At 62.8% G+C, this 113,843-nt stretch carries 102 protein-coding genes and 4 tRNA genes (2 of these 106 cut by a window edge); 56 read left to right on the top strand and 50 right to left on the bottom strand.

Features of this window, described 5'->3' with window-relative positions:
- The 3 genes in view from U0S50_RS03840 to U0S50_RS03830 are tightly spaced (at most 3 nt apart) and all read left to right on the top strand, a layout consistent with a single transcriptional unit that may run on beyond the window.
- Window positions 1–663: the 3' portion of a type III pantothenate kinase gene (locus U0S50_RS03840; RefSeq protein WP_322307446.1), read on the top strand. The gene continues 123 nt to the left of window position 1, outside the view; 663 of the gene's 786 nt are visible here — the last part of the coding sequence; its start codon lies off the left edge, out of view; its stop codon occupies window positions 661–663.
- Complete coding sequence (locus tag U0S50_RS03835) at window positions 660–2,294, top strand: ribonuclease J (protein WP_322307445.1); 1,635 nt, start codon at window positions 660–662, stop codon at window positions 2,292–2,294. Before U0S50_RS03840 ends, U0S50_RS03835 begins: the two co-directional genes overlap by 4 nt.
- Before the next feature lie 3 nt (window positions 2,295–2,297).
- Window positions 2,298–2,558: a DUF1467 family protein gene (locus tag U0S50_RS03830; protein WP_322307444.1), complete on the top strand. Its 261-nt coding sequence runs from the start codon at window positions 2,298–2,300 to the stop codon at window positions 2,556–2,558.
- On the opposite strand, the gene U0S50_RS03825 is transcribed toward U0S50_RS03830, so the two are convergent.
- Complete coding sequence (locus tag U0S50_RS03825) at window positions 2,510–2,992, bottom strand: GNAT family N-acetyltransferase (RefSeq protein ID WP_322307443.1); 483 nt, start codon at window positions 2,990–2,992, stop codon at window positions 2,510–2,512. The two genes, U0S50_RS03830 and U0S50_RS03825, sit on opposite strands and share 49 nt — an antisense overlap.
- Window positions 2,993–3,061: 69 nt before the next feature.
- Entirely contained in the window at window positions 3,062–5,428 is a 2,367-nt protein-coding gene (locus U0S50_RS03820) for a hypothetical protein (RefSeq protein ID WP_322307442.1), read from the bottom strand.
- 68 nt (window positions 5,429–5,496) lie between these two features.
- On the opposite strand from U0S50_RS03820, the gene U0S50_RS03815 reads away from it, so the two are divergent.
- Together U0S50_RS03815 and U0S50_RS03810 are read left to right on the top strand one after the other, a co-directional pair.
- The gene (locus tag U0S50_RS03815) at window positions 5,497–5,793 is read left to right on the top strand and encodes an Hpt domain-containing protein (protein WP_322307441.1); all 297 of its coding nucleotides are present in this window, start codon (window positions 5,497–5,499) and stop codon (window positions 5,791–5,793) included.
- A gap of 172 nt (window positions 5,794–5,965) precedes the next feature.
- A complete protein-coding gene (locus U0S50_RS03810) occupies window positions 5,966–7,231 on the top strand; it encodes a tetratricopeptide repeat protein (protein WP_322307440.1) in 1,266 nt (421 codons plus the stop codon).
- Window positions 7,232–7,306: 75 nt separating this feature from the next.
- On the opposite strand, the gene U0S50_RS03805 is transcribed toward U0S50_RS03810, so the two are convergent.
- Window positions 7,307–7,780: an Lrp/AsnC family transcriptional regulator gene (locus tag U0S50_RS03805; protein ID WP_322307439.1), complete on the bottom strand. Its 474-nt coding sequence runs from the start codon at window positions 7,778–7,780 to the stop codon at window positions 7,307–7,309.
- Window positions 7,781–7,947: 167 nt separating this feature from the next.
- On the opposite strand from U0S50_RS03805, the gene U0S50_RS03800 reads away from it, so the two are divergent.
- From U0S50_RS03800 to U0S50_RS03780, 5 genes are all read left to right on the top strand, one after another.
- A complete protein-coding gene (locus tag U0S50_RS03800) occupies window positions 7,948–9,636 on the top strand; it encodes a histidine kinase dimerization/phospho-acceptor domain-containing protein (protein ID WP_322307438.1) in 1,689 nt (562 codons plus the stop codon).
- 34 nt (window positions 9,637–9,670) lie between these two features.
- Window positions 9,671–10,702 carry a polysaccharide deacetylase family protein gene (locus U0S50_RS03795; protein WP_322307437.1) on the top strand — a complete coding sequence of 344 codons (1,032 nt, stop codon included), beginning with the start codon at window positions 9,671–9,673 and terminating at the stop codon, window positions 10,700–10,702.
- A gap of 56 nt (window positions 10,703–10,758) precedes the next feature.
- Window positions 10,759–10,834, top strand: a tRNA-Ile gene (locus tag U0S50_RS03790).
- A gap of 77 nt (window positions 10,835–10,911) precedes the next feature.
- Window positions 10,912–12,387, top strand: a complete 1,476-nt coding sequence (locus U0S50_RS03785; RefSeq protein WP_322307436.1) for a M20 family peptidase — start codon at window positions 10,912–10,914, stop codon at window positions 12,385–12,387.
- Between the two features lie 37 nt (window positions 12,388–12,424).
- A tRNA-Pro gene (locus U0S50_RS03780) sits at window positions 12,425–12,501 on the top strand.
- A gap of 237 nt (window positions 12,502–12,738) precedes the next feature.
- On the opposite strand, the gene U0S50_RS03775 is transcribed toward U0S50_RS03780, so the two are convergent.
- Window positions 12,739–13,023 carry a hypothetical protein gene (locus tag U0S50_RS03775; protein ID WP_322307435.1) on the bottom strand — a complete coding sequence of 95 codons (285 nt, stop codon included), beginning with the start codon at window positions 13,021–13,023 and terminating at the stop codon, window positions 12,739–12,741.
- Between the two features lie 412 nt (window positions 13,024–13,435).
- Here U0S50_RS03775 and ettA point away from each other — a divergent pair, with 412 nt between their 5' ends.
- A complete protein-coding gene (ettA, locus tag U0S50_RS03770; RefSeq protein WP_322307434.1) occupies window positions 13,436–15,115 on the top strand; it encodes an energy-dependent translational throttle protein EttA in 1,680 nt (559 codons plus the stop codon).
- Between the two features lie 5 nt (window positions 15,116–15,120).
- Window positions 15,121–15,567, top strand: coding sequence for a PaaI family thioesterase (locus U0S50_RS03765; RefSeq protein ID WP_322307433.1), 447 nt, complete (start codon window positions 15,121–15,123; stop codon window positions 15,565–15,567).
- Window positions 15,568–15,629: 62 nt separating this feature from the next.
- Here the strand turns inward: U0S50_RS03765 and U0S50_RS03760 are convergent, their stop codons facing one another.
- Window positions 15,630–16,115, bottom strand: a complete 486-nt coding sequence (locus tag U0S50_RS03760; protein WP_416194948.1) for an arsinothricin resistance N-acetyltransferase ArsN1 family B — start codon at window positions 16,113–16,115, stop codon at window positions 15,630–15,632.
- Window positions 16,116–16,402: 287 nt separating this feature from the next.
- Window positions 16,403–17,044, bottom strand: coding sequence for a carbonic anhydrase (locus U0S50_RS03755; RefSeq protein ID WP_322307431.1), 642 nt, complete (start codon window positions 17,042–17,044; stop codon window positions 16,403–16,405).
- A gap of 62 nt (window positions 17,045–17,106) precedes the next feature.
- Between U0S50_RS03755 and lipA the strand changes: the two genes are divergently transcribed.
- Complete coding sequence (lipA, locus tag U0S50_RS03750; RefSeq protein WP_416194947.1) at window positions 17,107–18,036, top strand: lipoyl synthase; 930 nt, start codon at window positions 17,107–17,109, stop codon at window positions 18,034–18,036.
- Window positions 18,037–18,043: 7 nt separating this feature from the next.
- A complete protein-coding gene (locus U0S50_RS03745; protein WP_322307429.1) occupies window positions 18,044–18,514 on the top strand; it encodes a type II toxin-antitoxin system RatA family toxin in 471 nt (156 codons plus the stop codon).
- Here the strand turns inward: U0S50_RS03745 and U0S50_RS03740 are convergent.
- On the bottom strand, window positions 18,498–19,052 hold the full coding sequence (locus U0S50_RS03740) for a CinA family protein (protein WP_322307428.1): 555 nt from the start codon (window positions 19,050–19,052) through the stop codon (window positions 18,498–18,500). The genes U0S50_RS03745 and U0S50_RS03740 overlap by 17 nt on opposite strands.
- Window positions 19,053–19,055: 3 nt before the next feature.
- Entirely contained in the window at window positions 19,056–20,240 is a 1,185-nt protein-coding gene (locus tag U0S50_RS03735) for a bifunctional 2-C-methyl-D-erythritol 4-phosphate cytidylyltransferase/2-C-methyl-D-erythritol 2,4-cyclodiphosphate synthase (protein WP_322307427.1), read from the bottom strand.
- A gap of 95 nt (window positions 20,241–20,335) precedes the next feature.
- On the opposite strand from U0S50_RS03735, the gene dusB reads away from it, so the two are divergent.
- The 7 genes from dusB to hflX all read left to right on the top strand — a co-directional run bounded on the left by dusB (window position 20,336) and on the right by hflX (window position 29,600).
- The gene (dusB, locus tag U0S50_RS03730) at window positions 20,336–21,334 is read left to right on the top strand and encodes a tRNA dihydrouridine synthase DusB (RefSeq protein WP_322307426.1); all 999 of its coding nucleotides are present in this window, start codon (window positions 20,336–20,338) and stop codon (window positions 21,332–21,334) included.
- A complete protein-coding gene (locus U0S50_RS03725; RefSeq protein WP_322307425.1) occupies window positions 21,331–22,428 on the top strand; it encodes a two-component system sensor histidine kinase NtrB in 1,098 nt (365 codons plus the stop codon). Before dusB ends, U0S50_RS03725 begins: the two co-directional genes overlap by 4 nt.
- Window positions 22,425–23,846, top strand: a complete 1,422-nt coding sequence (locus U0S50_RS03720) for a sigma-54 dependent transcriptional regulator (RefSeq protein WP_322307424.1) — start codon at window positions 22,425–22,427, stop codon at window positions 23,844–23,846. The genes U0S50_RS03725 and U0S50_RS03720 overlap by 4 nt, the downstream gene beginning before the upstream one ends.
- Window positions 23,847–23,952: 106 nt before the next feature.
- Window positions 23,953–26,241, top strand: a complete 2,289-nt coding sequence (locus tag U0S50_RS03715) for an ATP-binding protein (protein WP_322307423.1) — start codon at window positions 23,953–23,955, stop codon at window positions 26,239–26,241.
- Entirely contained in the window at window positions 26,231–27,610 is a 1,380-nt protein-coding gene (locus U0S50_RS03710) for a sigma-54 dependent transcriptional regulator (RefSeq protein WP_322307422.1), read from the top strand. The genes U0S50_RS03715 and U0S50_RS03710 overlap by 11 nt, the downstream gene beginning before the upstream one ends.
- Window positions 27,611–27,727: 117 nt before the next feature.
- Complete coding sequence (gene hfq, locus U0S50_RS03705; protein ID WP_322307421.1) at window positions 27,728–28,234, top strand: RNA chaperone Hfq; 507 nt, start codon at window positions 27,728–27,730, stop codon at window positions 28,232–28,234.
- A 19-nt stretch (window positions 28,235–28,253) separates the two neighbouring features.
- The gene (hflX, locus tag U0S50_RS03700) at window positions 28,254–29,600 is read left to right on the top strand and encodes a GTPase HflX (RefSeq protein WP_322307420.1); all 1,347 of its coding nucleotides are present in this window, start codon (window positions 28,254–28,256) and stop codon (window positions 29,598–29,600) included.
- Here the strand turns inward: hflX and mazG are convergent.
- A complete protein-coding gene (mazG, locus tag U0S50_RS03695) occupies window positions 29,578–30,303 on the bottom strand; it encodes a nucleoside triphosphate pyrophosphohydrolase (protein WP_322307419.1) in 726 nt (241 codons plus the stop codon). The genes hflX and mazG overlap by 23 nt on opposite strands.
- A 193-nt stretch (window positions 30,304–30,496) precedes the next feature.
- Between mazG and U0S50_RS03690 the strand changes: the two genes are divergently transcribed.
- The 8 genes from U0S50_RS03690 (at window position 30,497) to U0S50_RS03655 (ending at window position 35,867) form a co-directional block, all read left to right on the top strand.
- Complete coding sequence (locus U0S50_RS03690) at window positions 30,497–30,781, top strand: hypothetical protein (RefSeq protein ID WP_322307418.1); 285 nt, start codon at window positions 30,497–30,499, stop codon at window positions 30,779–30,781.
- Window positions 30,782–30,928: 147 nt separating this feature from the next.
- Window positions 30,929–31,693, top strand: a complete 765-nt coding sequence (locus tag U0S50_RS03685; RefSeq protein ID WP_322307417.1) for an SDR family NAD(P)-dependent oxidoreductase — start codon at window positions 30,929–30,931, stop codon at window positions 31,691–31,693.
- A gap of 11 nt (window positions 31,694–31,704) precedes the next feature.
- Window positions 31,705–32,352 carry a glutathione S-transferase family protein gene (locus U0S50_RS03680; RefSeq protein ID WP_322307416.1) on the top strand — a complete coding sequence of 216 codons (648 nt, stop codon included), beginning with the start codon at window positions 31,705–31,707 and terminating at the stop codon, window positions 32,350–32,352.
- Window positions 32,349–33,329 carry a thiamine pyrophosphate-dependent dehydrogenase E1 component subunit alpha gene (locus U0S50_RS03675; protein WP_322307415.1) on the top strand — a complete coding sequence of 327 codons (981 nt, stop codon included), beginning with the start codon at window positions 32,349–32,351 and terminating at the stop codon, window positions 33,327–33,329. Before U0S50_RS03680 ends, U0S50_RS03675 begins: the two co-directional genes overlap by 4 nt.
- Window positions 33,326–34,315: an alpha-ketoacid dehydrogenase subunit beta gene (locus U0S50_RS03670; RefSeq protein WP_322307414.1), complete on the top strand. Its 990-nt coding sequence runs from the start codon at window positions 33,326–33,328 to the stop codon at window positions 34,313–34,315. The genes U0S50_RS03675 and U0S50_RS03670 overlap by 4 nt, the downstream gene beginning before the upstream one ends.
- 4 nt (window positions 34,316–34,319) lie before the next feature.
- Complete coding sequence (locus tag U0S50_RS03665) at window positions 34,320–34,550, top strand: biotin/lipoyl-containing protein (RefSeq protein WP_322307413.1); 231 nt, start codon at window positions 34,320–34,322, stop codon at window positions 34,548–34,550.
- On the top strand, window positions 34,547–34,939 hold the full coding sequence (locus U0S50_RS03660; RefSeq protein WP_322307412.1) for a nuclear transport factor 2 family protein: 393 nt from the start codon (window positions 34,547–34,549) through the stop codon (window positions 34,937–34,939). The genes U0S50_RS03665 and U0S50_RS03660 overlap by 4 nt, the downstream gene beginning before the upstream one ends.
- Window positions 34,932–35,867 carry an SDR family oxidoreductase gene (locus U0S50_RS03655; RefSeq protein ID WP_322307411.1) on the top strand — a complete coding sequence of 312 codons (936 nt, stop codon included), beginning with the start codon at window positions 34,932–34,934 and terminating at the stop codon, window positions 35,865–35,867. The genes U0S50_RS03660 and U0S50_RS03655 overlap by 8 nt, the downstream gene beginning before the upstream one ends.
- 105 nt (window positions 35,868–35,972) lie before the next feature.
- Here U0S50_RS03655 and U0S50_RS03650 read toward each other — a convergent pair whose 3' ends face one another.
- On the bottom strand, window positions 35,973–37,397 hold the full coding sequence (locus U0S50_RS03650) for an aromatic ring-hydroxylating dioxygenase subunit alpha (protein ID WP_322307410.1): 1,425 nt from the start codon (window positions 37,395–37,397) through the stop codon (window positions 35,973–35,975).
- A 16-nt stretch (window positions 37,398–37,413) separates the two neighbouring features.
- Entirely contained in the window at window positions 37,414–38,643 is a 1,230-nt protein-coding gene (locus U0S50_RS03645; RefSeq protein ID WP_322307409.1) for an aromatic ring-hydroxylating oxygenase subunit alpha, read from the bottom strand.
- Window positions 38,644–38,741: 98 nt separating this feature from the next.
- Here U0S50_RS03645 and U0S50_RS03640 point away from each other — a divergent pair, with 98 nt between their 5' ends.
- Window positions 38,742–39,278 carry a VOC family protein gene (locus U0S50_RS03640; protein ID WP_322307408.1) on the top strand — a complete coding sequence of 179 codons (537 nt, stop codon included), beginning with the start codon at window positions 38,742–38,744 and terminating at the stop codon, window positions 39,276–39,278.
- Between the two features lie 118 nt (window positions 39,279–39,396).
- Here U0S50_RS03640 and U0S50_RS03635 read toward each other — a convergent pair whose 3' ends face one another.
- The 9 genes from U0S50_RS03635 to U0S50_RS03595 all read right to left on the bottom strand — a co-directional run bounded on the left by U0S50_RS03635 (window position 39,397) and on the right by U0S50_RS03595 (window position 49,313).
- Entirely contained in the window at window positions 39,397–40,215 is an 819-nt protein-coding gene (locus U0S50_RS03635; protein ID WP_322307407.1) for a helix-turn-helix transcriptional regulator, read from the bottom strand.
- A gap of 44 nt (window positions 40,216–40,259) precedes the next feature.
- Window positions 40,260–41,468, bottom strand: coding sequence for an acyl-CoA dehydrogenase family protein (locus U0S50_RS03630; protein ID WP_322307406.1), 1,209 nt, complete (start codon window positions 41,466–41,468; stop codon window positions 40,260–40,262).
- Between the two features lie 7 nt (window positions 41,469–41,475).
- Window positions 41,476–42,624: a thiolase family protein gene (locus tag U0S50_RS03625; RefSeq protein WP_322307405.1), complete on the bottom strand. Its 1,149-nt coding sequence runs from the start codon at window positions 42,622–42,624 to the stop codon at window positions 41,476–41,478.
- On the bottom strand, window positions 42,621–43,013 hold the full coding sequence (locus tag U0S50_RS03620; protein WP_322307404.1) for an OB-fold domain-containing protein: 393 nt from the start codon (window positions 43,011–43,013) through the stop codon (window positions 42,621–42,623). The genes U0S50_RS03625 and U0S50_RS03620 overlap by 4 nt, the downstream gene beginning before the upstream one ends.
- Window positions 43,010–44,071, bottom strand: a complete 1,062-nt coding sequence (locus tag U0S50_RS03615) for an acyl-CoA dehydrogenase family protein (protein WP_322307403.1) — start codon at window positions 44,069–44,071, stop codon at window positions 43,010–43,012. The genes U0S50_RS03620 and U0S50_RS03615 overlap by 4 nt, the downstream gene beginning before the upstream one ends.
- A complete protein-coding gene (locus U0S50_RS03610) occupies window positions 44,068–45,315 on the bottom strand; it encodes a cytochrome P450 (RefSeq protein WP_322307402.1) in 1,248 nt (415 codons plus the stop codon). The genes U0S50_RS03615 and U0S50_RS03610 overlap by 4 nt, the downstream gene beginning before the upstream one ends.
- Window positions 45,316–45,390: 75 nt before the next feature.
- The gene (locus U0S50_RS03605) at window positions 45,391–46,167 is read right to left on the bottom strand and encodes a ThuA domain-containing protein (RefSeq protein WP_322307401.1); all 777 of its coding nucleotides are present in this window, start codon (window positions 46,165–46,167) and stop codon (window positions 45,391–45,393) included.
- Window positions 46,164–47,180 carry an NADP-dependent oxidoreductase gene (locus U0S50_RS03600; protein WP_322307400.1) on the bottom strand — a complete coding sequence of 339 codons (1,017 nt, stop codon included), beginning with the start codon at window positions 47,178–47,180 and terminating at the stop codon, window positions 46,164–46,166. Before U0S50_RS03600 ends, U0S50_RS03605 begins: the two co-directional genes overlap by 4 nt.
- A 9-nt stretch (window positions 47,181–47,189) precedes the next feature.
- Complete coding sequence (locus U0S50_RS03595) at window positions 47,190–49,313, bottom strand: molybdopterin-containing oxidoreductase family protein (RefSeq protein ID WP_322307399.1); 2,124 nt, start codon at window positions 49,311–49,313, stop codon at window positions 47,190–47,192.
- Window positions 49,314–49,431: 118 nt separating this feature from the next.
- On the opposite strand from U0S50_RS03595, the gene U0S50_RS03590 reads away from it, so the two are divergent.
- On the top strand, window positions 49,432–50,430 hold the full coding sequence (locus tag U0S50_RS03590) for an NADP-dependent oxidoreductase (RefSeq protein ID WP_322307398.1): 999 nt from the start codon (window positions 49,432–49,434) through the stop codon (window positions 50,428–50,430).
- 14 nt (window positions 50,431–50,444) lie between these two features.
- Here U0S50_RS03590 and U0S50_RS03585 read toward each other — a convergent pair whose 3' ends face one another.
- Complete coding sequence (locus tag U0S50_RS03585) at window positions 50,445–50,783, bottom strand: putative quinol monooxygenase (protein ID WP_322307397.1); 339 nt, start codon at window positions 50,781–50,783, stop codon at window positions 50,445–50,447.
- Between the two features lie 129 nt (window positions 50,784–50,912).
- Between U0S50_RS03585 and U0S50_RS03580 the strand changes: the two genes are divergently transcribed.
- Window positions 50,913–51,725, top strand: a complete 813-nt coding sequence (locus U0S50_RS03580) for an SDR family oxidoreductase (RefSeq protein ID WP_322307396.1) — start codon at window positions 50,913–50,915, stop codon at window positions 51,723–51,725.
- Here the strand turns inward: U0S50_RS03580 and U0S50_RS03575 are convergent.
- The 5 genes from U0S50_RS03575 to U0S50_RS03555 all read right to left on the bottom strand — a co-directional run bounded on the left by U0S50_RS03575 (window position 51,718) and on the right by U0S50_RS03555 (window position 58,720).
- On the bottom strand, window positions 51,718–53,298 hold the full coding sequence (locus U0S50_RS03575; protein WP_322307395.1) for a fatty acid--CoA ligase: 1,581 nt from the start codon (window positions 53,296–53,298) through the stop codon (window positions 51,718–51,720). The two genes, U0S50_RS03580 and U0S50_RS03575, sit on opposite strands and share 8 nt — an antisense overlap.
- Before the next feature lie 18 nt (window positions 53,299–53,316).
- Window positions 53,317–54,774: a carotenoid oxygenase family protein gene (locus U0S50_RS03570; protein WP_322307394.1), complete on the bottom strand. Its 1,458-nt coding sequence runs from the start codon at window positions 54,772–54,774 to the stop codon at window positions 53,317–53,319.
- A 127-nt stretch (window positions 54,775–54,901) separates the two neighbouring features.
- Window positions 54,902–57,295, bottom strand: coding sequence for a TonB-dependent receptor (locus U0S50_RS03565; RefSeq protein ID WP_322307393.1), 2,394 nt, complete (start codon window positions 57,293–57,295; stop codon window positions 54,902–54,904).
- A 251-nt stretch (window positions 57,296–57,546) separates the two neighbouring features.
- Window positions 57,547–57,960 carry a nuclear transport factor 2 family protein gene (locus U0S50_RS03560; RefSeq protein ID WP_322307392.1) on the bottom strand — a complete coding sequence of 138 codons (414 nt, stop codon included), beginning with the start codon at window positions 57,958–57,960 and terminating at the stop codon, window positions 57,547–57,549.
- 10 nt (window positions 57,961–57,970) lie between these two features.
- A complete protein-coding gene (locus U0S50_RS03555; protein WP_322307391.1) occupies window positions 57,971–58,720 on the bottom strand; it encodes a glucose 1-dehydrogenase in 750 nt (249 codons plus the stop codon).
- A gap of 122 nt (window positions 58,721–58,842) precedes the next feature.
- Here U0S50_RS03555 and U0S50_RS03550 point away from each other — a divergent pair, with 122 nt between their 5' ends.
- Window positions 58,843–60,480, top strand: coding sequence for a GMC family oxidoreductase (locus U0S50_RS03550; RefSeq protein ID WP_322307390.1), 1,638 nt, complete (start codon window positions 58,843–58,845; stop codon window positions 60,478–60,480).
- On the opposite strand, the gene U0S50_RS03545 is transcribed toward U0S50_RS03550, so the two are convergent.
- Window positions 60,477–61,238 carry a ThuA domain-containing protein gene (locus U0S50_RS03545; RefSeq protein WP_322307389.1) on the bottom strand — a complete coding sequence of 254 codons (762 nt, stop codon included), beginning with the start codon at window positions 61,236–61,238 and terminating at the stop codon, window positions 60,477–60,479. The genes U0S50_RS03550 and U0S50_RS03545 overlap by 4 nt on opposite strands.
- A gap of 125 nt (window positions 61,239–61,363) precedes the next feature.
- Between U0S50_RS03545 and U0S50_RS03540 the strand changes: the two genes are divergently transcribed.
- Entirely contained in the window at window positions 61,364–62,146 is a 783-nt protein-coding gene (locus U0S50_RS03540) for an SDR family oxidoreductase (protein ID WP_322307388.1), read from the top strand.
- Between the two features lie 613 nt (window positions 62,147–62,759).
- Here the strand turns inward: U0S50_RS03540 and U0S50_RS03535 are convergent.
- The 9 genes from U0S50_RS03535 to U0S50_RS03495 are packed head-to-tail and all read right to left on the bottom strand — an operon-like array spanning window position 62,760 to window position 70,894.
- Complete coding sequence (locus tag U0S50_RS03535) at window positions 62,760–62,936, bottom strand: hypothetical protein (protein WP_322307387.1); 177 nt, start codon at window positions 62,934–62,936, stop codon at window positions 62,760–62,762.
- Window positions 62,933–63,697 carry an MBL fold metallo-hydrolase gene (locus U0S50_RS03530; RefSeq protein ID WP_322307386.1) on the bottom strand — a complete coding sequence of 255 codons (765 nt, stop codon included), beginning with the start codon at window positions 63,695–63,697 and terminating at the stop codon, window positions 62,933–62,935. Before U0S50_RS03530 ends, U0S50_RS03535 begins: the two co-directional genes overlap by 4 nt.
- A 13-nt stretch (window positions 63,698–63,710) precedes the next feature.
- Window positions 63,711–64,487, bottom strand: a complete 777-nt coding sequence (locus U0S50_RS03525; protein ID WP_322307385.1) for a TatD family hydrolase — start codon at window positions 64,485–64,487, stop codon at window positions 63,711–63,713.
- Window positions 64,487–66,070: a methionine--tRNA ligase gene (gene metG / locus U0S50_RS03520; RefSeq protein ID WP_322307384.1), complete on the bottom strand. Its 1,584-nt coding sequence runs from the start codon at window positions 66,068–66,070 to the stop codon at window positions 64,487–64,489. The genes U0S50_RS03525 and metG overlap by 1 nt, the downstream gene beginning before the upstream one ends.
- A gap of 39 nt (window positions 66,071–66,109) precedes the next feature.
- Window positions 66,110–67,099 carry a DNA polymerase III subunit delta' gene (locus U0S50_RS03515; protein ID WP_322307383.1) on the bottom strand — a complete coding sequence of 330 codons (990 nt, stop codon included), beginning with the start codon at window positions 67,097–67,099 and terminating at the stop codon, window positions 66,110–66,112.
- Entirely contained in the window at window positions 67,087–67,758 is a 672-nt protein-coding gene (gene tmk / locus U0S50_RS03510) for a dTMP kinase (RefSeq protein WP_416194946.1), read from the bottom strand. The genes U0S50_RS03515 and tmk overlap by 13 nt, the downstream gene beginning before the upstream one ends.
- Window positions 67,710–69,011 (bottom strand): D-alanyl-D-alanine carboxypeptidase family protein, encoded by a 1,302-nt coding sequence (locus U0S50_RS03505; RefSeq protein WP_322307382.1) that lies wholly within the window; start codon window positions 69,009–69,011, stop codon window positions 67,710–67,712. The genes tmk and U0S50_RS03505 overlap by 49 nt, the downstream gene beginning before the upstream one ends.
- Window positions 68,947–69,912 carry a septal ring lytic transglycosylase RlpA family protein gene (locus tag U0S50_RS03500; protein ID WP_322307381.1) on the bottom strand — a complete coding sequence of 322 codons (966 nt, stop codon included), beginning with the start codon at window positions 69,910–69,912 and terminating at the stop codon, window positions 68,947–68,949. The genes U0S50_RS03505 and U0S50_RS03500 overlap by 65 nt, the downstream gene beginning before the upstream one ends.
- Window positions 69,896–70,894: a lytic murein transglycosylase gene (locus U0S50_RS03495; RefSeq protein WP_322307834.1), complete on the bottom strand. Its 999-nt coding sequence runs from the start codon at window positions 70,892–70,894 to the stop codon at window positions 69,896–69,898. The genes U0S50_RS03500 and U0S50_RS03495 overlap by 17 nt, the downstream gene beginning before the upstream one ends.
- Window positions 70,895–71,106: 212 nt before the next feature.
- Here U0S50_RS03495 and U0S50_RS03490 point away from each other — a divergent pair.
- From U0S50_RS03490 to U0S50_RS03480, 3 genes are all read left to right on the top strand, one after another.
- Window positions 71,107–71,193, top strand: a tRNA-Ser gene (locus tag U0S50_RS03490).
- An 88-nt stretch (window positions 71,194–71,281) separates the two neighbouring features.
- Window positions 71,282–72,853 carry a tyrosine-type recombinase/integrase gene (locus U0S50_RS03485; protein WP_322307380.1) on the top strand — a complete coding sequence of 524 codons (1,572 nt, stop codon included), beginning with the start codon at window positions 71,282–71,284 and terminating at the stop codon, window positions 72,851–72,853.
- A gap of 20 nt (window positions 72,854–72,873) precedes the next feature.
- The gene (locus tag U0S50_RS03480; RefSeq protein ID WP_322307379.1) at window positions 72,874–74,457 is read left to right on the top strand and encodes a hypothetical protein; all 1,584 of its coding nucleotides are present in this window, start codon (window positions 72,874–72,876) and stop codon (window positions 74,455–74,457) included.
- Here U0S50_RS03480 and U0S50_RS03475 read toward each other — a convergent pair.
- The 4 genes from U0S50_RS03475 to U0S50_RS03460 are packed head-to-tail and all read right to left on the bottom strand — an operon-like array spanning window position 74,403 to window position 81,637.
- Window positions 74,403–77,519, bottom strand: a complete 3,117-nt coding sequence (locus U0S50_RS03475) for a type I restriction endonuclease subunit R (RefSeq protein WP_322307378.1) — start codon at window positions 77,517–77,519, stop codon at window positions 74,403–74,405. The genes U0S50_RS03480 and U0S50_RS03475 overlap by 55 nt on opposite strands.
- A gap of 10 nt (window positions 77,520–77,529) precedes the next feature.
- Window positions 77,530–78,459 (bottom strand): GIY-YIG nuclease family protein, encoded by a 930-nt coding sequence (locus U0S50_RS03470; protein ID WP_322307377.1) that lies wholly within the window; start codon window positions 78,457–78,459, stop codon window positions 77,530–77,532.
- Complete coding sequence (locus tag U0S50_RS03465; protein WP_322307376.1) at window positions 78,456–79,805, bottom strand: restriction endonuclease subunit S; 1,350 nt, start codon at window positions 79,803–79,805, stop codon at window positions 78,456–78,458. Before U0S50_RS03465 ends, U0S50_RS03470 begins: the two co-directional genes overlap by 4 nt.
- The gene (locus tag U0S50_RS03460; RefSeq protein WP_322307375.1) at window positions 79,802–81,637 is read right to left on the bottom strand and encodes a class I SAM-dependent DNA methyltransferase; all 1,836 of its coding nucleotides are present in this window, start codon (window positions 81,635–81,637) and stop codon (window positions 79,802–79,804) included. The genes U0S50_RS03465 and U0S50_RS03460 overlap by 4 nt, the downstream gene beginning before the upstream one ends.
- Before the next feature lie 374 nt (window positions 81,638–82,011).
- On the opposite strand from U0S50_RS03460, the gene U0S50_RS03455 reads away from it, so the two are divergent.
- Both U0S50_RS03455 and U0S50_RS03450 read left to right on the top strand, forming a co-directional pair.
- Window positions 82,012–82,188, top strand: coding sequence for a hypothetical protein (locus tag U0S50_RS03455; RefSeq protein WP_322307374.1), 177 nt, complete (start codon window positions 82,012–82,014; stop codon window positions 82,186–82,188).
- Between the two features lie 10 nt (window positions 82,189–82,198).
- Window positions 82,199–82,345: a hypothetical protein gene (locus U0S50_RS03450; protein WP_322307373.1), complete on the top strand. Its 147-nt coding sequence runs from the start codon at window positions 82,199–82,201 to the stop codon at window positions 82,343–82,345.
- 135 nt (window positions 82,346–82,480) lie between these two features.
- Here the strand turns inward: U0S50_RS03450 and U0S50_RS03445 are convergent, their stop codons facing one another.
- Window positions 82,481–82,720, bottom strand: coding sequence for a hypothetical protein (locus tag U0S50_RS03445; protein WP_322307372.1), 240 nt, complete (start codon window positions 82,718–82,720; stop codon window positions 82,481–82,483).
- Window positions 82,721–83,018: 298 nt separating this feature from the next.
- Here U0S50_RS03445 and U0S50_RS03440 point away from each other — a divergent pair, with 298 nt between their 5' ends.
- Both U0S50_RS03440 and U0S50_RS03435 read left to right on the top strand, forming a co-directional pair.
- Complete coding sequence (locus tag U0S50_RS03440; protein WP_322307371.1) at window positions 83,019–83,606, top strand: recombinase family protein; 588 nt, start codon at window positions 83,019–83,021, stop codon at window positions 83,604–83,606.
- A gap of 165 nt (window positions 83,607–83,771) precedes the next feature.
- Window positions 83,772–84,479 carry a hypothetical protein gene (locus U0S50_RS03435; RefSeq protein WP_322307370.1) on the top strand — a complete coding sequence of 236 codons (708 nt, stop codon included), beginning with the start codon at window positions 83,772–83,774 and terminating at the stop codon, window positions 84,477–84,479.
- 18 nt (window positions 84,480–84,497) lie between these two features.
- On the opposite strand, the gene U0S50_RS03430 is transcribed toward U0S50_RS03435, so the two are convergent.
- Entirely contained in the window at window positions 84,498–85,148 is a 651-nt protein-coding gene (locus tag U0S50_RS03430; RefSeq protein ID WP_322307369.1) for a GIY-YIG nuclease family protein, read from the bottom strand.
- Between the two features lie 437 nt (window positions 85,149–85,585).
- A complete protein-coding gene (locus tag U0S50_RS03425) occupies window positions 85,586–86,566 on the bottom strand; it encodes a serine hydrolase domain-containing protein (RefSeq protein ID WP_322307368.1) in 981 nt (326 codons plus the stop codon).
- A 270-nt stretch (window positions 86,567–86,836) separates the two neighbouring features.
- Between U0S50_RS03425 and U0S50_RS03420 the strand changes: the two genes are divergently transcribed.
- The 6 genes from U0S50_RS03420 (at window position 86,837) to U0S50_RS03395 (ending at window position 96,899) form a co-directional block, all read left to right on the top strand.
- Window positions 86,837–87,304: a hypothetical protein gene (locus U0S50_RS03420; RefSeq protein WP_322307367.1), complete on the top strand. Its 468-nt coding sequence runs from the start codon at window positions 86,837–86,839 to the stop codon at window positions 87,302–87,304.
- 28 nt (window positions 87,305–87,332) lie between these two features.
- Window positions 87,333–89,417, top strand: a complete 2,085-nt coding sequence (locus U0S50_RS03415) for a hypothetical protein (RefSeq protein ID WP_322307366.1) — start codon at window positions 87,333–87,335, stop codon at window positions 89,415–89,417.
- 168 nt (window positions 89,418–89,585) lie between these two features.
- Window positions 89,586–92,789: an autotransporter outer membrane beta-barrel domain-containing protein gene (locus U0S50_RS03410; protein WP_322307365.1), complete on the top strand. Its 3,204-nt coding sequence runs from the start codon at window positions 89,586–89,588 to the stop codon at window positions 92,787–92,789.
- Between the two features lie 234 nt (window positions 92,790–93,023).
- Window positions 93,024–93,545 (top strand): sigma-70 family RNA polymerase sigma factor, encoded by a 522-nt coding sequence (locus tag U0S50_RS03405; protein WP_322307364.1) that lies wholly within the window; start codon window positions 93,024–93,026, stop codon window positions 93,543–93,545.
- Window positions 93,535–94,467 carry a FecR family protein gene (locus tag U0S50_RS03400; protein ID WP_322307363.1) on the top strand — a complete coding sequence of 311 codons (933 nt, stop codon included), beginning with the start codon at window positions 93,535–93,537 and terminating at the stop codon, window positions 94,465–94,467. The genes U0S50_RS03405 and U0S50_RS03400 overlap by 11 nt, the downstream gene beginning before the upstream one ends.
- Window positions 94,449–96,899 (top strand): TonB-dependent receptor, encoded by a 2,451-nt coding sequence (locus tag U0S50_RS03395; protein WP_322307362.1) that lies wholly within the window; start codon window positions 94,449–94,451, stop codon window positions 96,897–96,899. Before U0S50_RS03400 ends, U0S50_RS03395 begins: the two co-directional genes overlap by 19 nt.
- 51 nt (window positions 96,900–96,950) lie before the next feature.
- Here U0S50_RS03395 and U0S50_RS03390 read toward each other — a convergent pair whose 3' ends face one another.
- The 4 genes from U0S50_RS03390 to U0S50_RS03375 form a co-directional block, all read right to left on the bottom strand.
- Entirely contained in the window at window positions 96,951–98,090 is a 1,140-nt protein-coding gene (locus U0S50_RS03390; RefSeq protein ID WP_322307361.1) for an acyl-CoA dehydrogenase family protein, read from the bottom strand.
- A gap of 107 nt (window positions 98,091–98,197) precedes the next feature.
- Complete coding sequence (locus tag U0S50_RS03385; protein ID WP_322307360.1) at window positions 98,198–99,403, bottom strand: acyl-CoA dehydrogenase family protein; 1,206 nt, start codon at window positions 99,401–99,403, stop codon at window positions 98,198–98,200.
- 174 nt (window positions 99,404–99,577) lie between these two features.
- Complete coding sequence (gene yghU / locus U0S50_RS03380; RefSeq protein ID WP_322307359.1) at window positions 99,578–100,459, bottom strand: glutathione-dependent disulfide-bond oxidoreductase; 882 nt, start codon at window positions 100,457–100,459, stop codon at window positions 99,578–99,580.
- 78 nt (window positions 100,460–100,537) lie between these two features.
- Entirely contained in the window at window positions 100,538–101,716 is a 1,179-nt protein-coding gene (locus U0S50_RS03375; RefSeq protein WP_322307358.1) for a CoA transferase, read from the bottom strand.
- 142 nt (window positions 101,717–101,858) lie between these two features.
- On the opposite strand from U0S50_RS03375, the gene U0S50_RS03370 reads away from it, so the two are divergent.
- Together U0S50_RS03370 and U0S50_RS03365 are read left to right on the top strand one after the other, a co-directional pair.
- Window positions 101,859–105,104 carry an amidohydrolase family protein gene (locus tag U0S50_RS03370; RefSeq protein WP_322307357.1) on the top strand — a complete coding sequence of 1,082 codons (3,246 nt, stop codon included), beginning with the start codon at window positions 101,859–101,861 and terminating at the stop codon, window positions 105,102–105,104.
- Between the two features lie 93 nt (window positions 105,105–105,197).
- Window positions 105,198–105,287, top strand: a tRNA-Ser gene (locus tag U0S50_RS03365).
- Window positions 105,288–105,334: 47 nt separating this feature from the next.
- Here U0S50_RS03365 and U0S50_RS03360 read toward each other — a convergent pair.
- Window positions 105,335–105,946, bottom strand: coding sequence for a Yip1 family protein (locus U0S50_RS03360; protein WP_322307356.1), 612 nt, complete (start codon window positions 105,944–105,946; stop codon window positions 105,335–105,337).
- Window positions 105,947–106,139: 193 nt separating this feature from the next.
- Here U0S50_RS03360 and hspQ point away from each other — a divergent pair, with 193 nt between their 5' ends.
- Entirely contained in the window at window positions 106,140–106,526 is a 387-nt protein-coding gene (gene hspQ, locus U0S50_RS03355; RefSeq protein ID WP_322307355.1) for a heat shock protein HspQ, read from the top strand.
- Window positions 106,527–106,549: 23 nt separating this feature from the next.
- On the opposite strand, the gene U0S50_RS03350 is transcribed toward hspQ, so the two are convergent.
- The gene (locus tag U0S50_RS03350) at window positions 106,550–107,422 is read right to left on the bottom strand and encodes an ABC transporter permease (protein ID WP_322307354.1); all 873 of its coding nucleotides are present in this window, start codon (window positions 107,420–107,422) and stop codon (window positions 106,550–106,552) included.
- A 114-nt stretch (window positions 107,423–107,536) separates the two neighbouring features.
- On the opposite strand from U0S50_RS03350, the gene U0S50_RS03345 reads away from it, so the two are divergent.
- Together U0S50_RS03345 and U0S50_RS03340 are read left to right on the top strand one after the other, a co-directional pair.
- Window positions 107,537–108,223 (top strand): GcrA family cell cycle regulator, encoded by a 687-nt coding sequence (locus U0S50_RS03345; protein ID WP_322307833.1) that lies wholly within the window; start codon window positions 107,537–107,539, stop codon window positions 108,221–108,223.
- 32 nt (window positions 108,224–108,255) lie between these two features.
- Entirely contained in the window at window positions 108,256–108,618 is a 363-nt protein-coding gene (locus U0S50_RS03340; RefSeq protein ID WP_322307353.1) for a PaaI family thioesterase, read from the top strand.
- Between the two features lie 57 nt (window positions 108,619–108,675).
- Here U0S50_RS03340 and U0S50_RS03335 read toward each other — a convergent pair whose 3' ends face one another.
- Entirely contained in the window at window positions 108,676–109,509 is an 834-nt protein-coding gene (locus U0S50_RS03335; RefSeq protein WP_322307352.1) for an outer membrane protein, read from the bottom strand.
- Window positions 109,510–109,679: 170 nt separating this feature from the next.
- Here U0S50_RS03335 and parE point away from each other — a divergent pair, with 170 nt between their 5' ends.
- The 4 genes in view from parE to U0S50_RS03315 are tightly spaced (at most 56 nt apart) and all read left to right on the top strand, a layout consistent with a single transcriptional unit that may run on beyond the window.
- Entirely contained in the window at window positions 109,680–111,659 is a 1,980-nt protein-coding gene (gene parE, locus U0S50_RS03330) for a DNA topoisomerase IV subunit B (RefSeq protein WP_322307351.1), read from the top strand.
- Window positions 111,660–111,715: 56 nt separating this feature from the next.
- Window positions 111,716–112,267, top strand: coding sequence for a sigma-70 family RNA polymerase sigma factor (locus tag U0S50_RS03325; protein ID WP_322307350.1), 552 nt, complete (start codon window positions 111,716–111,718; stop codon window positions 112,265–112,267).
- The gene (locus U0S50_RS03320) at window positions 112,264–112,839 is read left to right on the top strand and encodes a hypothetical protein (RefSeq protein ID WP_322307349.1); all 576 of its coding nucleotides are present in this window, start codon (window positions 112,264–112,266) and stop codon (window positions 112,837–112,839) included. The genes U0S50_RS03325 and U0S50_RS03320 overlap by 4 nt, the downstream gene beginning before the upstream one ends.
- A 2-nt stretch (window positions 112,840–112,841) precedes the next feature.
- Window positions 112,842–113,843, top strand: the 5' portion of a protein-coding gene (locus tag U0S50_RS03315) for a serine hydrolase (protein WP_322307348.1). It continues 318 nt past the right edge of the window; the window shows 1,002 of its 1,320 coding nt (coding positions 1–1,002); its start codon is at window positions 112,842–112,844; its stop codon lies off the right edge, out of view.

Genomic DNA, 113,843 nt, shown 5'->3' with positions numbered 1-113,843 from the left:
TGGCTGGACCAACTTTTGCGGCTCGACGGCCATGAGCGCGCCGACGTCGATGCCGTCATCATCTCGACCGTGGTGCCGCGCGCCCTGCATAATCTGCGCCTCTTGTCGCAGAAATATTTTGGCGTCGAAGCGTTGATCGCCGGGCGGGATCCCGTGAACTGGAGCTTTGCGCTGAAGGTCCAGGACCCGCAAGCGGTCGGAGCCGACCGCGCGGTCAACGCGATTTCGGCGCAGGCCATCGAACCGGGCAAGGACAAACTGGTGATCAGCTTTGGCACCGCGACGACGCTCGACCATATCGGACCCGATGGCGCCTATCTGGGCGGCATCATCGCGCCGGGGGTCAATTTGTCGCTGGAGGCGCTGGTTGCCGCCGCGGCGAAGCTGCCGCGCATCGCCATAGAGGCGCCCACGATCGACGGCGTGATCGGTCGCACCACCGAAAGCCAGATGCTGATCGGGATTTATTGGGGTTATGTATCGATGATTGAAGGGCTGATCGGCCGCATGAAGGCCGAAATCGGCAAGCCGCTGACCGTGATCGCCACGGGTGGCCTTGCGTCGCTGTTTCAGGAACAGGCGCATCTGTTCGACCGGATCGAGCCCGACCTGACGCTCAACGGCCTGATGCACCTTCATGCGCAGCGGAGCGACACGATATGACGACGCCCGGCAAGGAACTGCTTTTCGTTGCGCTCGGCGGGTCGGGCGAGATCGGCATGAACGCCAATCTATATGGTTGCGACGGAAAATGGATCATGCTCGACCTTGGCGTGACCTTTGGTAGCCATGATTATCCAGGCATCGATATCGTCATGCCCGATCTGGAGTTTATCGAGGACCGCCGCGCCGATCTGCTCGGCATCGTGCTGACGCACGGGCACGAGGATCATATCGGCGCGATCCCCTATCTGGCGGCCGACCTTGGCGTTCCGCTTTATGCCAACCGGTTTACCGCGGGGCTGATCGCGCACAAGCTCGCCGAGGAAGGGCTGGAAAAAGAGGTCGAGATCAAGGTCGTCGATATCGACGAAAGCTTTAAGGTTGGACCTTTCGGTATCCGCCTGATGCCGCTCGCCCATTCGATCCTGGAAATGAGCGCGGCGGTGATCGACACCCCCTATGGCCGCGTTTTTCATACCGGGGACTGGAAGCTTGACGACGATCCGGTGCTGGGTACGCCATCGAGCGCGGCGGCGCTGACCGCAATCGGCGACGAGGGCGTCGATGTGCTCGTCTGCGATTCGACCAATGCCTTCAATCCACAGGCGTCGGGCAGCGAAGGCGGCGTGCGCGACGGGCTGCTCGCTGCGGTCGGCGCGGCGAAGGGGCGGGTGATCGTGACCACCTTTGCCTCCAACGCCGCGCGGTTAAAGACGCTGGGCGATGTCGCGCGCGCGACCGGACGCCAGCTTTGCGTCGCGGGGCGCTCGCTCGACCGCATATTGGGGGTCGCGCGTTCGGTCGGCTATCTCAAGGATTTCCCGCCGACGGTCGATTTCGATGAAGCGATGCGGCTGCCGCGCGACAAGCTGATGGTGATCGCCACGGGCGGGCAGGGCGAACCGCGCGCCGCGCTGGCGCGGATGGCCGCCGACGTCCATCAGATCAAGCTGGAGGCGGGCGACACCGTCGTCTTTTCTTCCAAGCAGATCCCCGGCAACGAGGTGGCGATCGGACGGATCATGAACCAGCTCGCGGCCAAGGACGTGCTGACCGTTACCGAGAAACAGGCGCATATCCACGTCAGCGGGCATCCCGGCCAGCCGGAACTTGCCGCGCTTTACGGCTGGTTGCAGCCGAAGCTGGTCCTTCCGGTGCATGGCGAGATCCGCCATATGCACGAACAGGCGCGTTTCGCGCTGGAAAAGGGCGTTCCCGACACGTTGGTACAGGAAAATGGTGATCTGGTTCGCCTGTCGCCGGGGCCCGCGCGGATATTGGAACGGGTGCGGGCCGGGCGCCTGATCCTCGATGGCGACGTGATCTTGCCCGCCGATGGAGAAACGATCAACGAACGGCGCAAGCTGGCGCTGAATGGCCAGATGTCGGTCGCCGTGGTGCTCGACGGCAACCGTTTCGTCGGCAGCAAGATCCAGTATCGCGGCGTGCCGGTCGAGGATGACCGCGAGGCCTTTCTGGAAGAGATGAACGAGGCCGCCGAACAGGCAGCGTCCAAGCCCGCCCGCGACCGCGAAGCACTGAAAGAGGCGATCCGCCTTGGCGTGCGGCGGATCGCAACCGACTGGACCGGGAAAAAGCCCGTCGTCGATGTGTTGATTGTGGATATTTGACCGATGAAATGGACTTCCGCCCTTGCCATTTTCGGCCTGTTCTGGGTGTTCAGCGCCTTTTTCGTGCTGCCCTTTCACGGCCGCCGCGCCGCCGATGACGCGGTGCCGATGGTCAGGGGGCAGGAACCGGGCGCCCCCGCGCATTTCCGTCCTGGGCGCATCCTGATCCAGATGACGATTGCCGCAGCAGTGGCCTTCGTCATCTATTATATCGCCTATGTGAACGGTTGGGCCGACCCCGATGTACTGAGCGGCAGAGCCTGATCGGCAGGCCCGCCGAGCTGTTTTTTCAGGAACAGGCGCGGATAGAAGGGCGCCGGCCCATCAATCCGTCCGAACAACGCGAAGCCGCGGCGTTCATAGAAGCCGCGCGCCTGAAAGGCGTGGGTATCGAGATATATGTGATGGCAACCGCGGTTCCGCGCTTCGCTCTCGGCAAGGTCCAGTAGCTGCGTACCCAGCCCCTGTCCGCGTAACCCGGCGGGCAGGGCGATCATCTCGATGTGAAAGCCGCCCCAGCGTGACGAACCGATCAGGCCGCCAATCACGGTGCCCGCTTCGTCGACGACCAGCGCGGCAAACTGCTGATTGTCGAGCAGCGCTACGGTTTCGCGCGTGAACTGCCGCAACTGGTCCAGAACGACCTGCCGGTCCGCGGCGTCGGGTGTATTGGTCGTACGGATCGAAACGCGGTTCATACCCCGCGTCCATAGTCAGGCCGGGCCGTCGCGCCGATATTCCGACCGGCGCACCGCCCCCCGCAACCGTCAGCCGCGCAGGCGGTCGATTGCCTGGGCGAGCGCGACATAAAGCTTGCCGATGTCGGACGAGAGCAGGGTGACGCTGATCGCTGACCCGTCGCGTGCGCCCATCAACAGCCGCAGCATCGCCTCGAAATCGTGGATATACTGGTTCACAGCCGCGTGGAACGCATCGTCATTCTGGTAGAGCCGCAGTATTTCGCGTGCTTCGCCATTTTCGACGAGCTTGACCGCGCGCCGGGCAAAGACGCCGCGATCGCCCTTCATATAAGCGTCCCAAGCGGTGTCGCTGACTTCGCTCGACAGGATCTTGGTGACGTCAATCGCGGTCGATTTGAGCGCTTCGGTCAGGATACCGACCTGTTTCGCCAGCGAATCGCGATCGACGGCGGCGATCGCCTGTTCGGCCTCGATCACCCGCGCCTCGACATTGGCGCTGGTGTCCATGATCGTGATGAGCTGGCGCATCAGGCGGTCGGCGGCGCTGTTCGCGGCGGACACCGCGCGCTGCGACGCTTCCTCGATCGCCGTGAGCTGCGCCATCACTTCGGTCTTGAACGCCGCTCCAACCGCGTCGCTCGCGGCGCTTTCCATCGTGTCCCGCGTGCTCGCAACCAGCTTGTCGAGAAGCTGCCGTGCCTCCAGCGCCGCAGAATCAGCGGTCCCGCGCACCTCGTCGAGCGTCGCGATCATCCGTGCGCCGCCTTGTTCCGCAAATTCGTCGGCTCCGTCGCGCAGCTTGGCCAAGGCCGCATCGGCGTTGCCGAGCGCTGCATTCAACCGTTCGGCGAGCGCTTCCTGGCTGTCCGACTGTTCCGCCATGCGGCTTTCATTGGTCTCGAGCGTCGATTTGACCGCATTGACATGCGACAAGGTCGACTGGGCAACGAGTTCGGATGCCTCGAGCATCGGTTTCAGCTGGGCCAGCGCGGTTTGCGTGGTCTTTCCATGCTGGGTCATGCGGTCGAGCGCATGAGGCAGCGTTTCGTCGAGCTCGCGCGTCACCGCGTCGAGCGCCAACAGCAGCGATTCAGCGCGCCCGATCAACTGCTGGGCCGAATTATTGCCGCTGGTCACTTCGGCCATGAAGGCGGCAAGCTGTTCTTTGGTATCGCCGATCGAGCGCCCGATGACGCCGGTGCTGGCCGAAACCGACACATCGAGCACCTCCAGCTGCTGCCCGACCTCTGCGACATGCGCGGCAAAACTTGCCGCCAGTGCCTCGCTGGCCGCCCCATGGGCCGCAAGCTGCACCCCCATGGCATCGCCAGCCTCGCGGGCTCCGGCGAGCTTTTCGTCCATCTGGGCCGCGGCGGCATCGACATTGTTACGAAAGCCACGCCAGCTTTGGTCCATCTGACCCGTGATCGCCGCGATGGTGGCCGCCATATGTTCGCCGATCGCGGCACTTTTTTCGCTGATGTCGGCCAGGGCGACCTTGTGGGTTTCGGCGACCGTGGCTGATGCGGCGACCAGACCAGCCTCGGTCTCCCGCGCCTGTTCGCCGAGCGCGCCCATCGCCTCGTGCAAGCTGGCGGCGGACGCCTCGTTCGCCTGTGCCGCGCGGGTGGCTTCGTCGGCCAGCGCCGCAAGCCTGGCTTCCAGATTGGCGCCCTGTTGGTGCGCGACCAATCCGGCCTCGCGGAAATTCACCGCCAGTCGCTGCGCAACATCGTCGATTCGCGGCAGTCCGGCGAGCAGGCCGTCCATCCGCTGCATCGCCACATCGCCCGAACGTGCGAGCTGGTCATGCGCATTGGCGATCACCGATGCGTTGCTGGCCAGCTTGTCGCTGCTTTCGTTGAGGCGGAGCACCGTGTCGATGCCCAACTGCTGAACGGCACGCGCCTGGTCGGACAATTGCTTCTGCGCTTCGGTCAGCGCCTGGCCGAGCTGAGCCATCGACTGGTTGAGCGCCAGATTTTCGGCTCGCAGCCCTGCCGCGACCCGCGCGAAACGGGCCTGTTCCGAACGCCCCGATCGCAGCAGCGCCATCCACAGCACTGCAAGCAGGGTCAGCGGCATGGCGATGGTGGCAAGCAAAGCGGGCCAGTCGGTAAGCGCCGGCGCGCGCGCAAAGCCCAGCGTTGCAACGTAGAGCGCGAATCCGGTCCAGCCGAGCGCGAGCAGCACGAGCAGAACCGGCGCCCCGCGGTCGCGCCAGACGGACGGCGCGGCAGAGGAGATATCGTCGTCGATAATTTCAGCTTCGGCTAATGCCGACATGTCGAGCCAATCCCGTTCGGTCGCTGCGTCAGCGCGGGAGGCGGGCACGGTTTCAGCCGCCGCGGCGGGCGCGGGCGTCTGGCTGTCACCTTCCTGGTTTGCCGCGGTATCCCGCCACAATCCGACGATTTTCTTTTCCCCCGTCATCGGGGCATCTTAGCACCAAATGCCCGCCATGAAACGGAAACTTAACCATGGGGTGACAAGGCTGTGGAATGTCGTTCGATAGTGGCCCGCTGGATCGGTATCTGAACGCTGCCGTGGGGGACGATCCCGCGGTGGCGATGGACCTGCGTGCGGCCCTTGTCGGCGGCGCCCGCGAACTGTCCGACCTGATGCGCCGGTCGCGGTGCGACGCCAACTGGAATGTCGCGGCACTACGGCTGAAGGGGCTTGCGGGGACGTTCGGGATCGTTCCGCTGATCGAACTGGCCGAAGCCGCGATGGCGGGCGCGCCCGGCGATCCGGCTGTCCTGCGCCAGATAAACGAAGCGATCGACCGCCTCGACTGACGCGCAGCGCGGACGCTTCAGGTTCAATCGCCGTTCAGCGGCGCTCCTCCACAATTAAATCGATACCGGCTGTCTTGCCTTGGCAACGCTACGGGTTTAGCCGCGTTGACGAACTGCGGTCGAACCTGGGTGCACCCCGGGCAGGCGGTCGTTTTCATGAGGAGAGATTTTGATGTTCACCCGTTTTCGCTCGATGTCGGCAACAGCGATGGCCGCTGTGCTCGGTTGCGCGCTGATGGTGACCGCCGCACCGGTTTCGGCGAAGGAAAAGCCCAAGAAGGGCAAGGAAGAAGAAGCGAGCAAGGGCAAACAGTTATCGCCGAGCCGCGAGTTCTCGCCGGCCCTGAAAAAGCTGACCGATGCGGCTGGTAAAAAGGACGCCGCAGCCCTGCAAGCGGCCCTGGCCGAGGCGGAGACCACCGCGACGAAGCCCGACGACCAGTATCTTACGGCCTTCTATCGCCTGCAGCTTGGCATCATGAACAAGGATCAGGCGATTCAGGGGCAGGCGCTCGACGCGCTCCTCGATTCCGGCCTGACACCGGATGAAAGCCTGGCGCCCTATAATTTCTTCTCGGGCAATTTTGCCTATGGCGCCAAGGACTATGCAAAGGCGGTCAAGCGGCTCGAAGCGGCGAAGGCTGCCGGGTCGGCCGAACCTGCGCTGCCCGCGATCCTTATGGACAGCTATCTGAATCTCGGCCAGGTCGATCAGGGCTGGGCGATTGCCAAGGCGGCGATCGAGGCGGCACGCGCCGCCGGCCAGCGTCCGGGCGAGGATCTTTACGTCCGTCCGGCACAGGCTTTTCAGAAAGCGAACCGCGTCAACGACACGCTGGACGTGCTGACGATGCGCGTACAGGATTATGGGATGCCCGCGACCTGGCGCAACACGCTGTACATCATGTTGCAGCAGTCGGGCGGCGACAAGGAGCTGAACCTCGACATCCTGCGCCTGATGCGCGCGACGGGTGCGATGACCGAACGGGCCGAATATTCCGAATATGCGGCGCTGGCGACCGAAGCCGGCTATCCAGGTGAAGTCGTGTCGCTGATCAAGGAAGGTCAGGCGAAGGGCGTGATCAAGGCCGGTGACGCGCATTTCGGCGGCATCCTTGAATCGCAGACGCCGCGTGCCCGCGACGATGCCGCTGCACTGGCGGCCGATTCGGGCAAGCCGGCGACCAAGGCCAATCCGAAGATCGCGCTCGGCACCGCCGATGCGTTGGTCGGCAATGGCGATTATGCCAAGGCGATTCCGTTGTATGAAGCCGCGATTGCCGGCGGCAACCCGATGGCGCAGTACCGCCTGGGCGTGGCACAGGTTCTAGCCGGGCAGGGCGACGCCGCGGCGGCCTCGCTCGCCAAAGTGTCCGGCACGCGCCAGCGGCTGGCCCAATTGTGGACTATCCGCGCAAAGGCGTCCCCCGCCTCCTGATCCGATCGGAATAAAAATGGGCGCCATTCCCTGACGGGAGCGGCGCCCATTTTCATGGATGGCGAAAGATGCGGGTCAGGCGTCGACCGGAATACCCGCCAGTTGCTTGGCTGTGCGAATGGTCAGCGACGTTTTGACGCTGGTTACGTTGGGCGCCGACGTCAAGTGTGCGGTCAGGAAGGACTGAAAGCTCTGCAGATCGCGCGCGACGACTTTCAACAGAAAGTCGATTTCGCCGTTCAGCATATAGCATTCGCGAACTTCGGGCAGTCCGCCGATATAATCCTCGAACGCTTTCAGGTCGGATTCGGCCTGGCTGCGCAAGCTGACCATCGCGAACACGGTAATACCATATCCAAGCTTCGCAGCATCAAGGTCGGCATGATAGGAGCGAATGACCCCGGTTTCCTCGAGCGCCCGCACGCGGCGGAGGCAGGGAGGGGCGGTCAAACCCACCATTTGCGCCAATTCTACGTTGGTTATACGCCCATTTTTCTGCAATTCGCCTAGGATCTGAAGGTCGATCTGATCGAATTTCTGGCTTGCCATCTCTGAAACTTCCATTTGGAATAACTGTGGCAACCATAATAATATTTCAGACGAATGCAATTGTCCCACAATGCGACGGGAATGGTTAAGACCCTTTCATGACCGCATGATTCACGCTAGCCGCTAAACATACGCTAACCAAAGACAAGGGTGTGGGGCCAGCTCGCGTGACTTCTGACTCGATGATCGCGACAATCTTGCGGCAAGCGCCGACCGACCGGCGCGCCGGTATCACTGCGTGGCGACAGTTGACCGATATTCTGGCCCAGCGGGGTAATCAACTGGGCGAATCCGATATTCGACGCAGCCTGCACGCGCTGGCGGTGTTACGGCGGCAGGTTCCCGAAAATATACGCCGTGACTGTGCACTGGCGATCGCCCGGCACGGCCGGTTTGCGCCGCTGGTCGCCTTTTATGCGAATGATGTGCCCGCGGTTTCGGTCGCGATGTTGCGCCACGCCCGTCTGGCCGAGGCCGATTGGCTGGCGCTGCTTCCTGCAACCGGTGCGACGGCGCGTTCGGTGTTGGCCGGGCGCGAGGATCTGCCGCAAGGCGTGCGTCGGGCGCTGGTCAGCCTGGGCGCCGCCTCGGTCGCCTTGCCCCAGCCCGAAGCCAACGAAAGCGCGGTCATCGCCGAGGCTGCCCCGAACGGAGCACCGCAGTCGGCCGTGGGCCGCGAAGAAGCCGCCGAAAGCGGAGCCAGCCAGATCAGCGAACTGGTGCGGCGGATCGACAAATTCCAGTCGGCCCGTGCCCAGCCATCGCCGCGTGGAAGCAAGGGGCCAGCCAGCCCGCGCACCGCCTTTCGGTTCGAAACCGGTCCCGACGGCGTCGTCAACTGGGTCGAGGGCATCGCGCGCGGTGCCGCGATCGGTCTGTCGATCGCCGAGGCGGCATTTGGCGGAGAACCAGGCACCGACAATGCGGCTGCCGGAGCATTTCGCCAGCGTGCGGAGATCGTCAACGCCCGCATGATGTTGGAGGGCGCCGCCACCGAATCCGGGGAATGGCGTTTTTCGGCCTTGCCATGGTTCGATCCGGCGACCGGACAGTTTCGAGGCTATCGCGGCAGCGCACGGCGCCCGCTGCGCAGCGAGACCCCCTATGGCCGCTCACCGATCCAGGAATCGGGCGATTCGATCCGTCAGCTGATTCACGAACTGCGCAGTCCGCTGAATGCCATTTCGGGCTTTGCGCAGATCATCTCGGGCCAGATGTTCGGACCGGTCAGCGGCGCCTATCGCGCCATGGCCGAAACGATCGTCACCGATGCCGCGTCGGTTCAGGCGATCATCGATGACCTCGATACCGCGACGCGCGAACCTCCGGCGACCACACCGCTTTCCGTCGAGGAGACGGTCGACCTGATCGGCGTTTTGTCGCATGTCGAAAGCGACCTTGCGCCCTTGCTGGCCGAACAGCATGTCGACCTCAGCATTTCGCGGGTCGGGGGACCGTTCATCACCCGTTCGGGCGATGCGAATGCGCGCCGCATGATCGGACGGCTGATGACGGCGCTGGTCGATATTTCCGAAGCGGGAACGATGCTCGTCGGCCAGCTTGTGACCGAATCGGCCCATGACGACATGCTGCAACTGCGGATCGTCCGCCCGGCATCGATCCGTTTCGCCTCTGCCGCGGATCTTCTCGATCCGGGTTTCAGCCCGGAGGGCGAGGCGCCGGGCGCCGCGATCCTCAGCCTTGGCTTTTCGCTGCGGCTGGTCGACAGCCTCGCGCGCGGCATCGGCGGGCGCCTCGATATCGGGCATAACGCCTTGACCTTGCATCTTCCTTCGGCCAACCCAAGGGCCGCCGTCGGGGTCGATGCCCCTCAGGATGCCCAACAGAGCGAATGAACCGCGCCAGGGGCCGCCACGGCAAAAGGGGGCAATGGTGCAGCCTGGGGGCGATTTCTTTTCCTATCCCTGCCAACGCGACCTGATCGCGCTGGCGGATGACGAGCGCCCGCGTTTCTGGGTGACGATCGACACAGAAGAGGAATTTGACTGGAGCGCGCCCTTTTCGCGCACCGGGCATCGCCTTGATTCGGTTCCTGCCCTGGCCGATTGCCAGACCTATTTCGAACGCGCCGGTGTCTGTCCCATCTATCTGGTCGACTGGCCGGTCGTCGCCGACGATCGGGCGATAGCGATACTGAAAGCGCCCATGGAAGCCAATCGCTGCGAAATCGGCGCGCAATTGCATCCATGGGTGACACCTCCGTTCGACGAGGAGGTCAACGATCGCAACAGCTATACGGGCAATCTTCCCTTATCCTTGCAACGCGCCAAGATGGCCGCGCTGCGCGACGCGATCCGCGATCGCTTCGGCGTGGCGCCGACCGTCTATCGCGCCGGACGCTATGGCCTGGGCAGCGAAAGCGCCGTCATGCTCGCCGAACTCGGCTTTCGGTGCGACACGTCGGTTCGTTCGGCTTTCGATTATCGCGAGGGTCATGGCCCCGATTACCGCAACGCCCCGCTTCATCCATGGTGGGTCCAGACGGCAACGGGCAGCATCTTGGAAGTGCCGGTTACGACGGTGTTTGGCGGTCTGCTCGGCGGTACCGGCACGCGCCTTTACCACCGCCTGACCGGTGGAAGCGGGTGGGGCGCGGGAGCGGCGCTTGCCCGCACCCGGCTCGTCGAACGGATCGCGCTGACGCCGGAGGGGATTCCGGCGGATCGGGCCTGCGCCGCGATCGATATCGCGGTGGACATGCGTCTGCCGGTTCTCAATTTCTCCTTTCATTCGCCGTCGCTGCTGCCGGGTAACACCCCTTATGTGCGCGATGCAGCCGACCTGGCGCAATTTTACCGCTGGTGGGACATCATACTCGGGCATCTGGCGAAACGCGGGATCGCGCCGACGACAGCGGCAGAGATACTGACGCTGGCCGACAGGAAAAGCGCCGGGCGCTGACCGTATCGCTTGCCAACGCCCCGCACGCTCCGCTATCGCGCGGACATCCCCCAAGGGGGCCTGTAGCTCAATGGTTAGAGCTGGCCGCTCATAACGGCTAGGTTGCGGGTTCGAGTCCTGCCGGGCCCACCATTTCCACTATTCCCTTGCAATTCGAAACGCTTCTCGGTCCACTGCTGTAAAAGCGGCAACAAGGGAGGGCAGGGCAGATGCGCAAACGCCGGGCAATGGTCATGGGCGGATTGGCCCTTGTCGCACTCGTTGCCGGAACGGTTGTGGTCCGCACCGCAACCTTTGCGCCCCAGGGGGTCGCGGATGGAAGCGATATCCGTCTCGCGCCGGTTCCCGCCTATGATCTGGAGGCGGCGGCCGCCCATCTTGGCGCAGCGACACGGTTCCGGACCATCTCGCACCAAAATGCCGCCGACAATCAGGCAGACGAATGGACCCGGCTGCATAGCTGGTTGGCGGAAACCTATGGGGCCGCCCATGGCGTCATGACCCGCACGCTTTTGCCATCGGGCACGTTGATCTATCGCTGGCCGGGCAGCGATCCCGCGCTTCAGCCGATCATCCTGATGGCGCACCAGGATGTCGTTCCGGTCACGCCGGGAACCGAGAAAGACTGGAAGTACCCACCATTCGACGGGGTGATCGCCGAGGGCGCGGTGTGGGGGCGCGGAACCGTCGATGACAAGGGATCGCTCGTGGGCCTGTTCGAAGCGGCCGACGCGCTGGCACGATCGGGCTTTCGCCCCAAGCGGACCATCTATCTGGTATCGGGCCATGATGAAGAAGTCGGGGGCAGCGGCGCAGCTGAGGCGGCGGCGCGGTTGAAGGCCGAAGGTGTCCAGGCGATCTTCACGCTCGACGAGGGCAGCATCGTCCTGACCGACACCCCCGTCATCGGTGGCCCGGCAATTCTGATCGGTGTCGCCGAAAAGGGTTATGCAACGCTGAAGGTGACGGCCCATGCTCCGGGCGGGCACAGTTCGATGCCGCCCCCCGAAACCGGCGTCGGGACGCTGGCCCGCGCGATCGTCGCCATCACCGAAAAGCCCTTTTCGATGGAGTTGCGCGGACCCGCCGCATCGATGCTCGATACCCTCGCCGCGAAAAAGGGCGGAACGACCAAGATGGCAGTGGCGAATCCGTGGCTGTTCGCACCGCTGGTCAAGCGGCAGGTGGCGAATGCCCCGTCGACGGCGGCGGCGTTCCGGACCACCATCGCGCCGACGATGCTGGAGGGAAGCCCCAAGGAAAATGTTCTTCCGCAAAGCGCGAGTGCCCTTATCAACTATCGCATTGCGCCGTGGAACCGCTCGGCGGACGTGATGGCCCGCGCCAAGGCCGCGGTCGGCAACTTGCCGGTCAGCCTGAGTTGGGACCGTCCGCCGCGCGAACCGTCGCGGGTATCATCGACGGCGTCGGCCGGATGGAAATGGGTTGCCGCCGCGGCTCGCGCTGATGCGCCCGACGCAGTCCTGTCACCTTTCCTTGTTCTCGGCGGGACAGACAGCCGCAATATGGAGGCGGTATCGGACGATGTTTACCGCTTTATGCCGATGCATTTCAGCCTGAAGGAATCGGCGATGATCCACGGCACCAACGAACATATGAAGATCGACAGCTTTCGCCGGATGATCGATTTTTATGCACGATTGATTGCGACGTCTGCGGGATAGACTTCGCTGTCTTCGCCGTCTAAGGGCATCTGCCGGTCGGGGAGTAGCGCAGCCCGGTAGCGCGCCTGCTTTGGGAGCAGGATGTCGCAGGTTCGAATCCTGTCTCCCCGACCAAATTCCTTGAAAAGCTGGAAAAATCCTGCTGCGCAGGCAAGGTCCGCGCAGTCGCGGCGGGTGCCTTGTGCCCGGTCGTATCTACGAAACATCGCATGGATGCAGTCGACGCGGCAACGTTCGACCGCGCGATAGGTTTGCAAATGGAGCGGCCCAGAACGCGCCCACGAAAAAAGGCGGCCTTCCCGAAGGAAGACCGCCCTTTTCGTTTCGGTCATTGCCCCGAAGGGCTACGACTTACTTCTTTTCTTCAGCCGGAGCGGCCGGAGCAGCGGCGGCATCAGCGGCCGGAGCAGCAGCGGTCGCAGCAGCGTCGGCCGGAGCAGCAGCTTCGGCACCGGCAGCGGCGGCTTCGGCGCCAGCAGCGGCGGCGTCGGCGCCAGCAGCAGCGGCGTCGGCGCCTTCTTCTGCAACAGCTTCAGCAGCCGGAGCTTCGGTGGTGGCTTCTTCAGCAGCCTTTTCACCGCAAGCGGCGAGGGCGAACATGCTGGCAGCAACGGCGATAGCAGCAAACTTCTTCATGATGTGTGGGCTCCCTAAAATGCCTTTCCGCGATGGGGAATCTTTCCCGTCCCGCGAGCGGCGGGATTTAGCCGTTCCGCATGAATCGTCAACAAAAATAATTGAGATGGTCGAGTATGGCGGGAATCCGTCATTGCACGGAAACAATCATGGTAAGTGCTATCGCCGCACCGGATGAGAATCGCAAGCATTGCGTCCGCGTCACCCATTCTCGGCCTGCGGGGCCGCGCCATCGGCGGTAATGTCGCTCCTGCCTTGATGGCTTCTATATATAGGGGGCTATAGGGCAGGCGCTAGCGCTCCGAAGCGGGCGTGGCGGCGGGCAAGCCCGATTGCCAAGCGCGCGCCCATTCGCTAACCGGCGGCCAACTCTTCCGGCCGCCAACGCGGCCCAGCCTCTACCGGAGCATTTATGGCCGCCCAATATAGTTTCGTGATGAAGGGTCTGACCAAGACCTATCCCGGCGCGCAAAAGCCGACCCTTAACGGCATCCACCTGCAATTCTATCCCGACGCCAAGATTGGTATCGTCGGCCCGAACGGCACCGGCAAGTCGACGCTGATGAAGGTTATGGCCGGCATCGACAAGGATTTTACCGGCGAAGCATGGCCGGGTGAAGGGATCACCGTCGGCTATCTGGCGCAGGAACCGCAGCTCGACCCCAACAAGACGGTCAAGGAAAATGTCATGGACGGGGTCCGCCCGGTCGCCGACATGCTCGACCGTTTCAACGAGATCAGCGCGTTGATGGCCGATCCGCCCGCGGACGCCGATTTCGATGCTCTGATGGAGGAAATGGGCACGCTGCAGGAAAAGATCGACGCAGTCGATGGCTGGACGCTCGACAACCAGCTCGAAATCGCGATGGAAGCGCTACGCTGCCCGCCGGGCGACTGGAGCGTGGAAAATCTGTCGGGCGGCGAAAAACGCCGCATCGCGCTCACCCGTCTGCTGCTCGAAAAGCCGTCGATCCTGCTGCTCGACGAACCGACCAACCACCTCGATGCCGAAAGCGTCGCGTGGCTCGAAAAGCATCTGGTCGATTATCCGGGTAACGTCATCCTCGTCACCCACGATCGCTACTTCCTCGACAATGTCGTCAACTGGATCCTCGAACTCGATCGCGGCCGCTACTTCGTCTATGAAGGTAATTATTCGACCTATCTCGAAAAGAAGGGCAAGCGCCTCGAACAGGAAGCGCGCGAAGATCAGGGGCGCCAGAAGGCGATCAAGGACGAACTCGAATGGATCCGGCAGTCGCCCAAGGCGCGCCAGGCCAAGTCGAAGGCGCGTATCAAAAGCTTTGACCAGCTGGTCGAAGCGCAGGAAAACCGCACCCCCGGAAAGGCTCAGATCGTCATCCAGGTTCCGGAACGCCTGGGCGGCAAGGTCATCGAGGTCAGCAATATTTCTAAGGCCTATGGCGACAAATTGCTGTTCGAAGATCTGTCCTTCACGCTGCCGCCGGGCGGCATCGTTGGCGTCATCGGTCCGAACGGTGCCGGCAAGTCGACCCTGTTCAAGCTGATCACCGGCCAGGAACAGCCCGACAGCGGCAGCGTTGCGATCGGCGACACCGTGCGCCTCGGCTATGTCGACCAGAGCCGCGACGCGCTGGACCCCAACAAGAATGTCTGGGAAGAAATTTCGGGCGGCCACGACATGATGACGATCGGCAAGCACGAGATGCAGACCCGCGCCTATGTCGGCGCCTTCAATTTCAAGGGCACCGACCAGCAGAAAAAGGTTGGCATGCTGTCGGGCGGTGAACGCAACCGCGTCCACATGGCCAAGATGCTGAAGGCCGGCGGCAATGTCCTGCTGCTCGACGAACCGACCAACGATCTCGACACCGAAACGTTGGCGGCACTCGAGGAAGCGCTCGAAAATTTCGCCGGCTGCGCGGTGGTGATCAGCCACGACCGCTTCTTCCTCGACCGCCTCGCGACGCATATTTTGGCGTTCGAAGGCGACAGCCATGTCGAATGGTTCGAAGGCAATTTCGAATCCTATGAAGAGGACAAGATCCGCCGCCTTGGCGAAGGTGCGACGCGCCCGCACGCGACGACCTATAAAAAGCTGTCGCGCTGATCGGCATGGGCGAGGGGGCGGCGCCCATTTCATCGAGCGCGATCCGCCTGGACGCGGACGCGCTCAACGCCTTCATGGCAGAGGCGTTTCCGCAGTCGAAGCCGGGATCGCGCGGCGAAGTGCTGTCGGCGGCGCCCGGCCATATCCGGGCGCGGCTGGTCCCGAATGAACAGGCGCTACGGCCCGGCGGGCTGATTTCAGGGCCGACCCAGATGGGCTTTGCCGACATGGCGGCCTATGCGCTGGTCCTTGCCCATATCGGCCCCGTGGCGATGGCGGTGACGAGCGCGCTCAACTATCAGTTCCTGCGCCCGTGCCGCCCGGGGCCGATTTTTGCCGACGCTCATATGCTGCGCCTCGGCAAGCGGCTTGCCGTCATGGATGTACGGATTTGGGCCGATGATGCCACCAAACCGGTCGGGCAGGCCAATGTGACCTACGCCATTCCCTGACGCCGCCATATGCTCGCGGCGCCGCCGCGATGATGGAGGGACGAAATGGCGGCGACGGTAATTTACAGCCGCCGTTGCCACCATCCGACATCATGCCATGCCCCAAGCTTCCGGCCAACCTCTCGATAAACGCCTATCGCGGTAAAGCCGAACGCTTCGTGCAAGGCCACGCTGGCGTCGTTGGGGAGTGCGATTCCGGCGAAGGCGGCGTGATATCCCCGATCTGCGGCGGCGGGAAGCAGGCATTGGTAAAGCGCACGCCCGACACCGCGTCGCTGGGCGTTGCCGCCGACATAAACCGTGACATCCACTGAGTGGCGATACGCCGCTCTGGATCGATGGGGACCGGCATAGGCATAACCTAATAGCGCGCCGGCCTCCTCGGCCACGAAATAAGGATAGTCTCGTGCCGTCTCGTCGATCCGGCTCGCTATCTCGCCAACGCTCGGCGGGATTTCTTCAAATGAGACGGCGGTATCGCGAACGAACGGGGCGTAGATCGCCTGTATCGCTTCCGCGTCGCTTGCCATGACCTTTCTGATCCGCATCGAACTGGCCGGCCTTTCGCTATGAAGCGGTCATACTGCCGCCAAGAGCCGGGATATCAGGAATCGCCGCCCCGGCCAGCGTTCGCTTTGCGATCACGCCGAACAACGGCTCTCCGAAAGTCACCCGCGGTGTGGGTTCATATTTGGTTCGGAGCCCCGCCGAATGGCGTCGGGCGCGACGACAACCTCGTTCCCATGGTCATTCGAAGCGCTAACGGGAAAGGAAAATCTCTATTTTACAGCTTCTTGCGTGGCGAGGTTGAGGCTTAAAATCCCTTGCCGAGGCGTCAGGCCGGGGCGAAGCCGCCTGTCGACTCGTCCAGTATGTGAAGGATGCCGTCACTGATCGCGAAAAAGGCACCCCGCAGTTTCAGGGTGCCGCGCTTTTCCTTTTCCTGAATGCACGGGAAGCTGCGCAGATTGTCGATGCTGACCTTTACCGCCGCCATTTCCATCGCGCGGCCTGCCTCGCGTGTATCGAGCTGCTCGCCATGGCTTGCGCGCACTTCAGCGCTGGCATCGTCTAGCAACGCGATCCAGTCGGCGATAAAGCCGCCGCGTCCCGGTTCGGCGCCCTCCATCGTGCGATGGAGCGCGGCGTGGCAGCCACCGCAAAGGCCGTGGCCCATCACGACGATTTCCTCGACCTTCAGAAACTGGACCGCGAATTCCAGCGCCGCGGAAACGCCGTGCCGACCCGGGGTCGTTTCAAAGGGCGGAACCAGCGCCGCAACGTTGCGGACGACGAATATCTCGCCCGGGTGGGTGTCGAAAATCTGCGATGGTTCGACCCGGCTGTCTGAACAGGCGATCACCATCACCTTGGGCGATTGCCCCTCTGCCAACTCTTCCCATCGTTCGCGCTGCAACTGCCATCCGGCGTTACGGAAACGGCGATATCCTTCGACGAGGTCGGTGAAGCGAGTCATGGCTGCGCTTTAGCAGAAGAAGCGAGGTTGAGAAGAGCGTCGTGCGCGACTATGTGGGCGCCATGACCGCTCCATTGCAACCGTCGCCCAGCCAACGCGCCCGCAAACCCGACTGGATCCGCGTCAAGGCGCCCACCAGCCCAGGCTATGCCGAGACGCGCAAGCTGATGCGCGATCTCAATCTCAACACGGTGTGCGAAGAGGCGGCGTGCCCGAATATCGGCGAATGCTGGACCAAGAAGCATGCGACGGTGATGATCCTTGGCGACACCTGCACCCGTGCCTGCGCCTTTTGCAACGTCAAGACCGGGATGCCCCGGGCCGTCGACCTGCTCGAACCCGAACATACGGCGATCGCGGCGGCCAAGATGGGGCTGTCGCATATCGTCATCACATCGGTCGATCGCGACGACCTGCCCGACGGCGGCGCCAGCCAGTTCGTCAAGGTGATCGAGGCGCTGCGCCGCGAAACCCCGACGACGACGATCGAAATTCTGACCCCCGATTTCCGGAACAAGCCGGAAAGCGCGGTCGCGGCGATCGTCGATGCGCGTCCCGATGTCTATAATCACAATCTGGAAACCGTACCCCGGCTTTACCCGACGATCCGTCCCGGAGCGCGCTATTATGCTTCGCTGCGGCTGCTTGAGAGCGTGAAGCGCCGTGATCCGTCGATTTTCACCAAGTCTGGCATCATGCTCGGCCTGGGTGAAGAGCGGATGGAGGTTCATCAGGTGATGGACGACATGCGCAGCGCCGACATCGATTTCATGACGATGGGCCAGTATCTGCAACCCACGCCGAAACATGCGAAAGTGATCGATTTCGTCACGCCGCAGGCATTCGACGCCTATGCGCAGATCGCGCGCGCCAAGGGGTTCCTGCAGGTCGCATCGTCGCCGCTGACGCGCTCCAGCTATCACGCCGGCGATGATTTCGAGCGTATGCGCGCCGCGCGCGAAGCCCAGCTTGCGCGCACGGCGGCCGGCTGATCGCGCATTGCCAAGGCATCACGAAAGCCGCGTCCTGCCGTACAGCGACGAACAGATGTTCGCGCTGGTCACCGACATTGCGCGTTATCCGGAGTTTCTGCCCTGGATCATCGCGCTGCGCGTTCGCAGCGATAGCGAGCATGAGGCTGTTGCCGACATGATCGTGGGCTTCAAGGGGCTACGCGAAAGCTTTTCCTGCCGCGTCCACAAGCAACGCCCGTGCGAGGTCGTCGTGAGCTATATCGACGGTCCGATGCGCCATCTCAGCAACGAATGGCGTTTCGAACCGCTCGCCGAGGGCGGTTGCCGGGTCGATTTCATGGTCGATTTCTCGTTCCGCAACCGGATGTTCGAGGTGCTGGCGGGGCAGATGTTCGACAAGGCGCTCAGAAAGATGATCGCCGCATTCGAGGCGCGGGCCGATATACTCTATGGTCCGGCCCTGGGCGGAGAACAGGCTGCTACGCCGGCAGCGTGACATCCTCCGATGGGCGCAGCGCATCCCTTTCGGGCTGCAGCAGGTCGAGGGCGAACATGGTCGCTGCATGGCGAATCGCCGCGCGGTCACCGCCGTCAAATTGCACGCGCTGGGTGAAATAATCGTCGGGATCCTGCCCGCGCAGCGCGCGAGCGAAAGCGACGAGCCCGACCGGCTTCTTTTCGGTGCCACCGCCCGGCCCGGCGATGCCGGTGATGGCGACCGCGACATCGGCATCGCTGTTGGCCAGCACGCCCGCAACCATGGCCCAGGCCGTTGCCAGCGACACCTCGCCAAAGGTTTCCAATATCTCGCCACTGACGTCGAGTTGGCGTTTCTTGGCATCGGCCGAATAGGTGACGAAGCCTGCCGTAAAGACGTCGCTGCTGCCCGCGATATCGGTCAGGGCAGCGGCGACCATGCCGCCGGTGCAACTTTCCGCCACGGCGACCTTGCGCCCTGCGGCGCGATTGCTCGCCAGGGCGGCGTCGGCAGCTTCTTCCCGCGCGGTCTGGCGCGTTTCGACGTCATGCGGCACGGCTCAATTCTCCGGAAGTTTCAGGGTCGCAACGGCCTGAGCGGCGATCCCTTCACGGCGGCCGGTAAAGCCCAGCCGCTCGGTGGTTGTTGCCTTCACACTAACCCGGTCCAGCGGAATGGCAAGAATTTCGGACAGGCGGGCCCGCATGGCGGGGCGATGCGGGCCGATTTTCGGTGCTTCGGCAATGATGGTCAGGTCGACATGTTCGATCCGCCCGCCGCGCGCCGCAACACGGTCGGCGGCAAAAGCAAGGAACCGGTGCGAGGCGGCGCCCCGCCATTGCGGGTCGCTGGGCGGAAAATGGTCGCCAATATCGCCGTCGGCCAAGGCACCCAGAATGGCGTCGGTCAGCGCGTGAAGCGCGACATCGGCATCGCTATGCCCTTCAAGTCCATGACTATGCTGGATTTCCACTCCGCCGATCCACAACGGCTTATCGGGTACAAGGCGATGGACGTCATATCCCATGCCAACAGCGGTTCGCATCATTCGATCTTGCCCCAAAAGTCCGGCGAGGATCGTCATGTCCTCGGCATAGGTCAGTTTGTGAAGCCGGGCGTCGCCCGGCACCGTCTGAACGGGAACGCCCATTTGCCGAACGAGTTGTGCATCGTCGGTCGCGGGCGCGCCAGTCGCCGCCGCCGCGGCATGGGCGCGGCGCAGCGTTCCAAGGCGAAAGCCCTGTGGTGTCTGCACCCGGGCAAGCGCGCCGCGATCGACGGTATCGCCCGCTTCGCCTGCGTCTTGCCGGACGAGTGTGTCGGGGACGGGAAGGGTCGGAATGACCGCCTCTGCGCTACTCAGCGCCGCGAGCAGCCGGTCGATCGTCGCGGCGGTCAGGCCGGGACGTGCGGCGTCGTGGACCAAGACGAGCGTCTCGTCGCTCCAGTCCGAGAGCGACTGGAGGGCGTGATCCACCGATTGTTGGCGCTCGATGCCGGGCTCGGCGGTTTTCCAGCCATTGGGCAAGCCATCGAGGGCCGCCATGACGTCAGCATTCGCAACCAATACGCCGCCGGATATGGCCGGGTGTGCCGCAAAGGCGTCGAGGCTCCATTGCAGCACCGGCTTGTCGCCGAGCAGTTCGAGCTGTTTGGGACGGCCGAAGCCGGCACGGTGTCCAGTGCCGCCGGCGAGCAGCACGGCGATGACCGGTGGGAAGGGGGAGGGGACGGAGTCAGGCATGTCCCGCGCGGGTTAGCGCAGCGCCGCCTTGCGGGAAAGCCGCTTAACGTGTAGGGCGCTGCTCAAAATTTAGGCAGTTTTCGAAAGCAATCGCCATGGCGCCACTGCGGCCCATCCAGATCGGCAACATCAGCATCGCGGATCCCGTGATTCTCGCGCCCATGACGGGCGTGACGGATTTGCCGTTCCGCAAGCTTGTCCGCTATTATGGTTCGGGTCTCAATGTCACCGAAATGATCGCCAGCCAGGCCGCGATCCGCGAGACGCGCCAGTCGATCCAGAAAGCCGCATGGGATCCGGTCGAGGAGCCGGTTTCAATGCAGCTTGTCGGTTGCACCCCCTATGAAATGGGCGAGGCGGCAAAGCTTAACGAGGATCGCGGCGCTGCGATCATCGATATCAACATGGGCTGCCCGGTGCGTAAGGTCACGAACGGTGACGCCGGATCGGCTTTGATGCGCGACCTGAAGCTGGCCGCCGCGCTGATCGACGCCTGCGTCAAGGCGGTGTCGGTTCCGGTGACGGTCAAGATGCGCATGGGGTGGTGCCACGACAGCCTGAACGCCCCCGAACTCGCCCATATCGCGGAGGATTTGGGTGCGAAGCTCGTGACGGTTCACGGCCGCACCCGCAACCAGATGTATCGCGGCACGGCGGATTGGGGTTTCGTGCGGGGCGTCAAGGAGGCCGTGTCGATCCCGGTGATCGTCAACGGCGACATCTGTTCCCCGGACGATGCTCGGACGGCGTTGGCACAAAGCGGTGCCGATGGCGTTATGATCGGCCGCGGGGCTTATGGTCGGCCGTGGCTGCTGGGCCAGGTCATGGCGGCGCTGCGCGGCGAGGCGGAACGACCCGACCCCGGCGTTGATGAACAATATGACGTCATTACATCGCATTATCGCGCGATGGTCGACCATTATGGCGAGATGACCGGCGTCAATATGGCGCGCAAGCACCTGGGCTGGTATGTCAAGGGCCTGCCCGGATCGGCGGAGTTCCGCAATCGCGTGAACCAGATTCCCGACAGCCGCTCCGTATTGGAAGCGCTCGAGCAATTTTACGATCCGTTCCTGAGCAAGGCCGCTGCGTGACCGCGCCGACGTCGAGCATTCCAGCGTTCGACCATGACGAGTTGATCCAGTCCCACCCCGTTGCCACCCTGTTGATCGACAGAAACGGCGTGCTGTTGTTCGTCAACGCCGCGGCGGAGCAGCTTTGCAACACCGGGCGATCGGCCATGATCGGGCGGGTCATCCATGACGTCATCGCCATGGACCGTGGATGCCGAAAACGGATGCAGGACCCCACGACATCAGCGCTTTTTGCCCATCGCGCCGAAATTTCGGTGGGTGGTCGCCGATCGATCTTCGTCGATATGCAGATGGCCCCGTTGGGCGCGAGCGGCCATCGTGTTCTGGCGCTCCAGCCTTCGCAGAGCGAAACCGAGTTGATGGGCGGGGCGATCGGGCGATCGGGGCGCGCGGCCGGAGCCGCGGCATCGATGCTGGCGCACGAGATCAAGAACCCCCTGGCGGGGATAAAGGGCGCAGCACAGCTTTTGGCGCGAAAGGCCGATCCCGACGGCGAGCGCTTCACCAGCCTGATCTGTGCCGAAGTCGATCGCATCACCAACCTGATCGACCAGATGGAACATTTCTCGCGGGGGCAGCCGATCTCCTGTGCCGGGATCAACCTGTACCAGCCCATCCATCAAGCGATGGAAACCGTCCGCGCCCGGCAGTTTCCGGGCGTGCGCTTTGCCGAAGACTATGACCCCTCGCTGCCGCTGGTGCATGGCAATCATGACGCCGTGGTGCAGATATTGATCAATCTTTTGACCAATGCCTGCGAGGTACTGAGCGGATGGAACGATGGTGTCGTGCGCCTGACCACGGCCTATCGCCACGGGTTGTCGATCGATAATGGCGATGGTCGCGGTCGTATCGCCTTGCCGATCGAAGTCAGTGTCAGCGACAATGGCCCCGGCGTTCCCGCAGATATTCGCGGCGACCTATTCGCTCCTTTCGTTACGACAAAACGCGACGGCCGCGGACTGGGGCTGGCGCTGGTCGCCAAGCTTGCGCGCGACATGGGGGGGACGGCCCAGCATGTCCGCGACGGCGACTGGACACGCTTTCGCGTGCACTTGCCCGCAAGCGACGGCGTAACGGGGAGGGGGGGATGAGCCGCGACAAGACGATCCTGCTTGTAGAGGATGACGCAGCGATCGCGATGATCATCCGCGAGAGCCTTTCGGACGAATGCGGACGGTTCGTGTCCGTGACCAGCCTTGCCGAACGCAATGCGTGGCTTGCGGACAATCGGGCCGACCTGATTATCTCAGATGTCGTGCTTCCAGACGGCGACGGTATCGATTCTCTGCCCGGTTCGGGCATGGTTGCCGGAACGCCGGTCATCGTGTTGTCAGCCCAGAACACGCTCGACACGGCCGTTCGGGCGACGGGGATCGGCAGCTATGATTATCTGCCCAAACCCTTTGACCTCGAGGAACTGACCGCCAGCGTCCGGTCGGCACTGCAACGCAGTGGCGCGGAGGCGGCCGCGCGCGTCCCCCCGACCCCGGCGGACAGCCACGGACTTGTGGGACGGGCGCCGGCCATGCAGGCAGTGTACCGCACGATTGCTCGGCTCGCATCGAACGACCTCGCCGTTCTGATCCTTGGCGAATCGGGCACGGGCAAGGAGGTTGTCGCGCGGGCGATCCATGCCACCGGACTGCGGCGAAACGGCCCCTTCGTTGCAATCAATATGGCTGCCATCCCGCGCGAACTGATCGAGGCCGAGTTGTTCGGCCATGAAAAGGGCGCATTTACCGGCGCGCACAGCCGCAACGCCGGGCGGTTTGAACAGGCCGCTGGCGGCACGCTGTTCCTCGATGAAATCGGCGACATGCCGCTGGAAGCGCAAACGCGGTTGCTTCGCGTCCTGCAAACCAATGAATATTCGACCGTGGGGGGCAGCCAGTCGCTCAAGGCCGATGTGCGCGTTGTCGCTGCGACGCACCGCGACATGCGCGCGCTGATCGCCGATGGTCGTTTCCGCGAAGATTTATTCTATCGGCTCAATGTCATTCCCGTGACGCTGCCGCCGCTGCGCGATCGGCGGAGCGATATTGCGGCCCTCGTTCGCCATTTCGTCGATGCAGGCCGCGCATCCGGTCTTCCCGATCGTCAGTTTTCTCCTGCCGCCATGCAGATTCTCGAACGCCATGATTGGCCGGGCAATGTCCGCGAACTGGGCAATGTGGTCCAGCGGCTGGCGGTGCTGTCGCGTGACACCATGGTGTCGCCCCGCGATGTCGAGGGCGTGTTGCTCGACAGCCGGGAGGGCGTGCTGCCGCTGGCGCCTGCCGACATGATCGCCCGCGCGGTTGACGACTGGGCGAGAGAAGCGCTGTCGAGCTCGGCAAGTGATGGGCATATTCACGCTGCACTCGAAGCCATTGTCGAACAGGCCCTGCTACGCCGGACCTTGCGTGAGGTGCGCGGCAACCAGCTCGAGGCGGCGCGCCGGCTCGGCATCAATCGCAACACGCTGCGCAAGCGGCTCGGGCAACTCGATATCGACCCCGCGCGCCCCTGAATTCGGCCTGTCGGGGCAGAGTGACATCAAATAGCGTTCAAATGGTGCGCTCCGGCCACATATTGTGTTTTCCATGCAACAGGTTTGTCGTATCACGGCAACAATGATGCCCTCCGCATCCTTGGCTGGCGATCGCGATTCCGACGAGCAAAACGCGCGCGGACGCGGCTGGCACTTTGCCGCGCCCGAATATTATACGCTGGCGCTGGTCATCAGCATCGCCGTTGCGACCTATATTTTCGTGACCGGCGACGCCCAGAGCGAAAGGCTGCTGACTCCGGCGCTGGTGGCCGCGATCATGGTAGCCAATCTGGTGCCGGCGATGGCGCTGATCGTCCTGGTCGGAAGCCGCGTGGCGCGGGCGCGTGCCGTGCGATCGATGGCGGGCGGCAGCGGCCGTTTGCACGTGCGGCTGGTCGCCCTGTTTTCGATGATCGCTGCGGTTCCGACCCTGCTCGTCGCGATTTTTGCATCGCTGCTCTTTCAGTTTGGCGTCGATTTCTGGTTTTCGGACCGTTCGCGCGGAATGTTCGAGAATGCCGCCAGCCTGGCCGAAGGCTATTATCAGGAGAACCAGCGCGAAGTCGGGGCCAATACCATTGCGATGGCCACCGATATTGGCCGCTATATCGAGCGAGGATCGACCGACGATCCGGGTTTTTCGAACTTCTACCTCCAGCAGGTGGTGATCCGGAATCTCAATGAATCGGCGGTGATCGAAATCGGGAAAGACGGCGTGGCGCGTACGGCTGCGGCGATCGACCCCGACAATCGCGCGGCCGATAACCGCTTGTCGCCCGCGATGGTTGCGCGGCTCGATGCTGGCGAGGACGTCGTCGTCCTTCGTCAAGCCGACCGGATCGAGGCGGTATCGCGGCTGCCCGGAACGCGCCGCGCCTATCTTTATGCATCGCGCGATTTCAATGTCCCGGGATTCCAGCAATCGGTGCGCGCGCGAACCGTTCTTGCCGATTACAACAACCTGTTTCAGCGCTCGCAACTGCTTCAACTTCAGTTCAACGGAGCCCTGTATCTTGGCTCGTTGCTGCTGCTCGCGCTTGCGGTGATCGCCGCGATCGTGGTCGCCGACCGCATCGTCAGGCCGCTGGGAACGCTGATCGGAGCGACCCGCACCGCGGCGGGCGGTGACCTGTCCGTTCGGGTGACGCCGCCTGCGCGCGACGACGAAATTTCGGTGCTGACCCGTGCGTTCAATCGCATGACCGAACAATTGGAAGGCCAGACAGGCGCGCTGGTCAGCGTGAACGAACAGCTCGAGGCTCGGCGCAGCTTTATCGAGGCGGTCCTCAGCGGCGTGTCGTCGGCCGTCGTGTCCGTGAACGCCCGGCACCGCATCCTGCTGGCCAATGCGGCGGCCGAACAACTCATCGGCCAGAGCGCGGCAGACTTGACCGGTCAGGCGCTTGCCGATGTCGCGCCCGAACTCGCGCGCCTGCTCGAAAGCGACGAGCATGAAGCGATCGTCCAGCTGGTCCGTAAGGACGCCGAACCGGCGACACTGGCGGCCAAGGCCGTGGCGCAAGGCGATGGTTTTGTCCTGAGTTTCGAGGATATCACCCAGCAGCTTCTGGACCAACGCCGTGCCGCATGGTCCGATGTGGCACGCCGCATCGCGCATGAAATCAAAAACCCCCTGACCCCCATTCAGCTTGCCGCCGAACGGCTTCAGCGGCGGTTTGGGAACAAGGTCGAAGGCGATGAGGCAACCTTCCGCAAGCTGACCGATACGGTCATCCGCCAGGTGCACGACATGCGGCGCATGGTGGACGAATTTTCGAGTTTTGCTCGCATGCCCAAGCCGACATTCGGTGCAGAGGACGTCCGCGACATTCTTCGCCAGGCCGTCTTCCTGTTCGAGGTCGCAAAGCCCGAGATCGCGTTCAGCGTCCAGACGCCGACCGAAATCGAACCGCTGGTCTGCGACCGCCGCCTTCTGTCGCAGGCCATGACAAACATCGTCAAAAATGCGGTCGAAGCGATCGAAGAAAAATCGAAAGCATCGGACGTAGCGCCGATCGGCCATATTCACGCCGAACTCGATTTGGGCGAGCGGGGAGAAATGGTGATCCGGATCACCGACGATGGGATCGGATTGCCCGAGGCGCGCGACGCCATCGCCGAGCCCTATATGACGACCCGCCAGGGCGGGACCGGGCTGGGACTCGCCATCGTCAAGAAGATCGTCGAGCAACATTATGGCGACCTGGAGTTTTCCGACAACTCGGCAGGTCAGGGAACCTGCGTGACCTTGACGCTCTATCCCGACCGGCTTCGTCCGCTTGCGGGCAAGGGGGGAGATCTGATGGCGGGGCAGGTGGAATCGGTGCCGGGGCGGGTACGCAACCGGAAAGACAGAGAAGAATATGGCGCTTGATATTTTGATCGTCGACGACGAACGCGACATTTGTGACCTGGTCGCCGGGGTGATGGAGGATGAAGGCTATGAAGCCCGCACCGCGTCGGACAGCGACGCCGCGCTGGAGGCCATACGTCAGCGGCGCCCGTCGCTGGCCCTGATCGACGTCTGGCTTCAGGGATCGCGGCTTGACGGGCTTGGCCTCGTGGAAGCGATCAAGGCCTTCGATCCGACGCTGCCGATCATCGTCATTTCCGGGCACGGCGGCATCGACACGGCGGTCGCCGCGATCCGGCGGGGGGCATTCGACTTTATCGAAAAGCCGTTCGAGGCCGAACGATTGCTGCATCTTGTCGCGCGCGCGACCGAGAATGAACGGCTGAAGTTCGAATATGAGCAACTGCGTGAAAAGGCGGGCCCTGCCGACGAACTCAATGGGAACAGCGCCGCGATCAACAATGTCCGGGCCACGCTAAAGCGTGTCGCCGGGACCGGAAGCCGCGTTCTGATCACCGGGGCGCCGGGGGTCGGAAAGGAAGTTGCGGCGCGTGTGCTGCACGGTTGGAGCGGCCGACAAAATGCGCCTTTCCGTGTCATATCCTCGGCGCGCATGGACCCGGAAACGGTAGAGCTTGAACTGTTCGGCGCCGAGGCCGACGATGGTTCGATACGGGTCGGTCTTCTCGAACAGGCGCATGGCGGGACGCTTTTCCTGGACGAGGTTGCGGACATGCCGCTGACGACCCAGGGCAAGATATTGCGGGTCCTGACCGATCAAAGTTTTACCCGCGTGGGCGGACGCACGATGATCCGCGTGGATGTCCGGATCATTTCGGGGTCGGCACGCGACCTGATGACCGAAATCACCGAGAGCCGGTTTCGCGAGGATCTATACTATCGTTTGAACGTTGTGCCGGTCCATATTCCGCCGTTGCGGGAGCGCCGTGACGATATCGCCAGCCTGTGCGATCATTTCATCCGCCGCTATGCCGCCGATCGCCACGCGCCGCCGCCGGAAATCAGTGCAGAGGCCATGGCCGCGCTACAGGCGCATGAATGGCCAGGCAATGTCCGTGAATTGCGCAATGTGATCGAGCGGGTGATGATCCTCGCACCGAGTGAACGCCTGTCGCGGATCGATCTGGATATGCTGCCGACCGAACTGGTTCGCGGCGGAACGGATATCCTGCCCAACAGCGAATCGATCACGGCAATCCCGCTCAAGGAGGCGCGAGAGAATTTCGAGCGCGAGTATTTACGTATTCAGATCAATCGTTTTTCAGGAAATATTTCCCGCACGGCGGCATTTATCGGCATGGAACGCTCGGCTTTGCACAGGAAATTGAAACTATTGGGGCTGACGGAGAGTTCAGAGGGGGAGGGGTAGCGGCTTTACGCTAGACCTTGATCTTGCTTTGCCGCATATTGCCAATGCGAAGAAGGTCTAAGCAGCCGGAAAACCGGCACCGCATTGCGGCTTTGCCGCCAAGAACAGGAGGCCAATGTGTCCGACAAGAATCAGAATCTCCAGGATATTTTCCTTAACGCCCTGCGCCGCAGCAAAACCCCCGTGACGATGTTCCTCGTCAAGGGCGTGAAGCTGCAGGGAATTATTACCTGGTTCGACAATTTCTCGCTGTTGCTCCGTCGCGACGGCCAATCGCAGCTTGTTTACAAGCATGCGATCTCGACGATCATGCCCTCGCATGATTTCGACCTGTCACTGCTGGGCGACGCCGTCCACAATCCGCCGCCACCGAAAGGAAAGGCGCTTCAGGACGTGTTCCTGAATGCCGTACGCCGGTCCGATGAATCGGTAACGATGTTTCTGGTGAACGGCGTGATGCTGCAAGGCGACATCGCGGCTTTCGACCTGTTCTGTATGTTGCTGGAGCGTGAGCGGCAGGTGCAGCTTGTCTATAAGCATGCCATTTCGACGGTCCAGCCGAATGGCCCGATCAACCTGACCGACAATGGCGATGGCGACGAAGCCGGCGGGGACGACGCCTGACCATTTCCTGTGATGACCGATGACCGACAATAGCGAAGGCGAAGTCACGCGCGGCGCTGCAGCGCTGTTGGTCGTGCCGGAATGGCATGGCCAGCGGTTGTCGCGCGATCTGGAGGCCCGGTCGGAAGAGGCACGCGGCCTGGCGATTGCCATCGGGCTTCAGGTGGCTGCGGTGCACCCGTTGCGGCTGCGCCAGACGCGGGCGGCAACACTGATCGGGGTTGGGCAGATCGAAGCGATCAAGCCCGACATCGCCGCGCACGGGGTGCAGTTGGTGATCGTCGATGCCGCGCTGACCGCGATTCAGCAGCGCAATCTGGAAACCGAATTCGGCACGAAGGTGATCGACCGCACGGGACTGATCCTCGAAATCTTTGGGGAACGTGCGGCGACCGCCGAAGGGCGGATGCAGGTGGAACTGGCCCACCTCGATTATCAAGCCGGGCGGCTCGTGCGTAGCTGGACGCACCTCGAACGCCAGCGCGGCGGGTTCGGATTTCTGGGCGGCCCCGGCGAAACGCAAATCGAGGCCGACCGCCGGATGATTCGCAACCGGATGGCGCGTATTCGCCGCCAACTGGAAGATGCGCGCCGGACGCGCCAGCTTCAGCGTGCCAAGCGGCAGCGTGCACCATGGCCCGTTGTCGCGCTGGTCGGCTATACCAACGCCGGAAAATCGACATTTTTCAACCGACTGACGGGTAGTGACGTCATGGCGGAAGATATGTTGTTCGCAACGCTGGACCCCACGATGCGTGAAATTCGCCTGCCTGGTATCGACAAGGCCATTCTGTCCGACACGGTCGGTTTTGTGTCCGACCTGCCAACCGAGCTGGTGGCGGCGTTCCGTGCGACGCTGGAGGAAGTGACGACGGCGGACCTGATCGTCCATGTCCGGGATATCGTCCACCCGGACAGCGAGGCGCAGTACGACGATGTTCGCGCGATCCTGGACTCGCTCGGCGTCAATGGGCCGACCGATGGGCATGGGGACGACGCCCCGATATCGGCAGTTCCGCAGATAGAGATTTGGAACAAGATCGATACCGCCGAACCTGACCGCCGCGCGGACATAGAGGAAATGGCGGGACGACGCAGCGACGTTGCGGTCATCTCGGCCGAAACCGGTGAAGGCGTCGAGCAGGCGCGAGCATTGATGGCGGCAGAACTGACGGCCCGTCACGAATTGACGCGCATTTTCCTACGCTTTGATCAGGGCGATGCGATGGCGTGGCTTCACGCGCGCGGCGACGTGCTTGCCGACGATATCGATCGGGACGGGCATGTTCTGACCGTCCGGCTGGACCCAGCCGACCGGGCGCGCTTCCGGCGGCTATGGCCGGCTAGCGACGCTCCGACGTCTTGACCGCCTGCCAATGCGCTTCCAGCGCGTCGAGCGACAAATCTGGCAATTCGGTCCCGGCGCGTGCTTCGACGGCTTTGAAGCGTTGCGCGAATTTATCGTTGGCGCGGCGAAGCGCGCTTTCGGCGTCGACGCCAAGATGGCGCGCATAATTGACCACCGCGAACAGCAGGTCGCCGACCTCTTCCTCGCGTTCCGCGTCGTTCCGCGCAGCAGCGATCTCGCCCAGCTCTTCGGCGATCTTGTCGCGTGGCCCTTCGCTATCGGGCCAGTCAAAACCGACCCGGGCCGCTCGTGCCTGCAGTTTCTGCGCGCGTAGCAATGCGGGAAGGGACAGCGCCACGCCGGCGAGTGCACTTTGCGGCCCGTCTGCGTCGCGTTCGGCCGCCTTGATCGCTTCCCATTGCTGACGGACATCGGCTGTATCGCAATTGCCGAAGATATGCGGATGGCGGCGTTCCATCTTGTCCGAAATCGCGTCGGCGACATCGTCAAAGCCGAACAGTCCCTTGTCGGTCGCTATCTGCGCGTGAAAGACAACCTGAAGCAACAGATCGCCAAGCTCGTCGCAAATAGCCGCGGGCTTCCCCGATGCGATGGCATCCGCAACCTCATAAGCCTCCTCGATCGTATAGGGAGCGATCGTGTCGAAATCCTGCGCCAGATCCCATTCGCAACCGCCATCGGGATTGCGTAACTGCCGCATGATAGCGCGCAATCGTTCGATAGGGGGAGGCGAGGTCGTGACGGTTGCTTCAGACATGATGTTAAACCAAATTCAAAATGGGACTTTTTCGAGCCAGCGAGAATGAGCCTGTGAGGCGGGTAACCATGCCACCCTGGCTGGGCGCTGGAGTTCCGACATAGCGCAACGCTGCCCCGGCTCAAGAGCTCACCCGTTGAGCGGCAGCAGAAAAGGGCCGGCTGTGATAGCTGCTCCGCGCAAAGACGCCTGCAACAAGCCGCATGTTCGCAATGCTCAGAAGTGGTTCGGCATCCAGCAGTACCATATCGGCAGCAAGCAGCGGGGTGCCTGCGAGGCTCCTCCATATGGCACGGATAATCCGCAACTGCGGAACCATGACCGCGCGGCCTTTGGCCAACTCGCCGATATCGGCGTCGCGCCCATTCCCTCCATTCGGCAACCAAAATCGATTGGCTTCTCAGCCTTTCGTTCGCGCTAACCGAACAGGGTTCGATGCGAAGGCGATGACCGTCATACTCCTTGTCGATTCGCCGTGCCTTCGGCGGGTCTCCCGCTCCCATTTTTGCTGATGTGCTGGCGCTTGCAGAGACGATACTCTCCAGCCAAACGACATGAGGAGGATGCGATGGATCTGGGTCTGGCCGGAAAAAAGGTGATCATCAACGGCGGCGCGCACGGGCTGGGACTTGCGTCGCTCAAGATTTTCGCGGCCGAAGGAGCCGACGTCGCCTTTTTCTCGCGCGATGCCGACAAGGTTGCAGCGGCGGTCAAGGCGATTGATGCCGCAGGGCCAGGCAAGGTGCTGGGCGAACAATTCGACATGACGAGCAATCCCGACGGCTATCGCGCTTGGCTCGAAAAGGCGCGGGACACGCTCGGCGGCTGCGACATCTTCATCCATACTGCGAGCTCGTCGGGGCAGGGCGCAACCGGCGACTGGCAGCGCGGGCTCGACATGGACATTATGGGCGCGGTTCACGGTGTCGAAGTGTTGACCGAAGCGCTCGCCGCGTCGGGATCGGGATCGATCATTTTCATGTCGTCGACCGCGGCGGTCGAGACCTTCATTCTGCCGCAGGCTTTCAACGCGCTGAAGGCTGCGTTGATCACTTATGGTTCGCAGCTGAGCCAGGCGCTCGCGGCGCAGAATATCCGCGTAAATATCGTCTCGCCCGGCGCGATCTATTATCCCGGCGGCAATTGGGAGGCGATCAAGTCGGCTGCGCCGCCGCTTTACGAAGGCACGTTGGCCCAGATGCCGATGGGACGTTTCGGAGAGCCCGAAGAGGTGGCGAAAGCGATCGTTTTCATGGCTTCACCCGCCTGTCCCTATATGACCGGCGCACACCTCGTCATCGACGGCGGCTTCACCAAGCGCGTCCAATTCTAGGGCGTCATGCGATGAAGCTTTACCAGTCGCTCGGCCCTAATCCGCGCGTGGTGCTGATGTACCTTGCCGAGACGGGGTTGGTGGTCGATCGCCAGTTCATCGACATCATGGCGGCCGAAAACCGCAAGCCGGAGTTTTGCGCGAAGAGCCCGCTGGGACACACGCCCTTGCTCGAACTCGACGACGGCGCCTGCATCGCCGAAAGCATCGCGATTTGCGAGTATCTCGACGAGACGCTGAACGCACATGCTCTGCTCGGCGCGACCGCGGAGGACCGCGGACAGACTAGGATGCTGTTACGGATCGTCGACCAGCTCGTCGTCGTGCCGATGACCGCAGGCTTCCGAGGCGCCGAGGGGCTGCCGATGTTCGAAAGCCGGCTGCTCTGCCTGCCTGACGCCGCTGCCGACCTGAAACGACTGGCCGCCGACGGGCTAGTGCAGGTTGACCGGCTTCTGGGTGAAGGGGCCTGGCTCGCGGGAGATCGGTTCAGCCTCGCCGATATCCTTCTCTATAGTTTCGTGGAGTTTGGCGCGATGGTCGGGCAGCCGCCCGATCCGGCGCTGATCAACCTTGCCGCCTGGCGCGAACGAGTGGCCGACAGGCCCTCTGCCGCCGCCAGCGCCAACCCCCAACTGGGCATCGGAGAGCCTGCATGACCGATATGACGATCGACCGCGACAAGCTGCTCGACATTTACACCCGCACGATGCGCGTCGCCCGCGCCGATGAGAAGTTTCGTTCGCTGCTGATGACCGGCAAGCTCGCGGTCATTTACTACACGGTACGTGGGCAGGAGCTGGTGTCAGCGGCGGCGATGGCGGCGCTCGATCCGAGCGATTATCTCGTTACCACCTATCGCGGTCAGCACGACCAGATTGCCAAGGGCGTTCCGCTGAATCCCTTGTTTGCCGAAATCGCGGGCAAGGTCGGCGGCACCTGCCGCGGCAAGGGCGGATCGATGCATATCACTCATCCCGACACCGGGGTGATGGTGACAACGGGGGTCGTCGGATCCGGGCTGCCGATCGCCAACGGTCTCGCGCTGTCGTCGCAGAACCGCGGCGACGGTAAAGTGACGATGGTGTGCTTCGGCGATGGCGCGACCAATATCGGTGCGTTTCACGAGGCGATGAATATGGCGCAGCTCTGGAAGCTTCCCGTGATCTTCCTCTGCCAGAACAACCGCTATGGTGAGCACACCGCCTTTGCCGACCATACCAAGGTCGATTCGATCGTTACGCGCGCCAAGGCCTACGGCATGGAGGGTGTAAAGGTCGACGGCAATGATGCGATCGCGATGTACAACACCACGAAAGCGGCCGTCGATCGGGCGCGGGCGGGCGAGGGACCGACGCTGATCGAGGCGATGTGCTATCGCATGATGGGGCATTTCTTCGGCTCGGACTTTTCCTACATGCCCGCAGAGCATCTCGCAGAGATGGCGGCGGAGGATCCGTTGCCGCGGCTTCGCCGGCTGATGCTCGACCACCAGTTTACGGAGGCCGAGCTCGACGCGATCGTAGCCGACCTGGATGCCCAGATGGACGCCGCCGCCGAATTCGCCGCGAACAGCCCGCTGCCGGGGGCGGAGGAAATCCGCAAGGATGTCTTCGAAGAGGAGATTGCGGCATGACCCAGATTACAATGACGCAGGCGATCAACCGCGCGATCGACGAAGCGATGGCCGAGGGTGAGGGCGTGATCCTGCTCGGCGAGGATGTCGCAGCCAAGCAGGGCGGCGGGGTGTTCAAGATTTCGTCGGGCCTGACCGAGAAATATGGCGAGCACCGTATCCGCGCGACGCCGATTTCGGAAACCGCGATCGTCGGCGCGTGCGTCGGCGCCGCGCTCGCAGGCTTTCGCCCGATCGCCGAGATCATGCTGATGAACTTCGTGACGGTCGCGATGGACCAGATCGTCAATCATGCCGCAAAGCTGCGCTTCATGTCGGGCGGGCAAACCCATGTGCCGTTGGTGATCCGGACCACGACCGGCGTCGGCGTGGGTTTCGGCGGCCAGCATTCGGATATGCTCGAGGCATGGTTCGCGCATGTGCCGGGGCTTAAGATCGTCACACCGTCGAACGCCGCCGATGCGCAGGGGCTGATGCGCGCCGCGATCGCGTGCAACGACCCGGTGATATTTATTGAGAATATCCTCTGCTACGGCTTGAAGTCCGACGATCCGGGGCCGGGGCATATCGTTCCGCTCGGCAAGGCCGCGATCGCGCGCGAGGGGAGCGATTGCACGATCGTCACTTATGGCCGCACCGTTCTCGATGCGCTCGACGTCGCGGGCAAGCTGGCCGACGAGGGCATCTCGGTCGAGGTCGTCGATCTCCGCACTATCGCTCCCTATGATGAGGCGACGGTCACGGCGTCGGTCGAAAAGACCGGTCGCGCGATCATATTGCACGAGGCGGTGAAGCAATATGGTACCGGTGCCGAGATAGCCTCGCGGCTAAATGAGGAACTGTTCGGCAAGCTGAAAGCCCCGGTGACGCGCATCGGCGGAGCCTTTTCGGCAGTGCCGATGGCGAACGCGCTTGAACAGGCGTGGATACCGAACAAGGACGCAATCGCCGACGCGGTGCGCACGGCCGTGAACTGGAAGGGCTGAAGCGATGGCAGAAGAACTGCGTATTCCAAAGATCGGCATGTCGGCGACCGAAATGACTCTCAATGAATGGATGGTCGGCGATGGCGAACGGGTAGAGGTCGGCGACATCATCTATACGGTCGAAACCGACAAGACGACGGTCGAAATCGAGGCGCAGGTCGCGGGTACGATCCGTCCGACCGGGGTGGAGGGCGAGGTCTATCCCGTCGGCGCACTGATTGGCACGATCGAATGACGCCGCTGGAGGCGAGCAAGGCGATGTATGCCGAGGTTGCCAAGGGCAATTGGGACGCGGTCGCCAGCTATATGGCCGACGACTTTGTTATCCATGAACCGACCTCGCTCCCTTATGGCGGCGAATGGCGCGGGCGCGATGCGCTGCAACAGCTCTACACGCATGTCATGGGCTATTGGGAGGATCCGGTGGTCCGATGGATGGAGCTGGTCGGAGGCGAAAGATATGCTGTCGCCTTGCTCCACTTCACCGTGACCGCCAAGTCGAGCGGCAAGCGCTTCGAGACGCATATTGCCGAGGTCACCGAGTTCGACGACGCTGGAAAGATGGCGTCGATGCGCATCCATTATTTCGATACGGCCCACATGGTTGGCCAGCTCGGTGGCTGAAGCGGTCGTGAAGAAGATCCTCGTCCTCGGCGCGCCCGCCGACCAGGGCATCCCTTTGCTATCCGCGTTGAAGGCGCGGGATCTGGAGCTCACCGCCGGCGTGCGGCGGCCGGGTGCCATGGCGACGACGCCGCACCCCGATGTTCCAGAGGTCGCAGCTGACCTGTACGACGTCGCTTGCCTGACTGCGGCGTTCAGCGATCATGATGCGCTCGCCATGCACCTGCCATTCGAGTTCGACCGCGAGCGCGCGGCCACGATGGGGCGCAATATCGCCGAAGCGGCGAGCGCGGCCGGGCTACGCAAGATCGTTTTCAGTACGAGCTGCTTCGTTGCCGACCGCGATCTGGGTCTGTCGGCACACGACGGGCGGCGCGACATCGAGCGCGCGATCCACGAGAGCGGCGTTCCCTATGTGATCATCGAGCCGATGGTGTTCATGGATAATATATGCCGCATCTGGTCGCGGCCTGCGATCGTCAACAGCGGGGTGTTCGCCTATCCGGCTGCCGAGGCGCTGAAGATCAGTTGGGTCTGTCTGGAGGACGTCGCAGCCTATATGGTGTCGGCGTTGCTACACGAAGATCTGATTGCCGACCGGATCGCGGTGGGCGGGCCCGAGGCGCTCGTCGGGGCCGAGGTCGCCGAGCACCTGTCTGTTGCCGCGGGGCGTCCGGTGCGGTTCCAGAGTCTGTCGCCCGATGAATTTGCAGCGCAGATGAGCGAGCTTGTCACCGGATCGCGCGACGTGCAGCCGGCGAGCATCTATGACGGGATGGCGAAATTCTATCGCTGGTACAATGAACAGGCGGTATCGCCACTCGCGCTGGATGCCGTGCCGGCGGCGCGGCTGCTCGGCGTGACGCCGACCCCGTTTGCGGAATGGGCGAAGCGGCAGGACTGGTCGCCGGTGAAGGTTCCGGCCTAGCGCACACCGTCCTTGCGAGGAACGCAGCGACGAAGCAATCTCCACTATCGGCGGGCAAAACCGATAGACGCAGATTGCTGCGCTACGATGGCAATGACGGGATGTTTAAGGCAATTGCCCTTCCACATACTTCGCAAGTGTGCGGTGGAAATGCCGGATGCGGCTTTCCTGATAATGGCCGAGTTCGATCACGCCATTGGGCGAGGATTTCATCCCTTCCTGCACATAGGGCAGGTTTTCCATATCCTGGTCGAACACGCCGGCGAGCGCGGCACCGATCAGGTGGCTGGCGCTGGCAAAGGGCTGGTCGTCGGGGATCAGATGCATTGGTGCCGATTTGGGCGGCGCCTCGCCCTTCGGTGTGCGCATCAGGATGCGAACCTCCATCAGACAATGATCGACGTCGCCCCACGGCCGCCAGCGATAGACGATGTTCGGTGTCAGTCCGCCCCAAGGCGCCCAGTTGGGAAAGACATTGTAAGTGAAATTGTCGAGCATCTCGCTGTCGGTAGCGGCCGAATAATCATGTCCGTTCATCGCCGAGAAGGCGTCGCGATTCGCTTGTGCAAGCACCTTGCGCGCGAGCATCGGGTCGTCGGCGTCGAAGCCCTTGAGATCGTCGGTCGATGCCGTACTGCGCCGCGCGCGGCTGTCGCCGCCGCCGATGAACTCCTCAAGTGATTTCAAGACATAGAGTTGATCCTTGCCCTTGATGTGCGGCGACATCGCGCCCGCGGGCGTGATCGCGCGATTGAGGAAGTCGCCGTAAAGGTCGTAGCGGGTGTTCGCGTCGGCGGTGAAGCCCAGAATCTGCGGGTGGGTGACGATGCTGTGCCATGCCTCCATGAAAGCCTCGGCAACCGCTTTCCAGTTTGCCGGGATGACGCGGCCGACCCAGGCGCCGGTGTGGCATTCGTCCAGCTGCCAGTTGTCGAAATGCTCGACGCCCGGGCCGACCCAGTCGCGGAAGCTTGGCAGGTTATGATTCTCGGCGACGAGTATGAAGCCCTGCCAGCTTTCGACCTTGAGCTCGGGCAGGCTCATATCCTTTTCGCCCAGATGCCTGAAATCCCATGCGCACGGCGCTTCCTTGAAACGGCCGTCGTGATGCCAGGAAAAACCATGGAACGGGCAACGCAGATGTACGGCGGGGCCGCTCTCGGTGCGGAGCTTGCGGCCACGGTGCAGACAGACGTTATAGAAGGCCTTGATCGTCCCGTCCTTCTGGCGGACGAGCAATATGCTCTTTTCGTTGATGTCATAGACGACCGTGTCGCCGGGGTTCGGCATATCCTCTTCGCGTGCAGCAAACTGCCAGATGTTCGGCCACATCTTTTCCCGCTCGAGCTTCGCCCAATCCTCGCTGACATAACGTTCGATGGCGATCGGTTCGTCGCCGAGTTCCTGATTGGATTCGGCAAACAGATAATCGGGAACCCGCCGCGTATCGGCGTTGAGCATGTCGGTATAGCTGGTCCCGGGGCAACGATCGTCGCGGTTCGGGTCCTGGGGAGGGGCGAGGTCGTTCATCACATGCTCCGAATAATCAGGCGATCTGGTCGAGCGGCATTTTGCAGGCCGCGGCGATCGAGCGGTGGACGCCGTGCAGTGCCGGCTCGTTCGCGCCGAGTATGACGCGAAAATCGTCGGGGGCGGTCATCAGGTTGGCATAGCCGCTGCTCGCGACGCGATAATCCTCGGTCTGCACCACGGTCGCGGTCGCGTCATAGGCCATTTCGCACATCGCGCGATGCTCGTCGCTTTCGACACCGAAGGGCGCATAGACCGCGAACTGGCAGAACATCTTGCCCGTACCATCGGGAAACAGACGAAAAACCTGCGTGAAATAGACGCCCGGCGTTACCGCGCCAAAGAAGATGACGGTGTTGGGGAAAAGGAAATGGACGCCGCCATAATCTGTCTCGGGCCATTCGCTTTCGTCCTTGCCGACGAGGTTGCCGATCGACAGGTCGGGGAAACTCACCCGATGATGGCGCCCGATCGGTTCATAGACATTGCGGTCGCTATAGTGCGTGCCACCGATCGTCGAGGCGTGGAGCATCTTGAAATGATAGCCTTCGCCATAGGTGTCGAGCGCGAATTTCCAGTTGGCGTCGGCGGTCAGGATGCCTTTCTTGACCGGCTCGGCGCGGTGGAGTTCAAGCTGCGCGAGAACCGGCCCGAAATCGCCGAGATGCGCCGCGACATCGATTGGTTCGCCGCCGGGATTGGCGCGCACGAAGATGAGGCCGAGATGCTCGGCGCAGGGCAGTTCGATGAGGTTCCGCGCGCCGATCGCACAATTGGCAAAACCTTCCTTGCCCGGTTGACCGACAAGCTGGCCCGCGGGGTCGAACGTCCACGCATGGAAAGGGCAGACGAGACGCGGGCGCGGGCCCTGCCACGGTTCCTTTTCCTCGACCAGCTTTGCACCCCGGTGGGTGCACATGTTGAGGAAGGCGCGCGCGGCACCGTCCTTGCCGCGCGTGACGAGGATCGATGGCCCAACCGAGTCAAAGACGAGCGTGTCGCCGGTCTTCGGAATGTCGCCCGACAGGCCTGCGACAATCGGCTCGTTCCGGAAGACATGTTCGACCTCCGCTGCGTTGCGCACATCGCTGGTGTAGATCGACTTGTGAAGCGGCAGCGGCGCTTCGGCGCGGTCGGTGCGATTTTCGGCAATGATCGCGACCAGTTTGCGCAGGCCCGCGCGCGCATTGCGCTTACGGACTGTGAACCAGTCCTGCGGTGCGATCTTCGGATCGGACTCGGCCATTGCGCTCCCTCACATTTTGCCCAGTATGAATCCGGGTCTCGAAAAGCTTATCGCACAAAGGCAGGCGCTTGTGCGCTATCGCTTTTGAGGGGAGAGACATGGCCATACGCGCAACGCTCGCATCGCTCGGCGACGTCATGCAGCTCGCTTTCGTGCCGCACGACTTCGATGCAGCCGTGAAGCACTGGACCGAGGTGATGGGAGCGGGCCCCTTCTTTCTGTTGCCCAATGTGTCGCTGCCCGGCGGGCGCTATCGCGGCGAAGCGAGTGATCCTGTGTTCACGATGGCCCTGGGATATTGGGGAGACATGCAGATCGAACTGATACGGCCCGAGAATGATGCGAAGTCGCCCTATCGCGGCGAATATGCGGTGGGCGAGGGATTGCACCATGTGTGCGTCCTGGTTGACTCGATTGCCGCGGCGCGGACGCGCTGCGATGCGGTCGGCGCGGAAATCGTCTTCGAAGCGCCGGTCGGCGAAGCCGGCGGCGTGATCTACGCCGATCCCGGCACGGGGCCGGGGACGCTTATCGAACTGCTCGAACCGCAGGCGGGTACGCGGGAGCTTTTCGCAATGATGCGCGATGCGGCCAGAGGTTGGGACGGGACCGAGCCGCTACGATCGTTGGGGTAGGAAACGGCTTGTCGGCAAAATCCGTCATTGCGAGCGGAGCGAAGCAATCCGGAGCGGTTTACCCCTACTCTGGATTGCCGCGTCGCTTCTCTACTCGCAATGACGATGGAGTAAGTCGCTAGCTATTCGCGCCCAGATACCCCAGCTGCCCCGCCTTGAAGATCGTCTGCGCGCGGTTGACCGAGTTCAGCTTCTCGCCCGCGCGGTGGACGTGATAACGCACCGTTGCGTGGCTCAATGAGATGATCATCCCGATCTCGCGGTCGGTCTTGCCGATAGCGGCCCAGCGCAGGCACTCGACCTCGCGCTTCGACAATTCGCAGTCCGACGGGATACGCCGCTTGGTGCGCATCGCCGAAGCATAGCCCGCGATGAAGCGCCGGGTCGCCGCACCGAGGACATGGCCGATCGCGGCAAACTGTTCGCTGAGGTCGGTAATGTTCTGATCGACCGGATGAAAGCTGTTCGCCGAAATCTGCCCGAATGGCAGATGAACCGGGACGACAATCGCCGCCTGATAACGCTGGTTCGCCGCGAAATAGCGCGAGAGATCGATATCGTCGAGATAGGGGTTGGGATTGGCGGTGCGGAACCCCGTGCCGTTGCACCAGAAGGGCTCGCTTTCATAACGGCACGAACGCGGCAGCGGCGAATGAAGCGCCAGCCTGTGATCTTCCCACCAACGCTCGCCATCGCCGAGCCAGCCGAACAGGTCGGCGGCGAGCACCGCGCCGTCGGCGTCGACCATCGTTTCCTTGGAAGCGATGTCGTCGCATAGCGCGGCGCGAAGCCCGTGCGCCGCCGCGAAATCGCGCAAAGTGACCGCCGCGTCGTGGATATCCTCCGCGCAGCGGACCGTTACCGCTTCGACGAGCGCCCTCGTACCTATTGGCAATGCGAGCCCGTCGTCCGGCAGCCTGGCTGCTCTCTCTCCCATGACCGGGACTATTCCATACTGGTCGGCAAGTCGCAATGCATGTGTCATAGGCGTAACACCGTCTTTGCTATGATGTTTTTCTGGACCTCGCTCGAACCGCCAAAGACGGTCCAGGCACGACTGTTCAGGTAGCGCGCAGCGGCGACCTGCGCGTCTTCGTCGCCGATCGCGGGCGGCGCTTCATTGCCATAGAGCGGGCGCACCGCCGGAAGCTGCAGGCCTTCATACCCGTGCAGGTCCATCGCCGCGGCGTCGATGCGTTGATGCAGTTCGGACGAGATAAGTTTAATGAGCGAGGTCTGTGGTCCCGCAGGGCGGCCTTTTGCGATGTCGGCGAGGATGCGAAGTTCGGTGGTTTCGAGCGCTTCAGCCTCGAGCCGCAGCTTCGCGATTCGTGTCGCGATCTGGATGTCGCCGCCGAGCGCGCCATTGTGCCCGCTCGGCGCAACACCTGCGAGCTGCTCGAGATGGTCGATCGCGCGGATCAGTCGGGGGGCGTGGAACGATCCGCCGCGTTCGTTTTCGAGCAGGAATTTGGCGATCGTCCAGCCCTGGCCTTCGTCGCCGATACGGTTGTCGACCGACGTGCGCGCGGCGTCGAGGAAGACCTGATTGACCTCATGATCGCCCGCCATCGTGATGATCGGTCTGACGGTGACGCCAGGCTGGTCCATCGGGATCAGCAAGAAACTGATCCCCGCCTGCTTCTTCACCTCGCCGTCGGTGCGGACGAGACAGAATATCCAGTTGGCGTGATGCGCATGGGTGGTCCAGATCTTCGATCCGTCGACGACATATTCATCACCGTCGCGCCGCGCGCGGGTGCGCAGCGAGGCGAGGTCGGAGCCGCTTTGCGGTTCGGAATAGCCCTGGCACCAATAGTCGGTCCCGGCGCGGATCGCGGGAAGGAAGCGATCCTTCTGCTCCTGCGTGCCGAAAGCGCAGATCACCGGACCGACAAGGCGGAGGCCGAGCACCGACAGCGCCGGCGCACCTGCGACCGCGCATTCCTTTTCAAAGATATAGCGCTGCATCGGCGTCCATCCGGTACCGCCACAATCTTCGGGCCAGTGATAAGCGACCCAGCCCTTGTCGTTGAGGATGCGGTGCCAGACGAGGCCGATGTCGGGCTCGACGAAGACCCCGGGCGTACGCCGTGCGCCGTCGCGTACATGGTCGGGCAGTGACGTGCGCAGAAAGTCGCGGACCTCCTCGCGAAATTCCAGTTCGTCCTTGGTAAGGTCTAGATCCATAAGTCCACTAACGCTCGAGGATCGCCACCGCCGACAGGCCGGGCGCTCCATAGACATGAGAGTAACCGATTTTAGGGCCATTCGGGACCTGCCGTTCACCGCCCCGACCGCGTAATTGCACGGTATTTTCATAAACTTGGCGAAGGCCCGAAGCGCCGATGGGCTCTCCGCAGGCTAGGCAGCCGCCATCGGTGTTGACCGGCATCTTGCCGCCAATTTCGCTCCATCCCTCGGCCAGCCATTGTTCCTGCTCGCCGTCGGCGCAAAATCCGTTTTCCGCCATGTGCATGATTTCGGCGCCGCTTTCGGTGTCCTGCAATTGCGCGACTGAGACATCTTTAGGTCCGATACCCGCCATTTCGAACGCGGCCTTGCTGGCGATTTCGGTCGGTTTGCCGCCGCCATTCGCGCTGATCGACGGTGCAAAGACCTCGAACGAACCTTCAGGTCGCGTGCGGAAGGCGATGCTGGCGATACGCACCGCATCGGAGCCGAGTTCGCGGACCTTCTTGCCGCTCGCCAGGATCAGCGCAACCGCACCCTCGGCCGGTGAGCAGAACATATATTTGGTCAGCGGGTCGTTGATCATCGGGGCGTTCAGAATCGTGTCGAGATCGACCGGCGACCGCCGCCAAGCATGGTGGCAGAATGTGCCGTTGCGAAAGGCTTTTTCCGCGACGAGACCCAGGCTGCGACGGCTGATCCCGTGCAGCGCCATGTAACGCTGGATCTTGAGCGCGAAGAATTGCGTCGTCAGCATCATACCCGTCTCGCCATACCATTCTGGCAGGCCATATTCGGCGGGCTTGGCGTTGAAGGCGCCGCGCGGATGCTTGTCGAACCCCACCGCCAGCGCGATGTCGCACGCGCCGGCGGCAATCGCGTTGCGCGCGGCGGTCAGCGCGCTGCCACCGGTAGCGCAGCCGTTGGCGACATTGATGAAGGGGACGCTGGTGAGGCCGAGTTCGTTGACCATGATGTCGGCCGAGCCTGCCGCCGCCGAGCCGCCATAGGCGAATTCGACGTCGCTCCATTCGACCCCGGCGTCGCCGAGGGCTTCGCGCACCGCATAGACGCCCTGATCGCGTCCTGATCGCCCGTCGATGCGACCGAAGGGATGGATGCCCGCCCCGATGATATAGACGTCGTCGTTCATGACTGGCGCTCCGGGCGGAAGGCATAGGTCGATCGCGTGTCGTCAAAGGGAACGACCGCGAAGGTCATCGGCATCCCGATGACGAGGTCGGCGGGGCTGGCGTCGACGATCCGCGTTTCGACGATCACCTCGCCGGGCAGCTCGACATAGCCGATGAGAAAGGGCTGGAAGGGTTGGGGGCCGTTGTACGGTTCCTTGGGCTCGAAGTCCTGCGTCGTCCAAGACCAGAGCGCCCCCTTCCGGGACAGCGCGACAGGCTCGACGAGCGCGGCGGCATCGCCCGACGGAACCGGAAAGACGATCTCTCCATCGGCGCGGCGCGCGCCGATGAGGCGCGGTTCGGCCTCGTCGGTCCACAGGCCGGGCGCGATGGGTGAAAGGCCGCTCATGCCGCCCTCGCAAAGCTGCGCAGGCAATGATCCTGGTCGCCAAGAAACTTGTCGAGCAGCATGACGCGCTTGAGCGCATGGCCGATCGCCAGCTCGTCGGTCTGCCCCATGCCGCCGTGCATCTGTACCGCTTCTAGTCCGATCCGCATGGCGGCTTCGCCGACAAAAGCCTTCGCGCCCGCAGCAATCCGCGGCCAGCCCGCATCGTCGCTGGTCGGATCGAGCATCGCGGTGCGTAGTATCATCGAGCGCGCCTGTTCGAGCGCGGCATAGCATTCGACCAGCCGGTGCTGGAGCGCCTGAAAACTGCCGATCGCCGCACCGAACTGTTCACGTTCGCCGACATAGGCGAGCGTGTCGTCGAACATTGTCTGCGCGAGCCCGACCATCTCGGCGGCGGCGAGCAGGCGAACGTCACCGACGACGCGCTGGAACATGGCTTCGGGCAGTTCGAGGAGGTCGGCGGGCGCGCGGCGGAGGTCGAGCGTTGCTGCGTACGATCCGTCGATCACCGGATAATCCTGCCGGACAACGCCGATGGCGTCCTTCGCGATTCGGGCGAGCTTGTTATCGGCAACGGTGATCAGCAGCGTGTCAGCAATGGGCGCCCCGAGGACGAACGTCTTGGCTCCTGCGATCTGATTGCCCTCGGCCTTGGTGCCGACGGCCTTGTTTTCATAACGGCGGGTCGGCTCGGCAAAGCCGACGGCGGCCAACTGCGCGCCGGTAAGAAGGTCGCCTACCAGTCCCGCATCGCCCGTTGCTGCAGCGAGCCGGATCGGCAGTACGCCATTCTCGAGCCAGGGATCGATTGCGATACCCCGGCCAAGCGCTTCGGCAGCAAGCACGAGATCGACCATCGTGCCGCCCATGCCGCCCATCACTTGCGGCGCGGCGAGCGCGAGAAGGCCAAGGTCGGCGACCTCCTGCCAGCGCGTGCGGGGGTAGCCGCCATCGGCCTTTCGCATCGCATGGCGCACGGCGATGTCGACCTGGCCGAGAAAGCGGCCGATGGTGTCGCGCGTCAGCTGCTGGTCTTCGTCGAGGTCAAAGTTCATGCGCGCCGCCGGAAGGTAATGGGTAGGGTGGTGAGGCCGCGCAGCAGCATGTTCGGCGGCCAGCTTGGTACATGGCCATCGGCAAGGCGGAAATCGGCGAGGCGCTTCAGCAGCTCGGAATAGGCGACCGCCATCTCCTTGCGGCTCAGCATATTGCCGACGCACATGTGGATGCCTTTGCCGAAGGCGAGGTGGCTGCGCGCATTGGCCCGTTCAATGTCGAAACGGTCGGGGTCAGGATATTTCGCCGGATCGCGGTTTGCCGCAGCATAGCGCAGCTGAACCATCGCACCCTTCGGGATTCTGACCCCGCCGAGCTCTGCATTCTTCAGCACCATGCGCCACATGCCGGCGGTCGGGCTTTCGATGCGCAGTATTTCCTCGACGAGGTTGATGATTGCGCGATCGTCGTCCGTATCGGCGGCGGCGACTGCCTTTGCCATCTGGTCGGGGTTCTCGATGAGCTGGAGCAACCCGCCCGCGAGCGCCGAGGTCGTCGTCTCGTTGCCCGCAACCATCAGCTGCTGCATGACCGACAGGATTTCGGCGTCTTCCAGCGGCCGTTCGCCATCAACCTCCGCATAGACGAGATCGGAGAGCAGATCGTCGGTGCGGTTGGCGCGGCGCTCGTCGATCTTGGCTTTGACGAAATGCTGGAATTCGACGACCTCGCGCGCGCATTCAAGTTCGCGTTCCTTGGGGATCATCCGACCGAGCCGGTCGACGAAGGCGTCGGACCAGCGCTTCACCTTGTCGAGATCGTCATTCGCCATGCCGATCTGGCTTGCGATCATCGCGACGGGCAGGGGGATACCGAAATCGCGGACGAAATCGGCTTCGCCCTTTTCGGCCATGCGGTCGATCAGCCCGGCGACGACACCGCGCATATCGTCTTCGATCGCGGCGACCCGCTTCATCGAGAAGGCAAGATTGACGAGCTTGCGAAAGCGCGTGTGAACCGGCGGATCGGCGGTGAGGAGCGTATCGACCTGAGGCCAGCCTTCGGACAGGGTCGCCGCCACATCGCCGTCCTCGGCCATCGCGCCCGACAGCGTGCCTTGAAAATTGTTCGAGAAGGTTTCGACGTCGCCCGTCGCGTGCGCGCAGAGGTCATAGGAGAGGACAAGGAACATGCCATCGGACAATTGAACCACCGGGCTCTTGGGCATCCACGCACGATAATAATCGAACGGGTCGGCGATGACCTGCGGATCAAAGAAGCTGCTTGCAGCAATATCGTTCACGCGCCTCTTTCCTCGATCGTGTCATCGCACCCCCGACTATATTCAGCCGCCTGGCCGGTGCGATGCACATTTTCGTTAGGCGGCGGCGACATGTGCGAGCGCATTGGCAAGCAGTTTACGGAAGTTCGAATCGGCGTATGCGGGCGGTCCGTCGCCGGGTTGCAGATAAACCAGCGTCCCGGCACCGACGGGCTTTTCCCAGGCAATCAGGTCGCTTTCGGGACGATGATCCCATCCTTCGTTGCTGAACATCCGCCCCGCCACGGCCTGCGATGCCGAATAGAAATTATCGCGGACGAAGGCATGATCCGCGCGGAGCAGCGGTGTCGCGGCACCCCACACGGGCGCGAGATAGAGCTCATCGCAGAACTGAAAACGGGCGGGGAGGCCCGCAGTAACCGGATGATCGGGATCGACGACGACGGCATCGTAACGCACCTCATGGCGGTAGCCCGAGTCGAGATGCGCTTCGCCATTGGCTTCACCGGGATCGTAGAGGAAGCGCCCGCCGATCATGGCTGCCCATTCCGGCCATTCGGCCCAGCCGGCGATCGCATGGTGCATCGCGACCGCGCCGCCGCCCCGCGCGAAATAGTCGGTGATCGCGCGGCGATAGGTGAAGGAGGGCGGCCGTGTTGCAGCCTTTCCGCCATCGAAGTGATAGCCCGGCATGTCATAAAAGAGGATTGCGTCGGCGTCGGCGGTAGCGCCTTCGGCGACCGCGGCTTCGGCGTCGGGGTGCATCAGGTGTGTGACGGTCCAGCCAGCGAGGCTTGCCAACAACGCTGCGAAGGGTTCGGCCTCATAGGGATGGCCGCCCGACAGGACGAGAAGGTTACGCGGCGTGCTCATGCGATTTTCAGGATCATCTTGCCCTGATTGCTTCCCGCAAACAGGCGCATGAAGGCGTCGAAGCTGTTTTCGATCCCGTCGTCGACATGCTCGTCGGCGACCAGCTTTCCTTGTTGCAGCCACCTCGCCATTGCGGCGGCGCCTTCGGCAAAGCGGTCGATGTAATCGGCGACGAGCAAGCCGCGGATCGACGCGCGGTGGACGATCAACTGCCAGATGTTGCGCGCGCCGACCTTCTCCACCGAATTATATTCGCTGATCAGCCCGCAAAGGCCGATCCGCGCGCCGTGGCGCAAGTTTATCAACCCCGCATCGAGGATATCGCCGCCGACATTCTCGAAGATGATGTCGACGCCCTCGGGTGCCTCGGCGCGGATCGCGGCGGCGAGGGCGTCGCCATCCTTGCCGCGATAGTCGATCGCGGCGTCGAAGCCGTAACGATCGATCAGCTTGGCGCATTTTTCCGGTCCGCCCGCAATGCCGATGACCCTGCTCGCGCCCTTGATCTTCGCGATCTGCCCGACGAGCGAGCCGACCGCGCCCGCCGCGCCAGTGACGAGCACGACGTCGCCGGGTTTCGGCTCGCACACCTCTATATAGCCGAAATATGCGGTCATCCCGACCGCCCCGAGCACCGAGAGATAGTTGGTGATCGACGGGACAAGCGTGGCATCGATCGGTTGGGTGAAGCCGCCGGCGGTCCCGACCGAGTAATCCTCGATCCCGTTCAAGCCCAACACCCACTGACCGGGTTCGAAGTCTTCGGCCTTGCTGGCTTCGACGATCCCGACCGTGGTGGCCCGCACCGGAGTACCGAGTGGGATGGGCGGCATGTAGCTCGGTGCATCATCCATCCAGCCGCGGATCGCGGGATCGAGCGAAGCATAGTGATTGCGGATCAGAAACTGGCCGTCGGCGAGTTCGGGTGTCGGCTCGGTGACGAGCGAAAAATCGGCTTGTGCGGGTTCGCCTTTGGGGCGGTGGATAAGCAGGAAACGGCGGTTATCAGGCATGAAAACTCCTCAGGCGGGGACGATGGAGACCGGGATCGCGCTTTGCAGCGACTGGCCGGTGATGGGGTCATAGGACACGGTCTCGCTGACCAGGCGATTGGTCGATGCGCCATGATCGTGGACGCCGTCGGGGCCGATATCGGGATCGCCGAAGGCATGCGCCATCGAGACGACACCGGGGCGCATATTCTCCGCTTTGCGCGCCACCGCGATGATTTCGCCCACGGCCGACCGGATGCGCACCATGTCACCGTCGGCGCACGGTATCCGCGCAAGGTCGTCGGGATGAAGGAAGGCAGGGTTGGTCGTTCGCTTGGCGCGCAGCGCCGGCAGATTCTGCCCCGTCGAGTTGAATCGGTGACGGCTGCGGCGCGAGACCATGCGCCACGGAAAGTCGGGCGTCGGCTGCGCGACGCTTGAATAGGCGATGAGCTGGTCGGGCATTGCACCCGCGGTCAGGTCGAACCGGCCCGGTGCATTGGGGTCGCCGGCCTCGACGACCGGGTGGAGATCTGCATAGATTACAGCCTTGCCGTCCTCGGTGTCGCGTCGGACCTTGCTGGGGGCAACCGCGCAACCCGCGACCATCAGGTCGAGGAAGGCTTCCTTCGACGGTCTCGTGCCCATCGGACAAGCGGCGCCCGCGAGGGGCAGGCCGGTCTTCATGCGGTGCGCAAGTTCCCAGAGCATCTCCCACTCCTCGAGCAGCCCTTCGGGCGCCTCGATCATTGCCTCGGTATAGCGGGCATAGGGAATCTCATACCACCATTCCGAAAGATTGCTGATATCCTCCCGCTCGAGGCACATTTTGGGGGCGAGGATATAGTCGGAGCGTTTGGCGGTCGCCGATTCGGCGTTGACGTCGATCGAAACCAGCAGGTCGAGCCCGCCCAGGGCGCGGACCATCTTGTCCTGGTCGGGAAAGGCAACGAGTGGGTTGCCGCCGATCACGATCAGCGCGCGGACCTGGCCTTCCCCGGGCGTCAGCATCTCGTCAGCAAGTACATTACACGGCATTTCCATCCCGAGATGCGTGAGACCGCGGATGCGTGAAGCAGGAAAGCCCTCGCCATAGAGCGCCATCGGCGGCGCGACCTGCGCACGGCGCGGAATGACGGGGGTAAAGATGCGCGGGATCGAGCTTTTCTCGCCCTCGCGGCAAAAGCGCCCACAGATGATGTTGAGCGACGAGACAAGATACTGCGTGAGCGTTCCATTGCCCGCCATCTCCGGCCCGGTGCCAGTCGAAACGATGCCCTTGGTCCCGTTCGCGAACATGCGTGCGGCGGCAACGAGCTGGATTTCCTCGACGCCCGCGCGTGATGCAGCGACGCCGGGCGGAAAGAGCGCGACCGCGCGCTGCAATTCGTCGAAGCCGTCGACGTAGCGGTGGTCGAACGCCTGATCATAGAGCCCTTCGGCGAGGATCACGTGGATAATCCCGGCAAGCAACGCAGGGTCTTCGCCCGGCCGCACAGGCAAGTGAATATGCGCGAGCGCCGCGACGTCGCTCTGGCGCGGGTCGGCGACGATCAGCTTGAGGCCGCCGTCGAGCGCATCGCGGAGGCGCCGCGAGGGTGAGAAGGGAGGCAGGCCGCCCGGCGGGCCATAGTGCGAGACGATCGGGTTGTTGCCGATGAAGAAGGCGACATCAGCATCGCTGAATGTGTGCGTCCCGCCCATCCAACTGCCGTAGCGCATCGTCGTATAGACCTTGGCGGGCTGATCCAGCGTCACCGAGGTATAGATGTTGCGCGTACCAAGTCCCTGCGCGAAGGCCATCGCGCTGCCGACCCCGGCGCTATTCTGAAAGGCATAGGTGCCGGCATAGACGGCGACCGCGTGCGGGCCGTATCGGGCGACGATTGCCGACAGTTTCGCGGCGATCTCGTCGAGTGCCGCATCCATTGCGATTTCCTCGAACCGGCCATCGACGCGTTTTTGCGACGCGGTCAGACGTTGCGGCCCGTGATGCGCCTCGGCAAGTTGGCGACCCTTGATGCAGGTATAGCCGCCGAACACCGGGTCGTCAGGGTCACCCTGTACCCTGATGACGCGGCCCTGATCCACAGTGATGAGCATCGCGCAGTTGGCGTGGCAAAAGCGGCAGAAACTGCGGCGGACCTCGGGCATTCTTGCTCTCCCTGATCCTACCCTACGCCTCGGCACTTTTCACGCGACTGGCACTTTTGGCGGTGGCTGGCGCCAAGGTGCGCGCGCAGTTTCGGGAGGAAAACAGGGGAGACTATCGATGCCGATATCGCGCCAATGGCTGCTCAACGGACACCCGCGTGGACGCGGGATCGGGGATACCGATTTCAAGCTGGTCGAAACCGAGATCGGGGCACCCGGCGCGGGCGAACTATTGCTGAAGACACTCTATCTCGGCTTTGACCCGGCGCAGAAGGGGTGGATGGAAAATATCGCAGACTATGTCGCGCCAATGGCCATCGGTGACGTGATGCGGGGGAGCGCTATCAGCGAAGTGGTCGAAAGCAATCATCCGAGCTTTATGGTTGGCGATCTGGTCACGGGATCGACCGGATGGACCGAATGGCATGCGTCGAAGGGCGAGGGGCTGGTGAAGATCGAGACTGGACTGTCGCCAACGGCGACGCTCTCGGTCCTCGGGACGACGGGGGTCACCGCCTATTGCGGCCTGTTCAAGGTCGGACGCCCGGTCGCGGGCGACACGGTACTGGTGTCGGGTGCGGCGGGTGCGACGGGTTCGGTCGTCGGCCAACTCGCCAAAATCGCCGGATGCCGTGCGGTCGGCATCGCGGGCGGTGCCGACAAATGCCGCTGGCTCGTCGAGGAGGCGGGTTATGACGCCGCGATTGATTACAAGGCTGGTGACGTACGGCGGCAGATCCGCGAGCATTGCCCAGGCGGCGTCAACGTCATTTTCGACAATGTCGGCGGCGCGATCCTGAACGACATGCTCGGTGAGATCGCGACCGGCGCGCGTGTCGTCGTATGCGGCGGGATCAGCCGGTACGAGATGGGGACGTTGCCCGCCGGGCCGCAAAATTATTTCAACCTGATCTTTCGTCGCGGTTCGATGGCGGGCTTCATCGTGCTCGACTGGGCGAGCGAGTTTCCCGAAATTCGCAAGCGGCTCGAAGGCTTCGTGCTCGATGGTCGTCTAAACTATCGAGAGGACGTACAGCACGGGTTCGAAAATGCGCCCGCGACGCTTAAACGCCTGTTCAGCGGTCAGAACCGAGGCAAGCAGTTGTTGAAGCTCTAAATCAGGACGGCGGTTCAATCGAACTCCGCCGTCGCGACGCCCGCCGCATTATACACCGGCGCTTCGCGGGCGACCGCAAATTTGCGGCTTACCGCGTTCGTCAGGCCAAAGCCCGACACATGCCCGAGCATACCGCGATATTGCGGGCCGGCCAGATGCTGCGCGAGCGCCACTTCGCTTTCCCATTCTTCAAAGACGTGAACACGCGCAGGGTGGTGCGGATCGGCGGTCCAGAAATAGCCGAGGCATCCGGGCTGCGCCTGCGCACCCTCGATCCATGGGCGCGCCTGTTCCAGCGCTTCAGTACGGCGCGCCGGATCGATATCGATCTTCGCTTCGATCACTATCTTCATGGTCACACTCCCTGCTGTTGCGCCAATGTCTGGTCTCCATTCACGGACGGGGCCATGCACATTTTTGCCAAGCGCGCAGCGACACCCGTTGTGGCACCACCTGCTGCGATGGACAAAGGGAGAGGTTTTATGGGCAGACTGGCTGGTAAACGCGCCGTCATCATCGGTGCGGCGACGCAGGACAATATGGCGCAGGCTGTTGCCCGCCTTTTTGCGCGCGAAGGCGCCAGCGTACTGGTGGCCGGCCGCAAGCAGGCCCCGCTCGAGGCGCTCGCGCAAGAAATCGGCGGTCATGCGGCGGTGTGCGATCTGACATCCCGGGCGTCGGTCTTTGCGCTCGCGGACGCTGCGCGCGATGCGATGGGCGGGGTCGATATCGCTGTCAATGCGAGCGGCTGGGGTCTGCTCAAGCCCTTACTCGACGTAACCGAAGAGGAACTCGACGCGATCGTCGCGCTTCAGTTCACCGGCGTACATCATTTCTTGCAGGCATTTGTCGGCGCGATGTTGAAAAACGAACCCAGCGGAGGGTCGATCATCCAGCTATCGTCGGCGACCACGCGGGCGGTCATCGGCAATCATGCCGCCTATATCGGTACCAAGGCCGGATCTGAAGCGCTGATCCGATGCGTCGCCAACGATTTCGGTGCGGCCGGCATTCGGGCAAATATCGTCTCGCCCGCCTTTACTGAATCGCCGATGACCAAAGACGCTTTCGCGACTCCTGGCCTGGTCGATGCCTTTCTGCCCCGGTATCCGCTCGGACGGCTGAATACAGCGGCCGATGTCGCCAATGCCTGCCTATGGCTTGCAAGCGACGAGGCGTTTGTCACCGGCGAAAATCTGCAACCCAATGGTGGCTTGACGCTCCGCGGCAACCCGCAAGAGGCGGATATTGCCACCGCCGTGGGGGCCGCGATGGCGAAGCTGCAAGCTAGCTGATCTGCCGCGCACGCCCTTCCCAATAGGGCGCGCGCAGATCGCGGCGCAGAATCTTGCCCGATGGATTGCGCGGCAACGCGGCGATGAAGTCGACCGTTTTTGGACATTTGTAGCCGGCAATCCGCTCGCGCGCCCATCCGATGATCTGATCCGCGTCGGCGCGCGCGCCCTCGCGCAGCACCACGCAGGCCTTCACCGCTTCGCCCCATTTGTCGTCGGGCACACCAACTACGGCGACGTCGGCAACCGCCGGGTGGCCATAGATCGCATTTTCGACCTCTGCCGGATAGACATTCTCGCCGCCCGAGATGATCATGTCTTTCACCCGGTCGTGGAGGTAGAAATAGCCATCCTCGTCGGTATAGCCCGCGTCACCGGTGCGCAGCCAGCCGTCCGCGTCGATTGTCTCCGCCGTCGCTTCGGGACGCCCCCAATACTCCCGCATATTCGCCTGCGTCCGGATCGCGATCTCGCCGATTTCGCGCGGGGGCAGGGGATTGCCGTCGGCGTCGATTACCTGCATCTCGACCCCGCGCAGCGGCTTGCCGACCGACCGCATCCGTTCATTGCCCGCGGGATCATGATCCTCGGGCGGAAGCGCCGCAATCGTGCCCGACGTTTCGGTCATTCCGTACATCTGGACGAAACCGCACTGAAACACATCGATGCATTGGCGCAAGAGGCCGAGCGGGATTGGGGAGGCGCCATAGGCGATGTGGCGCAAACGCGAAAAATCGACATCGCGCGCGCGGGGTTGATTCACGATGATCTGCATCGCGGCAGGCACCATGAAGATTTTGGAGATACCGTAGGCTTCGATCAGGTCCAGCACAGCGCCGGGATCAAACTCGCGGGTGATTACGCCCGTGGCGCCGTTGGTCATCACCGTGATGCCGTATCCGGTGCCGCCGATATGAAAGCAAGGCATCGCGACCAGCCCGACATCGCCTTCTTCCCACCGCTCCCAATCGGCCTGAAGGGCCGGATCGCGGTCGAGTTGCGAGCGCAGCACCGACCCGTTGGTGAGCACCGCCCCTTTTGGCTTGCCGGTGGTGCCCGAGGTGTACATCTGGATTACTGCGTCGGTTTCGCCGCGTGGCACGGCCGGATCGGTGGCGGAAAAGCCGTCATTCCAGGTCCGGTAATCAGGAAAGCCGTTCGCTGCGCCTTCGGTCGCGATCACTTGCTCGACGCCCGGAAAGGCCTTGCGGTTCGCGGCGACAAGATCGGTAAACTCCGGCCCGACGAACAGGATGCGTGCGCCGCAATTGTCGATGATCCACGCGATCTCGGGCACCGCCAGTCGCCAGTTGACCGGTGTCATCACTCCCCCGGCCTTGGCGACCGCCATCATCAGTTCGAAATAGAGATCGCTGTTCTTGCCGAGATAGGCGACGCGATCGCCTGGTTTCAGGTCGAGCGCGATCAGCCCATTCGCGGCGCGGCTGCTGTTTGCATCGAAATCGGCGTAGCTGGTGGCGCGTCCTTCGAAGTGAAAGAGGATGCGGTCAGGGCGCTCGCGCGCGTTGATCCGCGCTACGTCGGCTACGCGCTGAAAAGCTGGGACCTTCACTGGCTTCCTCTCTCCTGATCAAGCGCTACCGAACGCCTGCCGGTACAGATTGGAGTCGGCGGCATAGAAATTGCAATGGAAACCCGATGGCACGCGGAACGGCACATGTACCAGCGCAATCGGCCCTGCCGCAATGTCGAGCGCGTCGAAGATCGCCAGTTCGCTGGTTGCCGCACCCGCGCGGTGGACCAGCGTCATGGCGTAACCATCGCCTTCGCCCGCCGCGCCCATTTTGGGTGCGAAGATCAGCTCGCCGCACGACGCGCCGTTGCCGAAGTGGAAATAATCCTCTTTCCCGCTCGCCGTGTCGAAGCGCAGCACGGCGTCCATCCCCTCGGCGCGTCCATCGCGGCTGTTGAGGTTAATGTTGGCAAAGCTGTGACGCGAGGCTCGCGTCATGAAACGGTCGTCCGGGCGTGGGAACTGGATGTCGCGGTCATTGAGCATCTCTTCCTTGATCCACGTCCCGTTGCCATCGGTTCCGGGATCGATCGTCCATCGGCGAAGGCTCTGCTGCGTATCCCCGTGCGTCTTCTTGACTCCCGTCTCGTCGGGAAAAAGTGCGGTGCCATTGGCCGCGGCAACATCGGCGATGATCTTGCCCTCCGCTTCCCACACGTTGAGTTCGTGGAACATGTGCCGCGGTTCATAGTCGAACCAGCGTACGTCGCTGGCCGACCCTTCGCGCGGCATCACCGCGAACTTGGTCGGGCGGCCGTTGACCCACGCTGTCATCGGTCCGCCCTTCATGAAGCGACCAAGGTCGACGTCGATCGGGATGACCGGAAAAACGACCCAGTTTTCGGTCAGGAAAAAGGTGTGCATCAGTGCGTTGTGCGGCATGTCGATAATCTCGGCCTTGCGTACGCTGCCGTCGGCCGCGATCACGTCGTATCGGATTTGCGCCGCGCCCATCGGGCCGTTGATCATTGCGCCAATGTTGACCAACTCGCCCGTGTGATGATCCATCTTTGGATGCGCGGAGAAGGTGGTGGTGATCGTCCCCCCATAATGTTCCTCACCCAGCGTTTCGAGCGTGCGCGGGTCGAGCGCGACCGCGGGCGCTCCCTCCATCAGCGCCAGCAGTTTGCCGCCATGGACGATAATGTTGGTATTGCCGGTATTGTAGCGCTTGTTCTGCACCGACGGATCGGCCGTCATCGGATTGCCGAACAGGCCGAAGAGGCGTTTGCCCGCCGCTTTTTCCAGCTCGAACTTTTCGGTTCTTACCCACCGGTTGAGCATCGACACGCGTCCGCCTTCGATATGAAAGGCGTAAACCATGCCGTCGCCGTCGAACCAGTGATACTCGCCCTCGCGCGTCGGATAGAGTGGTTCGGGACCGTTGCGGTAAAAGACGCCGACAAGGTCGTCCGGAATCCGACCCTCGACAATTAGGTCGGGCGCGGTCGCCTCGAACCGCACCGGCTGGTGGTGCCCCGACAGAAAGGGATGGTCGAAGAAGGCCTGTGTCATTGTTTCGTCGCTCCCAAGAGGGTGGGCGTGGAAAGGCTGGCGCTTGAGCGAAGAAGGGGGGCGGTGCTGTGCGCCGCCCCCGCTCCCTTTTTCTTCGCGTCGTGCCCGTGACGCGAAGCCTTGTTCGTCAGAAGCGGAAGCCCAGCTCGACGCCATAGGTACGCGGGGCTTGCCCCGCGCCGAAGGTGAACAGGCCAGCAACCGGCAAGGTCGACGACAGACCCTTGTGGTTGGTGAGATTGCGTCCAAACAGCGCCAGGCTGACCTCGCTGCCACCGCCAAGGAAATGCGTGTAGCCGATCTGCGCCGATAGATTCTCACGATCCTCGGTAAAACAGCGGTTGTCGTTGACGACATTGCCCGGGACAATCGGCCGGTTCGGCGCGATGCAGGTCGCATATTTGCTCTGATAGCGCAGCAGTGTCGAAGCATCGAGCCGCCCAGAGCTTGTCTCCTTTGAATAGCTCAGGCCTGCCGACCATTGATATTTGGGTGCGCGGCGGAGCGTCAGTGTCGAGACATCGTCGGGCACGCCGTCGGGCGCGCTGCCCGGCGTCAGGCCGACGATATCATTGAAAAAGCTATCATATTGCGCATCGGTATAGCTGAAGGAGGCGTTGAAACTCAGCGCATCGGACAGCTGCGCGATGATCTCGGCCTCGAACCCCTTGATGTCGGCGGATGAAGCGTTCCGGACCACCGTTTCTTGGGGATTTGACGATCCCGGCGGCGCGGGCTGCACCACTTCTTCCTGCTTGTCATGATATTTGGTGTAATAGAAGGCAAGGTTCGTGCGCAGCGTGCGGTCAAGCCAATCGGCCTTGAGCCCGATTTCATAGGCATCGACCGTCTCGGGCTGATAAGGACCCAAAGATGTCGGCGACGCGGCCCGACCGTTGAAGCCGCCCGACCGGAAACCGCGCGAGAAGGAAGCATAAACCAGCTTGCCTGGTTCGATGGTATATTCCGCATTGGCACGCCAGGTAAATTTGTCGAAACTGTCACTGGCCGAACAATTGTTTGCGGGGCTGTAAACCGGGATGACCACGCCTGGTGCCGGGCTGGTCGTCCCGGTAACGGCAACGCAGGATGTGCCGTCGAAGCCGGGCAGGGTGATCCCGACCAGCGCGCCAATCCGTCCGTAATTGTTGAAGATCGACTTTTTGTCCCTGGTGTAGCGGGCACCGAGCCCGATCTTGAATGCATCGCTCAGGCTGATCTGTGCGTCGGCAAAGCCCGCATAGGATTTCGCATTGTGGTCGACATATTGCCGAAGCACGGCCGTGGAGCCCTGACCGAGCACTGCGCCAAAATTGGTCGACTGGTCGAGCGTATAGGAACTGTCGAAATAATAACCGCCGATCAGCAGGTTAACCATATCGAACTCGGCAAGCAGGCGCAACTCTTGGCTGAACTGGTCATATTCCTGCTGGCGACGGGTGTCGAAGAAGTCGGCGGAGCTGCCGTCGAAATCCTGCGTTACCGACTCCTTGTTCGTGATATAGCCGGTAACCGATGACAGCGTGAGGGTGTCGCTGAGTTCGATATCGATATTACCCGTTACGCTGTCGACATTGTTGCGAACCGGGGTCTCGATATTCTGATAGGTGGTATAGAGCCCGCGCGCCGGCAGCCGCCAGCGGTCGCATTCCTCGGCCGGCGAAAAACCGGGCGCGCCCGGCGCGGCGCACACAAGATCGCGGCCGGTTTCGGATAGCGCCGACGCAACCGTTTCGCCGCGTTCGCGTGTATGCTGATAGGTGATTTGTGCGGTGATCGCATCGCTCGGCGTGATGAGCGCGGTGACGCCGCCCGTCAGTGTTTCATACTTGCCCTCACGGCGATCCTTGGTGACGTTGTGATAGAAGCCGTCGGTGTCGTCATAATAGCCGAAGGCCTTGATCGCGATGAAATCGCCAAGTTTTCCGGTATTGACCACCAAGCGCGCTCGCCGGGTGTCGAAGCGGCTATACGCGAACTGGCCGCGCATGCCGAACTCTTCGGTCGGCCGGGTGCGAATGACGTTGATGACACCGCCGATCGTATTGCGGCCGAACAATGTCCCTTGCGGGCCGCGCAAAACCTCCAGCCGTTCGAGATCGAAGCTGTCGAGCAGCTGGCCAGTGTTGGTGCCGATGAACACTCCGTCGACAACGACGCCCACCGCGGGGTCAAAGCTCTTTTCAATGTCCTCGAAACTGATGCCGCGGATCGAGATCGCGGCCGCGCTTGGCCCGGCGCCAACCTGGTCGACGACCAGGCTGGGGACGCGGCCGGCGATATCGCGAATATCGTCAATCGTCGCTGACTCGAGGGCCTTTTCATCCAGCGCGGTAACGGCGATCGGGATCGACTGGATGCTCTCTTGACGCTTTTGCGCCGTGACGACGATTTCGCGGATCGCGCCGCCGCTATTGCCTTCGGCCGGCGCCTCCTGCGCTATTGCAGGTTGGGCAATGACGAGCGCCGCGAGCGATACCGTCGCGCGGACGGCGGGCAGCTTTCGGGCATGTGTGAGCATCGACGATCCTCCCTCTCGTGCCAGCGCATCAGCTCGCGGGTCACGTTGGAAAGGAAGGTCCGCCGAATGGCCGATTTGAACAATCATCAAAAATATCAGGCGGGTCGCAGGGATAGCGAACCGATTGAATCTATTGACGTTGCGCTGCGCCGCCATCAACGAAAAGCCCGTGTCCGGACCAGAAACGCGCGGCGTCCGAGGCGAGAGAGGCGATCACGGCGCGGGTGCCTGGGTCGCCAGCAGCCGGCCATTCATCCGCGAGCCGGCCAGCGCTGCAGAGGCGTGAAGGCTCGGCGTGTGAAAAGCCAGCGCCGATCGTGCCGGATACATCTGTCGTCGTAAGAGCCAAGATCGCGATGCATTCGTCCGTCGCGGACATAGTTTTCGGCGGTGTAAGAGCGCATGGTGGCGTAATCGCCGTCGACATGCATTGACCCCGGCCACGCCTGAAAGACGATCCCGGAGAAGTTTTTCATAGCGGATTGCCAAGTCGTGACGATCGCGGCGCGCCCGACGAAATGGCCGAAACCGGGCAATAACCACTCACCATCGGGGTGCCAGGTTGCGCCCCAATCGGCGGCGTCGTGCCGGCATACAGCATCGGCATAGCTGTCGAGCAAGTCTCGGAGCGCCAGCCGGTCTTCGCACGGTCCATCGAAACCCATGTCGAATCTCCTAAAGAGAACTGCCGCCGTCGATGCGGAACTCGGCCCCCGTCGCGAAAGCGGATTCGTCCGAGGCGAGATAGAGTATGATCGCCGAAATCTCTTCTGGCCGGCCAAGGCGGCCGACGGGGTGTGTCGCGACCCAGCTGTCATAGAGGGCTTGCCCGTCGTCGACTTGCGCCATCACCTTGTCGAGGATCGGTGTGTGGATCGCGCCCGGATGCACCGAATTGCAGCGGATGCCATAGCCTTTGCGGGCATAGTGAAGCGCGGCAGACTTGGTGAGATGCGTCACGGCGGCCTTGGCGGCGTTATAGGCGGCGAGGTCGCCCTGCGCACGAACGCCACACATCGACGACATGTTGATCACCGAGCCGCCATGATCTTTCATCCTCGGAATGACATGTTTGCAGCCCAGAAAAACTCCGTCGACGTCGACCGAAAATTCATGGCGAAAGGCCTCCAGCGTCAAATCCTCGATCGAGCCATGCGTCGTGATCCCAGCATTATTGACGAGAATGTCGACGCGGTCGCAGGTGCCGAGCGCAGCAAGCCACTGGGCCTCGTTCGACACGTCGAGCCTGACGAAGCGCTGCCCGAGCTCGGCGGCGAGCGCCTCGCCCGCGGCGCTGTCGATGTCCGCGATCACGACGCTTGCGCCCTCGGCGACGAAACGGCGCACGATGTCGAGCCCCAGTCCCGATGCGCCTCCCGTAACAAAGGCCGTCTTGCCTGCGATACGTCCGTCCACTGCCGTCATCGCACCCTCCATTTGCTTTCTGGGCACTATCGTGCGGCGGAGGGGGCGAGGGGACTATTTATTGCGCTAGGTGCGATACATGCGCTGCCCGTTCCAAATTGCCTCGAAGCAGGAGAGGCGGCGTGAGCGCAAATTGGGACTATATCATCGTCGGCGCGGGCTCTGCTGGCTGTGTCGTTGCCGAACAACTGAGCGCCGCCCCCGGTATCCGCGTGCTGCTGCTTGAAGCCGGCGGACCGAATGACAGCCGATGGGTCGCTATCCCAAAGGGCGTTGCGAAGCTCGTCACCAATCCCGACCATATCTGGGCCTATGGCGTGTCGCAGCCGCGCGGCGACGGCGCGGCTGTGGGCGAAGTCTGGATCCGCGGCAAGGGGCTGGGAGGATCGTCGGCGGTCAACGGCATGATCTGGAGCCGCGGCGAGCCCGCTGACTACGACGAATGGGAAAGGCTGGGCTGCACCGGCTGGAACGGCGAGGCGATGACCGATGCCTTTCGCCGACTGGAGGATCATGGGCTGGGTGCGAGTTCCCTGCGCGGGGCAGGCGGCCCGGTCGGCATCGCGCCCAAGATTTTCACCTATCCACTGGCCGAGACGATGGTGCAGGCTGGGATAGAGATGGGACTGCAGCCGGTCGATGATTTGAACGCGGCGACATCGGATCGCGTCGGTTTCTATGCGCACAATATCCGTCGCGGCAGGCGCGAGAGCGCCGCGACGACCTTTCTCGCGCGTGCCGCTAGGCGGCCGAACCTGCGCGTCGTTACCGGCGCACTCGCCGAGCGGCTGATCGTCGAAGGGGGCCGCGTAATCGGGATCGAAGCCAGGGTCGCGGGTCGGCCACAACGCTTCAATTGTTCGGGCGAGGTGATCCTGTCGGGCGGCGCGCTGGAAAGTCCGCTACTGCTCCAGCGCTCGGGCATCGGAGCTGCCGAGGTGCTGCGCACGGCGGGGGTCGATCCGATCGTCGATGTCCCCGACGTCGGCGGCCGGCTGCGCGAACATCTGGGGTTCAGTATGCCACACCGCCTGAGCCGCGATGTCGGTAGCAACCGCAGCTTTTTCGGTATCGGTCTCATGCGCGCGATGGCGCAGTATATGCTGACGCGCGGCGGGATCATGGCAACGGGGCCGTTCGAGGTCGGGGCATTTCTGAACCTGACGAGTGGCGACTTGCGGCCCGATATCCAGCTTTATCTGGGCGGCTATACCTTTGCGCTCGGCGACGACAAGCATCCGGTGCCGCTCAGCAGCATCGATCGCCAGCCGGGGATAACCATCTATGGCCAATTGCTCCGCCTGACGAGCGAGGGCAGCATTCATATCACGGGTCCCGGCAGCGATGCGGCACCCGACATCAGGCCGAACTGGCTGTCGACCGAGGCCGATGAACGGACGGCCATCGCCGCGGTCCACGCCATGCGCCGCTATATGGCCCAGCCCGCGCTTGCCGGACTGATCGAGCGCGAACTGCTCCCTGGTGCGACGGTGCAGGGCGACGCCGAGATTCTCGCGGCCTTTCGCCGCCTTGCCACATGTGGGCTGCACGCTGTCGGCACATGCCGCATGGGCAGCGACAACCGCGCAGTCACCGACGCGCGGTTGCGGGTCAACGGCATCGGCGGGCTGCGCGTGGTCGATTGCTCGGTTATCCCGTCGCCCGTCACCGGGAATACCAACGCCCCTGCGATGGCGCTCGCGTTGCGCGCGGCGGGGCTGATCCGCGAGGATCGGCGACGGCTGCGCGGGTCCGCTTAAACTCGTTCGCGTTCCTTCAGCCAGCCGATCCCGCGGCGCAGCAGGTCGTAGAAGACCGGCAAATCCCACGCGCAGCGGTCGACCGTCGGCCACCAGTCCATCATCGGCTGCAGGTCGTAATGGCCGCGGCAATGGCCGAGCGTCAGATAGAGCACCGCGCCCGCGCCATGCGGCTTGATATAGAAAACGGGATGGGTGCCGGGTGCGCCGTCGGCCTCGACAAAGCCGGTGCCAGGACCGCTACACTCGGTGTCGAGCAGGATATGCAGGTTCCCATGGGTTTCGAGATGATAGAGTTCGTCGGTCGTCTCGAACGGCTCGATGCCCTTGGTAAGTTGGTGATCGGGATCCGTGACGCGCACGGTATAGGGTTCGATCGCCGGATGGCTGATGAACTGTGATCCCAAAAGGTCCATCATCAGCGGCGCCCAGCGCGGCGCATCCCACACCCCGTTGTCGAGCAGGCGCAAGATCGAGTTCGTGCCGTGCAGCGCGTACCAGCGTCCACCTTTCGCCAGCCAATCTCTCAGGGCCTCCTGCGCGGGCAGCGACGGCGTGACGTCACAGGTATAGGTGATCAATATGTCGGCAGCGGCGATCGCTTCGACATTATCGTAGTTTTCGAACACCCGCGTCCGGACGCGCGGATCCTCGGCGAGCAGTTTCAACAGCTCGAGCCGCGCGAAATCCATATCGTGCCAGACCCCGCCGCAGATCAGCACGCAGTTGATACGGGGCGGATGCTCGCTGTCACTCATCTCTTTTCTTCTCCTCCCATGCTCGTTGCATCATGCGATCCGGATGGCCGCGCGTCACCTTGCTCAATTGATAGGTTCGCGCAACGCGCGAAACTGGCAAGACGGCAAGCGAAGGGAGAGGCGCGATGCAGCACCGACTGCGTGGAAAAGTCGCTTTGGTCACGGGCGGGACGAGCGGGATCGGCGCAGCGACGGTCGCGCGGCTGAGCCAGGAGGGCGCGCAGGTTGTCTTCACCGGCTCGAATGCTGGGGCGGCGGCGAAGGTCGAGGCCGATACGGGCGCCGTGTTCCGGCCCCATCGCGTCGAGGATGACGCCGCCTGGAATGCGCTGATGACGGAGATCCAGGCCGAATATGGCCGGATCGACATCGCCTTCGCCAATGCCGGGACCGAGGCGGGCGACGCGAGCGTCGAGGATATCACGATCGATGCATGGAACCATATCGTCGCCGTGAACCAGACCGGCGTGATGCTGACCGTGCAGCATGCAATCCGTGCGATGGCGAACAATCCCGATGGACCCGCCGGATCAATCATCGTCAATTCGTCGATGAATGCGCATCGCGCGATGGGCAATTACGCCGCCTATTCGGTGACGAAGGCCGCGGTCGTCGCGCTCGTCAAATCGGCGGCGATCCATTGCGCAGGCAAGGGCTATCGGATTCGCGTCAATGCGATCCTGCCCGGCGTGGTCGAAACCGACATGATCCGCGGCGTCATCGACCGCGCGCCAGACCCCACTGCGGCCCGCGCGGCGTTCGAGGGTATGGCGCCGATGAAACGGATGGCGCAGCTTGACGAAGTAAGCGCGCTGGTTGCCTTCCTCGCGTCTGACGAGGCGGCATTTATCTCAGGCGCCGACTATGTCATCGATGGCGCGACGACAGCAGGTATGATGGGCGTTTGACGGCCTTGGGATGTCCCCAAGCGGCGCTCGTGCGATATCATTAGGCATCCTCAGATGCGTCGCGCATCGTCTGATAACGACGCGGCTCGATCTCGCAAGCAGGGCTCGCGGCGGTGAGACCAGTGCCAAGGCGCTTATGATCTAGGACCGACGGTGAATGATCATCGATCCGGCGAACCGTGTCGAAAATTCTGAAGGGAAGGGGGCTCATTGGACATGAACTCCAAGTCTCGCCCCAAAGATAACGCCGCCACAATCTACTTTGCCTATGGACCCTCTTGCGAGATCTACACCATTCAGAGCCGTTGGCGGGCTCAACTGGCCTTGGCCCAGGGGTTTTCGCGCAGACAACCTTGATCCCAGGATTTCCGCAAGCGCGCATAGCGTCCGTGTCTGCCGCGTTTTGGTTTTCCAGCTTGCTCGGAAAATGTCCCGCGGTCATCGCAAGCTCCATCATTCCGCCACGTTTGGCGCGACTTAGGAGACGCGAGTCTCATTTCGAACTGGGAGAATCGTCTCATTTCAATCCGGGGCTTACAGCCTTGCAATCCGATAATATATATTATGTTAAATTGCATGTGTCTTAGTGCTGATTTTCAGCCATCCCACACATTCACGTCGCGGTTTGCCAGATCCTGACAACCAGAAAGATCAGCGCGAATATGGCCGCCCACGCCAGCCCCATCTTGACCCAGGCCGTCGCCGGCAAGCGTCGGACGATCAGTGCGCTGAGAACCAGGGTAAAAGCACCCGCAAACCAGATGAGTTCAACCGCGGTGTTGCCATTCATAGCTGGACCTCCATCCCGTCAAAGCCGGGCTCGACACCCGGCGGCAGTTCAGCCGCAAGGTCATCGTAATCCATCGTATTGTCCATATGGGTAATAATGGCGCGCGGATGCCCCACCTTGGCAAGGCCCTGGAGCGTCATGGCGAGATGGGGGTGCGTCGGATGCGGATAGCGGCGCAACGCATCGATGACGAACAGGTCGACGCCTTGGAAAAACTCGACCATCTCATCGGTAAATCGCGAAAAATCAGTGGCATATCCGATTTTGTGCGCACCATCGCTGAAGATGAGCCCGGTTGCCTTGATCGGACCATGCGGCATGTCGAGCGCAGACACCTCGATGGGACCGATCGATTGATGGTCGGCCAGTTCGATCGGATCGACCGACGCCGGATAGCCGGCATTTCCCGCAAAAGCGTATGTGAAACGCCATTTCAATATGTCGAGGACATTGGCTCTCGCATAGGCGGGCACCGCCGATCCGCGCAGGTGCATGATCTGCCGAAGATCGTCGAGGCCATGGCAATGATCGGCATGTTCATGCGTCCATATGATGCCATCGAGCGCCCCGACCCCGGCATCGAGCAATTGGAGCCGCATATCGGGACTGGTATCGACCAACAGCCGGAACCCGCCCAGCGACACCAGAATCGATGCGCGGCTGCGCAGGTTGCGCGGATTGTCGGGATCGCATTGCCCCCAGTCATTGCCGATCCGCGGCACGCCCGATGACGTTCCGCAACCCAGGATACGAACTCTCATACCCGATACGATGTCATGGCTGCGCCTTATTGAAAAGCCGGTAGAAATTGGCGCTGGTGACTTCTGAAAGCCGGGCCGTGTCGGTGTCGCGCAGATCGGCAAGGAAACGCAGCGTGTCGGCAACGAAAGCGGGTTCGCCGGGCTTGCCGCGATGGGGCACCGGGGCAAGAAAGGGCGCGTCGGTTTCGACGAGCAGCCGGTCTTCGGGTAGCCATTTGGCCGTCGCCTGCAAGGCTGCGGCGTTTTTGAACGTCACGATCCCGGAAATGGAGATGTACAGGCCGATATCGAGCGCCTTGCGCGCAAAGTCGTCGCTCGCCGTAAAGCAGTGGATGACGCCCGAGTATGACGCCCTGCCCATCTCTTCGCCCAGCAGCGCCAGCGTGTCGGCTTCTGCATCGCGGGTGTGAACGATGATCGGCAGGCCGGTGTGCTGCGCCGCGTGAATGTGACGGCGGAAACTGTCCTGCTGGCGCGCCCGGTCGCTCTTGTCGTAATAATAGTCGAGGCCGGTTTCGCCGATACCGATCACCCGGGGATGCGCGGCGCGCGCCACCAGCTTGGCGGTATCGACATCGGGATGATGATCGGCGTCATGCGGGTGAATGCCGACGCTGGCCCAAACATCATCATTCGCTTCGGCCGCGTCCAGTACATCGTCCCACTCGCTCTCGCGCGTGGCGATGTTGAGCATCGCCGTAACGCCGTGCATGCGGGCACGCGCCAGCACCTCGTCCCGTCGTTCGGCGAGCCCCTGATAATTGAGGTGGCAGTGCGAATCGACCAGCATCAGGCCTCCCCTTCCCCTTCACCCTCCGGCAGTTCGAGGCGTGGGAAAATCGGGCTCGGCTGTCCGACGACGAAGCCGCTCGCCGCCAGTTTTGCAAACCAGTCGGCATCGGAGAGCGCTGCAAAATCGCGCGCACCCTCTGCGATCCCCATCTGGTCGAGGAGATTGTCGGCCGCCGCCGGGACGACCGGACGGATCGCAATCGCCAGCGTGCGGACGGCCTGAAACAGCGTCATCAGCACCGCCCGCATACGGTCGGGATCGGTTTTGCGCAGCGCCCAGGGCGCCTGCGTGTCGACATACTGGTTGCAGGCAAAAACGGCACGGATCCAATCCTCGATCCCCACCGAGAAGGCGAGTTGTTCGAATTCGCGCGGCAGACGCATTTGGGCCATGTCGCCAAGATCGGCGAGCAGCGCATCATCGTCGGGTGCGGCCCGATAATCCGCCGTCAACACCCCTTCCATATTCTTGAAAATCATCGACAAACTGCGCTGGGCCAGATTGCCGAAGCTGTTCGCCAGATCGGCGTTGGCGGTCCGCACGATCGCTTCGGCCGAGTAGCTGCCGTCCTGACCGAAACTGACCTCGCGGAGCAGGTAATAACGCAACGCATCGACACCGAAGCGTTCGGCGAGTTCCATCGGATCGACAACATTGCCGAGCGATTTCGACATTTTCTCGCCGCGATTGAGCAGGAAGCCATGGCCGAACACCTGTTTTGGCAGGGGCAGGTTCGCGCTCATCAGGAAAGCAGGCCAGTAAACGGTATGAAAACGCACGATATCTTTGCCGATCATATGGATGTCGGCGGGCCAAAAGCGTGCGAAATCGCTGGCCGGGTCGGGATAGCCGAGTCCCGACAAATAGGTGGTGAGCGCGTCGACCCACACATACATGACATGCCCCGGCGAATCCGGTACCGGCACGCCCCAGTCAAAGCTGGTGCGCGAAACCGACAGATCCTTGAGCCCGCCCTCGACAAAGCGCAGCACCTCGTTGCGGCGGCTTTCGGGGCGGATGAAGTCGGGATTGTCACGATAGAGCGCAAGCAGCCGGTCCTGATAGGCCGACAGGCGGAAAAACCAGCTTTCCTCGACGGTCCATTCAACCGGCGTCCCCTGCGGCGACAAGCGGGCGCCCTCTTCCCCGTCGCTGAGCTCGCTTTCGTCGTAAAAGGCCTCGTCGCGGACCGAATACCAGCCTTCATAACGGTCGAGATAGAGGTCGCCATTGGCCTCCATGGCGCGCCAGATCGCCTGCGAAGCGGCATGGTGCGCGGCGTCGGAGGTGCGCATGAAATTGTCATAGCTGATGTTCAGCCGAGCGTACATCTCACGGAAATATCCGGACATTTCATCGGCAAGATCAATCGTCGCGCGTCCCTGATTGCGCGCCGTCTGATACATTTTCAGGCCGTGCTCGTCGGTGCCCGTGACCATCCGCACGTCGCGGCCGCGCGCACGCTGAAAACGCGCCATCACGTCGGTGGCGATCGCTTCATAGGCGTGGCCGATATGCGGACGGCCATTAGGATAGCTGATCGCGGTGGTGATATAAAAGGGGGTCTTATCCTGGGACATGCGCGCGGCCTTAGCCGGTGCGGCGGCGAAGGGAAAGCGTCAGCGTGCGCCCTGCCGCGAACGCGGTGCCAACTCGGCCAGGCAATTGCCGATTTCAAAGCCGACCATCGCACCGTCATATGAACCGCGAACCGCGTCGCGCGCGGTGCGCTGAACCCGGTCCCACTGCGCCAAAACCGGCGCGATTTCGGCAATCGGGCGATCGCGGGCAATCCGGGTCAGCAGGCCCGGCACGATATCAATCGCCAACTCGAGCCGCGCCCGGTTGGCCGTTCCGCCGACCTCACGCGCGAGCGCCTCGCGTAGCCGGTTACCTGGGTCGCCGGTCGCGGCGATCGTCGCCAGCTTCTTTTCCATCGCGGCGACGTCGCTGTCGACCAGAGCAAGCGCCTTGCCGGGGACCCCGCCCGACGCCGACACGATCGCGCGCAAGTCGGCCATATCGAGCATCGAGCGAATTTCGTGCAGCCATGCTGTCATGACGTCATGTTCAATCGGTTGAAAACGCAGCGTTCTGCACCGCGAGCGGATCGTCGGCAGCAAGCGCCCTGGCGAATGGCTGACGAGCAGGAACAAGGTCTGTGCGGGGGGCTCCTCCAGCGTTTTCAACAACGCATTCGCCCCATCTGTTTCCAGATCGTCGACGGCATCGACGATGATCACCCGCCAGTCGCCGAGCGATAGCGACAGGTGCAGTCGGCGGATCATCCCGCGCACCTGATCGATGGTGATATTGCGGGCGAGATCCTTGCTCTTGTCCTTGGGCGCGCGTTCCAGGCGCACGATTTCGGGATGATTGCCCGCTTCGACCAGTCGCCCGGCGGCGGTATCGCCGGGATCGTCGAGCGATTCCGGGCGGCCGTTACCGCCGCGCCCATGCGTCATCAGAAAGCGGGCGGCGCGCGCGGCAAAGGCGGCCTTGCCCATCCCCTGCGGCCCGGCAAGCAACCAGGCATGGTGCAACCGCCCACTGCCCCAGGCATCGAGAAAAGCGTTCTCCGCGTCTTCGTGCCCGATCAGTCCAGCCATTCGGAAAGCTCCGCCAGGATAGCCGCTGTCACCGCCTCGGGCGCCGCGCCGGCATCGATAATTCGCCAGCGGGCAGGCTCGGCGGCAGCGATCTCGGCAAAGCGCTCGGCAAGGCGCGTCTGATAGTCGGCGGGCTTGCTTCCCATGCGATCGCGGCCGTCGCCGTCCCGCAGGACGAGGCGGCGCGTAGCTTCATCCTTGCCCACGGCGAGCAGAAAGGTGCGATCGGGAAGCAGTCCGCATGATCCAAAGCGGTGAAGCGCCATGATGTCCGCATCGGTAATCCCGCCGCCGCCCCCCTGATAGGCGCGGGTGGAATCGACGAAACGATCGCAGATTACCCATGCCCCACGCTCCAGCGCCGGGCGGATCGTGCGCGCGACATGGTCGGCGCGCGCGGCGGCGAAGAGCAAGGCTTCGCTGCGGGCATCCCAGCGATCGTCGGCACCGGTCATCAGCAGCGTACGTATCGCTTCAGCCCCCGCGCTGCCTCCAGGCTCGCGTGTCGCCACGACGTCGATTCCCCGATGCGCCAGCGCTACGGCCAGCGCCTCGATCTGGGTCGATTTTCCGACCCCCTCGCCGCCTTCCAGCGTGATGAAACGCCCCGTCACCACCCGGTCAACCTGTAGAATCCGGCGCGCGTTCGGGCCCACCATCCGCCTTCGACGATGTCATCCGAAGCCAGCAAGGGCGTTTTTTGCGGGGGAAGCCCGTCCGGCGTCACGATCAGTTCCGCGATGGGGGTGCCGCGTACGATCGGCGGCGACAGCGAAGCCTGACTTTTCATCACGGCGCGATAGCCACCCGAATGCCCTTTGGGGACCGTCATACGCACCGCCATGCCGGTCTTCGCCGAAACGATCGGGCGGTTTCCTCGATCCACATTGATCGGGGCGACGCTGACGTCGGCGGACACCAACTCGCGCCCTTCCCACTGCTCAAAGCCCCAGCGCATCAGCCGTTCGGCCTCATCGCGCCGCGACTTCTCGCTTCCCATGCCCGCCACCACCATGATCAGGCGCCTGTTTCCGCGCTTCGCAGAGCCCAACAGGCAGAACCCCGCTTCGGCGGTATGTCCCGTTTTCAAGCCATCGGCACCATCGAACCGACCCAAAAGCGGATTGCGGTTTCGCTGAACGATCGGCGTGCCGTCTGGAGCCTTGCCATGACGCAGGCTGGGGATCGAAAAATACCGGCCATAACCATCGGGGTGTTCGCGGATCAGGCGATCGGCCAGCGTGATCAGGTCTGCGGCGCTGACCTTGGTGACGCCGCCGTCCGGCCAGCCGCTGGCGGTGCCGAACCGGCTCGATTTCATCCCGATAGAGGCCGCTACACGGTTCATTCGCTTGACGAATTCCTGTTCGCTCCCGTCGATTCCGACCGCCAGCAACACCGCAGCATCATTGCCGGAAACGGTGATCAGTCCCTTCATCAACTCATCGACCGTCAGCATTTCCCCGGGACGCAGAAACATCGAAGAACTGCCGGTCCCACTGTTCCACTTGCGCCAGATATCCTCGGTCATCCGGAACTTCTTGTCGCGCGACAACTCCCCCTTTTTAAGGAGGTCGAGGACGACATAGGCGGTCATCACCTTGGTCATCGATGCGGGAGCAAATGGCTTTTCGGTTCCGCGCGAGAAGAGGACCGCCCCGGAATCGAGGTCTTTCAACATCACGATGGGCGCTTTGGTCACGTAAAGCGGGCGGCTGACGGCAGTCGCTTTCGGCGTTGCCTGCCCAGCGGCGGGCAAAGCGGAAAGCGCGACCCCAGCCGCGGCAACGGCCAACACCGCTCCGGCGCTGCGCATGGCAAGCTTATTCTTCATCACGGCCACGTCGTCACCGGTCACGAACGACCGTCGCGTCGCGAAATCCTTTTGCCCGAGCTGCCGCCAGCGCTGCATCCGCCTTGGCCTTCTCGCCAAAGGGCCCCGTCCTGACGCGCCACAGCGTCCCGGCCTTACTGGCGGTGCCGCCGACCATCTTGGCGGCGGCCTCGGCCCGCGCCTGGGTGCTGAACGCGCCGACCTGAACGAACAGTGCCCCGCTTGAAGGCGCGGCGGGCTTTGCCGTCGCGGCAGGGGGCGGCGATGTGGTTGTCGGCTTTTTTTCGTCACTTTCAATGACCAGGCGGTCGCTCCCCGGTGCCGATCCCGCCGAAGCCGTCGGAACCGGCCCGGTCGGCTGCGCGGTCAGTGCTGCCGGAACGGGCAGGTCCTTTGCCTTGCGGCGCAGGATAGCGAGTAGCGAATCGGGCGTCGCGATGCGTTCGGGCACCGCCCTTCCCGCCCGAAGCTGTGCTCGTTCGGCCGCGGGCGGATTGGTCCGGCGCACGCGAACGGCCACCGGCCCATCCTTCAGCCCCAGCTGATCGGCGGCGCCATGCGACAGCGCAATCAGTTGGTCGTTCACCATCGGCCCGCGATCATTGACGCGAACCAATATCGTTCGCCCGGTATCGAGCGCCGTCACCTCGACATAGCTCGGCAGCGGCAGCGTCTTGTGCGCGGCACTGATCGCGGACGGAACGATGCTTTCACCATTGGCCGTCGCTTCGCCCGCACGATCCGCGCCATAACGGCTCGCATAGCCCACATCGTCATAATCGGGGATATCGGCTGGGGTATAGGTCGTTGTGCCGATGGTGAAGGGTGCTCCCAGAATGCTGGGCGTGTCGGGCACGCCGACCGAGGCAGGGGACGGCGGAACCGTCGCCACTTCCTTGTCCTTGCCTCCCAAACCTCCACATGCCGCAAGCGCCAGCATCGCGCTGGCCAGCCCCCCTCCTCTAACGATCGATTTCATCCGCCAGCAACCCCACCGAAAGCGCGTAAAAGTTGGAACAATTATAGTCGAGTATCGCACGATAATTGCCCGTCAGCAAATAGGCGGTCTTTCCAGGACCGTCGGGTTCCAGCAGCGCCGCCTGAATATGTCCGTCAGGCCAGTTGCCGCCCACCGGCTGAAAACCGTCGGCACGCCATTCTGCCATGCTCCGCCAACGGCTATGCCGGGCAAAGACGCGCGGACAGCGCGTGGGTTGCAACCGGCTGGCATGGCGCCCCCGGTCGAAACCCGCCGGAACACGCACCGCGACGCCCCACGGTTGCCCCGCCCGCCAACCGGCGCGGCGCAGATAGGCCCCGATGGATTCGATCGCGTCTGCCTCGCTGGACCAGATGCGGGCCACACCGTCGCCATCGCCATCCTCTGCCACCTGCAGATAGACGGAGGGCAGGAATTGCGGATAGCCGAAGGCCCCTGCCCAGCTGCCTTTCAGCACGCTCCGCGGCACGCCTTGTTCGACCATCACCATCGTGGCGATCAGTTCAGGCTCGAAAAGGCTCCGGCGGCGCCCCTCATAGGCCAGTGTCGCCAGCGCTTCAGGCAAGTCAAAGCTGCCCGTCACGCGCCCATAAGCGGTTTCATGCCCGTAAATGGCAATCATGATGCTGGTCGGCACCCCGGTACGCTGCTCGATGCGCGCCAACATCGGCAACAGCCGGTCATGCACGGCCCGCCCGCCATTGATCCGCGCGGCATCGACATGCCTCGCCCGATAGGGGGCGAACGCAGGGATCGGCGTATTGGGGTTCGGTGGGCTGCCCAGATTGTCGCGGTCGAGCGCGATGACACGGCTATTGTACCGCAGCCCTGCCGTTACCCGATCAAAGGTCGCGCGCGAAACCCCGCGGGCCTGCGCCTTTGGCCACAGCGACTGGACATAGGCGTCAAAGGCCACGTCGCCGCTCGCCTGCGCATGGAGCGGCGCCGAAGCGGTGAGCATCCAGGCCGACAGCAAAACCCCGGCCGAGGAAAAAAGACGTCCGATTCTGAAACTTGATAAGCGGGTCATAAGCCTCCCCATAGGCATAATGTCGCACAGATGCACGTGCCTTGGCTAGGCGGCGCCACGGCAGGGCGAGTCATTCCTGCGGCGGGGCGTGAGAACAGGTTTTGCTTGCCGCCCGGCCCGCAGCCGCTATGGCGGCGGGCAGCGGACAGGTGGCCGAGTGGTTTAAGGCAGCGGTCTTGAAAACCGCCGTGGGTGCAAGCTCACCGTGGGTTCGAATCCCACCCTGTCCGCCGGTACTGCAAGAAGTCGTTTTGTTTCAGCAGTATGTTGATTTTTCAAGGTTCTTCCGGCCAATCTGGTACGGAAGGCAGGTACGGAATGGGTATTGCGCGCGTGGGCCTCAAGCGGTCGAAGACGGGGCTGTGGCAGGGGCGCAAGGAAATCCCTGAGGGGATTCGGGCGGCATATGGGAAACGCGAAGAGAAGGCGACATGGCCCGCACATCTGACTCATGAACAGGCGCTCGCCGAGTATATGCCTTGGCGGGCGAAGATCGAATCGGCGATCGACCTTCTCAAGCAGCAACGGGTCGGCTTGGTCCGACTTTCGCGCCAGCAGGCTAAGGCCCTCGCCGCCGATTGGTACCGGGCAGCAGCAGCGCAGGAGGAGGATGCACCGTCGGCGTGGCACGGCCACGAAATCGATTGGGAAGCAACACGGGAAAGTCTTTTTGACGAGGAGTTCGACAGCAATACGGGGGAATCTCGCTTCGTCCCCGGCCCTACTCTCCTCGACGAACGCGACCAACTCCTCGAAGAAAGAGGGTTGCGCTTAACGGAGGACAGCGCAGCGACGCTGCTGAACGAGCTCGCTGAGCTTTATGTAGCCCTATTACATCGCGCCGAACGACGAGCCCGTGGTGACACCGCCGTCGATCCTGTACTCATGTCTTTGCCGGCTTCCGATGCCACAATCGCTCCGGCACCCCTACCGAGGCCCAAAGCCGCTCCTTCGGCAGCCGTTTCCATCAAGGGGCTGTTTGAGCGATACGCCGGGTCCGGCACCGCGAGCCCTCGAACGATTAGCAAGTGGCGACCGCAAGTCTTTCAATTTGTGAATCATATTGGCCACGACGACGTGACTCGCGTGAAACGGAACGACCTCACCGGCTGGGCCGAAGCCCTCGTGGCTCGCGGGTTGGCGGTGAAGACAGTCACCGACAGTTATCTCCCTGCGGTGAGGGTTTGCTTCACCCTCGCCTATGACGATGGGTTGATCCCCGCGAACCCAGCTAGCGCCCTCAAGGTGCGAGGTCCGAAGGCAGCCGAAACGCGAGACAAGGACCACAGCGACGACACTGCAAGGTTGATCTTGAAGGCTGCAATGGCGGAGCATCCGAGTTCATTGCCCGCGCGTCACCGGCTGGCCCGCCGCTGGGTGCCTTGGATTTGTGCCTATACCGGCGCCCGCGTCGGCGAGATTACGCAGCTGCGCGCGATGGACATCCGGCAAGAAGAAGGCGTGTGGGTATTTCGCATCACCCCCGAAGCTGGCAGCACAAAGGACAGCAAGGCACGTTCCGTACCCGTGCACTCGCACCTGATCGAACAGGGTGTGCTTGGACTCGCGAAGGCGGACGACCCCACTCCCCTGTTTTATGATGTTCCCGAAAGCGGTGGCTCGAACGTCAATCCGCTCCCGAAGCAGCGTGCATCTAAGCTAGCTTCGTGGGTCCGATCACTTGGCGTCACTACGCCACAGCCGAATCACGGCTGGCGCCACCGTTTCAAGACCGTTGCTCGGTCGATGGGTATCCCGGCGGAGGAGCGCGACGCTATTCAAGGGCACGTCCCCCGCACCGAGGGTGAAAAGTACGGGAAGCAGCCGCTGGAGAACCTGCGCGCAGCTGTTGAGAAGCTACCACGCTATGACGTCGCTGGCGTCGGCTAGAGCCGCCGCTGGTACCGACTATGTCTGTTGCTCCTTCTGACGCGCCACCGCAGCGCGACCGCAGCCATCTCGAAGACAGTCGTCCGATCCCGTGGGACCGGACCTGTAATGCTCCGGGCTGGCCCGCTGCCCTCGATGCCTTGCTAGCCCTGCTGGAGTCCCGTGAGGCCCGTTCGCGGCAGCGAAGGGCCGTAGATCGCCGCAAGCTCCGCGAGGTGCTCGGGGCGGTCGTGCTGGCCCTCTACGCGACCTACAGGGCCGAGGAGGATCGATGGCTGGCCTACTCGCGCCGTAATGACGACTACGGTCCCACCTTTCGCCGCTACCTGCACCCGGACGTCAGCACGCTAACGGCAACGACCGTAGCCGACTTCCTCGGCGCTGCTGGGCTGGCGGATCATCGGCGGGGATCATTCTCACGCAATGGCTTTGGCGGCGGGAGCGGTTTCCGTTCGCGTATCCGGGCTCGCGCGAAGCTTGCCGCGCTATTGGAGGACAGCGGCGTTTCTCCGGCATCGCTCGGCGCCGCCGACTGGACCGAGCTACTACGCTTGAAGGCGCCCGCCGAGCGCTGGGGCGGTCCAAAGCGGCTCATTCCCTATTCCGACACAGATACAACGCTCGCCCTGCGGACAGAGCTGCAGGCGTACAATGCATTTCTGGACCAGTTCAGGATCGACATCGAACCGCAGGCCGTTGCTCCTTCGGAACTGCCGGTTCAGGCAAACGACGATCCGGCCGACATGGCCGACCAGCGAAGCCGTCGCCTCTACCGCGTTTTCAACAATGAACGGTGGGACCACGGCGGCCGCTTCTATGGCGGCTGGTGGCAGCGGATTCCGTCGGCGCATCGCCGCCGCCTGCTGATCGATGGCGAGGAGACGGTGGAACTGGACTTCGCCGCCCTGCATCCGCGCTTCTGCTATCATCTCGAAGGTATCCCGCTGGCGCCCGGCATCGATCCATATCACGTAGAGGACATCAGCGGCCCCAATGTGCGAAGCGCGATCAAGGTGGCGTTCAACCAGCTCGTCAATGTCGACGGTCCGCGCAGGCTCAAGGCCCCCGATGGCGTCCGCGCAATGCTCCCAAAGGGCACCAGCTACGCCAAGCTGATCCGCCAGATCGAGATGCAGCATGCGCCCATATCGTCATGGCTACGGAAGGGGCGCGGTGTTGAACTCCAATATCTCGACAGCCAGATCGCCTCGACGGTATTGGGTTTCATGCGCTTCAGGGACATCTGCTGCCTACCCGTCCACGACAGCTTCATCGTTCCCCGTTCTGCCGAGGCGACGCTCGGTCACGCCATGCTCATGGCTCATTGGGCGACGTTGAAGAAGCAGACGGGTATCGGAAGCTGGCCCATCATCTCTGGCTGGACCTCTGATGCCGTTCGGGAGCGTGCTCAGGCGGAGGTGGGGGAGCCCTTGGCGCTATTGAAGGCAAGGATCGGTGGGATGAACTCCATCTCCACCACGACCGCTCCCTCGGGGGCACCTTTAGCCATTACTGGGAACGGTAAGAATGGGCAGGGAGCAGCTATCGTTCAGCCTACCGCCTCGTGCTCATTCTCGTCCGCCGAACCGCGAAGGGTTTCATAGAGCTGGGCAGGACCGAGCAGGATGTCCTTGAGCCCGGCCCGAACTTTCTCAGAGCCCAACGCCTGCTGGCTCATCTTCTGGTGCGCGTCGAGCGCGTCGATTATGGCGTTGAGCAGCTCGTTGTCGAGTGTGGGCGATGCGGCGAACTGCGCCTTGCTGTTGTTCTTCGCCTGCGTGACGAGCTCGTCCGATTCGAGCAGCTTCCCCCGGATGACTTCATTTATATAGACGAGCTGGTCACCGTCGGTCAGATCGCCCTCGAACAGGTCGTTCACCCGCTGGATGATCTCGCGGAGCAGCGCCTTCTGCCGCTCCTGAAGCGACCCCGATCCCGCGCCGTCAACCGGCTTGATCTTCTCGGCATCGCCGCCAAGTGCCATCGGCTGCTTCCCGAGCTGCTTCAGCGTGTGATGGGTCAACTGCAGCTGCGACACGTCCACGACAATGCGCTCCCGGCCGAAGTCGAGCAGGCGCACGAGATATTTGAAGAACAGGAATCGCTTCTCGATGTCGGTGTTCCCGTAATCGAACATCTGGCTGAGAAAGGTATAGATGCGGATGAAGGTCTGTGCGTCGCCCTTGAACATCGCGAGCGCGTTCATCTCGTCCGACGCCGCCCCGGCAGCCTTCTCATCCTCCAGCTCGTCGGCGCGTACCTTCGCTTCCTTCGCGGCTGCGAAGCGTTTCAGCAGCCGATCCGCGACAGGGCCGACGGCGCCCGCAAGATCACCTTGGGTCGACTTGGGGTCCATCACAACGGTTGCGACGCGGTCGACCTCAAAGCTGTCGTACCAGCCCCCGGCATCGAGCTTCGCCCGCATGTCAAAGATCAGATTCGGATCGGTGACGCCTTCGAGTTCGGCCGTTTCGTAATAGGTTCGGAACGCAGCGAGCACCTCGTCCGCGCTGTTCACGAAGTCGAGGACATAGGTCGTGTCCTTGCCCGGATGGGCCCGATTGAGCCGCGACAGCGTCTGCACCGCCTGCACGCCTGCAAGCCGTCGGTCGACATACATGCCACAGAGCAGCGGCTGGTCGAATCCAGTCTGGAACTTATTTGCTACTAGAAGAACGTGATAGTCGTCGGCCTTGAAGGCGTCGCGGATGTCGCGGCCCTTCAGATTCGGATTGAGCTCGCGGCTGCTCTCGGTGAGCGGATCGGGCGACGATTCAGGATCATGAACCTCGCCCGAGAAGGCCACAAGCGTCCCCAGCGGATAGCCCTTGGCGCGGATATATTTGTCGACCGCGATCTTCCACCGCACGGCCTCTTTCCGGCTGCCCAGCACGACCATCGCCTTAGCTTTACCGTCGAGCAACGGCTGCACATTCTCGCGGAAGTGCTCGACAATGATCTGGACCTTCTGCGCGATATTATAAGGGTGCAGACTGACCCACTGCATGATGCCCTTGACGGCTGCCGACCGCTCGACCTCGGCATCGTCCATCTCGGCACCACCGTGCGCGAGCTTGAACGCCAGCTTGTACGGCGTGTAATTCTTCAGGACGTCGAGGATGAAACCCTCCTCGATGGCCTGCCGCATCGAATAGACGTGGAACGGCGCAGGGAGCCCTTCTGGTCCCTGAGGACGCCCGAATAGCTGAAGCGTCTTCGCCTTCGGGGTTGCGGTGAAGGCGACATAGGTCACACCCTTGTCGCTCGCGCGCGCCGCCATCTGGGCCGCGAGGAGGTCTTCAGTATCGATCTCGCCGCCATCCTGCAGCTCTTCGATCTCTTCCGGTGACAACACCTCCTTCAGCTTCGCCGCCGCCTCGCCGGTCTGGGAGCTGTGGGCCTCGTCCGCAATAACCGCGAACCGCTTGCCCTCGGTCGCCGCAAGATCGCGCACCGCCTGAAGCGCGTAGGGAAAGGTCTGGATCGTGCAGACGATGATCTTCTTGCCTGCCTTCAGCGCGTCGGCGAGCTGGCCGCTCTTGCTACCGCTGTCGCTCTTGATCGTCTCGACGACGCCGGTCGTGCGCTGAAAATCGAACAGCGCGTCCTGCAGCTGCCCGTCGATAACACGGCGGTCCGACACAACGATCACCGTGGAGAACAGCTTCTCGTCCCTGTCGTCATGGAGTTCGGACAGGAAATGGGCAGTCCAGGCGATGGAGTTCGTCTTGCCCGATCCGGCCGAATGTTGGACGAGGTATTTGCCGCCGACGCCCTCGGTGAGCACCGCCGCCTGCAGCTTCCGCGTCGCGTCGAGCTGGTGATAGCGCGGGAAGATGATCGAGCGGATATTCTTCTTCTCGTCGCGCTGGGTGACGAGATAGCGGCCGAGTAGTTCCAGCCAGCTGTCGCGCTGCCACACGCGGTCCCACAGGTATGCCGTCGGGTGCCCGAAGGGCGGCGTCGGATTTCCCTTGCCGCCGCCGTCGCCCTGATTGAACGGCAGGAAGAAGGTGTTCGGCCCCGCCAGCTTCGTCGTCATCATCACCTCGCGGTTCGAGACTGCGAAGTGGACGAGCGCGCCCGACGGGAAGCTCAGAAGAGGCTCGCGCTCATGCCCCTTCTGCTGCGGCAGCCGGTCGAAGCGATACTGGTTCACCGCATCCTCCACCGATTGGGTGAAGTCGGTTTTCAACTCCACTGTGGCGACCGGAATGCCGTTGAGGAACAGGACAAGGTCGATGCAGTTCTCATTGGCGAGGCTGTAGCGGACCTGCCGGATAACGCGCAGCCGGTTGGCTGCATAGCGCGCGACGATTTCGGGGTTCATTCCCATCGCGGGCTTGAACTGTGCCAGCGCCATCGTGCCGCGCACCCCGATGGTGTCGACGCCGTTGCGGATCACATCGAGCGTGCCCCGGTCGTCGAGCGATTTGCGAACGCGGTCGAGCAGGATCGTCTCGGCGGCCGCGCCGTGAGTCTTGCTCAGGTTCTCCCACGCCTTGGGCTGGGTTTCCTGCACCCACGCAACCAGATCGGCCGGGAACAGCGCGCGCTTGCGATCATAAGCCTGCGCGTCGCCGGACTGGTATAGCCAGCGTTTCGAGGCCAGCGCGTCGCAGACTTCGTTCTCGAAGGTGATCTCTTCGTGAAGCCGCTGCTTCATTCTTCGCCCCTCACTGTCCCGCAACCGTGCCAAGCTTTCGCGCTTCCCAGTCACGGTAAGTCAGTCCGCCGTTCTCGGTGCGCCATTCTACTTGGCCATTTGAGGGGCGCCCGTTCACCGTCGCTGCGGCTGCACTCGGGCTCTTGAATACATAATCTTCGGTAAAGATGCTGTACCCGCTGTCGATCTTCAGCGTTCCTGCGCGAACCAGCTCAGCATGCAGCTGGGCGTAATTATGACCGACTGGCCCGACCCATGCCTCCCGTGCGCGCGACCCAGCCTCAACGATGAACTCACCATCGCTCAGCCGTGCGGTGGCGCGCAGGCCGTGCTTCTTCGTTTCAAGAATGAACCCCTGCGCGTCCTCTACCCGCGATGACCCATCCGGTGGCGATAGTGCCTGCGATGGCGAAGAAGGCTTAGCAGGCGGCCGCGTCCGTCGAATGAACATATCGACCCGGACGGCTGGCAGAACGATGAGGAGATTCTCAAGGAAGGCCTCCATCTTCGCTATGTCTGCTTCGCTCAAGATGGCGGGAACAGGGTTGGTGCCATTGTCGAGTGGCACCCGGCCGATGGCGCGCGCCTCGGCAATCAACCGCGCCTCCAGATAACGAACATGGGCTTTGTTGAGCTTGTTGGCGGCGGCGGTAATGAGCACGGCACTCGTCCACCATTCCTTGCTGACGTCGTGACTCTTTATGCGCGATGAGATGTCCTCGCCTTCGCCGACATAAGCTCGTGGCTCGCCTTCCTGTTCGCCGATCAGCAGATAAACCCCCGCGTAACTGGCCTCGGTTCGGACCAGCGCGTCGGCGATCTGTGTGCGGGGAGCCATCAGGACATGGCCCGTCCAATTGAACAGTTCCGCCGTTAGCATCCCGTCTGGGCGCCCATCGATGTAGTAGAGCTCTAGAGAGCGCCCCAAGGTGCCCGTCATGCCGCCTCCGCGCGTTTGATCACTAGGCCGCGAACGTCAGCCTTGCCCGTAACCGCCGCAGAAATTAGAGCTGCTCTGCGCTCTTGAAGCAGCGCAATCGCGGTATCGGCTTGAATTGCAAGTGCGTCAAAACGCTGAATGTCCTTCTGTACTGAATCTACGATTTGGCGTTGCTCGCAAAGCGGCGGCACCGGGATCACAATATCCTTGAACTCTTCCCAATATAGGCGGAGCCGAAAGTCGGCGACGCCAACAGATCGTCGACGCATTTCTTCGACAAGCATCGGCGTCCGCAACAGCCATTCAACGAACTGAGTGTCCTGCTCGCCGATAGGGCGCGCCACCACATAGGCGGGGCTTACGCAACCGTCCGCCTTGACAGTCCCGAAACCGCCCTGCCAAGCCCTCATCATGTTATAGACAAGGTCATTTGGCCTGACTGCCTTGTATTTTGAACGATCCTCGCTCCTCACGACCTTTCGTTCCATTTCATCGTCGGGAATCTCATCGTCTGAGACCCCGTGATGTATCGACACGCTGAGGATGGGCAGCTCTTGTGTACCTGCTTCCGCTACCTGACGAAAAAGTAGCGCAATCCTTCGCATCTCCCAATGCGCCGGAACGTCACCCAGCCATTCCACGCCGGAATCCTTCATGGGCACCGCCGGGTCGAGCCCTTTGGCCACGGCGTAGGAAATGACGGCCTGCCGCTTCTCCTTGAGCAACTCGATGAGTCGCCGCTGTTCCTCCACCAAGGCATCGATCTTGGCCGTCTCGCGGTCGAGGAAGGCGGCGATGGCGATTTGTTCGGGGAGTGGCGGAAGTGGCGTTTCGAGCAGACCAAGCATCGTCCCGTTTAGGTTAGCCAAGCCCGTTGTTGAGTTCGACAGCAAATCCAGCTGCTTACGAGCAACCTGACTGTTGAGAAGATACCATGCCAAGCGAGGCAAAACCCGCGCTGACGGCCTCAGCCTTTGCATGAAGTTTGAATAACAAGCACCCAGATCAGCGACCTCAGCGTCAACAAGAGTGGTCTTGCCTATGTGCAGCGCGCTTCCACTTGATTTTGTTACGAGAAGGTCGCCCGCACGCAACAACGCCTTATTACGGTCAGTGGCAGATAGTTTCCGCGCTGCTGGGTCGTCGATCTGCCATTGCCCATCTACCGTTTGCTCGGTCGACCGAAGTACCAGCGTATCATCTTCACCGTCAGGATCGTCGCCCCAAACGCCGCCGTCATTGCCGACAAGCAGCCACTTGAGCGGCAATATTGTCCAATGACTTGGGAACGAGCCGAACCATTCGACCCCGCTGTCCCGATAGCTCGGATAGGCCGGAAAACTCACGCCGCCAGTTCCTCAATCATCGCCATGATCCGATCAGTCGCCTGTTTCAGGTCCGCGTCGATCTCCTCCAGCGGCCGGGGGGGCTCGAAGACGTAGAACTGGCGGCTAAAGGGAATCTCGTAGCCGACCTTCGTCTTGCTCTCGTCGATCCAAGCGTCCTCGGCATGGGGCAGGACTTCGCGGGCGAAGTAGGCGTCCACACCCTCGTCCAACGGGACATTCTCGGTATCGCGCAGGGCGCTGTCGGGCTGCGGCTTGCCCTTGGCCTTGCCGCGTTGGGCCAGCACCAGCTTACCATTCTCGTCGCGCTGAGGGCGCTCGACGGTAATCGTGCGGTATCCGAAGGCGCTGTTGGCGAACAGCCGCGCCAGCGGCGCGAGCTTTACCTTCCCGCCCTCCGGAGCCTCGGGGGCCTTTTCGCCTGCCCACACGATCTCGCGCGCGACTTCCTTGCCATCGGCATCAATCACGGCGGCGATCTCGGCCTCCTCGGCGCGGCCGAACAACTGGGTGATCTGCCCGATATGTTCGGCGCTCAGTTCCTTGCGCTTCGATCCGAGCGATTTCCGCATCTTCTGCCAGAAGCCCGAGCCGTCGATCATCTGCACCTGCCCCTTGCGGTTGGCGGGCTTCCGGTTCGACACGATCCAGACATAGGTCGCGATGCCGGTGTTGTAGAACATGTCTGTCGGCAGTGCGATGATCGCCTCGACCAGATCATTCTCCAGCATGTACCGCCTGATCTCACTTTCGCCGCTTCCTGCCCCGCCGGTGAACAGCGGGGAACCGTTGAGCACGATGCCGAACCGGCAGCCGCCTTCGGCTGCAGGCCGCATCTTCGAAAGCATGTGCATGAGGAACAGAAGCGACCCATCGGACACACGAGGCAGGCCGGGGCCGAAGCGGCCGTTGAAGCCCTGCTGCTCATGTTCGCGACGGACCTCCTTCTCGACCTTCTTCCATTCAACCCCGAAGGGCGGGTTCGCGAGCATATAGTCGAAGGTAGCACCAGCGTGGCCGTCGTCCGAGAGGGTGTTGCCGAACGCGATATTCGTCACGTCCTGCCCCTTGATCAGCATGTCCGCCTTGCAGATCGCGTAGGATTCCGGATTCAGTTCCTGCCCCGACATCGTCAGTCGCGCGGCGGGGTTGAGGTCGGCAAGATGCTCTTCTGCAACCGACAGCATCCCTCCGGTGCCCGCAGTCGGATCGTAGATCGTCCGCACTACGCCCGGCTTGGACAGCACATCGTCGTCCTCGACGAACAGCAGATTGACCATGAGCGAGATGACCTCGCGGGGCGTGAAATGGTCCCCGGCGGTTTCGTTCGAGGCTTCGGCGAACTTGCGGATCAGCTCCTCGAAAACGAGACCCATCTGGCTGTTCGGAACCTTGTCCGGATGCAGGTCGATCCCAGCGAACTTCTCGGTGACAAGGAATAGCAGCTTCGCGCGCGCGAGCTTGTCGATCTGGTTGTGGAACTCGAACTTCTCGAAGATGTCGCGCACCTCGGCGGAGAAGCCCTGAAGATAAGCCGTCAGGTTCGACGCGATGTTGTCGGGATCGCCGAGCAGTTTTTGCAGGTCCATCGTCGAGGTGTTGAAGAAGCTCGCGCCCGACTTGCGGCGCAGGAAAGGCTCGGGGTTGAGGCCCGCCTTCTCGCGCTGCTCCATTTCGGCGAGCACCTCGGCCTTCGTGGGCGCCAGCACACAATCGAGCCGCCGCAACACCGTGAACGGCAGGATGACCGAGCCATAATCGGCGGGCTTGTAATCACCTCGCAGCAGATCAGCGACCGACCAGATAAATGCTGAAAGCGCTTGATGATTCACGAACCGATTCCCCCTTCACCCGACTACTAGTCGGCAGCGGCCGGGCGCGGCAAGTTTTGCTTTGATCCGTTCGCCGGAAGCGGTGGTTTCCTGAGCCACCGTTACGGCGGTTTCTGGACTCGTGGAGCGGCGACAGCATGCGCCGGCTACTACCCCAGTGATACGGCCGGAAACGGCTCTGGCGGGCCTGAGAATGGCAAATAGTCAGGACTATTTACTCAGGACTATGGGACAAAGAAACCTGCCCTCAGGGGTCGATTGATTGTCCGTCGAGCGGGCTCCGCTCGGCATCATCCCATGAACCGAAACCATGCCTGCAAGGCCCCGCCCGATGACCGAGAGGGACACCTTCGCGCGCCAGTAGGAATACTCAAATGACATCGACTTCCCGCGCCTCGCTCCGCAGCGCGATCAACGCCCATTGCAAGGCGTGCATCTACGACCCGTTCGCCAAGGGCTGGGGATCGTGGCGCGAACAGGTGGCGGCGTGCTGCAGTTCGAACTGCCTGTTCCACCCCGTGCGGCCGGTACCGCGCGAGCGGACGAAGTAGGACGACGGCAATGCTCCATCTGATCGGCCTGATCGCGCCGCAACTCCCCTTTGCGTTTGCCGTGCTTACCCTTAACAGTCGCTTTCTCGGCACAGCTGTGACGTTCCTGGCCTACGGCGGGCTGAGGGGGCCGCCACAAAATCTCAAAAATATCTGAGGCGGGATAGCGTAAGCGGTCGTTCCGGCATTCCCCCCGTGCCGGGGCGTGTATGGGGCGGCCGCTGGCGCTCGAGAGTTCGCGTCGTCCCATGTTCACTCGGTGCCAACCATCGGCCGACACCGGGGCACCGATCTACCGCAGACCCCACACGCCTTTGCCCTTGCCGTGAACGCTGTAGAAGTAATCGGGCCGAGCGCCATTCCAAAGAGCGGATGCGGACGAATGACGCTGGATTTCCTTCCGGATTCCGGCCTGCCTCCAAGACGGAACGGGTATCGAAAATTGACGAGCAATCTCGTCATAGATGGCTTGAAGCGTGGCTTCGCCTCCGAGTGAAGCAAGAACCGAGCGAATCTTGTCGACCATGCGCATCGCGTTTCTCCTGTGCGTGACATGAGTAGCTTCCGCTACGCCGGGCTGGACTCGCCACTATTTCTTCTCGTGGACTCGTTCGGGCAACTGACTCAGATATGGACAAGAGGCGAGCCCCTCCGTCCGGGCTCTCTCGGCGTTCAAGAGCCGGCGATCGATCAGGATGCAGGCGCCGGATAGCTGGATCGAAAAGGAACGGTTTCGAGTCATCCGCCGCTTCTGTATCGGAAACTAGGTTGACAGGCATTTCAATACACTTCTATATACGAGCCATGTTTTCGATACAGGAGCTTCAAGCATGGCCCGTACGTTCGCCTATTGCCGCGTCAGCACTGCTGACCAGACACCCGACAACCAAGTCCGCGAGCTGGAGGCGGCTGGCTTCTCCTTAGACCCCAAGCGCGTTGTCGCGGAGACGGTGTCGGGGTCGATCCCGGCAATGGAGCGGGATGGCTTCTCGCGGCTGATAGATCGACTTGAGGATGGCGATGTCCTCGTGGTGACGAAGATCGACCGGCTAGGCCGCAATGCGATGGACGTCCGCGCCACCGTTGACAGGCTGTCGGCGGATGGTGTCCGCGTCCATTGCCTCGCCCTAGGCGGGGTAGACCTCACGAGCGCAGCGGGCCGTATGGTCATGACGGTGATATGCGCGATGGCGGAGTTTGAGCGCGACCTACTCGTCGAGCGGACCCAAGCGGGCCTCTCCCGCGCCAAGGCCGAAGGGAGAGCCCTAGGACGACCCCGCTCCCTTACCGACCAGCAGGAGGCCGAGGTACGCGCTAAGCGGGCCGAAGGGGCGTCACTGGGCACCCTCGCAAAAGCCTACGGTGTCAGCCGCGCGGCGATCCAGCGGGTGGAGAAAAGAGAGCTCGCGGGAGCTTGAAGGATTGGCGCAAGGCTGGCGGAGCGCGGATCAGGGCGACTGCGGACCACTTTGGGTTGTCGCTAGCAACAGTAGCGGATACTGCGCGATCTGATTTCGAAGTGCCGATAGGGTTTTCCTCGCCCGTCCGGCGCCCTGCTTTTTTCTTTAAGCAACGAGGCACAGATGAATGGATTTGAAAAGCGCGAGCGGGCGCGAGTTTTGGCGCGCGAACAGAAGCGCGCCGAATGGAATAGCGCGAGAGAGGCCTTCCGGGATACATTGGAGCGCGACGGCACCGTGTTGACGCCCATTCTGCATACTGTGAATATTCCCGTCGCGAGCGGATGCATGCAGTTGTTTACGTGGTGGCAGCGCGAGAGCTTGGCAGAACGCGAGGCGCTCGTCCGCAAGGGGTATCAGGAAGAGTGGGTGCCCTCGACCTTGCTCCACGGCAACCGCAGCGCGGAACCGGGTGAAGCTCATACCGCCAGCATGTTCCTCAAGGCTGATGAAGTCGGACCTCACGTTTTGGATGCGGCTATGATCCTCGCGGCGCTTCGGGCAACCGAACGAGATCGCTCGCTCCGGTCGCATTCATCAATTCAAGAATACCGGCAAGAGCTCCTCGTCGAAACGGATCATGTCCTCTCCGAGCAAGGAATATCGACCTACACCCTTTCTTCGGTATGGTTCTTGCCCGTGGTTCTGCGCTTTGATGAAGAAGTCGATACCCCCGAGCAGTTCATTCATTCGCTCGCTGCGACCTTCGGTCAGTTTCTGCGGACATGGTGCCCCGTCGTTGTCACCCTGTCTGACGGCGTTTCAGAGCCGTACGTCGTGCCGGAACTCAAAGCGCGCCGAGCCTTGGGCGATGATGGCCGTTCGGGCTAGCGCGATCCGCCGTGGCGCTTACGGGCGAAACAGCTGAATGTGCAATCGATCGGATCGAAAGCCGCCTTCTATGTAGCCTGCGAGCCAAGACCCAGAAACCTGACCGCTCTGCGTATATGCGGACCTGTTCGAGCTGAAATCGAGAGCGGCAAGAAGTTGGATCAGTTCACTGCCGGTGATCCCCGGGTTCGCTTCAAGCACGGTGAATATCTTGCCGAATACGCTAGTGCGAGAGGCAGGCTCAACAGGTCCGGCCATCAGCCTTGTCGAGCGCAGTTTGAACTTGGCTGGGATTGATGCCACGTCACCAGAGGCAGCGTGCTCCGTCGCGTACTTGCGTAGCTCTACTCCGCTCATCTTCACTGACCGAGCATAGGACTGAGCATTCGTAAGCGGCCCCGTTCCGTCGGCCAACCGCCCAATGGCGTTGATCAGCTCTTCTTCCCGATCCCATGGCTCCGCCGTGTGGAGGCTATCAATCGTCCGGATCACCTCCTCGTCCCGCGCCCAGATGGACCTTATCGTATCTAGCTTGGCGTTTGATATCCCGAGGTCGCGAGCTTCCTCTTCATGCGCGAACAACCTCGCACCTTGGCCGATGCCCACATAAAACGGAGTACCCAATGCGCCGAAGGCTTCGACGCCATCAGGCACCCGGAGCAGGTACACATAGTGCGACCCCCTACCTGCGGTGGCGACGTACTCTAGGAGGTGGGCGCGATCCCTAATCATGGTGATCAGCCATCACATTACCCCCTGCCCCATTCCAAACTTGCCCTCGCAACCCGCTATCAAGCCCGGATTCGATTGCGCGCAGCGCGCGCCAAAGCCCTGCGGCGAAGATAGCAGCACACGTTGCGGCGTCCAAACTATGAAAAAAACATGCTGCCGATTGAGGCAGGTACGGAGATGTGGTACGGAGCGAGCGTTGACTGGGTCAGAAGAGTCAAGAAAATCAATTGGATAGGATTTGGGCGTGACACTCCCACCCTGTCCGCCAAATCCAGTCGACCGGCCTACGCGATGCCATTTCTTGCCGGGATGGCCCCGCCCGCGGTCACATGCGGCGAAACGCCCACGCAGCGACTACATGGCCACGCGGACACTCAGGGACGGTCGACGAATTTTCCTCCGATGCTGTCAAGGTCGCGGTGGGTTCCGGACAACAGCACGGCTCCGCGCATACGGTCATGCGCCACCGAAAGATGGGCTTGAGAACCCCAGGTCCCGCCGTTGTGAAAGGCGACACGACCGCGTTCATTATCGGCAACCAACCAGCAACAACCGATGTCGATGTCCCCAAACTTCTGAACGGGCGTCTGCGCACGGCGGATTCCGGCCACAACGGCCTCAGGGCCATCGCCCAATGCCGCGCGCAGAAAACGGATGAGATCATCGACGGTCGAAGCCAACATGCCGGCGGCGGGCATGTGGTCGCGCAAATAAGGGACTTTCCGACCTTTGCGATTCACGCCGACGGTGACCACGTCCGGCTCCTCACCGGGCCTGTCGAAGCCGGTGCGATGCATGCCGAGCGGGATGAGCAACCGTTCGGCCAGCAAACGATCGAAAGCCGTCCCGCCCGCGGCGGCGAGCGCGTCTCCGAGCAGCCCGATGCCCATGCTCGAGTATCGGGCACGCCGACCGGCGCGCGCCTTGCGCGCAGCGACCGCCAGCATGGACCGATAGTTGTCCGCATCGACACCGCGCCAAGGGTCCTTGACCGACCATCCCAGCGCCACCACGGCTTCGCGCCACCACAAGGCGCCAGCCGTATTCGGCAATCCTGACTGGTGCGTGGCCAGTTCCATCAGCGTGGGAGCACGGTCGGCCCATGCCAGCCGGCAGCCGGTTACGTCGTCGACCGGCGCTTCGGGGTCGACGTCGCCGGCCTCGACCATCATTGCGAAAAGCGTTCCGGTGAACAATTTCGTCACCGAACCGATCTCGAAGCGCGCATCGAGGGCCGCGTGGGGCATCGCCGTCTTTTCGGATGCGCCGTTCGCCCAAAAACCCGCAGCAAGCGGCGCATCCGATCCGGAGGCCAACCGGGCAATCTGATCACCGACGGTCATATCGTCAGGCATGTCGTTCCACCGCTCCAACAAGTTTTGCAGGCGTGCACCCATTGCGATACATGATCTTAACCGACTAGTTTTGCTAGCTTTTATCCCTTCCCCTTTCTCGCTTGCCTGACGCAGGCTCGGGCGGCGGAACCACGCATACCCTCAATGGGGTATGACATTCCTTCCCCCTGATTCGTAAAGGCCGTCCATCGAACGCCGAAGTTTTCGGCGTCATTCCTTAGGCTTGGGCGGTTCAGCGATCGGCCGGGAACCGGCAGTGGGAGCAGCAAGATGGCAAGAGTTTTGGGAGCGGTCGCGGTGATCGTCATTCTCGGCGGATGCGGGAATAGCGACCAGGCGCCTGGCGCAACCGAAACGGCAGCGACGGGAATCGCGGAAACGGTCAAGAGCGCGGCAGCGGAGCGGCCCATTCCTCGGGACAATCTGCCCGATTTCGTCGAAACCTATGCCGGTGGGCGCTATGCGACCGCGACTTTCGGCGACAACAGCCTGCGCCGGTCCGGAATGCTCCTGTACTCGGCAGGCGCTTCTCCAGCGGATGTTGCGGCCTTTCATGAACAGTCGATGCGGAAGTTCGGTTTCGATCCGGGCCCGCCGCAAACATCGGTTGTCCGCGACAACAAGGAGACACTGATCGAGGGCAAGCACGCCGACGGCCGCAGCCTGTCGGTCGTCGTGATCGAACAATCGCCGAGCGAGGCGATGGTGAAGCTGAACTTCATCGTTCCGCATAGCTGATCGCGCACGACGGATCGGGGACGTTTCGATGACAAGACATGCGCAGCGCCTGGCCGGAGCGGTGGCGATCCTGGCGAGCCTGGGTTCGCCCCCTATGGCATATGCCGCCGATTGCGTCGAAGCCTATACGCAAGGCGCCAGCACAGACGTGCAAAAACCGATGCGTTTCGAAAGTGACCGGTGGCAGGTCGATTGCGCGCTGACGCCCGTGTTCGAATCGCCGGTTCCGGACTGTACCGGAAAACAGGTTGAAATCCGGAATCTGCTGGCCACGCTCGACGGTGCCCGCGACTGGTTCGAGGCACGCGCCTACAGCCCTTTGCGGCTCGACAAGAGCGACGACCGCAGCCGCTATGTCGCCCTCGTGAGCCGGCTGGATGCGCATCCGGAGCTTCGCAACAATCCCGGATATTACAGCGTCTTTTCCGAAGCCGTCGCATTTTCGGCGCCTGACGTATTCTGCGCGACAGGTGATCCATTTTATCGGGACGGCCTTGTCAATATCGTGGGACATGAATTGTTCCATGCCTATTTCGCGCAGACATTGATCGGAAAAATGACGAACAGTTCGTTTGTCGATGGACAAGCCAGGCTTTGGGTCGGGGAAGGCATCGCCGAAGCGGCCGGGGTCGAATTCGCGCACTTCAAGACCGGTCGCCTGCGCTTTCCCCGCGGCGCGTCCTACCATCTGCCTCTCGGCGACGTGACCGCCGGCGGTTATGATCGCGGGCATTTCTGGTACTGGATGTTCCGGACGCTGGGGCCCGACGCGCCCGAGCCATTTGTCATCAAGCTTCTCGGTCGCCCGGACGACTTCACCTTGACCGCCATGGACCCCGGGATCAGCTGGCTCGATCAATATCTGCGCAAGCAGGGAAGCACGCTGCGCGATATCTATGGCCAGATCGTGGGACATCGCGCGACCCAGCCGGGCTATTATGGCCCCGATGGCGCGCTACCGAAGCTGAAGGTACGGGCTCCCACCCGTTCCCCAGGACTGTTCGGCAGCGCACAGACGATTGCGCCGCTCGCCGCCACGGGGCTTTACGCCGTTCTGGATGCGAGCCTGATGGCGCCGCCCACCGATGGCGCCCATCCCGGCAGCCGCCTGATCGACTTCGCGCTCGATATCGACCGCCGCAGCGCCCCCAAGCACGTCGGCCTGGCCGTCGAAAGCGATTGGCTCGACAAGGACATCTTTCGCCGTACCTTTCTGCCAAAGGGCGCAGAGGTGACATTGTTCGCGCGCGCAACGAACGTCGCCGATACCAGTCCCGCGCAAACCGAGCCGGCCCAAGCCCGCTTCGTGGCGAATGCCCGGGAAATCAGCCTTACCGGCCCGCGCTGCGTGGCGAAGGGCGGGACCGGGCAGATCCGGCTGGCCTTTACCGACGGCGAAGGCGGAGAACTGCCGCCGCTGAAACTGCGTGCCCAGCGAGGCTCGATCGATGGCCTGACCTTCACCGCGCCCGGCACCCCCGGAAAGGTGAGGCTGGAAGTGCAGGCCTATGTCAGTGCCGACAAACAGGCGTGGGCGGCATTCGACGAAATCGAGGTCCGCAATACGATTTGCGGCATAACGATGATCGTCAGCGACAGCGGCGGAAGGGCCCGGGTCGTTTATGACGCGACTGCCGATGCCATGCGCATGGAAAGCAGCGAGGAGCCATCGCCGGGCTTTGCCGATGCGAACGGCGTGGTCGGCTTCGATCACGAAAACGGCCGCTGGCGGCGGCTTCCCTGGGCCGTATATGGCTCATCGCCCGGCCTGCCCGCGTCGGTTGGGGCCGAACTTGCCGGACTGGGGATGGTGCCCGGTGCGGGTGCGGCGCACCGGATGCCGCTTACCGTTGTCGAAACACTCACCAACATACGCAGCCAGGGCCGAAAGGCCGGTTTTGTGACAGGACCGGTCAAAAGTCCCTGCCCGGCTAGTGCCGGCACCTGTGATCGCTACGTCCTTGGCGTCGCGGGTGAAGGTGGCACATCTCTCTATTTCGATACGCACGATCGGCTGGTCGCGCTGGGAGAGCCCGGAAACGATGGCTTTACCCGGTTCCTTTACACCGACGAAAGGGTTGTCGTCCCGCTTTCGGCCCCTCTCTTGCGATAGGCCGAAGCCGCGCCGTCACGATACCTCGGCCGCATCCTTGCAGCACTGCGGCGGGTATCGACACGAAAATGCGCACGCCACCCAATTATTTTCAAGGTTCCTGTTGATCCGCTCCGTCTCGTGATTGTCCCGGGAGGACAAACCGATCGCGATCACAAGAGGAACTCGATGCGCAAGACCCTGCTGGCCTCCACCTGCCTGGCCACCTTTTTCGCCACCCCGCTTCACGCCGAAACGACGATCGGCAATGCCGTCACGACGCCGGTACGCACGTCGACCGTCAAGTCGGGGGCGCCTGACGATGTAAAGATCAGCTCTGCCGGCTCGGTGAAACCGACCAGCGGCACGGCCGTCACCATCGACAGCAACCACAAGGTTGTTCACGAAGGCAATATCGAGATGACCAACGTCGACGGCGCGCGCGGGATCGTCGCGAATGCGGGCGTCACCAGCGGCATCACCATCGGCGCGTCGGGCAAGATCACCCTCGACGAAAGCTACGCACCGACCGATATCGACAAGGATGGCGACATCGACGGCCCCTTTGCCGTCGGGACGAACCGTGTCGGGGTCCAGACATTGGGCGCCTTTACGGGCAACATCACCAACAGCGGCACGATCGCGATCGAGGGTAATGATTCGGCGGGTATTCGCCTTGGCGGCCCCCTCACTGGCAACTTCACGAACGACGGCAAGATCACCGTACTGGGTGATCGCGCCCTGGGCGTTGGATTGCAGGATGTCACCGGTAACGTCCGGTTGGCCGGCACGATCTCTGCTGTCGGGCAGGATGCGGTCGCCGCGCGGCTGGCGGGCAATATCACTGGCGCGCTGGTTGTTCAGGGCGCGCTGACTGCGACCGGTTACCGCTCCACCACCCCGCCCGCCGATCCCAGCAAGCTTGATGCCGACGATCTGCTCATCGGCGGCCCTGCGCTCTCGATCGAAGGCGATGTGTCGGGCGGGATCGTGCTCGCCGTTCCGCCCAAGGACACCAAGCCTGACGACAAGGACGAAGACAAGGACGGTATCGAGGACAGCAAGGAAGGTTCGGCGGTTGTCCGCTCCTATGGCTCGGCTCCCGCAATGCGCATCGGCGCGGCTGGCCGTGACGTCGCGATTGGCGCGGTTGCCGGCACGGGCACGGGTCTGGGCCTGATCATCGACGGCTCTGTTATCGGCGAGGGTCTTTACGCCGGAAAGGCCGGCACCGGGCTACAGATCGGCGGCATGGGCGGAAATGTCACCATCGCCGGCGGCATGGGGATCAGCGGTACCGTTGGCGCGTCATCGAAGGATGTCGCCGCAACGGCGATCCGTATCGGGGCTGGCGCAACGGTTCCCGAAATTCGCAATTCGGGGAAGGTCGAGGCCGTAACCGCCGGAAAGGTCGCTTCGTCGGTTGCCTCCGCAATCGTCATCGAAGCCGGCGGCAACGTCGACGTCATCCGCAACAGCGGCACCATTTCCGCCAAGACCGGTGGCGATGACGGCACCGCGCGGGCGATCGTCGACCTGTCGGGCAATGTCGACACGGTGGAAAACAGCGGCATCATCAACGCAAGCGGCGCGCTCGCTTCTTCGACCCGCAACGTCGCGATCGACCTGTCGGCGAATGGCGGCGGCGCCACGGTCAAGCAGACCGCCGTGGCTTCGGGCGTGACCGCGCCCAGCATCACCGGCGACGTCCGCTTCGGCGGCGGCAACGATGTGTTTGATATCGCGGACGGTTCGGTGAAAGGGACCAGCTACTTCGGCGCGGGCAACAACCGCCTCGCGCTGTCGGGCGACGCCACCTATGACGGCAAGGCGCTGTTCGGCGCGGGCAATGACACGATGAGCTTGGCCGGAACGTCCAAGTTCAGCGGCACCGCCGACTTCGGCGGCGGCAGCGATGCGCTCTCGATCGGCGGCAGCGCCGTTTTCTCTGGCTCGCTTGCCAACGCACAGGGGCTGGCAGTGTCAGTTGCCGGCGGTACGTTCGACGTCGCGGGCGCCGCACGGATCAACTCGCTTGCCGTCACGGACAAGGGCGTTTTGGGCGTAACGCTGGGCGGAACCGGCGGAACGGCGTTGACCGTTGACGGCGCCGCCAGCTTCGCCGCCGAAAGCAAGCTGCTCCTCAAGCTCAAGAGCATCGACGAAGCCGAAGGTCGGCATGTCGTGTTGACTGCCGGGACGTTGACCGGTGCGGACAAGTTGACGGCATCGTCGACGCTGCTTCCCTTCCTGTACAAGGGTACATTGTCGTCGAACGCGACCCAGTTGATCGTCGATGTTTCGCGCAAGAGCGTCGGCGAAATGGGCCTCAACCGTTCGGAAGCGAGCGCCTTCGACGCCGTGGTCGATGCCTTGGCCTTGAATACCAAGGTCGAAGGTGTGTTCCTGGGCATCACCGACGGTGCAAAATTCCGCCAGCAGCTTGGCCAGATGCTCCCCGACCACGAGGGCGGCGTGTTCGAAACCCTGACGTCCGGTTCGCGTGCGCTGACCCGCTATCTGCTCGATCCCAACGCGCCCTACCGCGACGAAGGCAAATGGGGATATTGGGTGAACCAGGCGATCTGGGGCACGTCCAAGGCCATCGGCAACACTGCGGGCTATGACGTCAGCGGCTGGGGCCTGTCGATGGGCGCCGAGATCAAGACCGACATCGGCGATTTCGGTGGATCGGTCGGCTATCTCAGCGGCAAGAACGGCAACGCCGCCAACGCCAATGAGGTCCGCTCGAACCAGTGGGAAGGCGCCCTGCATTGGCGACTGCGCAGCGATGGTGTCCTTGCACACGCTCGCGTCAGCGGCGCGCCGGTAAAGCTGAAGGGGACCCGCCTGTTCACCGCCGAAGCCGGCGCGGAGGACATTGAGGAAACGATGCGCGGCAAATGGGATGCGACACTCTATTCAGCCTCGGGTTCGGTCGCTTACGATACCGATCTTGGTGGTTTCACCCTGCGTCCCACCGTTGCGGTCGACTATTACAAGCTCAAGGAAGACGGCTATGCCGAAACCGGCGGCAATGACGCCCTCCGTCTGACCGTTCGCGATCGCAGCAGCGACGAACTGGCGGTCAGCGGGACGGTCGCACTCGGCTTCGAATTTGGCGGCGCCGACCCGTATGACGGTTGGACGCGCTTCGAAATCGAAGGCGGCCGCCGCCAGATCGTCAGCGGTACGCTGGGATCGACCGTCGCTTCGTTCAAGGATGGCGATCCCTTCACTCTGGTTCCCGAGAATCGCACGAGCGGCTGGGTCGGCCGTCTTCGCGGTGTCGCCGGAAATTCGGCCTTCCAGGTCGGAGGCGAATTTTCCGCGGAGGAACAGCACAGCCGTATGGCCTGGGCTTTCCGTGCGAGCCTGCGGGTCGGCCTCTAGCCCCCCTTGGCCGGCCCGTTTGCAAGGGGGAAGCACCCTTCCTGTCCTCGCTTCCCCCTTGCCTTGGCCCTGTAAATGAAGAAAGAAATGACCGTACGCCCAGCCCCCATCTTTCCTGCACCATGGTTGCACCCGACAGCGGTGACGCTATATGGTTGCCGCGTCACGGGGGCCAAGGGCGTGCGGGGAGACATTTTCCGGCAACGATCAACGGCGTTCCAAAGCAAGCGATACATGACCGATGCGACCGATCCGAACGACGCCATGCAAGGCATCGAAGGCGTGCTGCTCGCCCACCGCGACCAGATCGTCCGCTTTCTGCGCGTGCGCGGGGCCGGCGATGGTGCGGAAGACCTTTTTCAGGATTTGTGGATGCGTCTGAGCGAACGCCGGGTCGGTCCTGTCGCGGAACCCCTGGCCTATATCATGCGCGCTGCGAACAATCTGATGCTTGACCGCTATCGGGCTGCACGCCAGCGCGAGTTGCGCGATGCTGCCTGGGGGGAGGCAGCGGCGGTCGCTGGGCCCTCGGTCGAACGGTCACTTATTTCTCGCGAAGAATTGGATCGGGTGAACGGCACAATCACCGCCACCGGCGAACGTCCGGCGCACGTCTTTCGCCGTTTTCGTGTCGACGGCGTGGCACAGCGGGAGATCGCGGCCGAACTGGGCGTCAGCCTGAGCACCGTCGAAGCCGACCTGCGCAAGGTTTATGCCGCACTCGCCGCTGTACGGAGGCAGTTCGATGCATCCTGACCCGCAAACAGATATCGAAACCCGGGCCATCGACTGGTTGATCCAGCAGCGTGATCCCGCTTTCGTCGACTGGGATGGCTTTACCGAGTGGCTGGCGGAAAACCCGGACCATGCGGACGTCTATGATCGCCTGGCCAGCCTCGATCAGGATCTCGACGCCCTGCCTCGTCAGCCGCGCGACATTGTCGCCGACGCAAAGCGCCCGCCGCGGCATATGCCGCGGCGCGTCTGGTTCGGCGGCGCCGTCGCCGCCTTGCTTGCGATCGTCACGCTGCCCAATCTGGGGCTGATGAACGGCAATCAGCGGATTGAAACCGCCGCCGGCGAGCATCGGAGCATAAAACTCGCTGATGGGTCGCGGATCGAGATCAACGGCGCCTCGGCCGTCGAACTCGACAAGGAACGTCCGCGCTTTGCCCGGCTGGAATCGGGCGAGGCGATGTTCCACGTCGTTCACCGCGACGAAGCCCCCTTCATCGTCGAGGCGGGCGGCGCCCGGATCGTCGACCTTGGGACGGCCTTTAACGTCGTCCGGCGAAACAAGGCGACATCGGTCGCCGTGTCCGAAGGCATTGTCGTCTATGATTCGGGCCGTGACAAGGTACGGATGACCGCAGGTCAGGGCATGGAAGCGCGCGACGACGACCGTGCCGCGCCCGAAGTGCGGCCGGTCGATATCGCCAATGTCGGCGGGTGGCGAACGGGGCTGCTGGTCTATAACGGCACTCCCCTCTCGGTCGTCGCGGAAGATCTGAAGCGCACGGCCGGGCTGAACTTGTCGGTCTCGCCAGAGGCTGCGGATGTGGCCTTTCGCGGGGCACTGGTTGTCGATAAGGATCGCGGCCGCACCGTCGCCGACCTTGCAACCCTGTCAGGAACCCGGGCCGAACGGCGCGGCGATGGATGGATATTGACCCTCTGAGCGCCCAAACCCGCCTTTCCCTTCTCGCAGCCGCGCTGGCGAGCCTTCCGGTGCAGGCCGTCGCGGCCGAACAGCACAGTTTCGACGTGCCCAAGGGCAGCCTGTCGACCGTCCTTCCCACGATCAGCCGGCAGGGCGGCATCAGCATCAGCGTCGCCGACGCGCAATTGTGGAAAGCGCGGGTGAAGCCGGTTCGCGGCCGCATGAGCGTCGAGGAAGCGATAGCCCGCATGCTGGCGGGTTCAGACGCCCGGGCTGTCCGGATGAGCGCGACAAGTTGGCGGATCGAGCGGCGCCCCGTCACGCGGGTAACCCGGCGAACTCCGCCGCAGCGCCCTCCCCAGCCCCGCGCGCGTGAACCGGCTCCCCATATCGCCGCCGGTCCGCAGGACGAAATCATCGTCACCGCGACCAAGACCGACCTTCCCTATTCCGAATTTGCGGGCGTCGCCACCATGCTGGATGGCGGCGAATTGGCGTTTGGCGGCGAGCGCGGGATGGAATCGATCCTCTCGCGCACCGCGACCATGTCCTCGACCCATCTCGGTTCGGGACGGAACAAGCTGTTCATCAGGGGCATCGCCGATTCCAGCTTCACCGGCCCGACGCAGGCCACCGTGGGACAGTATCTTGGCGACATCCGCCTCAGCTACAACGCCCCCGATCCGGACCTTCGCCTCTATGACATCGACGGGGTGGAGATTCTGGAAGGACCGCAAGGCACGCTTTACGGCGCAGGGGCGCTCGGCGGTATCGTGCGCGTGGTGCCGCGCGCACCCGACCCCCGGGATATGCAGCTTCAGGCGATCGGCGGCGTGTCACTGACCCAGCATGGCCAACCCGGCGGCGATATCGCGGCGATCGCAAATCTGCCCGTCGGCAATAATGGTCATGCCATGCGGCTTGTCGGTTATATGATTTCCGATGGTGGCTATATCGACAACCCGCTGCTTGGACAGAATGACGTCAATCGCGTTCATGTCCGCGGGGGGCGGGGTACCTTCCGCCTCGATGCCGGCAATGATTGGACCGTCGATATCGGCGGCGTGTATCAATCAATCCAGGCCGACGACGCGCAATATTCGGACAAGAATGCACCGCCGCTGATCCGGAATTCGCTGATCGAGCAGGTTGCGCGCTCGCGCTATGCGATGGCGACCTTCGTGGTGACGAAGGATTGGAACGATCTGCGGCTGCAATCGTCCAACGCCTATATCAGCCACCGCCTGTTCGAACGCTTCGACGCCGGACGTCCCGGGGACCCGGCCCGCTCGCTCGATCAGGCCAACGACACCCGGATGTTCGTCAGCGAAACCAGGCTGTCGCGTCCCTATTACGACGGGCTGGGCTGGGTCGCCGGGGTCAGCGTCATCGACAATCGCACCCGTCAGCAAAGGGAAATCGGCAATTCGGTGATGCGCACCGCGCTGACCGGCGTGACCAACCGGATCACCGAAATCACGGGTTTTGCCGAAGCCACGGTGGAGGTCGTTCCCAATTTGGTGGCGTCGGGTGGTATTCGACTGGCCCATGCCCGACTGGGCGGCGATGGCCAGAATATACCGCTGTTCGTATCGCTGTCGCAGCGCGCCGTGACGGCCGAACGCAACGAAACCGATGTGATCCCGTCGGCATCGTTGCTTGCGACGCCGTTCGAGAATGTCCGTGTCTATGCCCGCTATCAGGAAGGGTTCCGCCCCGGCGGCCTCGCAGTGGAGCGTGAGTTTGTTCGCCGGTTCCGCAACGACCGCGTCAACACATGGGAAGCCGGCATCCGGATCGGTGAAAAGGGCCGCACACCGATCGATGCCAATCTCGCGCTATCCTACACCCGCTGGCGCGACATTCAGGCCGATTTCGTCGATGGCGACGGCTTTCCCAGCACCGCGAATATCGGCGATGGCCGGATCACCAGCATTTCGGGAGCCGTCGCAGTGCGCGCTACGCCCGAACTCGCGATCGAAATCGGCGGCGTGTACAACCACAGCCGCGTGTCGGAGCTGTTCACGAGCGAATTGCGCTCGATCGCCTTTGCGGCAGGCGCCAACGAGGCCGACCTGGAACTGCCCGCGCTGCTCGCCCGCCTGGGGAAGATACCGAATGTGGCCGAATATGCCTTTCGCGGTTCGGCGACCTATGCCGTGCCATTGGGCAAGGAAGATTTCCGCCTGAACGGCTGGGCCAGCTATGTCGGCCCGTCGCGGCTGGGGATCGGGCCGATTCTCGGCGAAAGCCAGGGGAATTATGTCGACACCGGTCTTGCCATGCGTATCGGCAACGAACGGCGCGGCCTGTCGCTCACGCTGACCAATATTTTTGACGCGCGCGGCAACCGCTTCGCGCTCGGTACGCCCTTTGTGGAAGGTAGCGCCGGTTATCTGACGCCGTTGCGTCCGCGCACGCTGCGCATCGCCGTCGACGTCGCATATTGATCGCGAACCTCACACAGCTCCCCCGCTCCGTCGGAGCGGGGGTAAGGCTCCTCAGTCTGCGAGCGTCAAGCGCTCGAAACGATCCATGTGATAATCGTGGCTTCCGAACTGCCCTTCGATCATCGTCGCACGCTTGAAGTAATGCCCGATCGCGAGTTCCTGGGTGATACCGATGCCGCCATGCGTCTGGATCGCATTCTGGCCGACGAATTTGGCGCCGCGGCTGACTTTGGCCTTGCAAGCTGAAACCGCTGCCATCCGCTCCGTTGCGGGCAGGTCGAGTTTCAGTGTCCCCATGATCGTCATCGACCGGGCCTGTTCGACCTCCATGAACATGTCGACCATACGATGCTGCAGCACCTGGAACTTGGCAATCGGCACCCCGAACTGCTTGCGCTGCTGGGTATATTCCAGCGTGCCTTCATGCAGTTTCTGCATCACGCCGGTTGCCTCCGCGCATACCGCAACGGTCGCCTCGTCGACGATCTGTTCGACCAGTGCCAGGCTCGCGCCTTCGTCACCGAGCAGCGCATCTGCGGGGACCGCCACATTCTCGAAATAGATTTCCGCTGCGCGGCTGCCGTCGACCGTCGGATAATCGCGGCGAACGATGCCGGGCAGCTTCGCGTCGATCAGGAACAGCGACACGCCGTCGCCGTCGCGCTGTCCGCCGCCCGTCCGTGCCGTGACGAGCAGGTGGGTGGCCCAGGGCGCGGCATATACCACTGCCTTGTGGCCGTTGAGAATATAGCCCGCGCCGTCCTTTTTCGCCGTGGTCTTGAGGTTCGCCAGATCATAGCGCCCCTGAGGCTCGGCATAGGCAAAAGCGATGATCGCGTTGCCGGCGATGATCTCGGGGATCATGGCGTCGGCCTGGGCGCCGCCCACGGCTTTCAATGCGCCGCCTGCAATCACGACCGTGGGCAGATAGGGTTCGATGCCCAGCACCTTGCCCATTTCTTCCATCACGATGGCGTTTTCCAGTGCGCCGCCGCCCAGCCCGCCATGATCCTCGGCAAAAGCCGCGCCCAGCATACCCAATTCCTGTGCCAGCGCGGTCCAGATCGCCGGGTCGCGCCCCTCGTCGGTCGCGATGAACTTCTGGCGCGTCTCGAAGTCATAGGTGTCCGCCAGAAAACGCGACAGCGTGTCGCGGATCATGTCCTGTGTTTCGGTGTAGGTGAAATCCATCTTCTTATCCCCGTCGCCCCCGCATAACGGGGGGCCGCTGTCGTTTTACACTGCAATGCCGGTTTCGGCCGATCTGACCCGCCGCCGCTGCGGGGGCCAGCCGACTGTCACAGGCCCAGGACCATCTTTGCGATGATGTTGCGCTGAATCTCGTTCGATCCGCCGTAAATTGTCGTCTTGCGCATGTTGAAATAGGTCGGCGCGGCGCGATGGGCATATTCCGGCCCGATCGGGTGCTCGTTGTCGCCCCCCAAATCGTTGGCGCCGAAACCCCTGAAATATGGGGCGCCATAATGGCCCACCGCTTCCAGGGTCAGTTCGGTCAACCGCTGCTGAATCTCGGATCCCTTGATCTTCAGGAGGCTCGATTCAGGTCCGGGACCCTTGCCGGCGTTGGCTCCCGCCAGGCTGCGCAATTCGGTGAACTCCAGCGCGGTCAGATCGACTTCCAGTTCGGCGACCTTGCGCTTGAAAAAGGGGTTGGACAGCAACGGCTTGTCGCCGTCAATCTCGGTCCGGGCGATTTCCTTCACACGCTCCACGCCGCGCTTCGACGCCGCGACCCCGGCAATCCCGGTCCGTTCGTGGGCGAGCAGGAATTTGGCGCAGGTCCAGCCCTTGTTTTCCTCGTAAACGCGCTGATCCACCGGTACGCGAACATCCTCCAGCCAAACTTCGTTGACTTCATGCTCGCCGCCCAGGGTAATGATCGGGCGCACGGTGATACCAGGCGATTTCATGTCGATCAGCAGGAAGGAAATGCCTTCCTGTTGCTTTGCATCCTTGTCGGTACGAACCAGGAAAAAGCCCCAGTCGGCGTGCTGCGCCAAAGTCGTCCAGGTTTTCTGGCCATTCACGACATAATGGTCGCCGTCTCGGACCGCCGTCGTGCGAAGCGAGGCAAGATCCGATCCCGAACCGGGTTCGGAATAGCCCTGGCACCACCAATCCTCTCCGGACAGGATGCGGGGCAGAAAATGCGCCTTCTGTTCGGGCGTGCCGAAAGTATAGATAACCGGACCGACCATCGACAGGCCAAAAGGCATCAGGCGGATACAATCGGCGCGCGCGGTCTCTTCGGAAAAGATGAAGCGCTGGGTCGGCGTCCATCCGGTGCCGCCATATTCGACCGGCCAGGCCGGAGCCACCCAGCCCTTCTTGTGCAGAATTTTGTGCCAGGCGAGGAAATCCTCCTTGGACAGTTCCTCGCCCTCATCCTGCTTGCCGCGCAGTTCTGCGGGGTAATTTTCGGCGATGAAGTCGCGCACTTCCCTCTGGAAAGCGAGATCTTCGGGGCTGAACTCCATGTCCATGACGATTCTCCCTTGGGCTTTGCCCTACCATAGCGACCACTCACGTTTACGTAAACGGTAAGTTGCTGGTCGCAACGGGCTTGAGGGAAGACTGCGCCGAACACCGGCTCATGTCCAGCACCATACGCCGAACTCCGACGCGACAGAGCCCGGCGCATGGTGCCGCCTTATGGATCAGGATGCGCCCTGCGGTTCCAGCTTGTCCTGGGTGCGAAGGTCGAAATCGGACGCATCGTGGCGTTCGTGAAGCTGGCTCGCCGGATCGCCCATCACGCGATTGACCATGCGCCCACGCTTCACCGCGGGGCGCGCAGCGATTTGGTCGGTCCAGCGCTGGACATGCTTATATTCCTGAACCTGCAGGAACTCGCCCGCATCATAAACGAGCCCCTTCACCAAGGCGCCATACCAGGGCCAGATCGCCATGTCGGCGATGCTGTACGCGGTGCCCGCGACATATTCGTTCGCGGCCAATCTCCGGTCCAGCACGTCAAGCTGGCGCTTGACCTCCATTGCATAGCGATTGATCGGATACTCCTGCTTGAACGGGGCATAGGCATAAAAATGCCCGAAACCGCCGCCCAGAAAAGGTGCGCTGCCCATCTGCCACATCAGCCATGACAGGGTTTCGGCCCGCGCTGCCGGATCCGTGGGCAGAAAGGCGCCGAATTTTTCGGCAAGATAGATCAAAATCGCGCCGGACTCGAACACCCGCACCGGCTCGGCGCCGCTGCGGTCGACCAGCGCCGGAATCTTGCTGTTCGGGTTGACGTCGACAAAGCCGCTCGAAAATTGATCGCCTTCGTTGATCCGGATCAGCCATGCGTCATATTCGGCGTCGCTGTGGCCCGCGGCCAACAATTCTTCCAGCATCACCGTCACTTTCACCCCGTTGGGGGTGCCGAGCGAATAGAGTTGGAACGGATGCTTTCCGACCGGCAATTCCTTGTCATGCGTCGGACCGGCGATCGGCCGATTGATATTGGCAAAGCGCCCGCCGCTTTCCTTGTCCCACGTCCAGACCTTCGGCGGGACATATTCCTTCGCTTCGCTCATCGCTTGGCTCCTGGCTTGTTGTTCGGTTGTAGTTCGCAACTTAGGAACGCACCGTTACGCCGTCCACCGCAAGCGCGGTCAAATTATCCTTTGTGCCCGTAAAGCGGAAATGGCTTCGGCGTCATAGCCCAGCTCTTTCAGTATCGCGTCGCTGTGCTCGCCCACGCTTGGCGCGCGATGCATCGCGGCCTTGGCGTTGGCGGACAGTTCCACCGGTGCCCGGATGATCGGGGCTAACGCAGCCGTGCCCGGATAGCTTGTCGGTTCGACCAGCCCCATCGCGGCGACCTGCGGCTGCGCCAGCGCTTCGTCCGCACGCAATATGGGGGCGGCGGGCACGCGCGCGGCGGACAGCTCGGCGATGGCGTCCGCACTCGTCCGCTCGCTGCTCCATTGCTGCATGATCCGGCTCAGTTCCGCGCCATTGTCGCCGCGCAATATGTCGCTGGCAAAACGCGCATCGTCGATCAGATCGGGACGCTCGACCAGTTCGGCCCAGCGCGCGAATATGCCGTTGCCGACGATCTGGGTGACGATCCACCCATCGCTTGTCCGAAAAAGATCGGTGGGCCCGGAACTGAAACCGCGATTTCCCATCGGCGGGCGCTCGACACCGTTCAGCGCGTGATCGATCGTCAGCGCATTGGTCATGGCAAGCGCGGTCCCCAGCAGCGAACCCGACACGCATTGTCCCTTCCCCGTCGTCTCGCGCTCGCGCAGTGCCAGCATGACGCCAAAGGCAAGGTGGAGCGCGGTGCCGAAATCGACGTAATTGACCTGCGCGCGATAGGGTTGATCGGGTGTGCCCGTCAGGTGGACCGCGCCAGACATCGCCTGACCGACCGCATCGAACCCGACATTCCTGGCCAACGGCCCCTCGCTGCCGAACGCCGAGGCGGTCGCCAGAATGATGCGCGGGTTGATCGCCGACAGGCTGTCGTAATCGAGCCCGAGCTTGACCAGCGCCTCGTGTGGAAGATTGGCCACGACCACATCGGTGTCGCGGACCAGGCGGCGTACGATCTCGCGCCCCTCCGGGCTTCCGGGCTTCAGCGTCAGGCAGCGCTTTGCCCTGTTCATCTGAAGGAACATGGCGCCGGAACCGTCGTCGGCGACCGGCACCGTATAGCGATCGTCATTGCCGCCGGGGGCCTCGATGCGAATGACATCGGCGCCATAGTCGGCGAGCAGCGCCGCGCAATAGGGACCGGCAATATAGCGGCCGAAATCGATAACACGCAGGCCCTTCAGCGGCACATTCCCCTCCCCATTTTCTTTCTTGTCGACGCCGGGCTAGCAGTCGCCGGTCGAGGCGGCCAGCCTCTTCGTCGAAGCCCTGCCCTTGCGCTCGGCGATCATGGCCATATGGTCGCGGGATATTTCAACCGGGGATAATATCATGTCGCGCTTCGCCCTTACCCTCGCCGTCGGCCTCGCCTGTTCGACCTCGACCTTCGCTCAAACGGCACCGGCCTCGGCCGACGACGGTGCCAAGAAGGAAGAGAAATGGGACGTCAACGCCCCCCCGGGGCTGACGACCCGAAAGGTCCCGATCGCGGTCGACGAGGGCAGCTGGATGAACATCGACGTCGCCCCCGATGGACAGACGATCGCTTTCGACCTGCTCGGCGACATTTACACCATGCCGATCGCGGGCGGCACGCCGACCCGCATCGCCGAGGGGCTCGCCTATGAGCATCAACCGCGCTTCTCACCCGACGGCCAACGCATCGCCTTTGTTTCCGACCGCGGCGGCGGCGACAATATCTGGCTGATGAACCGCGACGGCAGTGACAAAAGGCAATTGTCGAAAGAGGAATTCCGCCTGCTCAACCAGCCGAGCTGGAGCCCCGACGGCAATTTCATCGCCGCCAAGAAACATTTCACGACGGGCCGCTCGCTCGGCACCGGCGAAGTCTGGCTCTATCATGTTTCGGGCGGACAGGGCGTGCCGCTGGTCAAGCGGCCGACCGAGCGCCACCAAAAGGAGCTGGGCGAGCCGATCTTCGCCCCCGACGGTAAAAGCGTCTATTACACCCGCAACATCACGCCGGGCGCGATCTTCGAATATGCGCAGGACAGCAACACCGACCTGTTCCATATCGAGCGCTATGACCTGCAAAGTGGTGAAATCAGCACCGCGGCATCGGGCAATGGCGGCGCGGTGCGCCCCACCCCCTCGCCTGACGGCAAACAGATCGCCTTTGTGCGGCGCGAGGGCACCCAGTCGAAACTCTATGTCAAGGACATCGCCTCGGGTACCGAGCGCAAGCTTTACGATACGCTCGACCAAGACATGCAGGAAACCTGGGCCGTCACCGGCGTCTATCCCAATATGGCGTGGACCCCCGACAGCCGCGACATCCTGTTTTGGGCGGGCGGCAAGCTGCGTCGGGTCGGCGCGGCGTCGGGCGGCGAGGCACGGGTCATCCCCTTCCAGATTGCCGACGACCGGGTGATCGTCGATGCCATCCACCCCGCCGTCGCGGTCGCGCCCGACAGCTTTGCGACGCAAATGCCGCGCTGGGCGGAAGTGTCGCCCGACGGTAAGCAGGTGGTGTTTGAAACGCTCGGCAAGCTGTGGATCAAAACCGCCGGCGGCGGCGCCGCGCGGCGGCTGACTGCGGCAAAGGATGATGCCTTCGAACTCTGGCCAAGCTGGTCGCGCGACGGGCGCCAGATCGTCTTTGTCCGCTGGACCGACGCTGGACTCGGCGAAATTCACGTCACCGGTGCGGGTGGCGGCGCCTCGCGAAAGGTAACGAGCACTCCCGGCCATTATGCCGAACCGCGCTTCTCGCCCGATGGACAGGCGATTGCCTTTGAACGCCGTGCGGGCGGCGGGCTGACGTCGGATCGCTGGGGCGAAAATCCCGGCATCTATCGCATCGCCGCGAACGGCGGGACGGCGCAGCGCATCGCCGCAGACGGCGCAAAGCCGCAATTCGGCGTGGGCAATGACCGCATCTTCCTGATCACCGCCGACGGCGGCAAAAGCCAGCTGGTCAGCACCGACCTGAATGGCCAGGACAAGCGCGTCCATGCCAGCGGCGAACTGGTCAGCGACTATGAAATCGCTCCCGACGGCCGCACCCTCGCGTTCCGGCAGAATTATGACGTCTATGTCACCCCGCTGATGCCGGGCGGACAGGATGTCGCGCTGGGAACCAAAAGCGGTGCGCTGCCCGTTACCCGGGTCAGCGGCAGCGGCGCGGACTATGCCCATTGGTCGAACGGTGGCCGCCGCCTGCACTGGACCCGCGGCGCGACGTTGTTCAGCGCCGATCTTCCCAATCTCTTCGCCGCCGCGCCGGGCGATGACAGGACGCCCAAATTCACACCCCCGACGGAAGGCGTGTCGCTCGCGATGACGCGCGCTGCCGACAAGCACAAAGGCCGCGTCCTCATCACCGGGGCAAAGATCGTCACCATGGCGGACAAGGACGGCGGCATCATCGAAAATGGTGCAATCCTGATCGAGAATGACCGGATCGCCGCGATCGGTCCGGCGGCCGCGCTCACCGTGCCGGCGGGAACGCTGACCGTCGATGCGGCGGGCAAGACGATCATCCCCGGCTTCGTCGATGCGCATGCCCACGGCCCGCACGGCGCCGACGAGTTGATCCCGCAGCAGAACTGGTCGGAAATCGCCAATCTCGCGCTCGGCACCACGACCAGCCACAATCCTTCGTCGCGCGCATCGGAAATCTTCGTATCGTCCGAAATGCAGCGCGCCGGGCTGATCCTCGCGCCGCGCATCTTTTCGACCGGCGAAATCATCTATGGGGCAAAGGCGGCGGGCGTCTATGCCGAAATCAACGGCTATGACGATGCGCTGGCGCATGTCCGCCGGCTGAAGGCGCAGGGCGCGCACAGCGTCAAAAACTATAACCAGCCGCGCCGCGAACAGCGCCAGATGGTGGTCCGGGCGGCGCAGGCCGAGGGGATGACCGTGGTACCCGAAGGCGGGTCGCTCTATACGATGGACGTATCGCTGATCCAGGACGGCAATTCGACCGTCGAGCATAATATCCCGCTGCATATCTTCTACAAGGATCTGGTCCAGCTCTGGGGTCAAACCAAGGTTGATTACACCCCCACGCTGGTCGTCACCTATGGCGGCCCGGCAGGCGATCCCTATTGGCGCGCCCACAGCGATGTCTGGACGCATCCGATCCTCAGCCGCCATGCTCCACCTGCCGAACTGGCCGCGGCGAACAAGCGTCGGGTGATCGCGCCCGAGGGCGACTATGTAGACGACGATGCGGCGCGCCAGGCGGGCAAGATCGCCGCCGCCGGACGCAATGTGTCGATCGGCGCCCACGGCCAGCAGGCGGGCCTCGGCGCGCATTGGGAAATCTGGTCCTTCGTGCGCGGCGGCTGGAGCAATATCGACGCGCTGCGTGCCGCGACGATCATGCCGGCGACCGCGCTCGGCTATGCGCAGGATGTCGGATCGCTCGAAACCGGAAAGCTCGCCGACCTGCTCATCCTCGATGCAGATCCGACCGCCAATATCCGTAACACCGAACGGATTCACCGCGTGATGCTGGGCGGGCGGCTCTATGATCCGGCGACGATGAACGAGACGGAGACCGGCGATCGCCAGCGTACCCGCTATTGGTGGGAGGCGCCCCGCCCCTGATCGCCGCAGGCCCCTCTGCGACGGATCGCATTTTTTGTGACGAGAGGGTTGCAAGACGCGCGCGCCGTCGCTAGGGGGCACTCCTCTCAGCGAGGAGAGTTGGCTGAGTGGTCGAAAGCGTCGCACTCGAAATGCGAAGTGCCGGCAACGGTACCGAGGGTTCGAATCCCTCACTCTCCTCCATTTTTCCCCTTATCTGACGACCACTCCGCGACGATGTTCGCGGCGGCTCAGCTTGCGAGCGCGCCGACGATTGCACCGACCAGGATGATCACGACCGCGGCGACCAGAACGACGACGGCGGTATAACCGAGCGCCTTCTCCGGAGGAGCCTTCATCAGCATCGGCAGCCCGAGATAGAGCAGATAAAGGCTGTACAAGCCCAGCAGACCCAGAACGGCCAAGGCCGGAACCAGCCCGAAAATGCCCGCAAGCCAGCCCGCCGTCGCCGAATAAGCCGCAACCTTCAGCGCCTGTATCGGATTCTTCTGTCCGCCAAACGTCGGCGCCAGCGCATCGATGACGAGCGCGACGATATAAACCGAAGCAAGCGCGAAGCCGTAGGACAGGATCATCGTCGCCAGCGCGCTGCCCATCGGGGGACGATAGGTCACGCCGAGAAGCGAAAAACCAAAGGCCTGTCCGCCGATGAACTGCGCCACGGGGCCGATCGCCGCCAGCACCAGCACATATGGGACATAGATCGATTGAACCGTTGCCGCCTCGCCATCGATCGCGGCCCAGCTTTCCTGGGGCTTCAGCACCATATTCTTGGCTCTGTCGATCACCCCCTGGACCTGAGCTGCGGTGGGATCGGGCTTATTCGACGGCGTATCGGTCATGCGCAATTTCTCCTGTTGACGGGACGCCGCCGGCCACCCCCCAAACAGGGCCAGGCATTCAGGCGTCGCCAGAGAGATTTAAGGTCGAGTCGCGACGCAAACTATAATCCGGATCACAGCCCGCGCCTATGCGGCCCCGCGCTCTCGGACGGAATCGCCTTGAACGCCGGGCGGAAGGTCATAAATGGGGTGTATGACCGTTCAGAATCTTCCCTATCATCGCGATCTGACACCTGGTGCCGTTGCCGCCCCACTGATCGAAAGGGCGCGCTTCGCCCCGGGCGACATCGTTCGTCACCGTATGTTCGATTTTCGCGGCGTGGTGTTCGATATCGACCCGGTCTTCGCGAACAGCGAGGAATGGTATCAAGCAATCCCGGAAGATATCCGCCCGGCGAAGGAACAGCCCTATTATCACCTGTTCGCCGAAAATGAGGACTCCTCGTACATCGCCTATGTCAGCCAGCAAAATCTGGTGGCCGACGGCGACGGCGGCCCGATCGATCATCCGCAAGTGGATGCGTTGTTCGACGGACTGGAACAGGGACGGTATCGCGTGCGCGCCATCGACCGTCATTAATCACGGGCGGACGGTGAGGAAGCTCAGGCCTTGAGCTTCCAGCCCGAAACCAGCAGGCGATAGGTTACGACACCCAGCAGGATGTTCGCGGCGACCAGCGCACCGATCGCGGTCGCCACCGGATGCGCGATGGTCGAATCGACCGTTCCGATGAAACCATAGCGGAACCCCATTATCGCATAATAGACCGGGTTCGCGTGGGCGACGCTCTGGAACCAGGGCGCAAGCCGATCGACCGAATAAAATGTCCCGGACAACAGCGCGAGCGGCGTCACCACGAAATTGGTCACGGCGGCGGCATGATCGAATTTCTCGGCCCAGACCGATGTGATCAAACCCAGAAAGCCCAGCATCATGGCGCCCAGGACGCCAAAGACAGCGACCGCCCACAGATGATCGGGTGCCACATCGACCCCGGGCCAAAGCAGCATCGCCAGCCACAGGGCCATTCCGACCAGGATCGCCCGCGTCACCGCCGCGCCGACCAGCGCGATGATCAGTTCGCCGACGGCCAGCGGCGGCATCAGATAATCGACGATGGTTCCCTGTATCTTGCCCACGAGCAGTGAAAAGCTCGAATTGGCGAAACTGTTCTGAAGCATCGCCATCATGATCAGTCCGGGCGCGATGAAATCGGCGAAGGGAACGCCGATCACCGTGCGCCCGCCGCCGCCCAACGCGACGGTGAAGATAACCAGGAAAAGCAGGGTCGTGACCGCCGGTGCCCAAATAGTTTGCAACTGGACCTTGAAAAAGCGCCGCACCTCCTTGACATAAAGGGCCTGCATGCCCGGAATGTTCAGCGTGCGGATGTGCGGCACGCCCGGCTCCGCAAAGTTCTGCGTTGCGGCGAAATCCCCGGAGTCGCGGGCTGAAATTTGGGGCTGGTCGTTCATGGCGTTCTCGCCTATCGCGTCCCCGACTTCACCGCAAGCTGGGCCGTTCCGGCGCCCGACCGGAAAGGTTGGGGACCGCACGGGCTCGCGGCGTGGAAAGATGAGGAATTTACTATGTCATGGACCGACGAGCGCATCGAACAGTTGCGCAACATGTGGGAAAAGGGCCTGACCGCCAGCCAGATCGCCGACGAACTCGGCGGCGTCAGCCGTAATGCCGTGATCGGCAAGGCGCATCGCCTCGGCCTGAAATCACGCCCGTCGCCGGTGAAGGCGGCGGACAAGGTCAAGCCGGCAAAGGCCGCGGCTCCGGCTGCTCCCAAGGCCGCTCCGCCGCCTCCTCGCGCCGCCGCCCCGGCCCCGCCCCGCGCGTCCGCGGCTCCGGTCCGCCCCGAACCCAAGCCCGCGGCACCTGCCCCGGCTGCCGATCCCTCGACCGCGGAGGCCGCACCGAAACCCGACGCACCGCGCATCGTCTCGATCGGCCCGGGCGGTTTTATCCGTCAGGGACCCGGCGATCAGCAAGCGCCGATCCCGCCTGCGCCGCCGCGCCGCCTGGTGCCCGCGAAGCCAAGCCCGGAAATCGCCGACAAGACGAGCTTGCTCGATCTCAACGACCGCATCTGCCGCTGGCCGATGGGCCATCCGGGCGAGCCCGACTTTCACTTCTGCGGCGAAGCCGTGAACCCCGGCTTTCCCTATTGCGTCGAACATTGCGGCCGCGCCTATCAGGCACAGCTGCCGCGCGGCACCCGTCGCCCGCCGCCGCCGCCGCCCTTCGGCGGCCCCCGCGTTCGGTGAGGCCGTTCGGGCAAGAGTTCGAATTCGCACGCATGCTCGGCTTTCAGATGGTCGAGCGCGGCGATGGACGTTGCCGGATGGCGATCGACATCGACCCCATACGCCACTTCAACCCCCAGGGGGTGGCGCATGGGGGCGTTGCCTATTCGCTCGCTGACACGGCCATGGGCGGCGCATTGTCCAGCCGGCTCGGCGACGGGCTGTGGTGCGCCACGCTCGAAATCAAGTTCAACTATCACGTCGGCGTCCGCGAAGGCATGCTGACCTGCGACGCGACCGTCGTTCATCAGGGCAAACGGATCGCGAATATCGACGCCCGGCTGTTTCAGAACGACCGGCTCGTCGCGAGCGCCAACGGCAATTTCGCGATTTTCTCAGCGCCGCTGAGCGGATAGGAAAAAGGCGCCAATCCAACTGGTTCGGCGCCTTTCTTCAAAATCAAAATCCGCTGATCAGAAACGATAGCTCAGCGTCCCGCGTACGCTGTGGGTGCGGAAATGCTGGTCGCTGCGGCGAATATCGGTCCCGCCGCCATTCAGCAGAAAGGGATTGGTCGCGGGCGCCGTTCCGGCTCCGACGTTGACGGTGTAATCCTTGTCCTTCACATCGGTGTACAGATATTCGAGGCCGACCGCGAGATTCTTCGTGACCATCAGTTCGGCGCCGCCGCCTGCCGCATAGCCCCAGGCGTTGGTCTTGCCATTGTCGGCGAAGCTGTTTGCGGTGTTGGAAGTGACGAATTTATTGTCGAGCCGCGCATAGGCCGGACCGCCGGTGACATAAAAGAGCGCGCCGCCACCTGGCGTATAGCCCGCGCGCAGCCGGGCGCTGGCCTGATAATCCGCTTCGCGGCTCATCGTATAGCTTGCGGGCGTGCCCGAAAAGCCGCTGACGCTATCGCGGGCGGTGCTGTGTCCACCTTCGATCAACGCGCCGAGGACGAAATTGCCCATACGCTTGTCATAGCCCACGCGGCCGAAAAATTCCGGACCGTCCTTGTCGTTACGGCAGCCAACATTGGCGGTTCCGGTCGCGGCGCCGTTGCAAAAACCGGGCGAAAAGGCGTTCGTGCCGCCGACGGTGTTGACGGTGTCACCATAGGTGCCGTCGCGGTCGGTATCGAATACCAGCGTTTCGCCGCGATCGCTGCCCTGCAACGTGGCGCCGCCGCCGATCGAAATATAGGGACCGTTGAAGTCTTTCGACGTGTCGCGATTGTCCTGCGCTGCCGCCGGAAGGGCGATAAGGGTTGCCGCCGAAATGGCGAGGAGAGAGGCGAGTTTCATATTGTTACTCCACTTTTTTATGACCTTGCAGTCGCCTCCCAAACCCGTCGCTTGGTTTCAAAGTTCCCCCATGGGCGGAAAACGCGACGAACCGAGCGCGCGCTCCGCCCGCTCGCAACGGCTGAAAACCGCCCTTGCCAGCCGCCTTTCCAGCCCCCTATAGCCATGTCATGAGTCACGATTTGTTCGACAGCAGCGCCCCGGCCACCGAAGCCTATAACGCCTCGCAGATCGAGGTGCTCGAAGGGCTCGAGCCGGTGCGGCGGCGGCCGGGCATGTACATCGGCGGAACCGACGAGCGCGCGCTTCACCATCTGGCCGCCGAGGTCATCGACAACAGCATGGACGAAGCGGTCGCTGGTCATGCAACGCGGATCGAAATCACCCTCGATGTCGGCAACCGGCTGACCATCGTCGACAACGGGCGCGGCATGCCGGTCGATCCGCATCCCAAATTTCCGGGCAAGTCGGCGCTGGAGGTCATCATGACGATGCTCCATTCCGGCGGCAAGTTCGAGGGCAAGGCCTATGCGACATCGGGCGGCCTGCACGGCGTGGGCGTCAGCGTGGTCAATGCGCTTTCGACCGAAACGATCATAGAGGTCGCGCGCAACAAGCTGCTTTACCGCCAGCGCTTTTCGCGTGGCGCGCCGCTCGGCGGGCTGGAAGAATTGGGCCCGACGCCGAACCGCCGCGGCACCAGTGTCTCTTTCATCCCCGACCCCGAAATCTTCGGCGACCACGGCCGTTTCAAGCCGCAGCGGCTCTATCGCATGGCGCGCTCAAAGGCCTATTTGTTCGCCGGGGTCGAAATCCGTTGGAAATGCGCCGCCGAACTGATCGGCGACGACACCCCCGCCGAGGCGATCTTCCAGTTCCCGGGCGGCCTGGCCGACCATCTCAAGGACCAGGTCGGCACCCGCGAATGCGCCACCGCCGAACCCTTTGTCGGGCGGCAGGATTTTGCCGGCGAACAGGGACGCGCCGAATGGGCGATCGCCTGGCCGCTGTGGTCCGATGGTTCGTACAGCTGGTATTGCAACACCATCCCGACCCCGGCGGGCGGCACCCATGAAGCCGGGCTGCGCGCCGCGCTGACCAAGGGGCTGCGCGCCTTTGGCGAATTGATCGGCCAGAAAAAGGCCGCGCAAATCACGGCCGACGATGTGTTCAACGGCGGCGAGATGATGTTATCGGTGTTCATCCGCGATCCGCAGTTCCAGAGCCAGACCAAGGACCGGCTGACCAGCGCAGAGGCCGCGCGGCTCACCGAAAATGCGGTGCGCGACCATTTCGATCACTTCCTGTCCGACAATATGGACCGCGGCCGCGCGCTGCTGGGGCTTGTCCTTGAGCGGATGGATGAGCGGCTGAAGCGCAAGGCCGAACGCGAGGTAAAGCGCAAGACCGCGACCAGCTCGCGCAAGCTGCGCCTGCCCGGAAAGCTCACAGATTGTGCCAATGACGGCCCCGAAGGCACGGAATTATTTATCGTTGAAGGCGACAGCGCCGGCGGCAGCGCCAAGCAAGCACGCAACCGCAAGACCCAGGCGATCCTGCCGATCCGCGGCAAGATATTGAACGTCGCCAGCGCCAGCGCCGACAAGATCCGCGCCAATCAGGAGATTGCCGATCTGGCGCTCGCGCTGGGGTGCGGGATGCGCAAGGATTGCGATGCCGACCGGCTGCGCTACGAACGCATCGTCATCATGACCGACGCCGATGTTGACGGCGCGCACATCGCGACCTTGCTGATGACTTTCTTCTTTCAGGAAATGCCCGATATCGTCCGGCGGGGACATGTCTATCTGGCGCAGCCGCCACTGTATCGCCTGACGGCTGGGGCCATGTCGGCCTATGCGCGTGATGATGCCCATCGCGCCGAACTCGAAGCCACGCAGTTCAAAGGCAAGAAGGTCGAGGTGGGCCGTTTCAAGGGGCTTGGGGAGATGAACCCCAACCAGCTGAAAGAGACGACCATGGACCCGGCGACGCGATCGATGCTGCGCGTCACCCTGCCCCAGGAGTATGAGGAACGGCACCAGGTCAAGGATCTGGTCGACCGGCTGATGGGCAAGCACCCCGAGCATCGTTTCCAGTTCATCCAGGCGAATGCCGCCACTCTCGACGAAGCCGCCATCGACGCCTGACCGGATATTTTTCATCTTCCCTGTCAGAAGATGTTCGGCCCGGTGACTAACAGGTCATGGGCAGGAATGATCCGGAGAAGGGGATGAGGCGATCCGATCGCGACCGCTTGTTTGCGGACGCCATGGCACAATGCGGTCGGGCGCTCGCCCGCATGGCACGCGCCTATGAGGCCGATGCCGATCTTCGCCGCGACCTGGAACAGGATATCCAGATCGCCCTTTGGCAAAGCCTTCCTGGCTTCGAGGGGCAATGCGCCTTGCCCACCTGGGTCTGGAGGGTCGCGCACAATCGCGCCATTTCGCACATCCTTCGTCACCTGCGGCACCGTCGCGAACGCTGGGTGAATATCGAGGAACTGGAACTCGAAAGCAGCCTCCCCGATCCGTCCGAAGCTGCCGAAAACGGCCAGGCCATGATGCTGATCCGTTCCATAATCGACCGTCTCGGGCCACCCGACAGGCAGATATTGCTCTTATATCTGGAGGGTGTCAGCGCCGCCGAAACCGCCGATATCGTGGGCATTTCCGCCGACTTGGTTGCCCAAAAAGTCCACCGCTTCAAGAACATGCTTTCACACCAGTTTTCCGGCAGCGGAGAAAGCCGATGACCGATATTGACGACGGCAGCCTGCAACGCATCTGGCAGGCCGATACGGCCGCGTTCACGCCGATGGATGCGGATCAACTCCAGTGGCAAGCCGACCGCTTCGGCGACGCGATCATCCGGCGGAACCGGCGCGAATATGTCGCCGCCGGGCTATGCGTCATCTTCTTCGGCGCGACGCTGTGGATACTGCCCGGATGGCTGCTCAAGGCGGGAAGCCTTTTGATCATCCTGGCGTCGCTGTTCGTCGCATGGCAACTGTCGCGGCGCACCTCCCGTCCCGACCCTGTTGCGGCCGCCACCGACGTTCGCACCTATTTTCGGGATCGACTGGAAACCGAAGCCCAAATGCTCGAAGCTATAGGGCGCTGGTATCTCGCCCCCCTGCTTCCGGGGCTCGGCCTGTTTCTGGCTGGACAGGCCATCGTCATGGGCAGTCAGGGGCGGATCTGGTTCATCATGACTGCAGGAACTCTGGTCCTGCTCTTCACCATCATATGGCTTGTCAATCGGCGGGCCGCCGCGCAGCTGCGCCAGCAGATGTCATGGACGGACCCGACGGGATATGGAGAATGAAAATGAAGCGTATATGGGCCCTTGTCCTCGCCTCGACGGCCGCCCTGTTCCCGCAGGCGCTGCTCGCCCAGCCCGCGACTGAAACCGCGCCCGATCCGGCCAGCCCCTTTGCGGTCCGGGCGGCGCAGGTCGTGGACCTGCTTGGCGGACGTTATCCTTACACCGAATTTTTCTCGTCCGCTTTCCAACAGGCCATTCCGTTAGAGCAGTTTCAGGCGATCACCGCCGATCTGACGGCACAATATGGCGCGCCACTGGCGATCGAAAGTGCAAGCTCGGCCGACGGCCACGCCGGAACCCTTCGGCTTCGCTTCGAAAAGGCGGTGGGCACGCTCGAAATGGTGGTAAGCGGGGGACCGCAACAGCGTGTCGAAGGGCTGCGTGTTACCGACGTAAAAATGCTGTCCGACAGCTTCGCACAGGTCAGCGCCGATCTGGCTGCCCTGCCGGGGCGCACGGCCTTTCTCGTCGCGGTGCTCGATGGCGAAGCAATCCACCCCATCGCCGGGACGAACACCGAGCTGCAACTCGCGATCGGCTCGACCTTCAAACTCTATATCCTTGATGAACTGGCCGCGCAGATTGCGGCGGGCCGACGGAAATGGAGCGATGTTGTCCCCCTTTCGCACCTCAGTTTTTCGTCGGCGGCAACCGCGAACTGGCCCGTCGGAACCCCGGTGACGCTGCAAACGCTGGCCAATTGGATGATTTCGGTAAGCGACAATGGCGCCACCGACACGCTGATCCATCTGCTTGGGCGCGACGCCATCGAGGCGCGGATGCGCTCGTCGGGGCATAGCGACCCGTCGCGCAACATCCCCTTTTTGACCACGGTCGAAGCCTTTGCGTTGAAAGGGAATAATTTTGCGGACCTGCGTACCGATTTTCTGAAAGCCGACGACCGCGAACAACGCCGCCTGATCGATGTTAACGCTGACAGGCTGGTCCTCGCAAATGTGGACGGCGTCAGCTTCGATGGAAAACCACGCTTTATCGACAGGCTC

The sequence above is a fragment of the Sphingopyxis sp. genome (genome assembly GCF_034380315.1).
Classification (GTDB): domain Bacteria; phylum Pseudomonadota; class Alphaproteobacteria; order Sphingomonadales; family Sphingomonadaceae; genus Sphingopyxis.
Note: the sequence above shows the minus strand (reverse complement) of the source record. Positions and strands in the feature narration are given on the sequence as shown.

What these genes read in the sequence shown, in the direction of transcription:
- U0S50_RS03755 (WP_322307431.1), bottom strand. Translation starts at nt 17,044, where the DNA reads ATGACTCGCTTCACCGACCTCGTCGAAGGATATCGCCGTTTCCGTAAC.
- U0S50_RS03440 (WP_322307371.1), top strand. Translation starts at nt 83,019, where the DNA reads ATGGCCCGTACGTTCGCCTATTGCCGCGTCAGCACTGCTGACCAGACA.
- U0S50_RS03820 (WP_322307442.1), bottom strand. Translation starts at nt 5,428, where the DNA reads ATGACGGGGGAAAAGAAAATCGTCGGATTGTGGCGGGATACCGCGGCA.
- U0S50_RS03620 (WP_322307404.1), bottom strand. Translation starts at nt 43,013, where the DNA reads ATGAGCGGCCTTTCACCCATCGCGCCCGGCCTGTGGACCGACGAGGCC.
- U0S50_RS03585 (WP_322307397.1), bottom strand. Translation starts at nt 50,783, where the DNA reads ATGAAGATAGTGATCGAAGCGAAGATCGATATCGATCCGGCGCGCCGT.
- U0S50_RS03340 (WP_322307353.1), top strand. Translation starts at nt 108,256, where the DNA reads ATGCTCGGCTTTCAGATGGTCGAGCGCGGCGATGGACGTTGCCGGATG.
- U0S50_RS03420 (WP_322307367.1), top strand. Translation starts at nt 86,837, where the DNA reads ATGGCAAGAGTTTTGGGAGCGGTCGCGGTGATCGTCATTCTCGGCGGA.
- U0S50_RS03815 (WP_322307441.1), top strand. Translation starts at nt 5,497, where the DNA reads ATGTCGTTCGATAGTGGCCCGCTGGATCGGTATCTGAACGCTGCCGTG.
- U0S50_RS03785 (WP_322307436.1), top strand. Translation starts at nt 10,912, where the DNA reads ATGCGCAAACGCCGGGCAATGGTCATGGGCGGATTGGCCCTTGTCGCA.
- U0S50_RS03525 (WP_322307385.1), bottom strand. Translation starts at nt 64,487, where the DNA reads ATGCTGGTCGATTCGCACTGCCACCTCAATTATCAGGGGCTCGCCGAA.
- U0S50_RS03390 (WP_322307361.1), bottom strand. Translation starts at nt 98,090, where the DNA reads ATGGATTTCACCTACACCGAAACACAGGACATGATCCGCGACACGCTG.
- U0S50_RS03570 (WP_322307394.1), bottom strand. Translation starts at nt 54,774, where the DNA reads ATGACACAGGCCTTCTTCGACCATCCCTTTCTGTCGGGGCACCACCAG.
- U0S50_RS03350 (WP_322307354.1), bottom strand. Translation starts at nt 107,422, where the DNA reads ATGAACGACCAGCCCCAAATTTCAGCCCGCGACTCCGGGGATTTCGCC.
- U0S50_RS03480 (WP_322307379.1), top strand. Translation starts at nt 72,874, where the DNA reads ATGTCTGTTGCTCCTTCTGACGCGCCACCGCAGCGCGACCGCAGCCAT.
- dusB (WP_322307426.1), top strand. Translation starts at nt 20,336, where the DNA reads ATGGCGCCACTGCGGCCCATCCAGATCGGCAACATCAGCATCGCGGAT.
- U0S50_RS03830 (WP_322307444.1), top strand. Translation starts at nt 2,298, where the DNA reads ATGAAATGGACTTCCGCCCTTGCCATTTTCGGCCTGTTCTGGGTGTTC.
- lipA (WP_416194947.1), top strand. Translation starts at nt 17,107, where the DNA reads ATGACCGCTCCATTGCAACCGTCGCCCAGCCAACGCGCCCGCAAACCC.
- U0S50_RS03320 (WP_322307349.1), top strand. Translation starts at nt 112,264, where the DNA reads ATGACCGATATTGACGACGGCAGCCTGCAACGCATCTGGCAGGCCGAT.
- U0S50_RS03765 (WP_322307433.1), top strand. Translation starts at nt 15,121, where the DNA reads ATGGGCGAGGGGGCGGCGCCCATTTCATCGAGCGCGATCCGCCTGGAC.
- U0S50_RS03625 (WP_322307405.1), bottom strand. Translation starts at nt 42,624, where the DNA reads ATGAACGACGACGTCTATATCATCGGGGCGGGCATCCATCCCTTCGGT.
- U0S50_RS03435 (WP_322307370.1), top strand. Translation starts at nt 83,772, where the DNA reads ATGAATGGATTTGAAAAGCGCGAGCGGGCGCGAGTTTTGGCGCGCGAA.
- U0S50_RS03405 (WP_322307364.1), top strand. Translation starts at nt 93,024, where the DNA reads ATGACCGATGCGACCGATCCGAACGACGCCATGCAAGGCATCGAAGGC.
- U0S50_RS03425 (WP_322307368.1), bottom strand. Translation starts at nt 86,566, where the DNA reads ATGCCTGACGATATGACCGTCGGTGATCAGATTGCCCGGTTGGCCTCC.
- U0S50_RS03595 (WP_322307399.1), bottom strand. Translation starts at nt 49,313, where the DNA reads ATGCCCGAGGTCCGCCGCAGTTTCTGCCGCTTTTGCCACGCCAACTGC.
- U0S50_RS03325 (WP_322307350.1), top strand. Translation starts at nt 111,716, where the DNA reads ATGGGCAGGAATGATCCGGAGAAGGGGATGAGGCGATCCGATCGCGAC.
- U0S50_RS03505 (WP_322307382.1), bottom strand. Translation starts at nt 69,011, where the DNA reads ATGCAGCGCTGGCGGCAGCTCGGGCAAAAGGATTTCGCGACGCGACGG.
- U0S50_RS03720 (WP_322307424.1), top strand. Translation starts at nt 22,425, where the DNA reads ATGAGCCGCGACAAGACGATCCTGCTTGTAGAGGATGACGCAGCGATC.
- U0S50_RS03455 (WP_322307374.1), top strand. Translation starts at nt 82,012, where the DNA reads ATGACATCGACTTCCCGCGCCTCGCTCCGCAGCGCGATCAACGCCCAT.
- U0S50_RS03675 (WP_322307415.1), top strand. Translation starts at nt 32,349, where the DNA reads ATGACCGATATGACGATCGACCGCGACAAGCTGCTCGACATTTACACC.
- U0S50_RS03760 (WP_416194948.1), bottom strand. Translation starts at nt 16,115, where the DNA reads ATGCGGATCAGAAAGGTCATGGCAAGCGACGCGGAAGCGATACAGGCG.
- U0S50_RS03835 (WP_322307445.1), top strand. Translation starts at nt 660, where the DNA reads ATGACGACGCCCGGCAAGGAACTGCTTTTCGTTGCGCTCGGCGGGTCG.
- U0S50_RS03475 (WP_322307378.1), bottom strand. Translation starts at nt 77,519, where the DNA reads ATGAAGCAGCGGCTTCACGAAGAGATCACCTTCGAGAACGAAGTCTGC.
- U0S50_RS03670 (WP_322307414.1), top strand. Translation starts at nt 33,326, where the DNA reads ATGACCCAGATTACAATGACGCAGGCGATCAACCGCGCGATCGACGAA.
- U0S50_RS03715 (WP_322307423.1), top strand. Translation starts at nt 23,953, where the DNA reads ATGCCCTCCGCATCCTTGGCTGGCGATCGCGATTCCGACGAGCAAAAC.
- U0S50_RS03470 (WP_322307377.1), bottom strand. Translation starts at nt 78,459, where the DNA reads ATGACGGGCACCTTGGGGCGCTCTCTAGAGCTCTACTACATCGATGGG.
- U0S50_RS03645 (WP_322307409.1), bottom strand. Translation starts at nt 38,643, where the DNA reads ATGGCCGAGTCCGATCCGAAGATCGCACCGCAGGACTGGTTCACAGTC.
- U0S50_RS03805 (WP_322307439.1), bottom strand. Translation starts at nt 7,780, where the DNA reads ATGGCAAGCCAGAAATTCGATCAGATCGACCTTCAGATCCTAGGCGAA.
- U0S50_RS03665 (WP_322307413.1), top strand. Translation starts at nt 34,320, where the DNA reads ATGGCAGAAGAACTGCGTATTCCAAAGATCGGCATGTCGGCGACCGAA.
- U0S50_RS03555 (WP_322307391.1), bottom strand. Translation starts at nt 58,720, where the DNA reads ATGACGGCAGTGGACGGACGTATCGCAGGCAAGACGGCCTTTGTTACG.
- U0S50_RS03415 (WP_322307366.1), top strand. Translation starts at nt 87,333, where the DNA reads ATGACAAGACATGCGCAGCGCCTGGCCGGAGCGGTGGCGATCCTGGCG.
- U0S50_RS03560 (WP_322307392.1), bottom strand. Translation starts at nt 57,960, where the DNA reads ATGGGTTTCGATGGACCGTGCGAAGACCGGCTGGCGCTCCGAGACTTG.
- tmk (WP_416194946.1), bottom strand. Translation starts at nt 67,758, where the DNA reads ATGGTGGGCCCGAACGCGCGCCGGATTCTACAGGTTGACCGGGTGGTG.
- yghU (WP_322307359.1), bottom strand. Translation starts at nt 100,459, where the DNA reads ATGAGCGAAGCGAAGGAATATGTCCCGCCGAAGGTCTGGACGTGGGAC.
- U0S50_RS03680 (WP_322307416.1), top strand. Translation starts at nt 31,705, where the DNA reads ATGAAGCTTTACCAGTCGCTCGGCCCTAATCCGCGCGTGGTGCTGATG.
- U0S50_RS03635 (WP_322307407.1), bottom strand. Translation starts at nt 40,215, where the DNA reads ATGGGAGAGAGAGCAGCCAGGCTGCCGGACGACGGGCTCGCATTGCCA.
- U0S50_RS03515 (WP_322307383.1), bottom strand. Translation starts at nt 67,099, where the DNA reads ATGGCTGGACTGATCGGGCACGAAGACGCGGAGAACGCTTTTCTCGAT.
- U0S50_RS03370 (WP_322307357.1), top strand. Translation starts at nt 101,859, where the DNA reads ATGTCGCGCTTCGCCCTTACCCTCGCCGTCGGCCTCGCCTGTTCGACC.
- U0S50_RS03605 (WP_322307401.1), bottom strand. Translation starts at nt 46,167, where the DNA reads ATGAGCACGCCGCGTAACCTTCTCGTCCTGTCGGGCGGCCATCCCTAT.
- U0S50_RS03445 (WP_322307372.1), bottom strand. Translation starts at nt 82,720, where the DNA reads ATGCGCATGGTCGACAAGATTCGCTCGGTTCTTGCTTCACTCGGAGGC.
- mazG (WP_322307419.1), bottom strand. Translation starts at nt 30,303, where the DNA reads ATGCGGCAGTTACGCAATCCCGATGGCGGTTGCGAATGGGATCTGGCG.
- U0S50_RS03395 (WP_322307362.1), top strand. Translation starts at nt 94,449, where the DNA reads ATGGATATTGACCCTCTGAGCGCCCAAACCCGCCTTTCCCTTCTCGCA.
- parE (WP_322307351.1), top strand. Translation starts at nt 109,680, where the DNA reads ATGAGTCACGATTTGTTCGACAGCAGCGCCCCGGCCACCGAAGCCTAT.
- U0S50_RS03500 (WP_322307381.1), bottom strand. Translation starts at nt 69,912, where the DNA reads ATGAAATCGATCGTTAGAGGAGGGGGGCTGGCCAGCGCGATGCTGGCG.
- U0S50_RS03540 (WP_322307388.1), top strand. Translation starts at nt 61,364, where the DNA reads ATGCAGCACCGACTGCGTGGAAAAGTCGCTTTGGTCACGGGCGGGACG.
- U0S50_RS03335 (WP_322307352.1), bottom strand. Translation starts at nt 109,509, where the DNA reads ATGAAACTCGCCTCTCTCCTCGCCATTTCGGCGGCAACCCTTATCGCC.
- U0S50_RS03795 (WP_322307437.1), top strand. Translation starts at nt 9,671, where the DNA reads ATGGTGCAGCCTGGGGGCGATTTCTTTTCCTATCCCTGCCAACGCGAC.
- U0S50_RS03400 (WP_322307363.1), top strand. Translation starts at nt 93,535, where the DNA reads ATGCATCCTGACCCGCAAACAGATATCGAAACCCGGGCCATCGACTGG.
- U0S50_RS03660 (WP_322307412.1), top strand. Translation starts at nt 34,547, where the DNA reads ATGACGCCGCTGGAGGCGAGCAAGGCGATGTATGCCGAGGTTGCCAAG.
- U0S50_RS03735 (WP_322307427.1), bottom strand. Translation starts at nt 20,240, where the DNA reads ATGCCTGACTCCGTCCCCTCCCCCTTCCCACCGGTCATCGCCGTGCTG.
- U0S50_RS03775 (WP_322307435.1), bottom strand. Translation starts at nt 13,023, where the DNA reads ATGAAGAAGTTTGCTGCTATCGCCGTTGCTGCCAGCATGTTCGCCCTC.
- U0S50_RS03590 (WP_322307398.1), top strand. Translation starts at nt 49,432, where the DNA reads ATGCCGATATCGCGCCAATGGCTGCTCAACGGACACCCGCGTGGACGC.
- hspQ (WP_322307355.1), top strand. Translation starts at nt 106,140, where the DNA reads ATGACCGTTCAGAATCTTCCCTATCATCGCGATCTGACACCTGGTGCC.
- U0S50_RS03535 (WP_322307387.1), bottom strand. Translation starts at nt 62,936, where the DNA reads ATGAATGGCAACACCGCGGTTGAACTCATCTGGTTTGCGGGTGCTTTT.
- metG (WP_322307384.1), bottom strand. Translation starts at nt 66,070, where the DNA reads ATGTCCCAGGATAAGACCCCCTTTTATATCACCACCGCGATCAGCTAT.
- U0S50_RS03825 (WP_322307443.1), bottom strand. Translation starts at nt 2,992, where the DNA reads ATGAACCGCGTTTCGATCCGTACGACCAATACACCCGACGCCGCGGAC.
- U0S50_RS03615 (WP_322307403.1), bottom strand. Translation starts at nt 44,071, where the DNA reads ATGAACTTTGACCTCGACGAAGACCAGCAGCTGACGCGCGACACCATC.
- U0S50_RS03565 (WP_322307393.1), bottom strand. Translation starts at nt 57,295, where the DNA reads ATGCTCACACATGCCCGAAAGCTGCCCGCCGTCCGCGCGACGGTATCG.
- hflX (WP_322307420.1), top strand. Translation starts at nt 28,254, where the DNA reads ATGACCGACAATAGCGAAGGCGAAGTCACGCGCGGCGCTGCAGCGCTG.
- U0S50_RS03810 (WP_322307440.1), top strand. Translation starts at nt 5,966, where the DNA reads ATGTTCACCCGTTTTCGCTCGATGTCGGCAACAGCGATGGCCGCTGTG.
- U0S50_RS03385 (WP_322307360.1), bottom strand. Translation starts at nt 99,403, where the DNA reads ATGGACATGGAGTTCAGCCCCGAAGATCTCGCTTTCCAGAGGGAAGTG.
- U0S50_RS03495 (WP_322307834.1), bottom strand. Translation starts at nt 70,894, where the DNA reads ATGCTCACCGCTTCGGCGCCGCTCCATGCGCAGGCGAGCGGCGACGTG.
- U0S50_RS03360 (WP_322307356.1), bottom strand. Translation starts at nt 105,946, where the DNA reads ATGACCGATACGCCGTCGAATAAGCCCGATCCCACCGCAGCTCAGGTC.
- U0S50_RS03545 (WP_322307389.1), bottom strand. Translation starts at nt 61,238, where the DNA reads ATGAGTGACAGCGAGCATCCGCCCCGTATCAACTGCGTGCTGATCTGC.
- U0S50_RS03450 (WP_322307373.1), top strand. Translation starts at nt 82,199, where the DNA reads ATGCTCCATCTGATCGGCCTGATCGCGCCGCAACTCCCCTTTGCGTTT.
- U0S50_RS03580 (WP_322307396.1), top strand. Translation starts at nt 50,913, where the DNA reads ATGGGCAGACTGGCTGGTAAACGCGCCGTCATCATCGGTGCGGCGACG.
- U0S50_RS03640 (WP_322307408.1), top strand. Translation starts at nt 38,742, where the DNA reads ATGGCCATACGCGCAACGCTCGCATCGCTCGGCGACGTCATGCAGCTC.
- U0S50_RS03685 (WP_322307417.1), top strand. Translation starts at nt 30,929, where the DNA reads ATGGATCTGGGTCTGGCCGGAAAAAAGGTGATCATCAACGGCGGCGCG.
- U0S50_RS03600 (WP_322307400.1), bottom strand. Translation starts at nt 47,180, where the DNA reads ATGCCTGATAACCGCCGTTTCCTGCTTATCCACCGCCCCAAAGGCGAA.
- U0S50_RS03710 (WP_322307422.1), top strand. Translation starts at nt 26,231, where the DNA reads ATGGCGCTTGATATTTTGATCGTCGACGACGAACGCGACATTTGTGAC.
- U0S50_RS03530 (WP_322307386.1), bottom strand. Translation starts at nt 63,697, where the DNA reads ATGAGAGTTCGTATCCTGGGTTGCGGAACGTCATCGGGCGTGCCGCGG.
- U0S50_RS03650 (WP_322307410.1), bottom strand. Translation starts at nt 37,397, where the DNA reads ATGAACGACCTCGCCCCTCCCCAGGACCCGAACCGCGACGATCGTTGC.
- U0S50_RS03410 (WP_322307365.1), top strand. Translation starts at nt 89,586, where the DNA reads ATGCGCAAGACCCTGCTGGCCTCCACCTGCCTGGCCACCTTTTTCGCC.
- U0S50_RS03630 (WP_322307406.1), bottom strand. Translation starts at nt 41,468, where the DNA reads ATGGATCTAGACCTTACCAAGGACGAACTGGAATTTCGCGAGGAGGTC.
- ettA (WP_322307434.1), top strand. Translation starts at nt 13,436, where the DNA reads ATGGCCGCCCAATATAGTTTCGTGATGAAGGGTCTGACCAAGACCTAT.
- U0S50_RS03485 (WP_322307380.1), top strand. Translation starts at nt 71,282, where the DNA reads ATGGGTATTGCGCGCGTGGGCCTCAAGCGGTCGAAGACGGGGCTGTGG.
- U0S50_RS03345 (WP_322307833.1), top strand. Translation starts at nt 107,537, where the DNA reads ATGTCATGGACCGACGAGCGCATCGAACAGTTGCGCAACATGTGGGAA.